This window comes from Cryobacterium sp. AP23 (genome assembly GCF_054075385.1).
This window is the reverse complement of the sequence record NZ_CM133415.1, coordinates 2035597-2150939: the sequence shown is the minus strand read 5'-3', so window position 1 is coordinate 2150939 and position 115343 is coordinate 2035597. Positions and strand designations below refer to the sequence as shown.

The window sequence follows — 115343 nt, the reverse complement described above, 5'->3', positions numbered from 1 at the left end:
CCCTCAACGTGCTGGCCCGGGTCGATTCGGCCAGAATAGGGTCATGAGCACCGACTCGATCACCCTCACCGGGCTGCGGATCACCGCACACCACGGCGTCTTCGACTTCGAACGCGAGAACGGGCAGGAGTTCGTGATCGACGTCACGGTCTGGCTCGATTTCGCCGCCGCCGCGGCCGGTGACGACCTCGCCGGCACCATCCACTACGGCGAACTCGCGGTGGAGATCGCCGACGCCGTGCGGCGCGACCCGGTCGACCTGATCGAGACGCTGGCCGAGCGCATCGCCGACGTGGTGCTCACGCATCAGGCCGCGGAGCGGGTACGGGTGACCGTGCACAAACCGCAGGCGCCCATCGAGATTCCCTTCACGGATGTGTCGGTGCAGATTGAACGCGAGCAGATTGAACGCCTGCAGATTAAACGTGTGCAGAGTGAACGCGGGCAGAGTGAACGAGCACCGATTGAGGGGAGCCGAGCATGACCGCAACGGCCGTGCTCGCGCTGGGCAGCAACCTCGGTGACCGCGAGGCCACGCTGGCCGCGGCCGTGCGCGCCATCGCCGAGGTTCCGGGCGTGACCCTCACCGCGGTCTCGCCGGTGTACGCGTCCGACGCCGTCAAGCCGGACGGGGTGGACCTCTCCGCGCCCGGCTACCTCAACCTCGTCGTGACCGTGCGCTGGGGCGGGGACCCGCATGCACTCCTCGACGCCGTCAACGGCATCGAGAACGACCACGGCCGGGTGCGCGATGAACGCTGGGGCGACCGCACCCTGGACATCGACCTGATCAGCATCGGCGACCTCCGGATCGACGATGACCGGCTCACCCTGCCGCACCCGCGCGCGGCCGACCGCGACTTCGTCCTTGCGCCCTGGGCCGACATCGACCCGGAAGCCGAGCTGCCCGGCCGCGGCCGGGTGCGCGAGCTCCTCGCCGTCGCCGCCCGCACCGCCAGGGCGCATCCGGTGACCGCGAGTACAGACCCCGCACACACCGAGGTCGCCCAGAACGGTCCGGAGGAGCCCCGCCGATGAAGCGCACCCAGCCGACACCGCTCATCGCCCTCGGCCTGGCCGGGCTCGTCGTCGGGTTCCTGGTCGAACTGGCGGCGACGGCCTGGAGCGCACCGATCATCGTGCCGCCGTTCACCCTGCCGCTGGCGCTGATCCTGATCGCGGTGATCCTCGTCGCCCTGGCCTGGCCCATCCGCCAGGCCACCCGGGGCCGCTCCACCAAACGTGTCGACCCGTTCCGGGCCATGCGCGTCGCCCTGCTCGCCAAGGCGTCCAGCCTGAGCAGCGCACTCCTGCTCGGGCTCGGGCTGGGCATCGTGGCCTTCATCCTCACCCGGTCGGTGGTCCCGGCGGTAACATCGTTGTGGCTCGCGATCGGGATGGCGCTCGGCGCCGTGATCCTCCTCGTGGGCGGTCTCATCGCGGAGCATTTCTGCACGCTGCCGCCCGACGACGACAACGACCACAACACTGGGGGAGCTAACAATGGCGGAGCAGCCCGTGCCTGACCACGTCGGCGGTGACCCCGTCGAGGTCACGTCCGCCCCAGCCGTAGCCATGCGCGGACCTGCCGAGGCGGTGCCGCCCGTCGGCGCCCGCCTTGACCTGCCCGAAGCCGGCGAGTGGAAGCGGGTCTCGCCCAAGTACGTCATGGTCGAAATCGTCGGCACCGTCATCTTCCTCCTCATCGTCTGCGCCGCCGCCGGCGTGCTCTGGCTGCTCCTCGACCAGGCCTGGGCGGCCTGGGTGGGTGGCCTGCTCGCCCTGGTCACCCTGGTCTCGCTCGCGTTCGAGCCCCGCCGGGTGCGCTCGATCGGCTACCAGCTGCGCGAAGACGACCTGCTCTTCCGGCGCGGCATCATGTACCAGCGCTTCGTCTCCGTGCCGTACGGCCGGATGCAGCTGGTCGACATCACCCGCGGCCCGGTCGCGCGCCTGCTCGGCCTCGCCGACCTCAAGTTCGTCACCGCCGCCGCGACCTCCGGCGTCGCCATCCCCGGACTCGCCGAGGCCGACGCGGATGCCCTCCGTGACCGCCTCGTCGAACTGGCCGAGAGCCGGCGGGCCGGGTTGTGACCTCCCTCGCCGACGGGGACTGGCACCGGCTGCATCCAGCGAGCCCGCTGCTGCGCGGCGGCATCTTCGTCTTCGCGCTCCTCGGTTTCGTCATCGCCAACCTCCGGGAACGCCTGCTCGACCTGGTCTTCGGCATCCCCCGCGATTCCGGCGACCCGCTCGACGCCATCTACGAACGTGGCGCCGTGGGCTGGGCGCTGCTCATCGCCGCCGGGATCCTGCTCGTGATTCTGCTCGCGTTCACCCTGTCCTGGCGGATGCACACCTTCCGGGTCGGCGACGAATCCGTCGAGGTGCGCAGCGGCATCCTGTTCCGCAGCCACCGGCAGGCCCGGCTGGACCGCATCCAGGGCGTCAACATCGTTCGCCCGCTGATTCCCCGGCTGTTCGGGGCCGCCAAACTCGAGGTGAGCGTGGCCGGCCAGGACGCCAACGTGCAACTCGCCTACCTCGGGTCCGCGCTGGCCGACGGGCTGCGCCGGGACATCCTGCAGCTGGCCTCCGGCGCACGCCAGCCGCGCGGTGCCGCGGTGCACCAGGCGCCGGTCGGCGCGGTGCCCGACGATGGGCAGGAGGCGCTGCCTTACGGCCCCCAGGCCCCGGTCGCCGAAGGCCCACTGGCCGCCGCCCACGCCGGCCGCCGCCAAGCCCTGAACGCCTTCGCCAGCGCCCGCGCCGGCGAGTTCCTCGCCCCCGAACTCGACCCGGATTCGGCACCCCCGGAGTCGGTCGTGCGCATCCCCCTGTTGCGGCTGATCGGGTCGATCGTGTTCAGCGGCTTCACCGTGTTCGTCGTGGTCGCGATCGTGGCGCTCATCGTGAGCGTCATCGTCGGCGGCAGCGAGTGGCTGCTGATCGCGCTCTTCCCCGGCCTGATCGCCAGCGTCGGGTACTACGTCTCCCGGTTCACCAAGTCGCTGCGCTACAGCATCGCCGGCACCACGGACGGTGTGCGCGTGGGCTTCGGGCTGCTCACCACGAGCAACGAGACCCTCCCGCCCGGCCGGATCCACGCGATCGGCGTGACTCAGCCCCTGGCCTGGCGGCCGTTCGGCTGGTGGCAGATCAGCATCAACAAGGCCGGCCACTCCACCAACAGCGGCGCCGCCGGCCAGGCGGCCACCACCGTCCTGCCGGTCGGATCGCTGGCCGATGTCGGCAAGGTGCTCGAACTGATCCTGCCCGGCTTCGACACCGACGAGCAGCGCGCCCTGATCCAGCGGGGCCTGACCTCCCGCGGCGGCGACGACGGTTTCGTCAATGCCCCGCGCCGGGCGGCCTGGCTGCGGCCGTTCTCCTGGCGACGCACCGGCTACGCCGTGTCGACCGGCGCCGTGCTGCTGCGCCGCGGCGTGCTCTCCCGTGAGCTCGTGCTCGTGCCACTGGCCCGGCTGCAGAGCGTCGGGATCAGCCAGGGCCCCGTTCGCCGCCGGCTCCGCCTGGCCTCCGCCCGCCTGCACACCGTGGCCGGCCCGGTCAGCGCGACCCTCGGCGTGATCGAGGTCGGCCAGGCCGAGCGCCTGCTCGAGACCGTCACCGCCGGCGCCGTGGCCTCGGCGGATTCCGACACCAGCCACCACTGGAGCCGCACCACGGCGGAACCCCTCCCCATCGCACCGACGTTCAGGGCCGCAGACGCCCCGGCCGGTCCCACCGCCACCGAGGTGACCTCGTGAGCCAGCGCCCGGGCCGGCTGGGCATTGGAGTGATCGGTGCCGGGCATGTCGGCCCCATCCTCGCCGCCGCCCTCGCCGGCGCCGGCCACGCCCTCGTCGGCATCTCCGCGATCTCCCAGGCCAGCCGCGACCGCGCAGAGGCGATCCTGCCCAACGTCCCGGTGCTCACGGTTCCCGAGGTCGTCGAACGCAGCGAACTCGTGATCATCGCCGTACCGGACGACCAGCTGGAGAGCCTGGTGAACGGGCTCGCGGCCACGGGCACCTGGCAGCCCGGCCAACTCGTGCTGCACACCTCCGCCCGGTACGGCGCGAACGTGCTCCTGCCCGCCCAGCGGGCCGGTGCGATCCCGCTGGCCATCCACCCGGCGATGTCGTTCACGGGCACGAGCCTGGACATCAGCCGCCTGGCCGACAGCTACTTCGCCGTGACGGCACCTGCGCCGGTGCTGCCGATCGCGCAGGCGCTCGTCGTGGAAATGGGCGGCGAGCCGGTGATCGTGGCCGAGGGCGACCGGGAGGTCTACGCCGAAGCCATCGAGACGGCCACGGCGTTCTCCAGCTCCATCGTCGAGCAGTCCACCCGGCTGCTGGGCGAGATCGGCATCGACGCGCCGGGGGCCGTGATCGCGCCGTTGGTGCGTTCGGCCATCGAAAACGCCCTCACCCGCACCGGCGCCCGGCATCCGCTTGACGACCCGGCCGCCCTCGACGAGGCGAACCACCTGCTCGACCCGCCCTACCCGCCCCACCCGTTCGACCCGGAGGACCAGTGACCGTGCTCACCAAGCCAGAAGTCATCGACACGATTGACGAGCTGCAGGGCCGGCTTTGCGTCGCCAAGCAGAACATCGCCGCCAGGGGCGGCGACGCCCATGTGGTGCTCGTGCCCACCATGGGTGCCCTGCACGCCGGCCACCGCGCGCTCGTGCGCCGCGCCGTCGAGCTCGGCGACATCGTCGTGGTGTCGATCTTCGTCAACCCGCTGCAATTCGGCGTGAACGAAGACCTCGACACCTACCCCCGCACCCTCGACGCCGACGTGGTGGCGCTGGCCGAAGAAGGCGCCGCCTTCGTGTTCGCCCCGCACGCCCGGGAGATGTACCCGGACGGGGCCTCCTCGACCCGGGTGACCGCCGGCTCTGTCGGCGGCCTGTACGAGGGCGCCGCCCGGCCCGGCCACTTCGACGGCATGCTCACGGTTGTGGCGAAGCTGTTCCACATCGTCGAACCCGACGTGGCGGTCTTCGGCCAGAAGGACGCCCAGCAGGTGTTCCTCGTGGAGCGCATGGTCGCCGACCTCAACCTGCGCACCACGATCGAGGTCGTGCCGACCGTGCGCGAGGACAGCGGCCTGGCCCTGTCCAGCCGCAATCACAACCTCGACGAGGCCGCCCGCACCGCCGCCCGGTCACTGTCGGAGGGCCTGGCCGCGGCCGCCGCCGCCGCATCCGCGGGGGTTCCGGCCGCGATCGTGGCCGCGCACGCGGTGATCGGGGCGCAGCCTCTGGTTAAACTGGACTATCTCGTTGTCGTGCATCCGCAGACGTTCCTGCCGGTCGACGATGACTACCGCGGCCGGGCCAGGATGCTGGTCGCCGCGGTGGTCGGCAGCACCCGGCTCATCGACAACATTTCACTGGACATCCCCTAACCGCATTTCAACGGGGTACCGGCTTGGCCCGTGTACGCCCACCGACGGAGAAACCGCATGAGCACCACCCCCGACGCCGTGCCCGATGACAACGACGACGCCCAGGCCGCGGCCGAGCTGACCGAGCAGAAGGCCGTGCGCCTGGCCAAGCGGGACCGCCTGAACGCGGCCGCGACCAGCGCCGCCGGCGGCGCCTACCCGGTGTCCGTGCCCGTCACCACCACCATCCCCGCCGTGCGCGCCGAGTACGGCGACCTCGAAGCGGATGCCGCCACCGGCGTCACCGTTGGCCTGGCCGGCCGGATCGTGCACCTGCGCAACACCGGCAAGCTGTGTTTCGCGAGCCTCCAGTCCGGCGACGGCAGCCGCATCCAGGCCATGGTGTCCCTCGCCGCCGTCGGCGAGGACTCGCTCGCGGCCTGGAAGGACCTGGTCGACCTCGGCGACCACGTCTTCGTCGCCGGTGAGGTCATCTCCTCCCGTCGCGGCGAACTGTCGATCATGGTGACCGAGTGGCAGGTCGCCGCGAAGGCGCTGCTGCCGCTGCCGAACCTGCACTCCGAACTCAGCGAGGAGACGAGGGTGCGCAGCCGGTACCTCGACCTCATCGCCCGCGACCAGGCCCGCCGCACCGTCGTCCAGCGCTCCCAGGCCGTCGCCAGCCTCCGCGCCACCTTCACCGCGCGCGGGTTCCTCGAGATCGAGACCCCGATGCTGCAGACCATGCACGGCGGCGCTTCCGCCCGGCCGTTCTCCACCCACAGCAATGCCTTCGACACCGAACTGTTCCTGCGCATCGCGCCGGAGCTGTTCCTCAAGCGCGCCGTCGTCGGCGGCATCGACCGGGTCTACGAGATCAACCGCAACTTCCGCAACGAGGGTGCAGACTCCACCCACTCGCCCGAGTTCGCGATGCTCGAGGCGTACGAGGCTTACGGCGACTACACCTCCATCGCCCAGCTCACCCAGACCCTCATCCAGGATGCCGCGGCGGCCATCACCGGCGGGTCGCACGTGGTGACCTGGGCCGACGGCACCCAGTTCGACCTGGGCGGCGAGTGGGACCGCATCAGCATGTACGACAGCCTGTCGGCCGCGGTCGGGCGCACCATCAGCCCGGCCACCCCGCTGGCCGACCTGCAGGCCCTCGCCGCGGCAGAAGGCGTCGAGGTCGACCACCCGATCCACGGCAAGTACGTCGAAGAGCTCTGGGAGCACTTCGTGAAGGCCGACCTGGTGCGGCCCACCTTCGTGCTCGACTTCCCGGTGGACACCAGCCCCCTGGTGCGCGGCCACCGGTCCATCGACGGCGTCGTGGAGAAGTGGGACCTCTACATCCGCGGCTTCGAACTGGCCACCGGCTACTCCGAGCTCGTCGACCCCGTCGTGCAGCGGGAACGTTTCGTGGAGCAGGCCCGGCTCGCCGCCGGCGGCGACCCAGAGGCCATGCGCCTGGACGAGGAGTTCTTGCGGGCGCTGGAGCACGGCATGCCGCCCACCGGCGGCATGGGCATGGGCATCGACCGGTTGCTGATGGCCCTCACCGGGCTCGGCATCCGCGAGACCATCCTGTTCCCGTTGGTAAAGTGACGAACATGATGACTTATCTGCCCAAGGACGAGCTGAAGCCTGACGACGACGGCGGCAAGAAGGGCCCGTCGACGAACCGGATCATCATCTGGGTCGTCGTGGGGGCGGTGGGCCTGTACCTGCTGGGGTCCGGCCTCATCGGCATCCTCACCAAGTAGCCCCCGCCCGGACCGGGTGCGGGGAGAGTTCGCGTAGGCTGGAGAGACTATGGATAGCTTCTGGGCCAACGCTTTGTTCTCGCTCGCGCCCACCGTTCTGGTCGGGGTGATCTTCTGGATCATCATGCGTGCGATCATCCGCGCCGACCGCACCGAACGGAACGCCTACGCGCGCGTCGAAGCCGAAGAACGCGCCAAGCTCGGCCTCGACAAACCGGCCGGCTAACCGTGTTCGGAATTGACCTGTCCACCATCCTCCTCGTGGTGGCGTTCCTCGTTGACTTCGCCATCCGGGTGGTGGCGATCATCGTCGTACCGCGGAACCGCCGGCCCACCTCCGGCATGGCCTGGCTGCTGGCCATCTTCCTGATCCCGTACTTCGGCGCCCTGCTGTTCCTGCTGATCGGTTACCGCACCCTGCCCAAGAAGCGGGTGGAGATGCAGGCCGAGATCAACCAGTTCATCCTCGACAGCACGGCCGGCATGGAACGCGTGAAACGCGACCACCCCTGGCCCGGCTGGCTCGAATCGGTGGTGGCTCTCAACCGCAACCTCGGCGCGATGCCGCTGGTCGGCGACAACCGCGCCCGCCTGCACGGCGACTACGAGGAAACCCTCGCCGCGATGGCCGCAGACATCGACAAGGCCAAGAAGTACGTGCACGTCGAGTTCTACATCCTCTCGCTCGACCACACCACCGGCCCGTTCTTCGACGCGATGCAGAACGCCGTCAAGCGCGGTGTGACGGTGCGGGTGCTGATGGACCACATCCAGTCGATGCGGAAGCCCGGCTTCAAGGCCACCAAGCGCCGCCTCACCGCCGACGGCGTGAAGTGGCAACTGATGCTGCCGCTGCAGCCGTTCAAGGGCAAGTGGCAACGGCCCGACCTGCGCAACCACCGCAAGCTCGTCATCATCGACGGCCGGGTGGGTTTCATGGGGTCGCAGAACGTGATCGACCGCACCTACAACATGAAGCGCAACATCCGCCGGGGCCTGAAGTGGAAGGACCTGATGGTGCGGCTGGAGGGCCCCATCGTGTCGGGCCTGAACGCCATCTTCATCACCGACTGGTACAGCGAGACGAACGAGCTGCTCACCCGCGACATCGAGCCGGTGCACCCCGTGCAGGTCTCGGACCCGATCGATTGCCAGGTCGTGCCCAGCGGGCCCGGTTTCGTGGGGGAGAACAACCTGCGCCTGTTCCTGGCGCTGCTCTACTACGCGCAGGAACGCATCGTGATCACCAGCCCGTACTTCGTACCGGACGAGTCGATCATGTACGCGGTCACCACCGCGGTGCAACGCGGCCTGCACGTGGAACTGTTCGTCTCGGAGATCGGCGACCAGGCGCTGGTCTACCACGCCCAGCGTTCCTACTATGAGGAGCTGCTGCGGGCGGGCGTGAAGATCTACATGTACAAGGCGCCGTACGTGCTGCACGCCAAGCACTTCACCATCGACGACGACGTGGCCGTGATCGGGTCGAGCAACATGGACATGCGCTCGTTCAGCCTCAACTTCGAGGTGTCGCTGATGGTGCGCGGGCACTCGTTCGTCGAGCAGCTGCGCGCCGTCGAGGACGGCTACCGGGCCGACAGCCGCGAACTCACCCTCGACGAGTGGATGAAGCAGCCGCTCAAGTCCACCATCCTGGACAACCTGGCCCGGCTGACCAGCGCGGTGCAGTAACCCGCGGGGCTGCCGGCTGCCCGGCGACTCAGTGCCGCGGTTTCAGCCGCACGTTGGGCAGGGCAGGGGCCGGTAGGGCGCCGCCGTGGTAGGCCACGTGACCGAACCGGCCGGCGGCATCCGTGCCCTCGATCACCTCCGCCTGCCACTGCGCGCGGAAGGCCGCGACCTCGTCGTGGCTGCGGCCGATGAAGTTCCACCACATCACGATCTGCTCGCCGAGCGGTTCGCCGCCGAGCAGCAGCACGCGCGCCGCGGTGTCGCCGGTGTTCTCCAGCCGGATGACGGTGGGACCGGCGGCGAGGAAGCCCAGCTCGTCGGCCTGCACCGTCGTGCCCGCGAACAGCACGCTTCCGGCGTCGACCAGCAGCCCGTGCTCAAAGCTGCCCGACACGTCGAGGTCGATCGCGGTGCCGGCCGGCAGGTCGACCTGCGCGCCCAGCAGCGGGGTGTCACCGACGGCCGCCGCGGTGTGCCCGGCGAGTTCGCCGAGGAAGACGTGCAGTGTGACCCCGTCGGCGGTCAGCGGGGTGATCACGTGGTTCTCGAAGTGCGGCTCCTGGTGCCGGGTGCGGTCGGGCAGCGCGATCCACAGTTGTACGCCATGCAGCGCGGTGGTGTTCGGGGTGGACACCTCCGAGTGGCTGATCCCGGCGCCGGCCGTCATCAGATTGAGCTCGCCGGGGCGCACCAGGGCGAGGCTGCCGACGCTGTCGCGGTGCTCCACCTCACCGGCGAACAGCCAGCTCGCGGTCTGCAGCCCGGTATGCGGGTGCGGCGGCACCACCATCCCGCCGGTCACGGAGACGTCGTCCGGACCGTAGTGGTCGACGAAGCACCAGGCGCCGATCAGGGATCTCTCCCGTTGGGGGAGGGTGCGTCGCACGTCCATGGCGCGGGGCCCGCCGAGCGGAACGTCCCGCGGCTGCAGGATCAGCACGGCGGAGGCGGCCGCCGGGGTCTCGGTCAACACTGCCGTTGCCGTGGCGGTGCCGTCGCACACGATTTCTGCTGGTTCGCGCTCGAGGTTGCTCACTCTGCGAGCTTAATCCGAGTCGCTCCGGGACGGTAACGGTGGCAGCGGTTCGGTGGGTGCGGTCTGGTGCCGGTCGGTGGGCGCCGTCGGCGGCAGCGGCCCGGTGGCGGCCAGGACGGTGTCGGGCTCGGACGGGTGCGCTTCCGTCGGCACGGGCCCTGGCGTGCCGCCCTCGGCCATGGGCGCCTCGATCGTGGCAGGCGGGCGCTGCAGCAGCTCGACGAGGAGCACGGCGATCAGTGCGAGGATGGCGGTCCAGATGATGACCGATGCCGGCAACGGCCGCCAGAACAGGGCCACCGCGGCCGCCGCCAGGGCGATCAGCACGTGCACCACGCGGCGGTACGTAAAGAGGACCTCCCCGAACCGGCCGGTGCTGACGCCGGCGTCGTCCGCCGCCGCCCGCAGCCGTGCGGCCGAGCGGACGGTTGCCCTCCGCAGGATCGTCGACCCGTGGAACGGGCCGGCGAGATAGGCGACAACCGCTACCGTGAAGCCCACCAGCCCCACCGAGAGCGCCGTGACGTTCATGAACGGCACCACGGCGTCGTAGAGGGCATGGCTCATGTCGGTGGGCAGGTAGGTCGGCGATACCGCGTTGACGAAGAGGATCCGCCCCACCGCGATGCCCGCCGACAGCAGGGCCATGGCCGCGGTCAGGGCGAGACCCGCCCAGATCAGGGTGCGCGCGCGCCGTCGGGCCACGAGCACACCGAGCGCGATCAGGCCCAGGCTCACGAAGGGCAGGACGAAGCCGAGGACGTTGAGCAACTGGTAACCGGTGCGGGCCTGCACGAGGGCGTCGGACTGGGCGACCACGATGGTGCGGTCGACCTCCGGGATGTTCTGCGCCAGGCCGAACCCCCGATCGACGAGTTCGTTCTTCACCTCCGCGACGATCGGGCCCAGCTGGATGCCGAGCTCACCGGTGTCGCTGATCGCCAGCGCGGAGGTGGAATCGCCCTCCAGCGCCGCGATGACCTGGGTCTGGCTGGTGCGCACGGCCTCTTCCCAGAGCTGGGCGAAGGCGTCGGAGGTCACGATCCTCGTGGCGGCCGACTCGATCAGTCCCTGCACGCCCTGCACAGCGGGTTGCTCCAGGAGGCCGAGCGCGTTCGTGGCCTGCGGCGGAAGGTTGAGGGTGGCCAACCCATCGAAGAGGTCCTTGGTGATTCCAGCTATGTCCACGTTGTCGTTCACGACGGTGACGATCTCGTCCACCAGATAGGCCTGCACGGCCGGGTCCTCCGCGAGCGGGGCCAACGACGAGGCGAACCTGTCGGTGTCGTTGACGTACCCCTTGGTCCAGTAGGCGACCACGGCGACGGGCGCCAGCAACGCGCCGACGGTGATGAGCAGGGCGGCGAAAAAGGCCCGCCACCGGTAGGCGGCCCGGTGTTCGGCCGCGGGTCCCACACGGGCCCGCAGCCGGGCGTTCTCGGCGGAGAGCCGGGCGATCTCGTCGGCGGGGTCTGGGGCCGTGGTGGTGCCGGTCGTGCTGGCGGGGTTCGGTGAGCCGTCCATGGTGCCGCCGCCTTTCACCTGCGGGATGGGTCGGAATCGGTGGAGCTGAGTGCTGCCAGTATTTGCGCCCTGTGTGGCCCCCGCAAGGGGGGACGGTCGGGCCGCAGCCTCCGTGGGGGAGCGGAGCGCGTCAGGCGCAATGCGTAATGCGTCACGCCCACGGCGAACAGAGGCACGCATCCGGGCTTGCGCTGGTTACTCTCTTTGTATCGGTGCCATAACCGCCCTGGCGCCAAGGGAGTGTTCATATGTTTGAGAGATTTACCGACCGAGCTCGTCGTGTCGTCGTCCTGGCCCAGGAAGAGGCCAAGATGCTCAACCACAACTACATCGGGACCGAGCACATTCTGCTCGGGCTCATCCATGAGGGTGAAGGCGTGGCCGCCAAGGCCCTGGAGAGCCTCGGCATCTCGCTGGATGCCGTGCGCGAACAGGTGCAGGACATCATCGGCCAGGGCCAGCAGCAGCCCACGGGTCACATCCCGTTCACGCCGCGCGCCAAGAAGGTCCTCGAGCTGAGCCTGCGCGAAGCCCTGCAGCTCGGCCACAACTACATCGGAACCGAGCACATCCTGCTCGGGCTCATCCGCGAGGGCGAGGGCGTGGCCGCACAGGTGCTGGTCAAGCTCGGCGCCGATCTCAACCGGGTGCGCCAGCAGGTCATCCAGCTCCTTTCCGGCTACCAGGGGAAGGAGCAGGTGCAGGTGGGTGCGAACGAGACAGCGGCCAACCCCGCGGGCAGCCAGATTCTCGACCAGTTCGGGCGCAACCTCACGCAGGCGGCGCGCGACAACAAACTCGACCCCGTCATCGGGCGCGAGAAGGAGATCGAGCGGGTCATGCAGATCCTCTCCCGCCGCTCCAAGAACAACCCCGTACTCATCGGTGAACCCGGCGTCGGCAAGACCGCCGTCGTCGAGGGCCTCGCCCAGGCGATCGTCAAGGGCGATGTGCCCGAGACGCTGAAGGACAAGCAGCTCTACTCGCTCGACCTCGGCTCGCTCATCGCCGGCAGCCGCTACCGCGGTGACTTCGAGGAACGCCTGAAAAAGGTGACCAAGGAGATCCGCACCCGCGGCGACATCATCGTGTTCATCGACGAGATCCACACCCTCGTCGGAGCCGGTGCTGCCGAGGGCGCCATCGACGCGGCCTCGATCCTGAAGCCCCTTCTGGCCCGTGGTGAGCTGCAGACCATCGGTGCGACCACCCTCGACGAGTACCGCAAGCACTTCGAGAAGGATGCCGCCCTCGAGCGCCGCTTCCAGCCCATCCAGGTGAACGAGCCGTCGCTGCCGCACACCATCAACATCCTCAAGGGTCTGCGCGACCGCTACGAAGCGCACCACAAGGTCTCCATCACCGATGGTGCCCTCGTGGCCGCGGCGAACCTCGCCGACCGGTACGTCTCCGACCGGTTCCTGCCGGACAAGGCCATCGACCTGATCGACGAGGCCGGCGCACGCCTGCGCCTCTCGATCCTGTCCAGCCCGCCGGAGCTGCGCGAATTCGACGAGAAGATCGCCGTTGTTCGTGCCGCGAAGGAAACCGCGATCGAGGACCAGGACTTCGAAAAGGCAGCCGGCCTCCGCGACGAGGAGAAGAACCTCCTCGGCGAGCGTCTGCGCCTGGAGAAGAAGTGGAAGTCCGGCGACGTCAAGACCACCGCAGTGGTCGACGAGGGCCTGATCGCCGAGGTCCTCGCGCAGGCCACCGGCATCCCCGTGTTCAAGCTCACCGAGGAAGAGTCCTCGCGGCTCGTCTTCATGGAGAAGGCACTGCACCAGCGCGTCATCGGTCAGGAAGAGGCCATCTCGGCGCTCGCCAAGACCATCCGTCGCACCCGTGCGGGACTGAAGGACCCGAAGCGTCCAAGCGGTTCGTTCATCTTCGCCGGCCCCACCGGTGTCGGTAAGACCGAGCTGGCCAAGGCGCTCGCGGAGTTCCTCTTCGACGACGAGGCCGCCATGATCTCGCTCGACATGAGTGAGTACGGCGAGAAGCACACCGTGTCGCGCCTGTTCGGTGCCCCTCCCGGGTTCGTCGGCTTCGAAGAGGGCGGCCAGCTCACCGAGAAGGTGCGCCGCAAGCCGTTCTCCGTGGTGCTGTTCGACGAGATCGAGAAGGCCCACCCCGACATCTTCAACTCGCTCCTCCAGATCCTGGAAGAGGGCCGGTTGACGGATGGCCAGGGTCGCGTGATCGACTTCAAGAACACCGTCATCATCATGACCACCAACCTCGGTACCAGGGACATCAGCGGCTCGCCCGTCGGGTTCCAGCTCGAGGGCGACACGGCCACCAGCTACGACCGGATGCGCGGAAAGGTGAACGAGGAGCTGAAGAAGCACTTCAAGCCCGAGTTCCTCAACCGCGTCGACGAGATCATCGTCTTCCCGCAGCTGTCCAAGCCCGAACTGCTGCAGATCGTGGACCTGTTCGTCAAGCGCCTGGGCGACCGGCTGCTCGACCGCGACATGACCATCGACCTCACCCTCGCGGTGAAGGAGCACCTCATCGAGGTCGGCTTCGACCCCGCCCTGGGCGCCCGGCCGCTGCGCCGCGCGATCCAGCGCGAAGTTGAAGACCGCCTGAGTGAGAAGATCCTGCACGGCGAGCTCAACGCGGGCGACCACGTGCACGTCGACTTCGTGGACGGCGAGTACGTGTTCACCACGACGAACCGCAACGAGGCTGTCTCGGTGGGCATCAACTCCGCCGCCGCAGTGGGCACCGGACCGGGCACGCCCGATCTGGCCATCACCAGCGACTAAGTAGCACCCGTAGTACCCGAACGGCCCGGCGGTTTTCCGCCGGGCCGTTCGTGCGTGCGCCCCTAGACTTGAGCTTTCGGCGGAATCCAATCGGCGGCCAGGAGCCGCCAGGAGAGTGGGCGGGCGTGACCAAGCAGGAGTTCATCGTCCGTCGGGCCCAAACCAGCGACGTACCGCTGATCCAGGAGCTCGTCGAGCCGCTCGTGCAGCAGCGCATCCTGCTCGGCAAGGACCGCGTCGTGTTCTACGAGGCCGTGCAGGAATTTCGCGTGGTCGAGGACCTCGACGGGAAACTCATCGGCTGCGGCGCGCTGCACGTGATGTGGGAGGACCTCGGCGAGGTGCGCACCCTGGCGGTGTCCGAGGACTGGCTCGGCCACGGCGTCGGGCACGCCATCATCGACCGCCTCGAAGCCGACGCGCGCGAACTCGGCCTCAGCCGCTTGTTCTGCCTCACCTTCGAGGTCGGGTTCTTCACCCGGCACGGGTTCGTCGACATGGGCACAGAGACCGTCGACCCCGCGGTGTACGCCGAGCTGGTGCGCTCCCCGGACGAGGGCGTCGCCGAGTTCCTCGACCTCGCCCGGGTCAAGCCGAACACGCTCGGCAACACCCGAATGCTCAAGCGCCTGAGCTGAGTCCGCCGCCCGCTCAAATGTGGGCCACATCGGCATTTTCCTGCTCATCTGAGCACGGTGCCGTGCTGTAACGTGCCCGAAATCCGGCGTCAATAGGCTCCCCAACACCCGGCCGAGGCTCTCGCGTACACCCGTCGTTCACGCGCGAGGTCCCGGTGCGTCACGCGTCCTCCCTACGCTGGCGCCGCTGTCTGCTGACCCTGCACGCCTGCTGACCCTGCACCCTGCTCGTTGCACCTGTTTGCCCATCCAAGAGGAGAACCATGTCGCTCGTCCCCCGAAGCCGGCTCACGCTGGCTGTCGCATCCGTGATCGGGGTGAGCCTTGCGGCCGCCCCGTTCGTGGCCCTACCCGCGCAGGCCAACAGCGCGGGAACGGGAGTGGTCATCAACGAGGCCTACCTGAGCGGCGGCAGCGCCGGCGCTGCCTTCACGAACAAGTTCGTTGAGCTGTACAACCCCACGGATACCGCTGTGGACCTCAGCGCCTGGTCGCTGCAGTACCGCAAGGCCACCGGCACCGTCGCCGACGCCCCCGCGACCGTAGCCCTCACCGGCACGATCCCGGCGAACGGCTACTACCTCGTCTCCGGCGGGTCGAACGGCGCCAACGGCGCGGCCCTGCCCACCCCTGACCAGGTCTCCACCCTCAACCCGAGCGGCACCACCGGTACCGTGATCCTCGCCAAGTCCACGTCGGCCCTCACCCTGCCCGCCGGCGATTCCACCGCCAACCCGGAGGTCATCGACCTGCTCGGGTACGGCGCCTCACTGACCTTCGAAGGCGCCGTCGCCGGGGCTCCGAGCGCGAACTCCGACGTCAAGTCGATCAACCGCACGGATGCCGCCGACAGCGACAACAACAAGGCCGACTTCTCCCTCTCGGCCACGATCACGCCCACGGCATCCACCGGAGGAGCCCCGGCCGAACCGACTCCGACGCCAACCCCGGAGCCGACCGGCACCCCCGCCCCGGTCGAGACCGTCGCCATCAACGCGATCCAGGGCACCACCGACACCAGCCCGCTGGCCGGCAGCACCGTCGCCACCGTCGGTGTCGTCACCGCCGCCTTCCCGACCGGAGGGTTCAAGGGCTTCTACCTGCAGACCCCCGGCACCGGCGGACCGGTCGACCTGGCCGGCCACACCGCTTCCGACGGCATCTTCGTCTACACGAACGCGCTGGCCGCATCCGTCGCCGTCGGCGATTACGTCTCGGTCACCGGAGTGGTGAGCGACTTCTACGGACTCACCCAGCTCACCGTCGGCGCACTCAGCGACATCGCCCCGCTGGACGCCACCGGAATCGTGGCCCCGGCCGCCGCGACCGTGGGCCTGCCCGCCACCGCCGCCGAACGGGAGTCCCTCGAGGGCATGCTCATCGCCCCGACCGGTGACTTCACGGTGACCAACAACTACACCACCAACCAGTACGGCGAGATCGGACTCGCGTCCGGCACCACGCCCCTCGTCGGCGCCACAGTGACCGCCCGCCCCGGCACCGCGGAGTACACCGCGGCGCTCGAGGCGAACGCGGCCCGGGCCGTGACGCTGGACGACGGCGCGACGACGAACTACCTCAGCGCGGCCAACCAGGCCAAGCCGGTGCCGTATGTCTCGACCACCGCTCCGGTGCGGATCGGCGCCGCGGTGACCTTCACCACGCCCGTCATCCTGGACTACCGCAACAACGCCTGGAAGTTCCAGCCGACCACCGAGCTCGTGCCGGCCAACGCCGCCACCGTGCAGCCGGCCACGTTCGCGAACACCCGCACCGACGCCCCCCGCGCCGTGGGCGGCGACATCCGCCTGGCCAGCTTCAACGTGCTCAACTACTTCAGCACCACCGGTGACGAGGTCGCCGGCTGCACCTTCTACACCGACCGCGCCGGTGCACCCATCACGGTGAACTCGGGCTGCGACGCCCGGGGAGCGGCCAACCAGGCCAACCTCGACCGCCAGCAGGCCAAGATCGTCGCGGCCATCAACGCCCTCGACGCCCACGTGATCTCTCTCGAGGAGATCGAGAACTCCGTGGCCTTCGGTAAGGACCGCGACACCGCGCTCGGCGACCTCGTCGCAGCCCTGAACGCCGACCTCGGCACCGACGAGTGGGCCTTCGTCCCCTCGCCGGCGACGGTTCCGGCCGACGAAGACGTGATCCGCACCGCGTTCATCTACAAGAAAGCCGCCGTCGAGACCGTCGGCGCGTCGACCATCCTCACCGACTCGGCGTTCGACAACGCCCGTGAACCGCTCGCCCAGGCCTTCCAGCTGGTCGGCGACACCGGCAGCGCCTTCCAGGTGATCGTCAACCACTTCAAGTCCAAGGGCTCCGGCACCGGCGCAGACGCGGATGCCGGCGACGGCCAGGGCGCGTCCAACGCCTCCAGGGTCGCCCAGGCCACCGCGCTCGTGGCGTTCGCCGACACCCTGAAGGCCGACACCGGCATCGACCGGGTGTTCCTCACCGGCGACTTCAACGCCTACGACCAGGAAGACCCGATCAAGGTCATCACCGACGCGGGCTACCTCAGCCAGGAAGCCAAGAGTGGCGAGTACACCTACGCCTTCGGCGGCACCGTCGGATCGCTCGACCACGTGTTCGCCTCGCCCGAAGCGAACGCCACGGTCGCCGATGTGGACGTCTGGAACATCAACTCGGTCGAGTCGGTCGCCCTCGAATACAGCCGGTACAACAACAACGTCACCGACTTCTACGTCGCCGACGCGTACCGTTCTTCCGACCACGACCCCGTCGTCGTCGGTCTGAACCTCGCGACGCAGGCCCCGGTGGAGATCAACCTGCTCAACATCAACGACTTCCACGGCCGTATCGACACCAACACGGTGAAGTTCGCCGGCACGATCGAGAAGCTGCGCGCCGACTTCGGCGACGCGAACACGTTGTTCCTCTCCGACGGCGACAACATCGGCGCTTCGCTCTACGCGTCGTCATCGCAGCAGGACAAGCCGACCATCGACGTGCTCAACGCCCTCGAACTCGACACCTCGGCCGTGGGAAACCACGAGTTCGACCAAGGTCTGTCCGACCTGACCGGACGGGTGGCCGACGCGGCCGACTTCGAGTACCTCGGCGCGAACGTCTACCTCAAGGACACCGAAACCCCGGCGCTCAGCGAGTACGCCCTGTTCGAGATCGAGGGGGTGACCGTCGGCGTGATCGGCGCCGTCACCCAGGAGACGCCGACCCTTGTCACCCCGAACGGCATCGCCTCGGTCAGCTTCGGTGACCCTATCGCCGCGGTGAACCGGGTTGCGGCGCAGCTCACCGACGGTGACCCCGCCAACGGTGAAGCGGATGTGCTGATCGCCGAGTACCACGAGGGTGCCGGCGGCACCAACCCGAGCGCCCCGGTGCTCGAGGACGAACTCGCCGACACCGACAGCGCCTTCGCCAGGATAGTCACCGAGACGTCCCCGGCCGTTGACGCCATCTTCACCGGCCACACGCACAAGACCTACGCCTGGAACACCCAGGTGCCCGGTGCCGAGGCAGGTGTGACCCGCCCGGTGCTGCAGACCGGCAACTACGGCGAGAACATCGGCCAGGTCGTGCTCAGCTATGACCCCGGAACCCAGGCCACCACCACGGTGAAGAACGAGAACGTGAAGCGCAGCACCGCTGCCGACGCCGACCTCGTCGCCGCCTACCCGCGTGTTGCCGCGGTCAAGACGATCACGGATGCCGCCCTCGCGGCAGCCGCCGTGACCGGCAACGTCACGGTCGGGTCCATCACCGCCCCCATCACCCGTGCATCCGTCGGCGGAGCGACCCCCGTGGTCGAGGACCGGGCCGCACCGTCGACCCTGGGCACCCTGGTGGCCAACTCCCTGCGTGAGTCGCTCGCCGACCCGGACAAGGGCGGCGCCGAAATCGGCATCGTCAACCCCGGCGGCATGCGCGCGGACCTGTCCACCTCGCCGGACTCGGACGTGAGCTTCGCCGAGGCGAACGCGGTGCTGCCGTTCCTGAACAACCTGTGGACCACGACCCTGACCGGGGCGCAGTTCAAGACGGCTCTTGAACAGCAGTGGCAGCGGGACTCTGCAGGAGCGGTGCCCAGCCGGCCGTACCTGGCCCTGGGGCTGTCCGACAACGTGAACTACACCTTCGACGCCACCCGCGCCGAGGGTGACCGCGTCACGGGAATCTGGATCGATGGCGAACCCATCGACCTCGACCGTGGCTATCGGATCGGGTCGTTCAACTTCCTCATCACCGGCGGCGACAACTTCCGCGTCTTCACCGAGGGCACCGGAACCCGCGACTCCGGTCTGATCGACCGGGACGCGTGGATCTCCTACATCACCGCGCAGAGCCCGCTGTCGCCGTCCTTCGCGGCCCGGCAGGCGGCCGTGACCGGCGTTCCGGCGTCGGTGACGGCCGGTGACACGGTGACCTTCACCGTGTCGCAGCTCAACCTCACCTCGACCGGCGCGCCGAAGAATACCCAGCTCTCCGTCTCCTGGGCCGGCAGCAGCACCGTCTTCGGACCGGCCAACGTCGACGGAACGGGAACGGCGACCGTTACCGTCACCGTGCCGGCCGATGCCGCGGCCGCGAGCGAACTGACCCTGACGGCCAAGGAATCCGGCACCATCGTGCGGGTCCCGCTGGCCGTGACTCCCACGACGGAGCCGACCCCGGTTCCGACGACCGAGCCGACCCCGGTTCCGACGACGGAGCCGACTCCGGTCCCGACGACGGAGCCGACTCCGGTCCCGACGACGGAGCCGACTCCGGTCCCGACGACGGAGCCGACTCCGGTCCCGACGACGGAGCCGACTCCGGTCCCGACGACGGAGCCGACTCCGGTCCCGACGACGGAGCCGACCCCGGTCCCGACGACCGGTCCCACGGCGGAGCCGACCCCGGTCCCGACGACCGAGCCGACGGCGGAGCCGACCCCGGTCCCGACGACCGAGCCGACGGCGGAGCCGACCCCGGTCCCGACGACCGAGCCCACGGCGGAGCCCACCCCGGTCCCAACGACCGAGCCGACGACGGAGCCCACCCCGGCCCCGACGACCGAGCCGACGACGGAGCCCACGGCGGAGCCCACTCCGGTCCCGACGACGGAACCCACGGCGGAGCCGACCCCGGTCCCGACGACCGAGCCGACGACCGAGCCCACGGCGGAGCCGACCCCGGCCCCGACGGCGGGCCCGGCCGTTCCGCCGACCGTACCCACCCACCCGACAAAGCCGACGAAGCCGACGAAACCCACCCTGCCCACGCGGCCGGGCGTTCCGCCGACCCTGCCCACGCGTCCGAACGTGCCTCCGACACTTCCGTCGGCAGCCTCGGAGACCGCGCTGACGGCGGTGCTCAAGAACAAGATCAGCGTCAGCGACTCCTCGGTTGCCGCCGGTGACCGCATCACGATCACCGTCGGAACCGACCACGCCGGGCAGTTCGTGTCCGCCTGGGTGCGCTCGACTCCGGTCAACCTCGGTGGCTGGCTCCAGGTGAGCGACGCGGGCACCGTGGCCGTCGAACTTCCGACTGACCTGGCACCCGGCACCCACCGCATCATCGTGCAGGATGCGTCCGGCGCCGTGATCGGCTGGACCGAGATCACCGTCACCGCGGCCGGCGCCACCCCGACGGGCCTCGCGCAGACCGGGCTGGACGCCAGCCCGTGGCTGGCCGGCGGCGTCTTGATGTTGCTGCTCGGCGCGGCACTGATGCGACAGCGTCGGGCGACGATGGACTCGTAACCCACCAGTAAGAACAGTTGGCGGCGCCGGTGTGCTGTGCAGCCAGGGGAGGCCTTTCGATCACGCATCGATCGGTCCCCCTGGCCGCACGGTATGCCGGCGCCGCTTCGGTGCGCCGGGCGGTCTGCGCGCCGAGCACCCACCGCGCTCATCTGAGCGCATTTCACTAAAGTTCCCCACGACCGAGAAGTCGTGGCTATGCTGCTGCCCAGTGCGCCAATGATGACGCGGCGCTCTTCGGGGGCTGCAGGCCTGGCGGCCCGAGACGATCCACCTTCGAGGAGAACAATGTCGCTGGTACCCCGCCGCCCGGTTCGACTGCTGTTCGCCGCGACGCTGGGGGCGTGCCTCGCGGCAGCTCCGCTCGTCGCCATCCCCGCACAGGCCGCCCCGACGCCGCCCGACGTGGTGGAGCTCAACCTGCTGAACATCAACGACTTCCACGGTCGGATCGACGAGAACACCGTGAAATTCGCCGGCACGGTGGAAACCCTTCGAGCCGAATACGGCGACGACGCCACCCTCTTCCTCTCCGATGGCGACAACATCGGCGCCTCCCTGTTCGCCTCCGCCTCCCAGCAGGACACCCCCACCCTCGAGGTGCTCAACACCCTCGACCTGCGCGCCTCGGCGGTGGGCAACCACGAGTTCGACCAGGGGTACGCCGACCTCATCGGCCGGGTGGACGACACTGCCGACTTCGACTACCTCGGCGCCAACGTCTACAAGGCCGGCACCGAGGTGCCCGCCCTCGACGAGTACCTCCTCACCGAGGTGCAGGGCGTGACGGTGGGCATCATCGGCACCGTCACCGAGGAAACGCCCGCCCTGGTGTCGCCCAACGGCATCGTCACCCTGAGCTTCGGTGACCCCGTCGCTGCCGTGAACCGGGTCGCGGCGCAGCTCACCGACGGTGACCCCGACAACGGCGAAGCCGACGTGATCGTGGCCGAGTACCACGAGGGCGCATCCGCCGGAACCGTGGAAGACGCGACCCTGGAGCAGGAGCTCGCCCTCACCGACAGCGCCTTCACCGAAATCGTCACCCAGACCTCCGCCGCGGTGGACGCCATTTTCACCGGTCACACCCACAAGCAGTACGCCTGGAACGCGCAGGTCCCCGGCGCGGCGGCCGGCGTGACCCGGCCGGTGCTGCAGACCGGCAGCTACGGCGAGAACATCGGCCAGGTCGTGCTCAGCTACGACCCCGCCACCGACGTATCCACCACGGTGACCAACCAGAACGTGCCCCGCACCGAAACCGACGACGCCGAACTGGTCGCAGACTTCCCGCGGGTGGCCGCGGTGCAGACCATCACGGATGCCGCCCTCGCCGCCGCCGAGGTGGTGGGCAGCCAGCCCGTGGGTTCGGTCTCTGCCGACATCACCCGCGCCTCCATCGACGGCGCCGTCCCGGTGGAGGAAGACCGCTCCGCACCCTCGACCCTGGGTACCCTGGTCGCGAACTCCCTGCGCGAATCCCTGGCCGACCCGGCCACGGGCGGTGCCGAGATCGGTGTGGTCAATCCCGGGGGCATCCGTGCGGACCTCACCGTGGCCCCTGACCCCGTCGTGACCTACGCGGAAGCCAACGCGGTGCTGCCATTCGTGAACAACCTCTGGACCACCACGCTCACCGGCGCACAGTTCAAGACCGTGCTGGAGCAACAGTGGCAGCGGGACGAAGCCGGCGCCGTCCCCAGCCGGCCGTACCTGCAACTGGGCCTGTCCGACAACGTGAATTACACCTTCGACGCCACCCGCACCGAAGGCGACCGCATCACCGGCATCTGGGTCGACGGCGAGCCGATCGACCCGGCCCGCGGCTACCGGATCGGCTCGTTCAACTTCCTGCTCACCGGCGGGGACAACTTCCGCGAGTTCACCAACGGCACCGACACTCGCGACTCCGGCCTCATCGACCGGGACGCCTGGATCTCCTACCTCACCGCGAACGACCCCGTCGCACCCTCCTTCGCGGTCGCTCAGGCACAGGTGACCGGCCTGCCCGCCCAGCCGGTCGCAATCGGCGACGACGTGACCTTCACGGTATCGAACCTCAACCTCACATCCACGGGAGCCCCGAAGAACACCGAGCTGACCATCGAATGGGTGGGCAGTGCCACGGCCGCCGGGCCGGCCGCCGTGGACGCCGACGGCGCCGCGATGGTCTCGGTGACGGTGCCGGCGGATGCCCCCGCCCAGAGCGTGCTCATCCTCACGGCCACGGAATCCGGCTCCATCGTGCGGGTGCCGCTCACCGTGGACAGCACGGTGCCGGCGCCGACCCCGACCCCGACACCCGCTCCCACGGAGCCCGCCCCGACCCCGACCGAGCCTGCGCCCACGGCGCCTGCCCCCACTGCGCCGGGTGTGGCGCCGACCTCGGCCCCGGTGAGTTCCCTCACCGAGACGCTGCGTGGCGTGATCACGACCGACGCCGCCAGCTACCCGGCCGGCGCCGACATCACGATCACCGTGGCCGACGAGCACGCAGGAGAGTTCGTGTCGGTGTGGGCGCGTTCCACCGCGGTGAACCTCGGCGGTTGGCTGCAGGTCAGTGCCGAGGGCACCGTGACAACGACGTTGCCGACCGATCTCAGCGCCGGCAGCCACCGCATCATCGTGCAGGATGCATCCGGTGTCGTGATCGGCTGGACCGAGATCACGATCACGGGCGCGGGCAGCACGGTGTCGGGTACCAGGGCATCCGGCGGCCTGGCCGCGACCGGCGTCGATGTCGCACCGTGGCTTGCCGGCGGCGCGCTGATGCTGCTTCTCGGTGCCGTGCTGCTGGGCGCGGAGCTGCGTCGCCGCAACCGGAATTCGAAGGAATCGTAGCCGACACGCAAGACGATACCGGCCGTGCCGGTGGACCTCGCTAGCCTTGGAGCATGTCGACGACCAAGCATCCGGTCGGCCCCCAGGCCAGCAGCGTCTACCGGCGACGCCGCCTCGTGGTGGGGCTCGGCGTCCTCGCCGTTCTTGCGGTCATCATGCTCATCTTCTTCCGGCCCGGCGGCGACGAGCCGGCCGCCAGCACGACTCCGGCCGCCACCGCGGACCCGAACGCCACCGCCGCTCCCGGCGACGACGCCGAGGCCGCCAGTACCGCGTGCGACCCGGCCAACGTCGTGGTGGAGGCGATCACCGACAAGGGCTCCTACGACGCCGGCGACGAACCGGAGCTCTCGCTCAGCGTCACGAACACCGGCACCACGCCCTGCGACCTGAACGCCGGCACCACCACGCAGGTGTTCACCGTCACCAGCGGTGCCGACGTCTATTGGACGTCGACCGACTGCCAGACCGACGCCGCCGACGCGGAGGTTACCCTCGAACCGGGCGTCGCGGTGAGCACCAAGACGCCGCTGGTGTGGGACCGCACCCGGTCGAGCCCCGAGACCTGCGAGATCACCGACCGGGAGGCGGTGCCCGGTGAGGGCGCCTCCTACTACCTCTCGGTGAGCGTCGGCGGCGTCGCCTCCGCCACCCCCACCCAGTTCCTGCTCAACTGACGCCGGGGCCGCCGCGTTCGCTCCGGGCTGAGGCCTGGAGTGGCCCCGCTTCGCCGACGGATGATTGAATGGAACACGTGACAGACGCGAACCCGGACACCCGATCAGAAGCCCTGGCCACCGCGCTGGCCAACCAGGACGTGGCGGCGGTGGCATACGCGTTGCGCAACGACGTCGTGATCGTGCCGCAGCTGGTGGTGAAGGGCAGCGCCGAACAGGTGCGGGTCTTCGGCCGCGAGGGCACCGACAAGCGGATGCTGCTGCTCTTCTCCTCGGGAGAGAACTATGCACGCATGATCCCCGACGAGGTGAACCCGCAGGTGATGGTCGGCGACGCCCAGTGGCTGCGCGAGTTCCTCATCGTGCACAAGAACACCCTCGAGATGGTGTTCTTCGACATCGCCGGCCCGCACGTGATGCAGGCGGCCCCCGACGACCTTCTGAAGGCGCTCGGCCCGATCGGCGACGACAGCTCCGCTCCGACCGACTAGCGGTCTGATTTACCCGAACGCGGCGTCGAGTTCGGCGTCACGTCGGGACACCCCGGTGCCGAGCGCCCGGGAGACCGCGGTTTGCACGGTGCTGCTGGATGCGTCGATGCGGGAGGTGAATCCCATCCGGGTGGCCTCGGCGACGCGCTGCTTGGCAGCGGATACCGGGCGGATCTCCCCGGCGAGGCTGATTTCCCCGAACGCCACCACGTTGTGGGCGATGGGTTCGTCGAGGATCGCCGACGTCAGCGCGATCGCGATCGCGAGGTCCGCGGCCGGTTCCACCAACCGCACCCCGCCCACCGTCGACACGTAGACGTCCTTCTTCGAGAACTGGTGGCCCACCCGCTTCTCCAACACGGCCAGCAACATGGCCACCCGGGAGCCGTCCACGCCATTGGTCACCCGGCGCGGGTTGGGCATGACGGTGTCGATCACGAGCGCCTGCACCTCCACAGGCAGGGCGCGACGGCCCTCCATCGCCACGGTGACGCAGGTGCCGGATACCGCGGTGGTGCCGCGGCTGAGGAACAGGCCGCTCGGGTCGGCGACCTCGCTGATGCCGTCTCCGGTCATTTCAAAGCACCCCACTTCGTCGGTGGAGCCGAACCGGTTCTTCAGGGCGCGCACGAACCGCAGTGCGGTGTGCCGGTCGCCCTCGAACTGGCAGACCACGTCCACCAGGTGCTCAAGCAGCCGGGGCCCGGCGATGGTGCCATCCTTGGTGACGTGACCCACCAGGAGCACCGGCAGGTTGCGGTCTTTCGCGAGCCGGATGAGTGTGGACGCGACCTCGCGCACCTGGCCGGGCTGGCCGGCTTGGCCGTCGTTGAGCGAGCTGGAGACGGTCTGCACCGAGTCGATGATCACGAGGTCGGGCTTGACCGCGTCGATCTGACCGAGGATGGTGCCCAGGTCGGTCTCGGCGGCGATGTACAGCTCGGGTTGTAGGGCGCCGGTGCGTTCGGCGCGCAGGCGAACCTGGGACACCGACTCCTCGGCGCTCACGTAGAGCACCCGCGATTTCGCGATGGCTGCCTTGGAGGCCACCTCGAGCAACAGCGTGGACTTGCCCACACCGGGTTCACCGCTGAGCAGGATCACCGAGCCGGGCACGATGCCGCCGCCGAGCACCCGGTCGAACTCGTTGATGCCGGTGGGCCAGTGCGCCACGGCCGTGGTGTCGACATGGGTGATCGGCCGGGCCACGCCGGGGCCGCTCACGAACGACGGCGTGACCGAGCGGCTGATGCCGGTTTTCTCCGCGGCTTCCACCACGGTGCCCCACTGCTGGCATTCGCCGCAGCGGCCCGCCCATTTCAGCGTGGTCCAGCCACACTCGGTGCAGCGGAAGTTGGAGACGGGTTTAGCCATGTCAGCGAGCCTAGCCGCGGCCGCCGACACCGATCACTCGGTCAGCGTCTTCTGTGGAATCCGATGAGCCACGACCGCGCTGAGCTCGGGCAGGAACGCCTCGGCCCAGATGCGGTAACCGCGGTCGTTGGGGTGGAACATATCGTTGGCGACCTGGCTGAGCACGCTGCGCAGGCCCTCACGCTTGGTGGTCGCGTGTAGTGGCACCACGGTGAGGCCGTGCTCCGCGGCCACGTCGCGCACGATGCGGTTGGCGGCCGCGACCTTGCGTTCGTTGTGCGGCAGGTGGAAGCAGGGCAGGTCGGCCACGAGTGCCTGCGGCGGCAGGGCCGAAAACACCTCGCGGATGCCCGCCTCGAATTTCACCGGGTCCCACTGGGCGATGTCATTGGCGCCGATCGCGACGGTGACGAAGTCGGGTTGCAGCTTGACGAAGCGGGGCAACTGGTCGCGCACGGCCAGCTCCACCGTGGCGCCGGACACACTGAGGTTGATCACGCGGAGAGTCTGGCCGGTGGCCAGGCGGATGTGGTCGGCCAGGATGCCGACGTAGCCGCGGTTGGGTGCGCTGGCGCCGATGCCCTGGGCGGCGCTGTCGCCGATGGCGACGTAGAGCAGGTCGCCCTTCTCCTTTGCGTGTGTGCGCCACCATAGCGAGTTGATCGGCAGGGTCTCGTTGAGCACGGCGGCATTGGCGGCCAGCATCCGCCGGAAGCGTCGATAGCCCAGCATTGCGGCCGCGCCGAGCCCGGCGGTGCCGGCCACGGCGCTCGCGGTGAGGGCGATGGTGCGGGGAGTGGAGGTGTCATTCGTCACGCAGGAGAGAGTACCGCCGGGCTCTGACAGTTCGCCGGAATTCGTCCGAACGGAACAGGTGTGCACCAACCGGCCCCTGCCGCCGCGGAGGGATGTGCTTTCGGATTCGCGTCACCCCCCTTTCCTCAACTACAATCGCTCTCGGTACCGTGTCCGAGCGGCCGAAGGTGCAACTCTCGAAAAGTTGTGTGGGGGAGACTCCACCGTGGGTTCAAATCCCACCGGTACCGCCACAGGGTTGTTCCTGGAACTCATTGATTCTGTTCCAAGAACTGCTCCCAAAACGAATGGCCTCTGAGGTTTCGGAGGCCATTCGTCGTTTCTTGAGTGTCTAACTTCTGATTGCTTGTTCACGTCGGCGAGCGGGCGCGGATTAAATGACAATGCACGGCCAGGGATGTCCGGGCGGCCGATTTTCGGCGCTGCGGATTGTCCTGGTCGTGCAGTGGGGCGATTATTGGTGAGTTACAGCGCGCGGTTATGTTCTGAGCGGCGGGTCGAGTTCCGAACCGTCCGGGGCTCCGGGGAGCACCTTTAGTGGCCACTTCGCCTTGTAGTTGGAGTGACCCTCGCGGTCCCGGCGTCTCGTGGTCGCTCGTACTGGTCCCATGCCCGTTGCGGCGGCCGGTTTGTCTTGCGATGCCCGTGTGGCACGGTCAGTGAGGAACTTGATGATCTTCCGGATATTCGCGGACACGAGCAGGATCGTCGTCAGTACCTGCTGGGCGGCGAAACCGCGGATCCGTCGGCGCGCTGGAACGTCAAGCGCCTCGTGGCCTTTGGATTTCACGTAGGCGTGGAAGCTCTCATCGGTATTGCGGCCGACGCGGTAGGCATCGCTCCACTCCTTCGACTGGTATCGGAAGAGCTGCGCGTCGCGGATGCCATCCTCAGGGCCGAAGTCCACGGATCCTTGCGAGCAAATCAGGTCGGGGGCCTCAGGGACATACCTGTCTTGAACGGTCGGGCGAACCTTGTCGGGTGCTTTGGGATGGATCTTCCGGATCGGGCAGCTGACGGTTGGGTTTGGCCCTGCTGCCGGGCACATCATCGGGACATGCCCGCGTTCGTCGGGCCGCTCCTTCGGACGCAGTTCGAACGCCGTCCGCTCCTCCAGCCGACTCCGATAGGTCTCCTCGTCAATCTTGTGCGCGGCCGCATCGTTCGAGGCGTTGAGGAGGTCCGTGCCGGTGCCGGCGCAATAGTGGCGGCCTTCGACCTGGATGGAGCCGGCCTTTCCGCCGCGAACTCCCATTCGTGTTACCTGGTAGTCAGTGATGACGTCGAAGCCCATCTTCTTGATCGGCACGTGCAGTGTTTCAGGAAGTAGGTTCGCGAAGTACTCGCGGTCGGCGACGATGGTGCCTGGCGTATATCCACGATCGACGATTGACTGGGCAACCGCCACCGTGTCACGGGCAAGGTGATGACCGGGCATGCTCATTGAGAAGCCGATCGCAATGTTCGGAAATTCTGATTCGGTGCTGCGGCTGTTCGGGACCAGGACGGCGACATTTCCAGCCCAACCCCAAACGTATTCAGTGTCCTTCTGATTCTCGGGACCGGATCCATCTCGCTTCTCCGGAGATTTTGCGTTCCACCCGGCGTCCGTCTCGATGACGAGTTTGTCTTTGTATTCCTTCTTCGTCTTGGGGTTGAACCTGCGCTCCACGCCCGTTTTGGGGTCGATAGGTGCGCGCCCGCGGGGACTCGTTGCGGGTATCGTCGTCTGGTCGATCCCGAGCGTCACGCGCTGTTTCACGCGCCGTCGAACGTCTCGAGGCTGCAGTCGGAAGGTCATCTCGAGTAGCGCGTCACTGAACCAGTTGAGGCGTTCACGCCGCATGCTAACGAGGTCGTGGTCGCGCATGCCGAGGACCCGTTCGCGGTCGGCTCGGTTCTCCAGCCGGTAGTGCTGAGTGTCGGGATACGGGTCCATGGTTGCGATGAGGCGATGGAACGAGTTCCAGGCGGCGTTGTACCAGCGCCTTGCTTCAAGGCGCCCTGTGCGTGATCCGGATAGCGAGAGGGGTAGGCCGAGAAAACTACGTGCTTCGTTGGTGAGGCGCTGGTGCAGTAGATTGCCCATCTCGCGTGCGTATTGCGGGGCGTGTTCGCGCGCGAGGAGTACCAGGACGACCAGAATCGTTCGGTCATCGACAACGGGAGACCGCCCGCCGCCGCGCTTGCTCCCGCGATTCTCACGGCGCCACGCGATGATCTGGTCGACTGTTTTGGATTCGTCGACCATCGCGGCTACTTGGCGTACGTCGCTGATGTCGAATTTGGATGTCCGCCCCGAGGTTGTGCCGATCTCATCGTCGAGCAGGTGCTCGAGCGCATCGCTCTCAGTGTCCTCGGCGGCCATCGTGACCGCGCCGTCGGTGACGCCGCTCATATGGCGGCCGCCGCTCCAGTGATGAGAGGTCGGAGGTCGTTGTCGACATCCGGGGTCATGGCCTGCACATAGGGGGAGAGAGAGGTGGGACTCGTCAGGCCGGCCAGGTAGAGGAGGGTGTCCAGTCGCAGCCCGGCGTTGAGCTGGCCCACTAGCCAGGTGGCACGGAGCCTCGTTGCTGATGGGGTGGGTTCATCGGGGGCGTCGATGCCGAATTGGTGGATCACCCGGGCCGGGTATTCGGGCAGGCGGTATCCAGAGAAGAGCCAGTCGCCCGGCGCCCTGTCGTTGATGCCCGTGACCAAGGTTCGTCGCCACTCCAGACGGAGGGGGACCGTGCGAGGGTGCCTGCCGCGCACGCTGACTAGAAGGTCCTCACCATCGGCCGTGACGTCGCTGACGCGGGCTAGGGCGATTTCTTCGGCACGCAGGCCCGCGCCGGCACCGAGCGCGAGCAGCACGTGGGCGTTCGCCCGCCGATCGAGGTTGGTGCGTCGAGCGGCGGAGCTTCGGAAGATTACGAGCTCCCGGCTGGCGTAGGGGCGAACCGATGCCGGGTCCTTCCTGGTATGGCGCTCGGGCGTGGTGGTGGTGAAGTGTGCAACGAGTGTGTTCAGACGTTGCGCCGTCTGCTGTCGGTAGGTTTCGCCGTGGTCTGACATGACCTCGCGCACGAATCGACGGACAAGCGATGGGCGGAACGCTACTGCAGGGTCGAGGTCCGCAGCCGCTGTCTGCCAAAGCCACTGTGCAAACTTCGAGGTTGCCGCAAGGTAGTTCCGAGCGACACCCCGAGTCCGGAGCCCGAGGCCGGTCACGCTGTTCCGGACGAAGGCTTCGGTTTCGGCCCAGTGCGTGGCAGGTATCTGGGCGACATAGTTGTCGATGACGCGCTGCACTGCGGGCGGGCTGACGGCACTCATGCCTGGCCCCGGCAGGGCCGCGAGATGGGCAGGAGGCTGGGGGATGGTCGTGTGGTGGGGGATGTGGGCTGGAGGATGCTCATACCAAATGGACATGCGGAGGATCCGGGTCATCCCGGGATGAAGTGCCCTATTAGGGCACCGCAACCGATAGCATGAATGACGGTGACCAATCCGCGTTTTCTTCCGAGAGCTTCCTGTGCGCCCTCGACGAACTTCGGAACATCGCGCCCCGTGACCTGGGACAGCCCCGCTGGGATGACCGAAAGCGCGCTTGATCAGTTGGCAACAGCCAAAATTCAACACGCGCATGCCCAGCAGGTTCGCGCCGCTCTGGCAGCGGACGGTACGACGATCGCGTCCTATGCCAAGGCGAACGGAATCGACAAGACTCGCCTGGGGCGGATCCTTCGAGGAGACGTGGTCGTGAGGGTTGAAGATCTGGTGAATGCGGAGCGCAACCTCCGGCTGAGGGAACGACGCGCTGCTCCAGGTGAAAGTCCGGTTCAGCGCTGAGGCATTACCGTGGGGTAGCGACCGCATCTCGCAGCGCGTTCCGGTAGTACTCGGAGTCCGGTTCTCGCACGAACTTGAAGAACCGGTCCAGCGCTTCTGGAGACTGCAGCCCGGCGGCACGCATCAACGGGATGAGCGGGGTACCGGCTTCCAGATGCTGCACGATCCAAGTCGCGTGCATTCTTCGGGCCTGCAGACGGATCTTCCCTTCCGCCCGAGAGACGAAGTCCGTGATCAGATTCCGGTTGGCACTGGCGTGCTGTTGCCGGAATGCCCAGGTCTCGGTCTGACCGGGATCGACCCGAGCTGCCAGGGCTCGCTCCCATTCACGCAAGACGGGGACCACTCGAGACCGCTCGCCGCGTACCCTGATGAACACGCCGTGGTCGTCGGCGTTGATGTCTCCGATCCGAAGATTGACGATCTCTCGCCCGGCCAGTCCCGCGCCCAGACCGAGGGCGAGTAATGCCTCCGCGTTCGACCGGCGTTCATGAGTGGTCTGGGCGATTGCCCAGCTCTTCAAGGTGACAACGTCTCGGGCGGTGTACGGAGATGACGGATCAGATCCGCCTAGCGGCCGCAGGACGGGCGGTGCCAAGGGCGCGTCGAGTAGCGCTTCCGAGATCCTGAGGAGCCGGGACCGCAGGGTGTTCCGACTTGCCTTGCTCCCATAATGCGTGAGACCAACCCCGATGAACCGTTCGATCGTGGAGAAGGCGAAAATCACGTCACGTTCCAGGGGCATTGCGGCCGTTTGCCAGGCCCACAGGGTCAGCGGTGTCGCGGCGGCATACAGTTCTCTCTCGGTGTAGGCCGTATCCGGTGCCGCGTCCACCACCGCGGCGCGTACGAAATTCCCGATCTGAGTCCAATACCCCGCATCGATTTGGGGCAGATAGGCACTCCAGCCGTCTTCCTTCATCGGGCGCACTTGCTCGTGCAACCGGCGCGCACGCGACTGGGCAGATCTGCACAATGAACTGATCGCAAGCCATAATTGGGGCCGCGCGACTCTCCAGAGAGGTGGACCCAGGTGGGCCCCACCTCACCCGGGCAGGTCACCGCCCGCTCCCGGAAGATCATCACGGCTGATGCGTTCAATCGCTGCGATCAGAGAAGTATTTGCCCAGAAGAAGTCGATTTCGTCGTCCCACCCGTCGGTGTGCATCGTCCACCGGCCTCGGTGACCGACCTTGATGGCGGCGATCGTGCGCAATGGCCGTGCTCGGTCGTTGACGGTCGGCGGGGCGTTGGCGCCGGGGACGCGGGTGACGGTGCCCCGTTCGAGATCGAAGTAGTGCGCACTGTCGCGCGTTGACACCCGCCACAGCCCGCCCTCATCTCCCGTGAGCTCGCTTACCTGGTCGGGTTCAACGTTCCGGTCGGTCATCATCGATCCTTTCTGGTGCGTTGGTGTCGGGCTCGGCGGGTGCGCCGTTCCGGTAGAGGAGTTCCAGGTCGAGGGTGGTGGTGTTAAGAATCGCGAGGTTCACCCTGTGCTTCCCGTTCATATCGAGCACCACCACGCGGGTGGGGTGGGGCTGGCCCGGCAGCGACAGTGTCTCGTCGTAGTGGCGGTGGTAGTGGCCTCCGAGAGTCAAGCGCGGGCGCGTTTGCAGGACCGCCCGGCGAAACATGACCCGGCTGCCGGCCGCATAGGCGATATCGGCGGGCAAGTAACCCGCGTCGCGGGCGCTCTTCTCCAGTGCGCGCTCGTCCATGATCGGTGCTTCATGGCCGATGAGTATGTCGACATGGTCTGAGCCGAGCTGGCGGAGGTCGGCGGCTGAGATTTGTTCCTCGGGCCACCAGCTCACGCCCTCTTGGCGAAACCGGCGGTCGATGCTGTTGGCTCCGCCCAGGGCTGCGAGGGTGAAACGCGCACCGATCTGGGTGCGATACCCGCGGGGGAGGTGACCGATGTTGGCGGAAATCCACCGGATGCCGTCTGCTGAGATCGAAAACTCCAGGAGCTTCGGAAAGTACTCGTGATTGCCGTCGATGAAGAGCATGGCCATCTGGTGGCGGGCGAGGGCACGTGAAATCTTGCGTAATGCGATCTGCCAGTTTGTGCCCGGCCAGAGGACGCCCCAATCGCCGAGCTGGATGACATAGGTCACCCCGCGGTCAGCGAAAGTCTGGACCGCTTGCATCGCGTGCGCGAGGTCACCGTGGAGATCGCCCATGACCCCGATTCGGCGAACCGTGGACAGTGACGGCAAGGCGTAGGGCGTGTACGAGTAATCATGGACAGGGCGGTGCGCACGTTCACGCGGGTCGACATCCGTGCGCAGGTCCGGGGGTGGCGGTACCGATTCGGGCGCGATCATGGGGTGCACCTGACGCGTGGGATGATCCCGCCGTTGATGTACCCGCCGCCAAATCGGGAGGACTCCGCGCTGGGGGCTGGGGTTCGCTGGTGTGCGCGTAGCCGGCGGACCACCGAGATCGTCGAGCACTGCGCGGCGGGCGTCTGAGTGGTGCTCATCGCGTTTGGCTCACCGGCGGAGGGCAATGGTTCGGGGGTCATGATCCTGCTCCGGCGTCTTCGGGGTCCGGATCATCGCGGTCGATCGCCACCACCGGCGTCGACAGACGAATCGTCGCGTCCACGCCTTCGACCGCGAGGTCGATGAGCAGGTGCATCCGACGGCCCACCGTGCACTCCACGACTCGCAGCACTCGCACGGTGGCACCGTCCCGACGCAGGGAATGTTCGCGCCCAGGATCATTCCGCACCGGTATCCGGCACATCTCGTACCGGTCCAGGTCCAACCAATACGTCGACCCCGACGCCGTGTAGACGCGGAACTGCCCGGAAACCTCGTCCATCAGAGACGTCATCAGCAGCATGACGGCGACCGCTGCTCGGTGTGCACCAGCGCGCCGACGGAGGTGGCGGCGGAGGGGGCGTGCAGCGTGCTGCCTCGTTCAGGCTGGCACACGACGTCATTGGCAACGGCTGTCACCGCCCGTGTGGTGGTTGACACGTTGAGGACCTCGTGTGGTGTCTGAGCGCCTGCTTCGGGCGGCATTTGGTCGGGCATTCGCGCACCTCCGAGTGTCGTGCCGGTCGGATGACCGGTCGGTGCTGGGACGGTAGCCCGGTCCTGCCCGCCGGCGGATCCGTGCAGGAATACATCCTCCGAAACGCCGCTGCACCTGCGCCGCGCATGACCTATCCGACATCGCATGCCGTGCGAGTCGGGGAGGCCCCATGTCCGAACCAAGCCCGCTTGAAGCACTCCGCTCCGAATATGCGCAGCTTCACCGCCAGCACCCCAGCACCCTCACGCAGGATCAGAAAAGATCCCTCACCGTCTACAGCGCCGAACAAACCTGCCGCGACAGCGGTGAGATAGCCGGCACCGTCCCTCGAGACATCGCCAACTGGATCCTCAGCCTGTCGGCGCTGGAAGCCTTTGTTCGCGCTGAGGGCCGCTTGCCGCGCGAGAATCGACGCCTACCCGCCGGCGCCATCTCAGCCGAGGAGAAGCGGAGCAACAACAGCATCCGAGCTCAGCGCCGTAGTTTTGCTGCAGGGCGACTCTGCTCCTACCAAGTGCGCCGGCTGCTGTGCATCCCCGGGTTCAGCTTCCACCCCATAGAGGACAGATGGCGGGCGAACTATGAGGCCTATGACCAGTTCACCGCCGCGCACGGACATGCACCCAGGCTGCGAAGCACCGATGACGCCGAACAGTCCCTCGCCCGTTGGGCGGCAAAGACCCGAATGGCCCGCCGGGCCGGCACGCTGTCGCCCGCTAAGGTCGCCACGCTGAACGAACTCAACTTCTGGGCCTGGGGAGCCCCTTACCGTCGAAAGTGATCTCACGTGCAGGAATACACTTCGGACGCTCCCTGAGCTTCCCACGGCAGACGAGCACAGGATAGAAGTATGAATGACGGCGACGGTCCTGGCGGAACCGAGCGTTACGGTGCATCACGCTCGGCTGGCGACTCCGCCTGTAACCCACAAGAACCAGATGCGGAAACCGAGTCGTACACCTCGCCGCAGCTAGCTAGGAGCCTTCGCTCTACCCAGTTAGCGTGGGACCGTATGGAAGCGGAGTTCGGGCTGCTGACAGATAACGAGGCGGCCAAATTCCTGGGGGTCACGTCCACCAACCTGATCCGGCTTCGCAACTCCGGCAGGATCATCGCAGTAAAGCGTGGCCCCTCGATCCGATATCCCGGATTCCAGTTCGATCGAGCCAGCCGTGCCATCCTCCCCGTCATCAAGCCCCTCGTCGAGGTGGCCCGCGAAAACGGGTGGTCGAATGAAAGCCTGACTCTATGGATGCTCGGACCAACCACTTCGTTCGACGCTGAGGACCGGCCGGCGGATCACCTGCACGAGCCAGAACTGTTGTTGGCCGCCGCTCACAGTCACATGGAAGCCGTCTGGTGACCAGGGGCAAGAGGGGCCGCGATGCTATGGATCCGTCGTCGACGGCCCCAGAGACGGACTACTCCCAGAAAACGAATGCTGAGCCTAACGTCGAGGGGTCGCCCGAGGCACAGATCTGGGACTCGTTGATCGGCCCGTTCTACGATCGCGCTGGAGCCATGCGTCTGTCCCACATGTCCTGGCATCAGCTGGAGCATTTCTCCAAAATCGGAAGGATCCTTCGGACCAGAACACAGAACAGCGACGACCTCTACCCGTGTTTTCAGTTCGGGCCCGCAGGAGAGCCCTTGGCGGGTCTGAGTGACGTGTTATCCGTATTGGACCCGGGGTTGGTTGATGCTTGGGGCGACGCTCTATGGCTCAATGCGGCTCTCCGTCGATTCAACAATCGCTCCGCTGCTGAGCTGATGCGGGAGGGGAAGATCAATGCGGTCCTCGCCGCTGCGAGAAGTGACCGTGCCAGGTGGGACCGATAGGAGTCCACTGCGCCGAGTCGACGTGATCGGAGGCAACCACCGGCCGATACACGGCGTTGAGATCTTTGCGTCGACGATGGCTTACCACGGTTTTCGGGTGCGAAGCAGCGCGTGCCGCTGCGCCCCTCGCCAATAGGCTGAGACACAGGTAATACGAGGGGAAGTACGCGCCACATGGCCGATAACAACAACGGGGCATTCATCTGGTCCATCGCGAACCTGCTGCGCGGCACCTACAAGCAATCCGATTACGGCAAGATCGTTCTTCCTTTCACGATCCTCCGTCGGCTCGACGCCGTGCTGGAGCCGACGAAGGGCGCTGTCCTCGTCGAGTTCGAGAAACGAAAGAATGGCACCATCCCCGTCGAAAAGCTCCTCCCGAGCGTGGCCGGACACGACTTCTACAACACCAGCCTGTATGCCTTCAAGAAGCTCACGGGCGATCCCGCCAACGTGCGGGCGAACCTGCTCAACTACATCGACGGCTTCTCCGCCAACGTGCGCGATATCTTCGACCGGTACGACTTCGCGGCCCAGATCGCCAAGCTCGACGAGAACGGTCTGCTCTACCTCGTCGTCCAGAAGTTCGCCGGCGTCGACCTGCACCCCGACCGGGTCAGCAACACCGAGATGGGCCTTATCTTCGAGGAACTTATCCGCAGATTCGCTGAGTCCTCCAACGAAACCGCGGGGGAACACTTCACCCCACGCGAGGTCGTGCGCCTTATCGTCAGCCTCCTCTTCACCGAGCACCCGGACGAAGACCCCAGCAAGTCACTCAGCGTCCCCGGCGCGGTCCGCACCGTCTACGACCCCACCGCGGGAACAGGCGGGATGCTCAGCGTCGCCGACGACTACGTGCGCGACCACTACCCGCAAGCGTCCCTCACCCTTGTGGGCCAGGAACTGAACGCTGAGTCCTTCGCCATCGCCAAAGCCGACATGGTTATCAAAGGCCAGGCCATCGACAACATCATCTGGGGAGACACGCTCACCGACGACGGCCACCTCGGGAAGACCTTCGACTACGGCATCAGCAACCCGCCCTTCGGCGTTGAGTGGAAGAAACAGCAGACGTTCGTTCAGAAAGAATACGACCAGCGCGGATTTGACGGCCGTTTTGGACCCGGCCTCCCACGCGTCTCCGACGGTTCGCTGCTCTTCCTCCTGCACCTGGTGAAAAAGATGCGCCCGAAAGCCGAAGGCGGTGGCCGGGTCGGCATCGTGCTGAACGGCAGCCCGCTCTTTACCGGCGGTGCAGGTTCGGGCGAGTCCAACATTCGCAAGTACGTGATCGAGAACGATCTCCTGGACGCCATCATTGCGATGCCCACCGACCTGTTCTACAACACCGGCATCGCCACGTATATCTGGATCCTCGACAACGACAAGCCCGCCAGCCGCAAGGGCAAGGTGCAGCTCATCGACGCGACCGACCAATGGATCAAGATGCGTAAGAGCCTCGGCTCCAAACGCCGCCTCGTCAGCCCCGAACAGATCGAAAACATCGTCCAGCTCTACGGCACCAATGGAGAAGAGGCCGAGGCAGCGAATGGCGGGGCCTCAAAAATCTTCGCAACCGAGGACTTCGGATACACCACCATCACTGTCGAGCGACCCCAGCAATTTAACTGGGCGGTGAGCCCGGAACGCTTGGAGCGCGCCCTGGCCGCTAAGAACCTCGCTGCGGTGGTCGAGCTGGTCGATCTAGCACTCCTGGACCTCAGCACGGCCAGGGAGACCACAACGGATGCCGCTGTCTTCACCGCCCGCATAAAAAAGGCTCTCGCCGGTGCCGGCGTCACCCTCACCACTCCACAGTTGAAGGCCCTTGTCTCGGGGCTCGCCGAGCGCGACGAGACCGCGCCGGTGGTCACCGACAGCAAAGGCAAGCCAGTGCCCGACACCAACCTGAGAGACACGGAGAACGTGCCACTCACCGAGGACATCGACGCTTACATCCAACGCGAAATCGCCCCACACGTAGGGCATTTTTGGGTCGACCGGTCGAAGGACAAGATCGGGTATGAGATCCCGTTCACCCGCCACTTCTACAAATACGTGCCACCCCGCTCACTTGAGGAAATCGACGCGGACCTCAACAAACTTGTGCAGGAAATCACCGTTCTCCTCGGCGAGGTAGAGCGAGCGTGAGTGTCGTTCGAACGCCGGTATCGCGACTGGCGCAGTTTGTTAACGGTCGAGCGTTCAAGCCGGATGATTTCACCGATGAAGGTCTTGCTGTCGTTCGGATTCGCGAGCTGCTCAACCCCGAAGTGGAACCGGATCGGTTTGATGGTGCGGTTTCTGAACGAAATCGAATTCAGAACGGCGACCTATTGTTTGCCTGGTCGGCGACGCTTGCAGTTCGCTTCTGGAATCGCGGCGACGCCGTTCTAAACCAACATCTTTTCAATGTGATCCCCCACCCTGGTGTCTCCAAACCATACCTTCGATGGGCGCTGGACCATGCGATCGAAGACTTAGCAGGCCATATGCACGGTTCTGCGATGACTCACATCACCTTGGAAATGCTGAAAAACGTCTACGTCGCATTGCCAACAGCTGTTCGTCAGCAACGGATTGCGGAGTATCTGGATCAGGAGACCGGGCAGATAGACGCGCTCATTACCAAGCAGGAACAACTGGTCCAAATGCTGACCGAACGCCGCCAAGCCGTGATTACCCACGCCGTCACCCGAGGACTCGACCCCACCGTCCAACTTGTTGATTCAGGGATACCTTGGCTCGGACAGGTGCCCCGAGACTGGTCATTATCCCGGATGAAGTACCTGGTCACGGAACGTGAATCCGGAACCAGCGTGAATGCCATGAACGTGCCGGCTGCGTCCGGCGAGGTCGCGGTCTTGAAAACTGGGAGCGCCTCCACGGGAGTGTTTGACGCCTCAAACAACAAAGTCGTCCTGGAAGAGGACTTGGGCAGAGTCACCTGTGCGGTGCGCCAAGGCAAGATCATCATCAATCGTGCGAACTCCCCGGAGCTAGTTGGGTCTGCCGCACTCGTCCGTGACACCCACGAAAACCTCTATCTATCTGACAAGCTTTGGCAGCTCGGGTTCACTTCCGATTCGACGTTCACCTACTGGTGGTTCCAAACGCGAACCTACAAGGACCAGGTGAGCGCACTCCGCGTCGGCACCAGCAGTAGCATGCAGAACCTCGCGTATGACGATTTCAAGGAGATTCAACTTGCGTACCCGGCTCTGGCCGTTCAGCAACGAATCGGCATTTTCGTTGACGCGGAAACGTCCAAAATCGACTCTCTGATCGCCAAATCGCGTGAGGTTGTAGCAGTACTCAAGGAGCGCCGTCAGGCACAGATTAGTGCGGCGGTCACGGGGAAGATTGATGTGAGGGGGCTCTAATGGGGCAGCACAACGAGAAGCCGTTCGAAGAGGAACTGGCTTTGTATTTGGAGTCGCAGGGGTGGTTGTACTCGCCGACTAGCGCCGGGTATGACAAGGAACGGGCGCTGTTCCCGGAGGATGTGTTCGGGTGGCTGGCGGACACTCAGCCCGACGCGTTGGCGAAAGTGGTGAAGCTGGGGGACGCGGCATCCGTTCAGCAGAAGTCCCGAGACGCGCTGCTTGATCGGCTGGTAAAGTCGATCGACGCGCCGTTTGACAGCGTTGGCGGCGTGCAGGGCGGCACCTTGTCGGTGCTCCGGCGGGGGTTCAAGTACACGCCGGTGTCGTTGCGCATGGCGCAGTTCAAGCCCGCTGACGGGTTGAACCCGTCGACGACGGCCGACTACGGCCGGATGCGCCTCCGGGTCATGAGGCAGGTGTTCTACTCCACCGCGAACAAGAAGAGCATCGACTTGGTCTTCTTTGTGAACGGCCTGCCGGTTGCGACATTGGAGTTGAAGACGGACTTCACGCAGAGCGTGCAGGACGCGATCGCGCAGTACCGCACCGACCGCAACCCCAAGGGCGAGCCTCTACTCTCCTTCGGCCACCGGGCGCTGGTGCATTTCGCGGTGTCGAACTCCGAGGTGTTCATGACCACGCACCTGCGCGGGCAGGACACGTTCTTCCTCCCGTTCAACCAGGGCAACGACGGGAAGGCCGGTAACCCGGTGAACCCGAACGGCTCCGCCACTGCGTACCTGTGGGAGCGGGTATTCCAGAAAGACGCATGGCTAGGCATCCTGGGCCAGTTCATGCACCTGCAGGTCGAGAAGAACATCGACCCGGTCACCGGGGTCGTCGAGAAGACCGAGACCCTGTTGTTCCCGCGGTTCCAGCAGTGGGAGTCGGTGACGAAGCTCATCGAGGCGGCCAAGGCCGAGGGGCCGGGGCACCGGTATCTGATCCAGCACTCTGCCGGGTCAGGCAAGACGAACTCGATCGCGTGGACCGCGCACCAGCTCTCGACCCTGCACCGGGCTGATGGCAGCAAGGTGTTCAACTCGGTCATCGTGGTCACCGACCGCACAGTGCTGGACACCCAGTTGCAGGATGCGATCAAGCAGATCGACGCGAAGACCGGCGTGGTCGTCGGTATCGACGGCAAGGCCGCCGGGTCGAAGTCGTCCCGGCTGGCCGAAGCGCTTACCAAGGGCGCGCAGATCATCGTCGTGACCATCCAGACGTTCCCGTTTGCGATGGCCGAACTGGCCAAACTCGAGGGCACCCTTGCCGGCCGCAACTTCGCGATCATCGCGGATGAGGCGCACTCCTCTCAGACGGGCACCACGTCGAACAAGGTGAAGTCAGTTCTCAATGCCGAGGAGCTCAAGGACCTCGCCGACGGCGGCGAAATCGACATGGAGGCCTTGCTCGCGGCCGATATGGAGAACCGTGCGAACGCGTCAAACATCTCTTACTTTGCCTACACGGCCACGCCGAAGGCGAAGACCCTGGAACTGTTCGGCCGTGTCCCGGAGGGCGGGGAGCTACCGCAAGCGTTCCACCTCTACACAATGCAGCAGGCCATCGAGGAAGGGTTCATCCTCGACGTCCTGCGCAACTACACGCCTTACAAGGTCGCATTCAAACTCGCCCACAACGGCCAGGAGTACGACTCCGAGGGCCCGCTGGTCGAGAAGACCCAGGCCGTGAAAGAGCTCATGCAGTGGGTGCGGCTGCACGAGTTCAATATCACCCAGAAGGCTGCGCTCATCATCGAGCACTTCCGCGAGAACGTCGGCTGGCGGCTGAACGGCAAGGCCAAGGCGATGGTCGTCACCGGCTCCCGCAAGGAGGCCGTGCGCTACAAGCTCGCCTTCGACGAGTACCTGAAACGCACCGGCCACGTGGATGTCCGCGCCCTCGTCGCCTTCTCCGGGGAAGTGCTGGACGAGGCATTGAGTCCAGACGCGTTCACGGAGATCAACATGAATCCCGGGCTCAAGGGCCGGTCATTGCCGGAGGCGTTCAAGACCGACGCCTTCCAGGTCATGCTCGTCGCCAACAAGTTCCAAACCGGGTTCGACCAGCCGCTGCTCGTGGCCATGTACGTCGACAAGAAGCTCTCCGGCGTCACCGCCGTGCAGACGCTGTCCCGATTGAACCGGATGGCCAAGGGCAAGGACGCCACGTTCGTGCTCGACTTCGTGAATGATCCCGAGGTCATCCGCGAGTCCTTCGACCCGTACTTCAAGGAGGCGAAGCTGTCGGCGGTGTCCGACCCGAACATCGTGCACGACATCAAGGACAAGCTCGATGCCATGCACATCTACGAGGAATACGAGGTCGACGCCGCGGCATCCGTTGAGGTGTTCAAGAAAGGCAACAACGCCCTCACCGCCGCGGTAGCACCGGGCAAGGACCGCTTCAACAAACGCTACGACGCGGCCCTTCTCGATGGTGACGGCGTCGAGGTGGATCGGTTGGACCTCTTTCGTGGGGACCTGACCGCGTTCGTCAATGCCTACGACTTCTTGTCGCAGATCATCAACTTCGAAGACACATCGGTGGAGAAGCACGCCATCTACTTCCGGGCGCTGGCACGCGTGATCCGGGAAGACAACAGGCGAAGCCCAATCGACCTGGCCGGCGTCGAACTGATCGGCTACGGCATCAAGAAGCACGAGATGCAGAGCATCAGCCTCGATGACGGTGTGCTCGACCCGATGACGGCGTCTGGGTCGAAGAAACCCGTGGATCCCGTGCTCGCCCGGCTGTTCGAGGCGGTCAACCAGCTCAACCAGCTGTTCGACGGCGACGGGCTGACGGAAGCCGACATGATGGGCTTCTACGCTCAAGTCAAGGGCAAGGCCGGCGAGAACGCCAAAATCACCACCCAGATCGCCGCGAACACCGAGCAACAATTCTTGTCCAGCCCCGACCTGGGCAGCACTGTCACCAACGCGATCGTCACGTCGGGCTCGAATTTCGAGTCCATGGTGGCGGAGGCGCTGAACAGTGATGTGAAGCTCGCGAAAATCATCGAACTGATCGGACGGGCGCTGTACCGGGATGGCAAGGAAGCCGCCTAGTGGACTGGACGGCGGTCGCTGCGGCGATCAGTGCTGTGACGGTGGTCGTGTCCCTCGTCATATTCACTGTTGAAAGTCGACGTCGTGCCGAAGAGGCGCGAAAGGCCGCCACCCACGACGCAATCTCACGCGTACTCCAAACAATGGAGAGCGCCGTCAGATGGCAACAGAAGCCTGTGTTTATCAGGATGTTCGCAAACCCGGAGCTCGACTACGCCCTCGCCGTGCTGAGACTTCGACATGAGCTACCGAATGAGGAATCGCCGGTCGCACAGTGGACGATGTCCCAAACGCAACTCATGATGGCTGCGACATCGGATCGCGGATCACGCGACATAGGCGTGCAGGTAGCGAGCAAGCTCGTCGAGTGGGGTCAGGGAGCGGTCCCGGATGAATGGTTCCTGACGGAATTGGGGTTGCATCCACCCCAGGCACAATTCAAGGTGCCGCGCGAGCGACGGCGGCGCCGTTCTCGATCGCGGGCAAGAGAGAGCTTCATAGAGGGCACAGCGATTGCGCTGGTCGTCATGCTGTTCCACGCGCTCTGGAAATCGGTCAGGTAGAGACCAGTCGGGGCAGGGCAATGGGACGGCATGACAAGCTTCCGGTATGAAGAATGAACTCACCGCGGCTGAGGCAGCAGAAATCGTCGGCAAACCAGCCAAGCATTTTCGTGCCACGCTCCGGGGGATGAAAGCTGATGGCGACCTGGACCCAGAGGGCGCGTGGCAGGAACCGGCCAAGGCGAACGGCACCTGGAAGATCCGTCGCCTCTACCTGACCGTGCTCGCGGCTGACCGAGGATGGACAGTAGAGCAGGGCTAGGCCGATCGCTCAGGCGGCCGCCTTTGGCCGCCGAGACGCTGACGTCAACGCAAAGCCGGCTTAACTGTCCATAGTGCGAGGGAGCTTCGACGCACTAGTGTCCAGCCTGACGAGCCTCGAGCGACACGCTACTTGGGAGGGCTCAGCGCGGCGATCAGGGCGCCCCAGAGAAAAAAGAAGCTGAGGACAGCGCACCAAACCATAACGTAGAGGACCGGCAATCCGAAGTGGGGTTCGATGGCGGATACGACAGCCATGGCAAAGAATGCGACTATCGCCGCCACGAAGCTCCAACCGGACAGCCGAAATAGAGGCACCATCCACCGATGATGCGCTCTCTTCGGCAGGTTCGACGCTGCATTCAGCAACACGCCGGCGCCGACAATGCCAGCCCCAAGCCCTCCACGTCGTCGCCCCATAAGTGCAGGCTAACGTACGAATCGACGGATCTAAGCGCGGTCACAGCCCAGGCTCTCCGCCTGCCCGTTGCCCCTGGGGCGTGTTCTCTGGCGGGCCGGGAGCAGAACGCGCCCCGGACTGGGGGAGCAGGACGGACCGGGGCGCGGAGCCCCTCGGCTACGCTCGATCCCGGGCGCCGCCCACTTTCTCCGCCATCGCGGAGGTGTCCCGAAAAAGACAATTACGGTTGCGCAAGCGATCGCAATACCCGGGGCGGCGCCCATCTGTGTGCCCGCGGACCCCGCGACGGGGTCGGGGCTCGTGACATATGGGTCGTTATCGGCGTGTACCTCGATCTATGAAGCCACACGACCGTCGCTGCCCAAGATCCCGATGGAGGACCAACACCATGCTGGTGCGCGTCATTGTTCTCGTCCTATGCGGTGGGGAGGGCTGCGACCGGCGACTGCCTGCGAAATGGGGACAAGGTTCCACCGTGAGTCATCGCACTTGGTCTCAGATCCAGGCAGACAGGATCCCCGAGTAAGGGATAATCAGCGGCATGCCAGAACTGCTGCCTCAATTTTCCTCTCTACGCTTCGGTCATCTTGACGCGACCCAAGAAGCTTCGGAGGAACCTGAACTACTTCGCACTGGTTACTACGACTACCGACAAGCCGTGCAAGGAATCCTCCAGGGGCAATACTGGCTGATCCTTGGCCCGAAAGGTTCGGGAAAATCGGCCGTACTGGAGAACATCCGGTTGACGTGGGAACACCGTTGGAATCGATTCTTCAATTACTGGAACCTTGCTGGCTTTCCGGTGAACGACGTAACCCGCATACAGACGGGTCAATCGCAAGGGGGCTCCCGGTCTCAGTCCGCTTGGGAGTTCCTCCTACTCCTACGTGTCGTGGAAACTCTGTCCCGCGATGAGGGGCTCAACGCCTCAGGCTCTTTTGTATCTATGGTCAAAGCGCTCAAAGCTGGTGGCTTCATCACCTCCAACTGGCTCGGGAGTGTGTCTAAATGGTCGAACACAAAAATCAAATTTGATGCCAAGATCATCGGTGCCGAAGCGCAATTCGACGCAGCCAGCATCACGCCGCTTGACGTCAGTGCCTACATTCGAGAACAACTGTTCAAGACGAGTACTGAGAGCTCGCACATCATCGCGATCGATGGATTGGATTCGTTCTTCTTCGAGGCTGAAGACGAATGGACCTCCCTCGCAGGTCTCATGCAGGCAATCTGGACGTTAAATCGCGACCTTAGAGCAGCGAAACTGCCGGTTACCGTTGTAGCAGCGGCTCGATCCGACATCGTAGATATGCTGCCGGGTCCTGAAATAAACAAGCTGAAGCCTCACTCGGTACACCTGGATTGGCACGCCAACGGCATCGGCGCGAAGAACCAGTTGTGGACGCTTGTTTCGCGGAAGGTGTCTGTAACGAAGCCGCAAGTCACGAATGTTGTGACGCAGTATCTCCGAACCTCGATAGAAATCGGGCCCCACCGGGAACTAGCGGAGTACCTTCTGGACAATACGAGACTGCTACCGCGCGATTTGGTGGCGCTCATGACATATCTACAACGGACGTATCGTGGGAAGCGCCAAGTAACCGAGGAGGCAGCAAAACGGGCAGTCCAGCTTTACGCGGAAGAGTACTTCGTGGGGGAAATTTTCGACAATTTGGCTGGTGTCTTGGACGCGGGGAACGCTCGCCATCTGGCGAGTTTTAAAGACGCGCTGCGAACAGCTCCCTCCCGACTGTTTACGTTCGCGTACGTGTGTGAGGAGCTGCAAGGCGAGCTTGAACCAACACAGGTGAAGCAGTTGCTCAAGCAAATGTTTGAGACCGGCGGCATCGGGATTAAGAACGGTTCATACACCGATTTTGTTTTCCGGAAGATCGCGGGCGCGGGCTTCACGACCCGATATGAGTTCATGCTCCACGATGCTCTGACCAGAGCCTGGGGTCGGCCGTGGCGGTGATCACGAGCGCGGAAAGCGATGATTTATGCCAGTTGAAGGCTCTCAAGCATCGGCGTAGGTGACCGAGTCAGACAAGTACGCCGTATGCGCGACGCTGTCGACCTGGAGTTTCAAAATCGCGTCCCAAGTGCGGGGGAACCGCGACCGCTAGAAGAGGAGAATGTTGCCATGCCGATCTCGGCTGTTACCACCGACGATGATGCTTCCATTGATCCGGCTCAGAAGATGCTTCCCGCGTGGAAAGCCTATGAATTGGAAGTGGACGCACGGCTCCGGGCCGTCGACAAACTAGCCACCATCCACTATGACGCGAAGCGTGAGGGGAAGGTGTCGAAGGCAAACCGTCAGATCGATGTACTCGCTGAAACTGTCATGATTCACGAGACAACTCGCATCGTGGTCGAGTGCAAGGCGTACAAGCGCCCGCTGGATGTTGGCAAGGTAGACGAGTTCATTGGCAAGCTTCAAGATCTTGGGGTAGGGCTCGGTCTGTTGTACTCGATAAATGGCGTTACTCCGGCGGCGCGACTGCGAGCAGAAAACAATGTGTTGCCCGAGATCCGCATCCGAGATTTGAGTCACATAACGGCGATGCCAGTTCCGACCACGCCAATCATCGAGGAGAACTGGGTGGACGCGGCAGCGCACGCACTTGGCTACATCCGATGCCCGCAGGAGAGGTGCTGGGGAGAGGTATTGCTTGACGAATGGCCGGATGAGGGCCTCAAGGCGGGGCGCTGCGACAGCTGCGGCACGCTGATCGCCGAGTGCGCGGAGTGTGAGGAAACCGACTCCGTCGAGGTCGGTACAAACACCTGCTTCAGCTGCAACGCGGTCTACTACGTCGACCACGACGGCAAGGGTGAGCCAATCAGTATTGAGCGCTTCCACGAGGACACCGCGGAAACCGAAAGCGCGCGATCTGATTAAAGGTTGTGGCTCGCAAGAGCGTTGGACTTGTGGCTTGCACAGCTCCTAGAGGATTATTCGGCAGAGCGCAGAGGATGTGCGCGAAAGTGCCGAAAAACTGCCCAGCGATCCAACGGCTTGTGAGTTATAGGAACAACCCGCCACAGATAAACCCCCTGCTTCCCCTTGAACAAGGGTGTCAGGGGGTTTCTCGTTTCCGCCCTTCGATCGCTGCCACGTCGCGCTGATCCGCTTCGAGCACTTCACGAAGCCAGTCCGGGATATGAGCCTCGTCGCGTGGAAGGTGTCGGAAGGTCGCCGGTTTCACCTCACGAAGATGCAAAAGGGATGGCCGGCCGGATCCGCGTACACATATAGCGGCTCGTCCGAATCGTCCGTCCGATCGAACAGCAGCTCGGCACCCAACTCCAACGCCCGGGCGTGCTGCAGCTCGAGTGCATCACGGTCAGGCACGGTGAAGTCCAGGTGCATCTGCATCGGCACGTCAGGCGCAGGCCAGGTCGTTCTCTTGAGCACTGTGACTCTTTGAAATGCGAGCTTGCGGTCGCCTTGCGCGTCGGTCAGCACCAGCCAGTCGGCATCCGCACTGCCACCCGGCAGCGGATCGTCGCCTGGGCGATAACGCAAACCCAGAAGCTGGCGGTAGAACTCCGCGAGCCCTCTCACGTCGGTTGTGTCCAGGACAGTGTGGAGCAACTGAGGGAAGTCGGCCATCACCCGAGGCTACCGACTCAGCACGAAGCCGGGGAGACGGGACCCCCGCGGCGGGCGTGTTACTATTTTTTCGGCTTGTCACTGCTTTCGCAGGCAACACCATGGCTGTTCTCGAAGACGACGACAGCACGAGTGTTCCCGAAGCAGATGTGGATAAGCAGTGATCGTCAGGCGAGTACTGAATAACAACGTTGTCGACGGTCTCGACGACTCCTTGCAGGAAGTCATCGTGTTCGGCAAGGGCCTGGGCTTCAACTCCAAGCCCGGCGAACTGATCGACGAGACGATGATCGAGAAGATCTTCCGGCTCGACGATGCCGCCGCGAGCCGCCACTTCGCATCCATCGTGGGCTCGATCCCGGCCGACATCCTCTCCGCCACCGCGGACCTCGTCACCCGCGCCCGCGAGGAGCTGCGGGTGAAGATCAGCGACAGCCTGTACGCCTCCCTGGCCGACCACCTCTCCTTCGCCGTCGCGCGGGCGAAGGACGGCGGGGACTTCACCATCCCCCTCGCCGTCGAGGTACGCCGGTTCTATCCGACGGAGTACGCGTTCGCGAAAAGCGCCGTGCTGGAACTGAACACGAAACTCGACGCTGAGCTGCCCGCCGAGGAGGCGATCAGCATCGCGCTGCACGTCATCAACGCCCAGGTCGGCGGCGCCGCCGACAGCGCCACCCGGCTGATGGAGCTCACCCACTCAATCCTCGACATCGTGCGGCTGCACTTCGGCATCGCCTATCAGGACGACAGCCCGGAGTACCTGCGTTTCGTCACCCACCTGCGCTTCTTCGCGCAGAGGGTGCTGCTCGGCGAGACCGTGCAGCGCGACGATGCGGAGCTGCTGCGCATCCTGACCGAACAGAAGCCGGCCGCGTTCGCCTCCGTCGACAAGGTCGACGCCTTAGTCATGCGCAGCCACGGCCACGCCATGAGCGCCTCCGAGAAGGTTTACATCGGCCTGCACATCGCCAGCTTCCTCTAGCCGGCCCACGAACCCGGGAGCAGTCGCTCCCGCCCCACAAATACAAAGCACCGAATCCGAAGCCGCGTCAGGGCAACCGCGTGAAGCCGGGATTCTTCACTGAAGGAGAACCCCTTGAAGTACGACAAAGATGCCGCGGCGATCATCGCCGCGGTCGGCGGCGAGGCGAACATCGACTCGCTGTACCACTGCGTGACCCGGCTGCGTTTCGGCCTGAAGGACAACACCAAGGCCGACCAGGCCGCGCTCAACGCGATCACACCGGTCATGGGCGTGAACGAGGCAGGTTCGCAGTACCAAGTGATCATCGGCAACGATGTGCCCGACGTGTACCGTGCGATCGTCGCCGACCTGCCGAGTCTCGCGACCGGTGATTCAGTGGATGGCGCAGCCGCCCCGGCCGGCACCGGTGAGAAGAAGAAGCTGCACACCCGCTTCCTCGACTTCATCTCCGGCACATTCGCGCCGATCCTGCCCGCCATCGCCGGCGCCGGCCTGCTCAAGGGGATCCTGGCGCTCAGCAACTCGTTCGGTTGGGTCGACCCGGCCTCGCAGACGTTCCTGATCTTCTCGGCCATCGCCGATGCGGTGTTCTTCTTCCTGCCGATCATCGTGGCGGTCTCCGCCGCCCGCAAGCTCGGCGCCAACCCGTATGTGGCGGCCTCGCTCGGGGGCACGCTGGTCTATCCGGCCCTCGGCGCGCTGCTCGGCGCCGGTGATGCGGTGCACCTGCTCGGCATTCCGGTCACGGCGGCCACCTACTCCTACTCGGTGATCCCGGTGCTACTCGGCGTCTACCTCTTGTCGTGGGTCGAAAGGGGCTTCACCAAGATCATCCCGTCGTTCCTCAAGCTCACCTTCGTGCCGATGCTGTCCCTCGTCGTCGTCGTGCCGATCACGCTCACCCTGCTCGGCCCACTCGGCACCTTCGTGGGCTCCGGCATCGCCGGCGGCATCAACTGGGCCCTCGACAACGGCGGTGTGCCCGCCGGCTTCGTGATCGGCGCCCTGCTGCCGCTGATCATCATGACCGGCATGCACTACACGCTCGTGCCGTTCATCCTGCAGAACCTCGCCACCCTGGGTTACGACAAGTTCCTGCCGCTCACCTACGTGCAGACCTTCGCCACCGCCGGCGCCGTCTTCGGTGTCTTCCTCCGTGCAAAGAACAAGCAGATCAAGGCGCTGTCGCTCTCCACCACCTTCACCTCGCTGATGGGCGTCACCGAGCCGGCCCTCTACGGCCTGGCCCTGCCGCTTCGCCGTCCGCTGATCGCCACCATGGCCGGCGCCGCCGTGGGTGGCGCCATCTCGCTCGGCTTCGGTGTGAAGGCGTACGTGCTCGCGGGCAACGGCGGCCTGCCCGGCCTGCCCGGCCTCGTCGGTGAGACCTTCGTCTGGGCCATCGTGGGCATCGTGGTGGCGTTCATCGTCTCCGCGGTTGTCTCCACCATCCTCGGCATCGACGAGTCGATCCTGGCCGGCACTGCCGAGAAGACCACCGCGACTGCCCCGGCCGTCGCCTCCGCAGCCGCCGTCACCGCCCCGCGCCACTCCACGACTGCGACCGCGACAGCGACCGACGAGATCGTCTCCGCCCCGATGTCCGGCGAGCTGGTCTCGCTGGACGACGTGCCGGACAAGACCTTCTCCAGGCGTCTCGTTGGTGACGGCACCGCCATCCGCCCCACCAGCGGCACCGTCACCTCGCCCGTGGACGGCGTCGTTGCGACCCTGTTCCCCACCAAGCACGCCGTCGCCGTGCGCAGCGACTCCGGCGTCGAGGTCCTCATCCACGTGGGCCTGGACACCGTCAACCTCAAGGGCGCCGGCTTCACCGCCCACGTCGCCGTCGGCGACCGCGTCTCCACCGGCGACCTGCTGCTCGACGTCGACCTCGCCGCCGTCGGTGCCACCCACGACACGCTCAGCGTGATCGTCATCACCAACTCCGCCAAGTACACCGTCGACCCCGGCACCACCGGACCCGTCCGCGCCGGTGATGCGCTCATCCGCGTCACCCCCGTCGCCGTCGCAGCCGCCAAGGAGGCAACCGTATGACCACCGACACCACCACTCCCGTGACCGCCACCGACCCCAGCCCGGCTGGAACGACCGGCGCCTTCCCCGACGGCTTCCTCTGGGGCGTCGCCTTCGCGGCCAACCAGGTCGAGGGCGGCTTCGACCAGGGCGGCAAAGGCCTGTCCCAGGCCGACGTCATCCCGTACCGCACCGCCGGTGACTACGTCGACATCAGCGCACTGATGAAGGCGTCGGATGCGACCATCGCCGAGGCGCTCACCGTGCCCGGCGCGGCCGGTTACCCCAAGCGCAGCGGCAGCGACTTCTACGGCCACTGGGAGGAAGACGTCGACCTCTTCGCCGAAATGGGGCTCAAGGCGCTGCGGATGTCGATCGCCTGGACGCGCATCTTCCCGACCGGCCTCGAGGCGGAACCGAACGAAGAAGGGCTGCTGTTCTACGAGCGCCTCTTCACCCGGTTGCGTGAGAAGGGCATCGAACCCGTCGTCACCATGTCGCACTACGAGATGCCGCTGCGCCTCGTCACCGAATACGGCGGCTGGACCAGCCGCGAGGTGGTGGGCTTCTTCCAGCGCTACGCGCGCACGATCGTGGGCCGCTACACCGGGCTGGTGCGCTACTGGCTGACCTTCAACGAGATCAACACCACCATCATCGAGTCCTACACCGGCGGCGGTGTGATCGAACGGGAGCCCGCTCCCGGCGTCGACCCCCGCCAGGCCGGCTACCAGGCGCTGCACCACCAGTTCGTGGCCAGCGCCCTCGCCACCAAGATCGTGCACGAGCTCGATCCCGCCGCCCAGGTGGGCTGCATGCTCGCCCGGATGTCGCACTACCCGGCATCCAGCGACCCGGCCGACATCGTCAAGGCTCAGTTCGACAACAACATGAACCTGTTCCACACCGATGTGCAGGTGCGCGGCCGGTACTCCGGCACCGTCCGCCGGTTCTGGCGCGACCAGGGCATCCAGGTGGAAATGGCGCCCGGCGACGAGGAGCTGCTGGCGGCGAACACCGTCGACTTCCTCTCGTTCAGCTACTACATGAGCCTGGTCTCCTCGGTCTCGCCCGAGAAGTACGGCGCCACCGGCGGCAACCTGTTCTCGACCATCAAGAACCCGCACCTGGCCACCACCGAGTGGGGCTGGCACTTCGACCCCGAGGGGCTGCGCTACGTGCTCAACGACCTGTGGGACCGCTACCAGGTGCCGCTGTTCATCGTGGAGAACGGCCTGGGCGCCACCGACGTGCTCGAGGGCTCCGCGCCGGATGCCTCCACCGACGGCATCGATACCCGCCACGTGCACGACCCGTACCGGATCGACTACTACGTGCAGCACCTCCGCCAGGTGCGCGAGGCGATCGCCGACGGCGTCAACCTGCTGGGCTACACCGCGTGGGGCGGCCTGGACATCATCAGCGCCTCCACCTCGCAGATGACCAAGCGGTACGGCGTGATCTACGTCGACGCCGACGACGCCGGGAACGGCAGCTACGACCGGGTGCGCAAGGACAGCTTTTTCTGGTACCAGGATCTGGTGGCCACGAACGGGGCAGTGCTCGACGCCTAGGCCACGGCGGCGCGCTCAGGCGAGTCGATGCCGCAGGATCCACTCCTCCAGGACGGCGGGTTCGGCGAGGCCGATCACGGCCTTGCCGAAGCCCACCTGGGCGGAGACCCGGATCGGCACGGAGATCAGGTCCAGGAGCCCCGCGTAGCGCCGGGACGCCTCGGCATCGAGATACCCCACCCAGCCGGCGGCCGCTCGCACGCGCACCGCGTGCGGATCGTCGGGATTGTCCGGTTCACGTTCGAGCCAGAAGTACTGGTCGCCCTGTCGTAGCTGGAGCGCATGGTTCTGGATGGAGACGCTGACCCACGTGCCGGCGGGCAGTTTCGCCACGGTCGGCCTGCGGGTGAAGAGTCCCATGGCAGCAAGACTATTTCCCTGGCACGTTCCCGTGCCGCCTTTCGCGCGATTCCGGGGACTAGCCTCGAGCCATGACCGCATCCGGCTGGCTCGAGGTGCCTGGCGATTTCCGGGCTGCCACAGGCACGCCCACGGCTCCTCGATCGCTGATCAGCCGTTTGGCTACTATGGCCTGATGACCGAATATCGCGCCGTTTTCGATGCAGAGATTACGTTCTCGAATTCGGGCGGCCTGCAGGCCCAGGGGTTCCGCGTCGACGTGCCGGGCCCGGCGGTAAGCCAGGAAGACATCGCCCGACTGTTCGTGACTTCGCTTGATTTGCTCATGACCGAAACAGCTGTCGTGAGTAACGTCCGAATTATCGAAGAGTCACACAAAGGCACGCGGGGCGGTCCAAGTGACCCGCGGCGCGTCGGCTGAAGATCATCCGAGACTGACGGTCAGCGCCATGGCGCCGACGGCGGCGGGACTAACCTCGAGCTATGACCGCTTCCGGCTGGCTCGAGGCGGGTCCTGGTGTCTTCCAACGGCGCTACGACCCGATGGACGTCTCCGTAGTCGTGATCGTCGGGCCCACCGGCCTCACGGTCGTGGACACCCGCAACAACCCGGCCGAGGCCGAGGAAGTGATCCGGGATGTCGCCGCCCGGTTCGACCGGCCCATCGTCGCCGTGGTCAATACCCACGCGCACTATGACCACACCTTCGGCAACCAGTCGTTCGCGGCGCTCCCGGAGGTCGTGCTCCACGGCCACCATCGCATTCCCCGGCACTTCGCCGAGTACGAGGGCCCCAGGCTGGCCGCCGTGCAGGCCGACCCGGCGCTGGAACCGGACAAGAGCTGGGCGGATGTTGTGCTCACCCCACCGGCAACACCGGTGTCTGCATCCGTGGTGTTGGTCGCGGGCGGGCGCAGGATCGAGCTGATTCCGCTCGACCCCGGCCATACCGACACCGACCTGGCCGTCTTCATCCCCGACGGCCGGGTCTGGCTGCTCGGCGACGTCATCGAGGAATCCGGTCCGCCGATGTTCGGCTCCGGCAGTTTCCCGTTGGACTGGCCGACCGTGCTCACGACCCTGCTGCGGGCGATCGAGCCCGGCGACGTGATCGTGCCCGGCCATGGGGCGGTGGTGGACCGGGACTTCGTCGTGCGCCAGACGGCCGCGTTGCAGAAGGTCGCCGACACCATCCGCTCGTGCGCGGCCGCCGGCACGACGCTGGACGACCTGCCGGAGGACCACGACCTCTTCGCGCTCTGGCCCGCGGTCATGCTGGAGTCGGCGTTCACTCGCGGGTTCGCCCAGCTGGACGGCTGACCGGTAATTCGCGCGTGCTGGGACCAAGGTCCCTGGGTGCGGTGCGGCATCCGACGTAACCTCATCGTGAAACGATTCAGAATCGAGTGAGGATCACAATGAGCAGGGCAAGCCAGGCCATCCGCGAAGAGATTCTGTACTGGTGCCGGGAGTCGGTGCGTACCGGGTTGAACTTCAACACCCAGGGCAACATTTCGATCCGGTTGCGGGAGCACGAGGCGATCGTGATCACCCCGTCGGGTGTGCGGTACGACGTGCTGCGGCCCGACCAGATGGTCGTGATCGGCTACGACGGCGTCGTCATCGAGGGCGACCTGTTCCCGTCGACCGAGACGGATGTGCACCTCGCGCACTACCGCCGCCGCCCGGATGTGAACGCCATCGTGCACACCGAATCGCCGTACGCGAACATGTTCGGCGCCGTCGGCAAGACCATCGACCCCGTGCTGCTGAACATGGTGCTCTATGCCAAGGGTCCGGTGCAGGTGATGCCGTTCGAGTTCTCCACCAACACCGACTTCGGCGAGCTCAGCGCCACGCTGATGGGGGACGACGTCAACGCCCTGGTCTGGGGCAACCACGGCATGATCTCGGTGGGCGAAGACGTGGCCGGGGCCTTCAAGGTCGCCGTCGCCGTCGAGGCCAACGCCCAGGTGCTGTTCGGCGCCCTCCAGCTCGGCGCGCCGAACCTCCTCGTGCTCGACGACATCCTCATCCCGGCGGGCGCCCGCCTGCCCTAGTCCCCAGTTCGCCCGCAACTGTTGCCAAAGCGGACAAGTGCACCCGGTGTGCCGGGTGCATTTGTCCGCACGGGGAACAGTTAGGCGAGTACGTGGGCGGGGACGGTGTGGGACGAGGCGCCGGCGCCGGCGTCGACGGTTGATCCGTCTGGCAAGCGGATGCTGGCGCGCACGCCTTCGGGGATGTCCACGTCGAGCTGGAAGGCGCCGTCGGTGAGCCGCCAGGACGAGGAGATCGGGCCCTGCGGTGTCTGCGCGGAGGCCTGTGCCCAGGTCAGTTCGCCGCCGGGCAGAGGTGCGATGGTGACGTGCCGGTAGCCGGCCGCATCCCTGCCCGGGAGCTCGTCGAGGCGGATGCCCGCGACGTGGGTATAGAGGAAGGACAGCACCGCGGCCTTGCTGTAGTGGTTGAGCGAGCCGCGCACCGCGCCGCCGTCCACGCCGTCCCACCATTCCCACACCGTGGTGGCGCCGGCGTCGAGCATGCCGAGCCAGGACGGCACGCCGCGAGACTGGAGGACCGCGTAGGCCTGGCCCAGCTGCCCGTGGTCGGCGAGGGCGGGGAGTAGCTGACCGGTGCTGAGGAACCCGGTGCCCAAGTGGCCACTCCGCTCGGTGATGAGCTCGGCCAGGCGCGCGGCCGCGGCGTCGCGCACGGGCTGCGGGAAGAGCGCGAACGCCAGGCCGCGGGCGTAGTGGGCCTGGGATTCGATCGCCAGCCGACCGTCGGCCGCCAGGAACTCCCGCTGCCAGGCATCGCGGGCGCCATCGGCGATGGCGCGGTAGGACGCCTGGATCTCCGGTTCGCCGAGCAGGGTGGCGGTCTCGGCGACGAGCCCGGCCGAGCGATGCAGGAACGCCGTCGCGACGATGCTGTGGTCGACGCGCGGGTCGGGGCTGGGCCGCACTCCCGGCTCGAGCCATTCGCCGAAGTGGAACCCGGTGTCCCACAGGTACCGTTCCCAGTCGGCCGCCTCGGGCCGCCGTTCGATCCGGTCGGGGTGGCGGTTAACGGCGGCCGATTCCGCGGCGTAGTCGACCCAGGCGCGCATCGACGGCAGACGGTCGCGGAGGGCGTCGAGATCGCCGTAGGCCCGCCAGAGTTCCCACGGGACGATGACGGCAGCATCGCCCCAGCCGGCGGATCCGGCCGCCATGTCTTCGAAGGCAACGCCGGAGGGGCCGTCGCCGGCCGGGTTCGGCGTGACCGTGGGCACACGGCCGTCGGCCCACTGGTCGGCGGCGAGGTCGTCGAGCCACTTGTCGGAGAAGGCCTGCACGTCGTAAAGCAACGCCGCGGTGGGCACGAACACCTGCCAGTCGCCGGTGAAGCCGGACCGTTCGCGTTGCGGGCAGTCGGTGGGGATCTCGCAGGCGTTGCCCCGAAAGCTCCAGACGCCGGCCTCGTGCAGGGCGTTGAGCGACTCGTCGCTGCAGGAGAACGACCCGGTGCGGGCGAGGTCGGAGTGCACCACGACCGCGCGGATCTCCGCCGGGTCGAGCCCGTCGCATCCGTCGATCTGCACGTACCGAAAGCCGTGCGTGGTGTGCCGGGGCTCGAAGACCTGCCCGGCCCGACCGGCGGAGATGACCTCATCGACCTGGCCGGCCGGCAGCAGTTCTCCGGTGCCGAAGTTGAACGCACGCAGGTTCTCGGTGCTGACCAGCCCGGCCGCATCGACCACCTCGCCGTGGGTGAGCACCAGGCGGGTGTCCCGGGGGCCGAGGTCGGTGAGGCGCACCCAGCCGTTCAGGTTCTGCCCGAAGTCCACAACGACCGTTCCCGGGGCGGGGAAGGTCACCGAGACCGGCTCGATGGACTGGATGCGACGCACCGGCTCCGCGGTCGGCGGGATGAGCCGGGACCGCTCGGCGTAGAGGCCGCCCTCGGCGGCCACGACGGGCGACCACTGCGGGTCCTCGTCAAGGAGCCGGAAATCGACCGACTGGCCATCCATCAGGTCGGCGCGGGTGATGTGACTCGGGGCCGACCGCCACGACGCATCGGACGTGACGGTGACCACGGCGCCGGCCGCATCGAGCACGTGGAGGGAGAGCAGGAGCGCGGTCTCGGTGCCGAAGCCGTCCGGGCGTCGTTCGAAGCCGTGTCGGCCCCGGAACCAGCCGTCGCTGAGCAGCACCTCGACTCGGTTGGTGCCGACCCGGAGTTCGTCGGCTACCTCCCACGAGAAGACCTGAAGCCTTTTGCGGTACGCGGTGAAGCCGGGCAGGAGCTCTTCCTCGCCCACGCGGCGCCCCGTTGACGAAGACCTCGAAGATTCCGTGGGCAGTGGCGGTGAGCCGGGCGCTGGTGACGCCGGCGGGCAGGTCGACGTCGTGGCGGAGGAGGTACGCGGGACGCTTTCCCGCCGGTAGGTTCGGGATTTCGGCCGGACGGATCCACTGTGCGTCAGCGAGGTCGGTGACGTCGGCAGGGATGCCCGGTCTGCTCACAATGAGTCCTTCGTCGGTTGATCGTCCCCAAGCGGGAGGGGTGCTTTCGCGTAGCTGGAACTCTATAACTAAAAAAACGAATCCACTGTTTTTTCTGGAATCGGATGCGTTACGTTGTGGGAATGGGTCTGAAAGCCACCGGGAGCTACCCCACGGGAGTTCGCCGTCGCGAGCGAATCGTCGATGAGGCGACCCGCCTGTTCGGCGCGCACGGGTACTACGCGACCCCGATGTCCGCGGTAGCCGAGGCCGTCGGGATCAGCGAGAGCGGCCTTGCGCATCACTTCCGCAGCAAGAACCAGCTGCTACAGGCCGTCGCCGAACGGCGGCTGAGCGAGACCTCCGCCTGGTGGGAGGCCCTGCCGGCGTCGGATTCCGGGATCGCCGTGCTCGATGAGATGGTGGCGGCGACCCGCAGGTTCACCGAGCAGCCCGGCCTGATCGAGCTGTTCGTGCTGTCCATGTCGGAGGCGGCCGACCGGAGCTCCCCGGCGCACGCCAGCCTGAGCCGGCGTTATGACGGCATCGTCGCGCAGGTGGCCGCGCGCTTTCGCCAGGCGGTCGAGCTTGGCGAGATCCGGGGTGACCTCGACCCCGAACTCCTCGCCCGCGAGTGCATCGCCGTGAGCGATGGGCTGCAGGTGCAGTGGATGCTCTCCGACGGCAGAATCGACATCGTCGCGGGTGTGGCCCTCTACTCGGAGCAGCTGCGGGAGAGACTGCGCCCGCGCTGAGCGTGCCATGATTCTGGCCGGTTCCTTCCCGGATTGTTCCAACCAGTGGAAGTGGACCGCCCGTGCCCGGGAAGGGGCCCCCAGTATTGACCTACCCTTCCCATCGACGCGACAGGCGGCAGCGTGCACACGAGCGTAACCATCATCGGAGCAGGCCCCGCCGGGCTGCTCCTCGGCCACATCCTGCACCAGGCTGGCGTGGACTTCGTGATCCTGGAACGCCAGACTCGGGAGCACGCCTTGGGGCGCATCCGGGCCGGTGTGCTGGAGCAGGGGTCTGTCGACATCGTCACCGAGCTCGGCCTGGAGGCGAACCTCCGCACCAAGGGCCTGGAGCACGGCGGGATCTACCTGCAGTACGAGGGCGAACGCCGCCACGTCGACTTCCGTGCGCTGGTCGGGCGCACCGTGACGGTCTACGGCCAGCAGGCCCTCGTGGCCGACATGCTCGCCGAGCACGAGCGGCTCGGCTCCACCATCGTGTTCGAAGCCGCCGATGTTGCGGTGTGCGGCATCGACGGCGCCGAGCCCACGGTTCGGTACACCGCCGCCGGGGTGGCGCACGAGGCCACCAGCGACTTCATTGTGGGAGCGGATGGCTACCACGGCGTCTGCCGGCCGAGCATCCCGGAGTCGCAACTGCGGGTCTACGAGCGGGAGTACCCGTTCGCCTGGCTCGGGGTGTTGGCCGACGTGCCGCCGTCGACCGATGACCTGATCTATGCACTGCACCCGGACGGCTTCGCGATGCACTCGATGCGGTCCCGGCAGGTCTCCCGACTGTACCTGCAGGTCGACCGGACCGAGTCGATCGACGAGTGGAGCGATTCCCGCATCTGGGAGGCGCTGCAGACCCGGCTCGGTGTCACGGGCTGGACGCTCACCGAGGGCTCGATCACCGAGAAGTCGATCACCCCGATGCGCTCCTTCGTCACCTCCACGCTGTCGAGTGGGCGGCTCTTCCTGGCCGGGGACGCCGGCCACATCGTGCCGCCGACCGGCGCGAAGGGACTCAACTCCGCAATCGCCGACGTGGCCATGCTCGGCCGGGCGATCCTGGAGCAGCGCGCCGGCGACGACGGCCCGCTCTCCACCTACAGCGCCCGGGCGCTCTCCCGGCAGTGGAAGGTGCAGCACTTCTCGCAGTGGATGACCGACATGCTGCACGTGCACACCGAGGAACCCGAGGCGAACGCGCGGGCGTTCCGCTACCGCAGCCAGGTCGGCCAGCTCGAGTACGTGACCACATCCGACGCCGCGATGGCGACCCTGGCCGAACAGTACGCCGGCCTACCCATGGGAGAGACGAAATGACGCCACCGACCGAGCAGGACCTGGTCACCGCGGAGATCGGCGCCATTCACGCCGCGTACCGCGACGGCGCTAAGGAGCGCCCCCTGCCGCAGCACGCCGTGCGGGACTTCGCGCCCTACCGCAGCACCGTGCTCCGGCACCCCACCCACGAACTGATCCGGGTGGACCCGGAAGAGATCGAACTGGTCTCGCCGGCGTTCGGGCACACGGATGTCGCGCTCGAGGAGAACGACCTCACCATCCAGCACTCCGGGGAACCGCTCGGCGAACGCATCGTCGTGACCGGGCGGGTGCTGGACGGCGAGGGCCGGCCGGTGCGCAACCAGCTGGTGGAGATCTGGCAGGCGAACGCCTCGGGTCGGTACCAGCACAAGCGGGACCAGCATCCGGCGCCGCTGGACCCCAACTTCTCCGGCGTCGGCCGTCTGATCACCGGCGACGACGGCGAGTACCGCCTCACCACCATCAAGCCCGGGGCGTACCCGTGGAAGAACCACCGCAACGCCTGGCGGCCGGCGCACATCCACTTCTCGTTCTTCGGCACCGCCTTCACCCAGCGGCTGATCACCCAGATGTACTTCCCGGGTGACCCCTTGTTCGGCCTCGACCCGATCTACCAGTCGATCGTCGATCCGGCCGCCCGCGAGCGCCTGGTCGCCCGGTACGACCACGACGTGAGCGTGCCAGAATGGGCCATCGGTTACCACTGGGACGTGGTGCTCACCGGCCCGAAATCGACCTGGATGGAACCTGAGGATGCAGACCATGTCTGAGCAGCGACCTCTCGGCCAGACGCCGTCCCAGACCATCGGCCCGTTCTTCGGCTACGCGCTGCCGTACCCCGGCGGCCCCGAGGTCGCAGCGCCCTGGCAGCCGAACGCTATCCGCCTGCACGGCACCGTCTTCGACGGGGCGGGCGAACCTGTGCCCGACGCCATCATCGAGATCTGGCACGCGGATGCCGACGGCGGCGTGATCGCCGCGCTCGGCAGCCTCGACCGGGACGGCTACACCGTGACCGGGTTCGGCCGGGCGGCGGTGAACCGGGCCGGCGAGTACACCTTCTCGACCATCAAGCCCGGACCGATGCGACCGGAGGCCGCGCCGTACATCCTGGTCACGATCTTCGCCCGCGGGCTGACCCACCACCTCTTCACCCGCTGCTACTTCGACGACGAAGAGACCCGCAACGCGGGGGATGCGCTGTTGGCCGGCCTGCCGGACGACCGCCGTGCCACCCTCGTCGGCGTGCTGGATGCGCCGCAGAGCTACCGGTTCGACATCCGGCTGCAGGGCGAGGGAGAAACCGTGTTCCTCGACTTCGACGCCGCCGACCCGGTCAGGCTGTAGACGCATGGGTGAGCCTGTGAGCCCGGCAGCCACCGACTGGGGGCTGCTCGAACCGCTCGCCGGGGGTGCGGCCGCGACGTCGGACGACGCCGTTCTCGAGGCGCTCGTCGACGTGGAACGGGCCCTCGTTCGTGCCTGGGGTCGGCTCGCCGGTGAGGACCTCCACATCGTCGCCGACGCCCTGCGCGCCGACCGGCTCGACCGGGCCGACCTGCTCGCCGGTACCCGCGCCGGCGGGGTGCCGGTGATCCCGCTCGCCACCCAACTGCGCACGCTGGCAGAGACCGCAATCCCCGGGTCGGGCGTGCACGTGCACGCCGGAGTGACCAGCCAGGACGTGCTCGACAGCGCGCTCGTGCTGATGGCTCACCGGGCTCTCACGCTGTCCCGCGATCGGCTCGTGCTAGCCGGGGAGGCGCTTGCGGCGCTCGCCGAAGCCGAGAAAACCACCCTCGCGATCGCGCGCACCCTCGGCCAGCACGCCGCCCAGAGCACCGTGGGCGTTACCGTGGCGAGCTGGCTCGACGGCGTGACGAGCGCCATCGCAGCCCTCGACGCGACCGGCTTTCCCGTGCAACTCGGCGGCGCCGTCGGCACCGGCGAAGACATCGACCGGCTCGCCGGCCGCGCCGGCGCCACCGACGAGCTGCGCGCCGCCTTCGCCGACGACCTCGGCCTGGTCGACCCCGGCCGGTCCTGGCATACGGAACGCAGCCCGATCCTCGCCATCGCCGCATCCGCCGCCCTCATCGGTACGGCACTGGGCCGGATCGGCCACGATGTCGCGTTTCTGGCTCGCACCGAGATCGGCGAGGTCGGGCTCGCGGCGACGGGTGGGTCCTCGGCGATGCCGCACAAGCGCAACCCCGTGGACGCGGTGCTGCTGCACGCGAACGGGCTGCGCGCGGCGGGCCTCGCCGCCACGGTGCACACGGCAGCGCTCTCCCAAGACGCCCGCCCGGCGGGGGAGTGGCACGCCGAATGGGCCGCGTTCCGCGGGCTCGTTCGCCTTGCCCTGGAGAGTGCGGACGCAGCGGCGTCGATGCTGCCCGCTCTCACCGTGGACCGGGCGGCCGTCGACCGTAACCGGTCGATCAGCCCAGACCTCCAGCACGACCCCGAGCTCACGCTCGCGGCGGCGGAGCGCGTCGTCACTGCCGCCATCCGGCGGTTCCAATCCCTGCCCCACCCGGAGACCCCATGACAGTTCCCCGCCTGCTCGGCTCCATCCGCCCCGCCGCCGAGAGCGCGCCGTCGAGCAGCCTGCTCGTGCTGCTGCCGTCGCTGGGCACCACCTCTGCCGTCTGGGCCGGGGTGGTGGCCGAACTGGCCGCCGCCGTACCGGCCTTGCGCATTCTCACGGTCGACCTGCCCGGGCACGGTGCGAGCCCGGTTGCCGACCACCCGTTCAGCATTGCCGAGCTGGCGGATGCCACTCTCCGCCTCGTCGACGAGGCCGGCGGCGGCCGGTTCCACATCGCCGGGCTCTCCCTCGGCGGTGCGGTGGCGCTGGAACTCGTGGCGGCGCATCCGCAGCGTGTGCTCTCGTTCGCGTCGTTCTGCAGCGGGTCACGCATCGGGACGGCGGAAAGCTGGGCCGAGCGTGCCGCCCAGGTGCGCGGGTCGGGAACCGCGTCGCTGGTGACCGCCAGCGCCGGGCGTTGGTTCACCCCCGGCTACTTCGGCTCGCCCGGCTCTGAGGCCGGCGCGCGCAGCCTGACCGACCTGGTCGACGTGGACGACGAGTCCTACGCGCTCTGCTGCGAGGCGCTCGGCGGCTTCGACCGCACCCCGTCGCTGGGCGGAATCCAGGTGAGCGCACTCATCGTGAGCGGCGAGCACGATCCCGTCACCACGACGGCATCGATGCGGGAGTTCGCCCAGGCGCTGCCGAACGCCGCCTTCGCGGAAATCCCCGGTGCCGCCCACCTCGCGCCGCTGGAGAGACCTGGTGCGGCAGCCGAACTGCTGGCGAGCCGGATCCGCGCCTCTGAACGACAAGGCCCGGCCACCGCGGCGGATGCCCGCGAGGCCGGCATGGCGGTGCGCCGCGCGGTCCTCGGCGACGCCCATGTCGACGCCGCCAGCGCGGCCGCGACCCCGGAGACCGAGGTCTTCCAGGACTTCATCACCCGGTACGCGTGGGGCGAGATCTGGGCCCGCCCCGAGCTGTCCCGCCGGGAGCGCAGCATTGCGACCCTGGCGTCGTTGGTCACCGGCGGCCACGAGGCCGAGGTGCGGATGCACGTGCGCGCGGCCCTCCGGAACGGCCTGAGCCGGCTGGAGATCGCCGAGGTGATCCTGCACACCGCCCTCTACGCCGGCCTGCCCGCCGCCAACGCCGCCCTGGCGATCATGCGCGGAGTGTTCGCCGAGGAGGACAAGCCCGACAACTGACAGGGTGACGTGCCTCTGGCGGGCTATCCGGTCTGTGGCTCGGAGGGACCGCGGTCGTGCGCCCGATGTCTCTCGGGTCTGCGCCATTTCCCGGTGGGGTCGATCCAGTGTGGTGCTTTGACTTGGGGCACGCCTGTGACCATGCGGATCTCCCAGCCGGAGGTGTCGATGGTGTGGTGGTGGTACCAGCACAGCAGCACCCCGTTGGACACGTCGGTTCTTCCACCCTTGAACCAGGGCACGACATGGTGCACTTCGGCCCATTGTGGCGGCGAGGTGCAGCCGGGGATGATGCAGCCGCCGTCGCGGGCGGTGATGGCTCGGCGTTGCGCCCGGTTGAAGAACCGGCTTTTCCGGCCCAGGGCGAGGACGGCGCCGTTTGTGGCGAGGTAGACGGGTTGCATGCCGCCGTTGTCGATCATCTGGTTGACCGTTTTCATTGATACCGGCCCGTCGATGCCGTCGGCCCAGCCGACGCCGACGCCGGCGAGGAGGTCGGTCGCGTTCACGTGCACCATCACGGTGGGTGGCATTCCGCCCATGGTGGGGGTGCGGGGGTTCTGGGCGACCTGGGTGAGGATGCCGCGGAGGATGTCGGCCCGTTTCTCGCCGCCGGTGCGCTCGTCGAGGATTTCGCCGGGGACCAGTTCCCCGGCTTCGATACGCAGCTGGTCCTCCGCGGAGGGGAACTTGGGGGTGGAGCGGGCGGATTGGAAGGTGTTGAACAGGGCTTCGATGGTGCCCTTGAACTCGGGGGTGACGCCACCGCGGAGCGGGTAGAGGCCGTCGCGTTTGGTGCCGAACGAGAACGACGATTTCGCTTCGAGGAGCGGCGCGTTCGGGGCGGCCCCGTCGGGGTTCAGCCGGGCTTGCCAGGGCTGGGTCATCTCGCGGATCCGGTCGGCGGTGAAGGTGAACCCGTCCGAATCGCCCAGCCGCACGACCGGTCCGTCGGGACTGGTGGCGCGGTCGAAGCGTGACCCGGTGGCGCACTCAACGAGGTCGCGCTCGGCGGCGTCGACATCGGCCGGGTTGGCGTCGAAACGGCCGTGCACCGTGAAGTCGGCGAGGCCTGTGACGATGTTCTCCGCCGCGTCCATCCCGAGTTCCCCGGCGGCCAGGGCCGCGGCCACGATGGGGAACACCGGTTCCCGGACCAGGCCGACCACGATCCGAGGCGCGACTTTCGCACCGAGGGCCACCCTCCGTTTCATCTCCGGCACCGAGGCCCGGGTCAGCAGGGTGAGTAGTTCGTTCTCGTGCGAGGCGCCCATCCGCCAGGCCAGCGACTCGGTGCCCAGGCCCCGGTGGCCGCGGTCGCTGATCGTCGAGGCCGTGGTGACGCGGGCCGCGTCCACCGGGCGGCCGATCCGCTCGACGGTCTGGGTCAGCGCGACCGCTTCCGCGTCGCTGAGCCCGCCGGCATCGATTGACGCCATCACGGCTTGCACCGTGCGTGCCGCGTCGGAGAGGGCGCTGAGCTTCTCGCCGAAGGCCCCGGTGCGCGCCTGCTGCACCGCGGGAAGCTCGTCCGGCTCCCGCCACTCGGGCTGTGGCTTTCTGTGTTTCGGAGCCTTCGGGACGGTAAAGCCGGTGTCGGAGAGGTCGGAAGTGCCGCCACCACTCGCGCCGAGCGGCGTCGAAGCAGCGGGCGCTGGGACGGCGAGGCTGGTGTTCCAGTCCGCCGCCGGCTGAGCGGCGGGAGTGCCTCCCGTCGCTGCTGTGGAACCACCTGCCAGGTCGTCGTCCATACCTACATTCTCTCACGAATAAGAGATATATGTGAGGAAACATCACATTATCCACACGTCAATATCGCAACTGCTACCTAATCGGACAAGTGGTCCCGGTGTGCCGGGACCACTTGTCCGCAGCGGGAACAGTTGCGCGCGGAGAGCGGCGGACAGGGCGGTTGGGCGGCACACGGGGCGGGGATTCTCCCAACCAATGGAATCGCGGTTCGTGGTGCGCGGCGGGTCAATCACTCTGAATGATGTCGGCCGGCCCGCGCTTCGCACGAACAGCCTGGGGCCCGTCGGCACCGCAACGCCGCGGAACACAGACGAGAAGGACGTGACATGAAATTCATGGGCATCGCCGCCGATGACGATCACCAGGCCAGGATCGGCCTCATCGATGGGGACCACGTGACCCCGATCACCACCCTCGACGAATTCTGGAGCGACCCGTTCGGCTGGCAGGAGCGCGCCGCATCCACCACCGGCACCCGCCTCCTCCGCAGCGAGGTGCGCGAGGTCCCCCTCGTCCCCGCGAGTGCCCGGGTGATCTGCGTCGGCCTGAACTACAAGGCCCACGCGGCCGAGGGATCCTTCGCCGTTCCCGAGTACCCCACCCTCTTCGGCCGCTGGACCGCATCGCTCAGCGTGGGCGGCGTCGCAGCCCCCGTTCCCGCCGGTGAGGCCGGCCTCGACTGGGAAGGCGAAGTAGCGGCCGTCGTCGGCCGCCGCATCGAGTCCGCGGATGCCGACACCGCCACATCCGCCGTCTTCGGCTACGCCACCTTCAACGACCTCACCTCCCGGCGCGCGCAGAAGCTCACCGCCCAGTGGACCCTCGGCAAGAACGGCGACTTCTCCGGCCCGATGGGCCCGCTGGTCAGTCGCGACGAGGTCGGCGACCTGCGCGACGGGCTGCAGGTGCGCACCCGGGTGAACGGCATCGAAGTGCAGAACGGCAACACCCGCGACATGATCTTCACGGTCGGCGCCATCCTCTCGCTGATCAGCGAGACCTTCACCCTGCACCCCGGCGACGTTCTCGTCTCGGGCACCCCGGAGGGCGTCGGCTACGTGCGCACCCCGCCGTGGCTGCTCCAGCCCGGCGACACTGTGGAGGTCGAGATCGACCGCCTCGGCACGCTCACCACCCCGATCTCGGCCACCGCCGACCGGGCGCGGGCCTGACCATGACCGTCACCGAGAGGGCGGATGTGCATTCGCTGCCCGATTCCGTTCCGGTGCTGGTCTGCGGGGGTGGCCCGAGTGGGCTCTTCCTTGCTCTCGACCTCGACTCCCGCGGCGTCGCCAGCCTCGTCATCGAGCCGCGGCTCGCGGTCGACCCGACCCGGCCCAAGGCGAAGACCACGAACGCCCGCACGATGAGCCACCTGCGCAGGATCGGCCTGGCCGATCCGCTGCGCGAGGCCGCACCACTGTCGGCGGAGTACTCGGAGGATGTGATCTTCTGCTCGAGCCTCACCGGTTACGAGCTCAAGCGGTTCCGCAACGCCTTCCAGGTGGACCGCCACCGCTACGAGTTGCAGCCCGAAGGCGGCCAGCAGGTCTCCCAGCCCGTCGTCGAGGAGGTGTTGCGCAGCGGTGTGGCCGGCGCGAGCCTCGCGGAGCTGTTCACCGGCATCAGCCTCGTCGAGATCGACGTCGCGCCCGGTCGGCGACCGCGCGCGCTGGTGGCCGATGAGACGGGAGCCACGAAGTGGATCACCTGCGACCACCTGGTGGGCGCCGACGGCGGCTCCTCGATCGTGCGCCGTGGCCTCGGCATCCGTCTCGAGGGCGGCTCCGCGGCAAAGTCGAACTTCAACTTCCTGTTCCGCTCCGAGGCGCTGGCCGGCCTGGTCACCCTCGACCCCGCGGTGCAGTACTGGGTGCTGACCCCCTCCGCCGCCGGCATGATCGGCCGGATGGACCTGGCCTCCACCTGGTGGGTGATCATCCAGAACGTCGACCTCGACGCCAACCCCGACCCGCACGACCTGGTGCGGAAACTCACCGGCACCGACGTGGACGTTGACGTGATCGCCACCGATCGGTGGACGGCCCGGATGCTCCTGGCCGGCAGTTACGGCCGCGACGGCGCGCACCTCATCGGCGATGCGGCGCACCTCAACCCGCCCTGGGGCGGACACGGGTTCAACACCTGTGTCGGCGACGCCGCCAACCTGGCCTGGAAGATCGCTGCAGTGCAGGCCGGCTGGGCGGGGGAGCACCTGCTCGCCAGCTACGAGGCCGAACGTCGGCCGATCGCGGCACGCACCATCGCGGACGCCGCCTCCAACGGCCGGATGCTCGCCTCCGACTTCGCCCACGCCGTGCTCGACGAGGATTCCCCGGCCGGAGCCGAGGCCCGCGCCGCGATCGCGTTCGACCTCGAGGTGAAACGCAGCGAATTCAGCTCGCTCGGGCTGGTGCTCGGCTACCAGTACCCCGGGTCCCCGATCGTCGTCGACGACGGGTCCCCGATCCCGCCCGAGGACCCGATTCGCTACGTGGCCGCCACCCGCCCGGGCAGCCTGCTGCCGCACACCTGGCTCGGCGCCGACTCGCTCTACGATGCGCTCGGGCCCTGGTTCACGCTGCTCGTGGACGCCGCCGCTCCTACCGCCGACGCGTTCGCCCACGCTGCAGCCGCCGCGGAGGCGGACTCCGGCATCCCGGTGCGGGTGCTGACCCTCGACTTCGCCGCCCACACCCACGTGGACTGGCAAGCCTCCGCCGTGCTCGTGCGACCCGACCAGCATGTCGCCTGGCGGGGCGTCGACCCCGCCGCGATCGCCACGGCCCTCGCCGTCGCCGCCGGGCACCACCCGGTCGCGGCTGCCGCCGACCAGCGGGAAGAGGTGGCCGCCCATGGTCGCGACTGACTTCCGCGAGCACCTGTTTCCCGAAAACGACCCGCGCATCAGCGGCTTCCGCGGGCTCAGCTACCGCGAATACGCCGAGGTCGTGAAGAGCGACCCGTTCGCCGGGCCGATGATCATCGACTGGGCCACCAAATACCCGGAGCCCTACCGGGGGATCAGCACCGACGGCACCATCATCGCCCAGCCCGCCGTGCTGCCCGAACCGGGCGCCGGCGCCCCGACCGCCGCGATGGTCGACGCCGCCGGGAACCTGCTCGCCGCCCTCTCCGGCGCAGAGTGGGCCGCCCTCACCTACCCGCTCCGCGCACACGAGTGGCGGTCCTGGGCCAACCCCGAATTCCTGCAGCACGACACCGGGCTGCGCCTCGAAGACCTCGAGCCGCGCCAGCGCGACCTGGCCCTCGCCCTGGTGCGCGCCAGCCTGAGCGACGTCGGCTACGAGCGCGTGCGCACCCTGATGTGGATCAACGGCTACCTCGGCGATGTCATCGGCCTGCCCGCGATCATGAACGAGTGCAGCTACAACATCGCCCTCTACGGCACCCCGTCGGCCACGCAGCCGTGGGGATGGCAGCTGTTCGGCCATCACCTCGGCCTCAACTGCGTCGTCGAGGGCGACCGGATGGTGGTCTCACCGGTCTTTCTCGGCGCCGAACCGTCCACGATCCTCGACAGCCCGGTCGGGCCGGTCGACGTCTTCCGCGACCGGATCGATCGGGCCCGGGCGCTGATGACCGGGCTCGCCCCCGCGCAGCAGCAGGCCGCGCAGGTCTACGCCGACATGGTCGACCCGGCGATGCCCGCCGGGCGTCTGCATCCCGGCGACGAACGCCACCTGGGCGGATGCTTCCAGGACAACCGGGTGATCCCGCTGGAGGGCATCCGTGTGACCGAGCTCGGCCCGGCCGACCAGGAGCAGGTCAGCGGCCTCGTCGCCGCGTTCCTCGACCACCTTCCCGCCGGCGTGCTGGCGAGCAGGCTGGGCGAGGTCACGGCCCGGTACGACGAGACCTGGTTCTCCTGGATCGGCGGCTGGGCCGACGACGACCCGTTCTACTTCCGCATCCAGAGCCCGGTTCTCCTGCTCGAACTCGACCACCACTGCGGGGTCTTCCTGAACAACCGCACCCCGGCCCGGTTCCACGTGCACACCGGTGTGCGCACCCCCAACGGCGGCGACTACGGTGGACTGCTCAGCGGCCCGCCCGGCGGCCCGCCCGGCGAGGTCGCATCGTGAACCGCGCGGACGGCCAGCTGGCCGGCATCGTGGTGCTCGATCTCAGTCGGGCCCTCGCCGGACCGCAGGCCGGAATGATGCTCGGCGACCTCGGCGCCCGCGTGATCAAGGTGGAAACCCCGGGCACGGGCGACGACACCCGCGGCTGGGGTCCGCCCTTCGTCGGTGAATCCGACGCACTGGAATCCACCTACTTCCTCTCCTGCAACCGCAACAAGGAGTCGATCGCACTCGACCTGAAGTCCGCCGACGACAGGCTCGTGCTCGACGCCCTGATCGGTGACGCCGACGTGCTGATCGAGAATTTCCGCACCGGCGTGATGGACCGGCTCGGCTACTCCACCGACCGCCTGCTCACCATGAACCCGCGCCTGGTGATCCTCTCGATCACCGGCTTCGGCCACGACGGCCCGGAGGGCGGCCGCGCCGGTTACGACCAGATCGCCCAGGGCGAGGCCGGCATCATGTCGATCACGGGCTCAGGGCCGGATGACCCGCAACGGGTGGGCGTGCCGATCGGCGACCTGCTCTCGGGCATCTACGGGGCCTTCGGTGTCGTGTCCGCACTCTACGAACGCGAGTCCACCGGCCGCGGCGGCGTGGTGCGGGCGTCGCTGCTCTCCGCGCTCGTCGGGGTGCACGCCTTCCAGGGCACCCGGCAGACCGTGGCGGGCCAGACCCCGCTGGCGCAGGGCAACCACCATCCGTCGATCGCGCCGTACGGCCTGTTCGCCTGCGCCGATGGCTCGGTGCAGATCAGCGTGGGCAGCCCCGCGCTCTGGCAGAAGTTCTGCGCCCGGTTCGGCATCGACCCGGCCGCCCCTGGCCTGGCCACCAACGCCGACCGGGTGGCGAACCGGGCCCGGGTCATCACCGTCGTGGAGGAGGCCTTCTCGGCCTACGGCTCGGCGGAGTTGCTCGTCGCACTTGAGGCGGCCGGGATCCCGGCCGGCAAGGTGCGCACCCTCGACGAGGTCTACGCCTGGGACCAGGTGGCCTCGCAGGGCCTGCTCATCGACGTCGAGCATTCCAGCCTCGGCCCGCTCACCCTGCCCGGACCGCCGCTGCGCTTCTTCGGCGAGCCGGGCAACGCCGAGGAGGAGGTCACCTTCCGTGGCCACCGCGCACCGCCGACGCTGGACCAGCACGGCCCGGCCATCCGCGAGAGAATGGCGGCCAGGCAAACGAAGGAGGCCTCGTGACGGAAACGCGCTCGGCCGCCCCGCGCTCGGCAACACCGCTTTCGGCAACACGGCTTTCGGCAACACAGCTGATCGGGCTCGTCGGGGACGAGGGGACCTTCCAGTCCTGGGACGAGCCCATCACCCCGCGCACGCGGGCCGAGCCGTACGCCGCCGACCTCGACCGGGCCCGCGCCAAGAGCGGCACCGATGAGTCGGTGATCACCGGCGAGTGCCGGGTCGGCGGCCACCGGGTGGCCCTGATCGTCAGCGAGTTCGCCTTCCTCGGCGGCTCCATCGGCATCGACGCCGCCGAACGACTCATCACCGCCATCGAACGCGCCACCCGGGAGCGCATCCCGCTGCTGTCCGGTCCGGCCTCCGGCGGCACCCGGATGCAGGAGGGCACGCCAGCCTTCGTCGCGATGGTGGGCATCACGGCCGCGATCGCCGCGCACAAGCGGGCCGGCCTGCCCTACCTGGTGTACCTCCGCCACCCCACCACCGGCGGGGTGATGGCGAGCTGGGGCTCGCTCGGCCACGTCACGGTCGCCGAACCGGGCGCCCTACTCGGCTTCCTCGGCCCCCGGGTCTATGCGGCCATCTACGGCGAGCCCTTCCCCGATGGCGTGCAGACCGCCGAAAACCTCTACCGGCACGGCGTGATCGACGGGGTGCTGCCGCCCGGCCGGCTGCCCGGCTTCATCGCCCGGATCCTCGGCACCCTGCTCGCGCCGACGAGTGCCGATAACCGGGCAGCGGATGCGTCACTCGAGCCCTACCGTGGGCCCGCGATCAGCGCCGCCGAGTCCATCCGCAGCAGCCGCGACCGCGCCCGGCCGGGCGTGCGGAGTGTGCTGCGCTATGCCGCGACCGACGTCGTGCACCTCAGCGGCACCGGCCAGGGCGAGTCGAGCGACGGGTTGTTGCTCGCGATCGCCCGGTTCGGCAGCATCCCGTGTGTGGTGGTGGGCCAGGACCGGCACGCCCAACGCTCCGGCAGCCCCTGGGGCCCGGCCGCCCTGCGGCAGGCCCAGCGTGGCCAGCGGCTGTCGGCCGAGCTCGGCCTGCCCCTGGTCACGATCATCGACACCCCCGGTGCCGCGCTGTCCAAGGAGGCGGAGGAGGGCGGCCTCGCCGGCGAGATCGCCCGCACCCTCGAGGGCCTGGTCACCCACCCCGCGCCCACCGTCGCCGTGCTGCTCGGCGAGGGAACCGGCGGCGGTGCGCTCGCGCTGCTGCCGAGCGACCTCACCATCGCCAGCCAGCACGCCTGGCTCGCGCCGCTTCCGCCGGAGGGAGCCAGCGCCATCATCCACGGCGACACCAGCCACGCCGCCGAGATGGCCGAATCGCAGCGGATCGGCGCCGTCGCCCTGCGGGACGCCGGAATCGTCGACTGGATCGTTCCCGAGCATCCGGATGCGGCGGCGGAGCCGGCCGACTTCAGCCGGCGGGTCGGCGCCACCATCGAACAGCTGCTCCCGGCGCTCCGCTCGCTGCCCGGCGATGAGCGGTTGCGCCGCCGGCGGGAGCGCTACCGCGCGATCAGCCGGAGCCCAGCCAGTGCACCGGACCCGGCCGGCTAGGACGGGCCGGATGTTCAGCGTCGAACGAGCCGTCAACCAGGAAGAGTCAGCAATGCCACTGCACACCGAAGGAACCGCCGTCACGGCGCACCTCGACCTCGAGTTCGCCCCCGGGCTGGTGCTCGACATCGTGCGCCCCGCGGCGGCGGGCCGGCTGCCGGCGATCATCTGGCTGCACGGCGGCGCCTGGCGGATGGGCGACCGCACCTGGCGGCCAGACTTTGAACGATTCTTCGCCGGGTCCGGCTTCGTGATGGTGAGCATCGACTACACGCTCTCCGGCACGGCGCCGTTCCCGCAGCCGTTGTTCGACGTGCGGGCCGCCATCCGCTGGCTGCGCACGCACGCCGACGAGTACGGCATCCAGTCCGATGCGATCGGCCTGTGGGGGTCATCGGCCGGCGGGCACCTCGCCGCGCTCGCCGGGTTGCTCGGTGCGGTGCCGACCCTCGGCGGCGAACAGCCCAGCACCGTCGACGCCGGTGTGCAGGCCGTAATGGACGGCTACGGCGCGGCCGACCTGCTCGCCGCCGACCAGGACAACCCGCCCACCGCCGGGCTCCTCGGCGGAGCCCCGGCCGAGCATATGGAGCGTGCGGTGCAAGCCAGTCCGGCCCGGCAGCGAGTGAGCGACGCTCCGCCGTTCCTGATCATGCACGGCGCGGCCGACCCGCTCGTGCCGGCCAGCCAGAGCATCGCCCTGTACGACGCGCTGGTCGCCGGCGGCGCCGACGCCACCCTCTACCTGATCGAGGGCTTCGGGCACGGGTTCCTCAACCCCGCCGGTGTCAACGAGGTGCCCGGCGGCCCGCCGCTGGACTCCGGCCGCCTCGAAGCACAGCCGAGCGCCACGGCCGAGGTGCGCAGCACCTCCGACCGGGACCTCGACACCTCCGCCTCGTTCCCGGTCATCGAGCGGTTCTTCACGGCGACGCTGAAGGCCTGACGCCGCCCTGACGCTCGGGCAGGTCAGCGGGCGAAGAGGCCGCGGTAGTACTCGTAGGTCCACCCGACCAGGGCGATGGCGCCGACGCACACGCCGATGATGGAGATCCAGATGCCCACGGCTAGCCCGAGGAAGAGCAGGGCGGCTGACGCGGCGAGGATGATGGGCCACCAGCTGTACGGGCTGAAGAACCCCATTTCGGGGTCGCCGTCGTCGATGTTGGCAGTGATTCTGTCCTCGGGGAGTTCCCCGCCCTGGGCCCGGTGCACCCGGCTGAGGTAGAACGCGATGAAGGCCGAGAGCACGGCGCAGAGCCCGAGGGCGACCGTGCCCACCCACTCGATCGGCGTGCCGGGGCCGGTCACGGACTGGGTCGCCAGCTGCTGCGCGTTGAAGATCAGGCTCCACACCGTGTAGGTGATGCCGGCGAGCACGAAGAATCCGGTGAGGATCCAGAAGAGGATGACGTTGGCTCTCATGGGCAGAGTTTCCCTTCGGCTGCGGCACAACTTACGCCGCCTTCGTGCCCCGGGGAACACCCCTTGACACCGTCGTCGGGCATCCGCTATTCGTGTGCGGGCAGCGCAGCCGTCCAGAACACCCGCAGCGCAGCACGGGGGTCGTCCTGCAGGCCGGGCGGCTCGTCCCAGATCCAGGTTGTGCGCGCGGGAAGCTCGTATACCGGCCAGGGCTGGTCACCTGACGGACGGCCGTTCCGCAGAAAACCAGCCCAGCCCGACATCATTCCTTCGCTCAGGGAGCGCGGCGCGCCCGGCCCGGTGAAGAAGGCCGCCTCCGGCAGGTCGGATGTGCCGAAGACGAACGCCAGCTCGGCGCCGTGGCAGGCGCCAAGCCTGCCCTGCATCGACGGGCTGGGCCGGGTGAAGAGATAGGAGTAGTTGCGACCGGTGCTGCCGCCGCGGGCATCGAGCAGCCGGTTGCTGGGCTGCCGGTAGCTCCGGTCGGTGAGGTAGACCTCGAGGGCCTCGGCATCGGTGGGTGGATGGCCGAGGTCCGCTTCGACAGCGCGGCGGAAGGTCTCGGCCGCTGTGCCGGCCCCGACATCGCGCCGGATCTCCCGTGCCAGGGCGGGGGCGACTTGGGCGGGTACGGATGCGATCGGATCGAAGAGGAGGAAGAGCGACGCCTCGTCGAGGTTGGTTCCAATGAGGAGGTCGACGGCATCGCTCATCCCGCCCCGCACGGATTCCAGCGGGACGTCGGGGATGAGCGTGCCGTCGACGACGGCCCGGAACACGATCGAGAGTCCGACATCGTCGGCCTGATGGGCGTGCACCACGGCCGACTGCGCGGCGAGGAGCTCCGCGGTCGTCAGGTCGACCAGCGCGGTACCATCGGCCTCGTCGAGGTCGAGCGACCTGAGGACCTCCCGGGTCAGTGCGGCTGCATCCGCCGGTGTCGCCACGCGTTCGGCCGTGCCGCTCTGCATGATCGCCCGGTGGAAGAGCCCGCCGGCGGCCGGAACGGCCAGCAGGGTGCCGACGAGTGCGGCGCCGGCCGATTGGCCGGCAATGGTCACGTTGTCGGGGTCGCCGCCGAACCGGGCGATCTCGTCCTGCACCCACTGCAGGGCGGCTACGAGGTCGTGGATGGCGGCGTTGCCGGTCGAGCAGCCGTTCCGGGCCTCGTCCAGCCAGAGGAACCCGAAGACGCCCAGACGGTAGTTCACCGACACGACGACCGAGTCGGCGAACGCCGCGAGCCGGGCTCCGTCCTGAATGGGGTCGGAGTTGGAGCCGGTGATGTTCGCCCCGCCGTGGATCCAGACGAGGGTGGGACGTCGGCCGGAATCCACGCCGGGGGTCCACAGGTTGAGGTTGAGCCCGTTCGCATCGTCGTGCGCCCGGGCGGGAACACCGGCCTGCTCCTGGTACGGGTCGGGGTTCTGCGGCACCATTGGTCCCGGCTCGGTGCAGTCCAGGGTTCCGAGCCAGGGTGCGGGCGGCGTGGCCGGGTCGAAGCGGCCGCGCCCTGGGCCGAGCAGCCCGTACGGGATGCCCAGGAACGCGCTGACGTCCCCGTACGGTGTGCCCACGGCTCGGCCGGAGACCGCGCCCGCCCGGGTGTTCGCGCGTGGACCCGTCGGCCCCGGCATCCGGGTCAGATGTCCAGCCCGGCGACCCGCTCGGGCGGCGGGCCGACGACAACGAGGTCGAGTTCGGCCTGGGCGCGGCCGAAGCCGGCCCCGTTGAATCCGGCGGCGGCGCCCTCGGTGTAGATCGAGTCGGCGGTGGGACTGAAGACGTACTCGAAGAACGGCTCGAAGATGGACGGCGCCAGCACCCCGACCATCCGGGCGTACGCGGAGTCGTAGGCATAGGAGTGGATGGTGCCGGCCGGCGCGTGCACGAAGTCACCCTTGGTCAGCAGCACCTCGCGCCCGTTGACGTGCAGCCGGACCCGGCCGTCGAGGCAGAGGAAGTTCTCGGTGTGCTGCTGGTGGAAGTGCAGCGGGATGTAGCCGGAGCGGGCGCCGCTGCTCTGAACGGCGAAGTAGCGGCCGTCGGTGTTCTCACCGCGGGAGATATAGGTGTGGGTCTCGTCGGCGCCGCTGTAGTGGTCGCCCTCGCCGGCGCTGAGGATGAACGGCACGTTGCCGTTCGGCCGCACCGTGTGCTCGGCCGAGCCGGCCTCCGGTCGGGACAGGTCGGGCACCTGCATGCCGAACTCCTCGGCGACGGCGCGGAATTCAGCATCCGAGACCGTGCGCTCGGCGCGGGCCGGCCGAACGTGCGAACCGGTGGAGGTGCCGAGGCGGCTCAGCAGCGCGAGGGAGGTTCCGGGGGACGACCAGAGCAGGATCCGGTTCTCGCCCGCGAGCATCCGGTAGGCGAACGCGACACCGGAGGGGATGACGACCTCGTCGCCGGGGGAGAGGATGCTGGAGGTGCCGTCGAGCCAGACCTGCACCAGGCCGTCGAAGACGATCACGGTGCGGTGTTCGCTGTCGTCGGCGGTGAACGGCAGCGTCGCGCCCCGGCCGCCGGCGATGTACGCGGCACCGAACAGGTTGCCGGTGTCGACCGGGCGGGCGATGACCGTGATGAGCTGGCCGTTGAGGAAATACCGGTCACCGTGGCCGGCGGCCATGACGTACGGCACCGCCTCGCCGGGCAGCGCGTTGGCGATCGGGGTGTGAACTCCGGGTTCGAGCATGGGTGCGGCCATCGGGTGTCTCCTCATCGAGTCATCGGTCCCAGGATCGTGTGAGCGAGGGCGCCGACATTAGTGTGCGGGATAGGCGGGACGAGCGGGAGCGAGATTCCATTCACCGGCAGAGGTGCCAGGTCGGGTCAGGATCGCAGCGTGGTCTCGCGGTCGGGCTGCGAGTGGATGCCGTCGATGCCGGACGGCCGGAAACCCAGCGCGCGAGAGATCGACCGGGCCGTGGCGCGCAGGGCGGGCAGGGCGACGTCGGGGGAGACCGAGCCGTCCGGCGCCAGGATCGACACGGCGGCGGCGGCCTTGCGGGAGGAATCGTAGATCGCGGCCGCCACCGACACGGTCTGGGACGGGCGTTCCCGCCGCACCACTGAGTACCCCAGGCGGGCGACCTCGTTCAGCTCCCGCCGGAGTTCGTCGGTCGAGCCGAGCGTCTCCACCCGGAAGTCCAGGTCGGGTGGCTGGGCCAGTATGCGTTCCCGGAACGCGACCGGTTGGGCCGCGAGCAGCACCCGGCCCACCGCCGTGCTCCGCAGCGGCAGCCGGCCGCCCAGCCGGTAGGCGACCGCCGGCGCGCGCCGGGACGACAGCCGCTCGATGAGGATGGCTTCGTCGGCGTCGAGCACGGCGAGGAGCACGTGGTGGTGACTCACCTCGTACAGGTCCTCCAGGTACGGCAGGGCGAGTTCCCGGATGCCGTGTCCGCGCGGGGAGAGCGACGCCACCTCCCAGAGGCGCACGCCCACGACGAATTCGCCGCTGGGCAGCCGCTCCAGCGCGCCCCACTTCACGAGGCCCTGCGCCAGCCGGAGCGTCGAGGACAGCGGGATGCCCGCCCGGGCCGACAACTCGCCGAGGGTGAGTTCGCGCTTGTCGTCGGTGAAGCAGGCGAGCAGCGACAGGGCCCGGTCGATGACGGGTTCGCCGCGCGGCGGGCGCTTGCCGCGAATGGGAGCGGCGTCGGTCTGGTCGGGCATGCCTGATCTTCGCTCAATTCCACGGATATGTCCAATGAATGGAATCGTCTTGGCGTCCGTGCGCCCGGTCGCACACAGTGAGGTCGGGCGAGGAAGCTCTCACGAGTCCCGCCGCAGATGTCACAGCAACCAATCAGCGTAGATGGAGGCCACCCGTGAAGACAACGACCCCGGTATGGACAAGGCGGGCTCTTGCCGCTGCCACGACTGGAGTGCTCATTGCAGCACTCACCGCGTGCACCGGATCCAGCGGAGGCGGCGGTGGTAATGGATCGAACGATGCCGCCACGCTCACCATCGCCCAGGAGCAGGACATGGCCGCAACGGGATACGACCCGTTGATGTACTCGGTGGGCCAGCGCCAGTTCTACGAGGCCGCCTACGACTCGCTGCTGAAGTTCGCTTCGGACGGCACCGTCGGCCCGGGTCTCGCATCCGCCTGGGAGTTCAACGCAGACGGCAGCGTGTTGACGCTCACCCTCGCCGACGACGTGACCTTCAGCGATGGCAGCGCGTTGACCGCCGACCTCGTGATCGCCAACCTCGACCGTCGCAACGACCCCGCGCTCGAGGCCTACAGCGGCTTCGCCACCGGCGGCGCCGCCGAGATCGCCTCCCTCGAAGCCCCGGATGAGAAGACCGTGGTGATCACCTTCCTCTCCGCGCAGTTCCCGATCGTGGCTTCCCTGGCCAACGTCCCCGGCATGATCGTGGGGCAGACCGGTCTCGACGATCCGTCCCTGCTCAACCAGGGCACCGTGGGTTCCGGACCGTACGAGCTCGACGCGGCGAAGACCACCAAGGGCAGCACGTACACCTTCACCCGTTTCGCCGACAGCACCGAGACGGCCGACTACCCGTTCGACACCGTGGTGTTCCGGCCCATCCTCGACCCGCAGGCCCGGGCCAACGCCCTCATCTCCGGCCAGGTCGATGCCGGCGTGATGAAGTCGTCCACGGTCGACCTCCTCGAATCCAAGGACGTCGGCGTCTCCCAGATCGGTGGCAGCGTGGTCTCGCTGATCCAGTTCGACAAGACCGGCTCGTCCGTTCCCGAGATGGCCGACGAGCGCGTGCGCCAGGCCATCCAGCTCTCGATCGACCGCGACCGCCTGGTCGAAACGCTGCACAAGGGCGACGTCGTTCAGCGCAACGCCCTGCCCACGGCTTCGCCCGGCTGGTCGAGTGAGGTTGACGAGGCGTGGGTGCGTGACGTCGACGCCGCTAAGGACCTGCTCACCGCAGCCGGCTACCCGGACGGTTTCAGCTTCGACATCGTCTCGGGCGCCGACTCCCAGTCCGACCTCGAGTCGATCCAGACGGACCTCGCCGAGGCCGGGATCACGATGAACGTCAAGCCGGCAGCCTCCACCGAGGAGTCCTTCGCGGCCGTCAGCACCACCGCCATCGGTCACATCCCGCTGGACTGGTCCAACCCGATCGGCAACATGTACGGCGTCATCTTCGGCTTCGCCAACACCCAGGGCGGCGACGACCCCGAGCTCCAGGCGGCCACCGGTGCCCTCGCCGGCGCGCAGACCGACGAGGACCGCGCGGCGGCCCTGCAGACGCTCAACGCCCGACTGGTGGAGAGCGGATGGCTCTACCCGCTGTACGAACCGCTCACCAGCATCGGCTTCGACGCCGAGAAGCTGACCGAGGTCACGTTCGCGGGCGAGCTGAGCATCCCGCTGCTCTCCTCGTTCACGCCGGCCGGCGAGTAGCACCCCGCGGGGGCGGCTCCGGCCGCCCCCGCCTTCCCTCTTATTCACCCCCCCACCCCAAGGAGACGACATGGCCGGCTTCATCACGAAGCGGATCCTCTTCGGCATCTTCACGGTCCTGGTCGTGTCGATCGTGGCCTTCCTGCTGGCCCGGCTGATGCCGGGCAGCCCGGGCAGCATCATCCTGGGCATGGGCGCAACGCCCGAGGAGATCCTCGCCTACGACGATTCGATCGGCTGGAACGACCCCCTCCCGTTGCAGTACCTCACCTGGCTCGGCGCCGCCGTGCGTGGCGACTTCGGGGTCAGCCTGCTCGACGGCCGCACCATCACCAGCGACATCGCGTCCCGGCTGCCGGTGACCTTCACCCTCGCCCTGATCGGCACCGCGGCCAGCACCGTCATTGGTGTCGTCTTCGGTGTCGTGGCCGCCGTGCGCGGCGGGATCGTCGACCGCATCGTCAACGCCTTCTCCGCCCTGGGCGCGGCGATCCCCGGTTTCTGGATCGGCATCGTCTTCGTCTTCATCTTCTCCGTGCAGGCCGGCCTGCTGCCCGCCACCGGGTACGTGCCGATCGAGGTCGACCCGGCGCTCTGGCTGCAGTCGCTCATCCTGCCCGTCGCCACCCTCGCGCTGGGCGGGGCGGCGTTCGTCGCCCGGCAGACCAGGGCATCGATGCTCGACGCCCTTTCCCAGGACCACGTGCGCACCCTGCGCGCAACGGCCACTCCGGAGTGGCGCATCCGTTATATCCACGCGCTGCGCTTCGCCAGCCTGCCGATCGTGGCCGGCGTCGGACTGCAGTTCATCGCCCTCTTCGGCGGATCGGTCATCATCGAGCAGATCTTCGCCCTGCCAGGCCTCGGCCAGAGCATCCAGGGGGCAGCGGCGAGCAACGACGCTCCGATGATCCTCGGGGTCGTGGTGACCACCACGATCATCGTCGTCATCGTCAACCTGCTGCTCGAGCTCGCCAACCGCTTCCTCGATCCGAAACTGAGGACCTCATGACCAGCACGCACGACTCCACCGTCAGCATCGCAACGGCGCTGCCCACATCGGTCCGCCCGTCGAGGCTCCGCAAGATCCGGCAATCGCTCTCCACCCCGGGCGCCATCTTCGGCCTCGCCTGGCTGGTGCTGCTCGTCGTGGCGTCGTTCACCGCGCCGCTCTGGTCGCCCTACGGCGCCACCGAGCAGACCGGCAGCCCGCCGCTGTCCGGGCCGAGCGGGGCGCACTGGCTCGGCACCGACGAACTCGGCCGTGATATGCTCACCCGCATCTTCACCGCCGGCGCGGATGCCATCGCCACGTCGGCCCTCGGCGCCGTGGTGGCCCTCCTGGTGGCGACGCCGCTCGCGCTCTGGGCGGCCTCGGCCGGCCGGCGCACCGAGACCATGATCAACCGGGCGACCGAGATCGCGATGTCCATTCCGCTGATCATCGTGATGCTCACCGTGATCGGCATCATCGGCACCAATCTGCCGCTGATCATGGTGATCCTCGGCCTGGTCATCTCCACCGGCATGTACCGGGTGCTGCTCGGCCAGACGAAGTCCCTGCAGTCGCAGCTCTACGTCGACGCCGCGTTTGTCGACGGGCTCCGGGCAACCCGGGTCAGCCATCGGCACGTGCTGCCCGGCCTGACCACCACGATCATGGTTCAGTTCGCCCTGGTCTTCTCGATCGGCCTGATGATCCAGACCGGCCTGGCCTTCATCGGGTTCGGCCCGCCGGTGCCCGCGCCCAGCTGGGGCGGCATGATCCAGAGCGCTTCGACGCACATCTACGACGCCCCCTGGCTGATGGTGCCCACCGGTGTGGTCCTGATCCTCACGGTGTTCGCCGCCAACGCGATCGGCGACGCCCTGTCCGGCCCGACCGAGCACGTGCCCTCCGCCCGGCGTCGACGCCGCGCGAAGGCCGCATCCGCCACCACCGTCACCGCGGCCCCGACGCGCACCGCCAAGGCAGCCGCGAAGGCCCGCCACGCCGAGCCCGGCCAGGCCGATGACAAGTCCTTGCGGGTGGACGGGCTGCACGTGAGCCTGGACGACGGCACCACGCTCGTCAGCGATGTGTCCTTCACCGTCGGCCCCGGCAAGGTGCTGGGCCTGGTCGGCGAATCCGGTTGCGGCAAGACGCTCACCTCGCTCTCCCTGATCGGCCTGCTGCCGCCGGCCGTGTCCACCACCGCCGGGTCGATCTCCTGGCGGGGCCGGGATGTCGCGGCGCTGAGCGAGTCGGAGATGTTCCGGGTGCGCGGCCGCGAGATCGCGTTCATCGCCCAGGAGCCGATGCGGGCACTCGATCCGATGTTCTCCATCGCCTCCCAGCTCGTCGGCGCGGTGCAGCGCCTGCGCGGCGTGCCCAAGCGGGAGGCCCGCCGCATCGCGACCGAGCTGCTCGAGAAGGTGGGCATCGTCGACGCCCCCCGGGTGCTCAAGAGCTACCCGCACGAGATCTCCGGCGGCATGGCCCAGCGGGTCGCCATCGCCCTGGCGCTCTCCGGTCGGCCCAAGCTGCTGATCGCCGACGAACCGACCACCTCCCTCGACGTGACCGTGCAGGCCGAGATCCTCTCGCTGCTGCGCCACATCATCGCCGACGAGGGCATGACGATGGTCATCGTCACGCACGACCTCGGCGTCGTCGCCGACATCTGCGACGAGGTCGCCGTGATGTACGCGGGCCAGATCGTGGAGACCGGAACCGTGCTGTCGGTGCTGCGCCAGCCGGCGCATCCGTACACCAAGGCGCTGCTCGGGGCCGACCCGCACGCGCACGAACACGACGGCGTCAACCGCCGGCTGGTGTCGATCGCGGGCCAGGTGCCGCAGCCGCGCGACTGGCCCAGGGACTGCCGGTTCGCCGCCCGGTGCTCGTTCGCCACGGCCGACTGCCTCACTCCGATCCCGCTGCTGGCCCGGCCCACGGGTGCGGGGCTGACCCGCTGCATCCGGGCCGAGGAACTCTTCGGCCCGCAGCCGGACGTCGCCGAACCGCGCGTCCTGCCGACCGGGCGCCGGCTCTTTCCCACACTCCCCACTATCCCAACCAAGCAGGTGGACGCATGACTCTCCTCAGCCCGCACGCCGCCGCGCAGCCCGGCGCCGGTGAGACGCCCGTCCTCCAGGTCGACGATCTCGTGATCCGCTACGGCAGGGTCTCGAAGAAGGGCGCGCCGGTGAGCCCGGCGGTGGATGGGGTCAGTTTCACGATCAAGCCCGGCGAGACCGTCGGCCTGGTGGGGGAGTCCGGCTCGGGCAAGACCACCATCGGCAAGGCCATCCTGGGCCTGCAACCGGTGACCAGCGGCGCCATCAGCTTCGAGGGCGAGCGGATCGACCAGCTCAAGCCGCGCGGGCGGCGGGTGCTCGCCACCCGGCTGCGCGCGGTGTTCCAGGACCCGTACTCGTCGCTGAACCCGCGCCTGTCGATCGGCGATTCCCTCACCGAACCGTTGCGGGTGAACGGGGTGGGCCGCGATGAGGCCGACTCCCGGGCCGAGGACATGCTCGAACTCGTCGGCCTGCCCCGCGCGGCCGTCTCCCGCTACCCCCGCCAGTTCTCCGGCGGCCAGCGGCAGCGCATCGCCGTGGCGCGGGCGCTGATCACCCGGCCCAGCCTGGTCGTCTGCGACGAACCCGTCAGCGCCCTCGACCTGTCCACCCAGGCGCAGGTGCTCAACCTGCTGGCCGACCTGCGCGACGAGCTCGGCCTGAGCTACCTCTTCATCGCCCACGACATGGCGGTGGTGCGGATGCTCGCCCAGCGGGTCATCGTGCTCTACCGGGGGCAGATCATGGAGGAAGGCGGCACCCGCGAGGTCATGGACGGGGCGCAGCATCCGTTCACCCAGGCGCTGCTGGCCGCCTCACCGGTGCCCGATCCGATCGAGCAGGCCGAGCGCCGCCGGCTGCGCGAAGAACGCCTGGTCGACGGTTCTTCCGCCTCCTCCATCTCGTCCTCCGGCTGCCCGTTCGCCGCCCGCTGCCCGATGGCCACCGAACTGTGCCGCACCAAGCGCCCGGCGCTCCGCCCCACGGCGGTCTCGCTGGCCGCCTGCCACTACGTATGAGACCAGCACCAGGAGACCCCGTGACCGTGACCGACACCACCGTGATCACCGAGCTCAGTTCGGACCTCACCGCGCCCGGGGCCTTCGTGGCCGGCCCGCGCCCCCGACTGTCCTGGAAGGTTGCCACCTCGCAGCCGGACTGGACCCAGCACAGCGTCGACATCGAGCTGGCCGGGCGCGGAGACGCGCAGCTCGCCCACGTCGACACGGATGAGTCGATCTTCGTCGACTGGCCGTTCGACGACATCGCACCCCTCGAGGCCGTGCGGGTGCGCGTGCGCGTGACCGGCGCGAACGCGGACGTGACCCCGTGGAGCGAGTCCCTCGACCTCGTGGGCGGGTTCCTCGCCGCGGGCCAGTGGCAGGCGCAGACGATCGGGGCCGCCGACCCGGTTCGGCCCGGCAGCCCGTTCAACACCCGCACCGTCATCGACCTCGGCGACGCTGAGGTCCTGCGGGCAACCCTGTACGCGGCCGGCCACGGGGTCTACCAAGCGGCGGTGAACGACGTCGACGTGGACGACCACGTGCTCAAGCCCGGCTGGACCAGCTACCCGCGCCGGCTCACCCACGAGACGACCGATGTCACCGGGCTGCTCGTCCCCGGCCGCAACACCCTCAGCGCCCGGGTGGCCGCCGGCTGGTACGCCGAAACGCTGCGCCTGTTCGGCCCGCCCACCCCGTTCTACGGCGAACACCCCGCCGTGGCCACCCAACTCTTCGTGCAGTACGCCGACGGGTCCTCGCGCACCTTCGGCACGGATGCGTCCTGGGAGGCCACGCTCGACGGCCCGCTGCGCGCCAGCGGAATCTACGCCGGCGACGAGTTCGACTCCCGCCTGCTGGCCGGCACCGACGCGGTGTGGAGCCCGGTGCGGGTCGACGCATCCGTTCGTGAGCCGCAGATGACCACGCAGCCGCCGGTGCGCGCGATCGAGGAGGTGCGGGTGACAGAGGTGATCATCTCGCCCAGCGGCGCCACCATCCTGGACTTCGGCCAGAACCTGGTCGGCGTGCTGCGCCTCACCGTGGACGGCCCGGCCGACACCACCATCACCCTGCGGCACGCCGAGGTACTCGAGAACGGGGAACTGGGCACCCGGCCGTTGCGCGGCGCTGCGGCCACCGACACCTTCACCCTGGACGGCTCCGGGTCGCAGACCTGGCAGCCGGAGTTCACCTTCCACGGCTTCCGCTACGCCGAGGTGACCGGCTGGCCCGGCGCGTTCGACCCGGCCGCCGTGGTCGCGGTCGTGCTGCACACCGACATGCGCCGCACCGGCTGGTTCGAGAGCTCCGACCCGATGCTCGACCGGTTCCACGAGAACGTGGTCTGGGGGATGCGCGGCAACTTCCTCTCCATCCCCACCGACTGCCCGCAGCGGGCCGAGCGCCTCGGCTGGACCGGCGACATCGGGGTCTTCACCCCCACGGCCAGTTACCTCTACGACTGCCGGTCGATGCTCTCCTCCTGGCTGGAAGACGTGGCCCTGGAGCAGGCGGCCTGCGACGGTATCGTGCCGTTCTTCGTCCCCTCCTATGACCCCACCAACGGTGCCGCCGCGGGGTGGGGAGACGCCGCAACGGTCGTTCCGTGGGCCCTGTACGAAAGATTCGGTGACCTCGATGTCCTGCGGCGGCAGTACCCGAGCATGCGCTCCTGGGTGGAGACGATCACCGCGCTCGCCGGCGACCGCCACCTCTGGGAGGGCGGTTTCCAGTTCGGCGACTGGCTGGATCCCGACGCACCGCCCGACCGTCCGTCCAAGGCCAAGGCCGACCCCGACATTGTGGCGACGGCGTATCTGTGGCGGAGCACCAGCATCCTCGCCCAAACAGCCGGCCTGCTCGGCGAGGCCGCCGACGCCGAACGGTACGCGGCGCTCGCCGAAGACGTGCGAAGCGCGTTCCTCCGCGAATACGCGACCGAGTCCGGGCGCCTGGTGTCGGATTCGCCGACGCCGTACGCGCTGGCCATCGTCTTCGGCCTGGCTCGCGACGACGCCCAGCGGCAGCTGATGGGCGACCGGCTGGCCGAACTGGTGCGCTCCTCCGGCTACCTGATCAGCACCGGGTTCCTCGGCACGCCGGTGCTCACCGACGCCCTCACCCTGACCGGGCACCACGCCGAGGCCGGTCGGCTGATGTTCCAGACCCGGTGCCCGTCCTGGCTGTTCGCGGTCACCATGGGGGCCACCACCATCTGGGAACGCTGGGACAGCATGCTCGAGGACGGCTCGATCAACCCCGGCGAGATGACCTCGTTCAACCACTATTCGCTGGGATCCGTGGCCGACTGGCTGCACCGCGAGGTCGGCGGACTCTCCCCGGCCGAGCCGGGTTACCGACGGATGCGCATCGCGCCGCGACCGCTCGACCAGCTCGACCACGCCCGAACCGAACACGAGACCCCGTACGGGCCGGCGTCGGCACGCTGGCGGCGCACCGGAGGGGAGCTGACCATCACGGCGGTCGTGCCGCCAAATACCACGGCGGAGGTGTCGTTGCCGGGATCGACCGATGTGATCGTCGTCGGATCGGGCAGCCACGAGTGGCGGGTGCCGGCGGACGCCATCGGCTCCCGGAGGCTCAGCCAACCCCTCGGCGGCACCACCAGCCTTGCCAACCTGATCGACGACGAGCCCGCGTTCGACGCCGTGATCGACGCCATCGCCGACGTCGACCCCGTCCGCGCTCGCAGCTTCCACCGGCAGACCAGGTGGAGCACGGTGAACACGCTCGACGATGCGTCCTTCTTTCTGCAAGGCCCCGCGACCGAGAGCGTGAACGCCGCGATCGAACGCATGAACGCGGACCGGCTCGCCCAGCCGATCAGCCGGTGACCGAACCGAGCCTGCCGGGGTTCCACCCCGACCCGTCCATCTGCCGGGTGGGCGAGGACTACTACCTGGTCACGTCCACGTTCGAGTACTTCCCCGGCGTGCCGATCTTCCACAGCGATGACCTCGTGACCTGGCGGCAGCTCGGCAACGTGCTCGACCGCACGTCGCAGCTGCCGCTGGGCGCCGGCGCCGGCGGGATCTTCGCCCCGACGCTGCGCCACCACGACGGCCGGTTCTGGTTGATCACCACCGACATCGGCCGGGTGCGGGACGGCCACCTGATCGTCTCCGCGATCGACCCGGCCGGCCCGTGGTCCGACCCGGTGTTCACGACCGGGGTGGTCGGCATCGACCCGGACCTTGCCTGGGACGACGACGGGGCCTGCCGGCTGACCTGGACCCAGCGCACCTCCTCCGGAACCCAGATCACGCAGGCGCGGGTCGACCCGGCGACGGGCGAGCTGCTCTCCACGCCGCAGCCGCTCTGGAGCGGCACCGGGCTGGCGCATCCGGAGGGACCGCACGTCTTCCGTCGGGGCGACTGGTGGTACCTCGTCGTCGCCGAGGGCGGCACCGAACGCGGCCACGCGGTCTCCATCGCCCGGTCCCGATCCATCGACGGACCGTTCGAGGGCAACCCGGCCAACCCGATCCTGTCCCACCGCAGCACCGAGAATCCCGTGCAGAGCACCGGCCATGCCGACCTCGTCGAGACCGCGGGCGGCGACTGGGCGATGGTGTATCTGGGTGTGCGGCCCCGCGGGGCGACGCCGGGCTTCCACGTGAACGGCCGGGAGACCTTCCTCGCCGGCGTCGACTGGGTCGACGACTGGCCCGTCGTGGATGAGGGTCGCTACGACGTGCCGGCCACGGTCAGCGACTTCAGCGACCGGTTCGTCGACCACGCCCTCGACCCGCGCTGGATTTCGCCCGGTGGCCCGGCATCCGACTTCACCGAACGCGACGCCGATGGCGGCCTCCGGCTGCTGCCGCCCGCCGGGGGCCGAGCCGGGTTGGTGGGTGTGCGCACCCGGGACGAGTCCTGGCAGGCGGATGCTGTGGTCACCGCGGGTGACGTGTCCCTCGTCGTGCGTATCGATGGCGCCCACACCATGACGGTGGAGGCGACGCGCGACCGGATCGAGGCCTGCGCGACCATCGGCGGGTTGGTGATCCCGCTCGGCTCGACCGTGCGGGCTCCGGGTGACGTGACCCTCCGCATCCGCGCCACCCCACCGGAGGACGAGTTCGGTTTCGGGAACGGGCCGGACGTGCTGCACCTCGGCCTGGTGGTGGACGACACCTTCACCGAGCTGGGCAGCATCGACGGCCGCTACACCTCCACCGAGGTCGCCGGCGGTTTCACCGGCCGTGTGGTCGGCCTCTCAGCGGGCCCTCGCGGCGGCACGGTCACCCGTTTCGACTACGGCCCCCTGGCGACGTAGACGATCTCAGGAGGTCTCGACAAGCTCGACCAGCGGGATGGGTGCGTCCCAAGGAATGGTTCCCGTGGGATGCCTGCGTTCGCGCCCCGCGCTCGTTGGTCGAGCTTGTCGAGACCTCGTAACGTGCGTGCGTGTCGCAGGTCGGGTCCCGGGGTCTCGACACGCTCGACCAGCGGGATGGCTGCGTCCGTAGGTCGGCTCCCGTGAGCTGCGTGTGTGTCGCGCCCCCGCTCGTTGGTCGAGCTTGTCGAGACCTCGTGACGTGCGTGCGTGTCGCAGGTCGGGTCGCGGGGTCTCGACACGCTCGACCAACGGATGGGCGCGTCTGTCGGTCGGGTCAGGGGGCGACGGGGAGGGCGCGCTGGGCGGCGACGAGGGATGCGTAGACCCTCGCACTGGGCTTGGGGGTGCGCACGAACGTCTCGCGGTCCACCTCGTGCAGGCCGAAGCGGGGTTCGTAGCCGAAGATCCACTCGAAGTTGTCGAGCAGGGTCCAGTGGCAGTAGCCGAGGACCGGAACCCCGGAGTCGATGGCGTCGAGCAACCCGGCCAGGGACGGTTCGAGGAACCCCGCCCGCAGGGTGTCGTCCGTCGAACCCAGGCCGTGTTCCGTCACCATCACCGGCTTGCCGCTGACCTCGTGCGCGTACCGTACGGCCTCGCCCAGCGACGCCGGCTCCACCTCGGTGCCCATTCCGTTCAGCACGGCGCCCTCGGCAGGGGGAAGCTGGCCATCGGGTCCGAACCAGATGCGCTCGTAGTTCTGCACGCCGATGAAGTCGTCTTCGCGGGCCAGGCGCAGCCAGTGGTCGTAGACATCCGCGCGCTTCCTGGCCACGGTCTCCTCGCCGCCCGCGGCCGCCCGGTCGTCGGAGATGGCGATCGACAGTCCCACCGGCAGCTCCGGGCGACGCGCCTTGACGGCGGCCGTGGCCGCTCGGTGCGCCAGGGTCATGCCCTCCTGCATGCCGGCGAAGTCCTCGGGCAGCATGACGTTGCCGGCCCGATAACGGGGCACCCCGGCCTTGGTGCTCGCCGCAGCGAGCGTTGCGGCCTGCAGGTCCAACACGAAGTCGGGCAGGTGCGCCCAGGCCAGCATCGGCGACAGGTTGGGTTCGTTGAACGTCACGGCGGCCGCGATCCGGTCGCCGATCCGGTCCGTGACCACGCCGCAGAAGCGGGCGAACAGCTCGGGTGCCTCGTCATCCAGCCAGGCCCCGCGCGCGGCGAACCAGTGCGGAGCGGTGAAGTGGCAGAGGGTGACGATGGGCGCGAGCCCCCGGGCGACGCATCCGTTCACGATGGCGTCATAGTGCGCCAGCGCCTTCTCGTCGAAGACCCCCTCGGTCGGTTCGATTCGTGCCCATTCGACGGAGAACCTGAACGCGGTCAGGCCCAGTCCGGCGACCAGGTCGAGGTCGGTCTCCCACAGTTCGTAGCTGTTGCAGGCCCTGCCCGACGGTTCGGCGAAGATCGTCGGTTCCACGTTCTCGAGGTACCAGGTGTCGCTGGTGCGGTTGTCGCCCTCGCTCTGGTGACCTGCCGTGGCGACGCCCCAGAGGAACGTATCGGGAAATTGGCCGAGAACCATGTCTGCTGCTCCTTGAATGGGGGAGACGACGGCTCGTGCCGGCGTCGATGCCGCCCCCTCAGTATTCCGGCGAGCGTCGCCCGATTGCCCGCCCGATTCCGTTGAATGGGAGAACCTCGCCCGCTCAACCGACGTTGAAGCCGCCGTTGCTGCCGAGCAATTGGCCGTTGATCCAGGACCCCGGTTCGGAGAACAGGAAGCGCACGAGGTTCGCCGTGTCCTGGGCAGTGCCGAGCCGGCCGGCCGCCGTCGCCGCCACGCCGGAGGCGCGCACCGCATCGTCCATCCAACCGGTGTCGACCGGGCCCGGGTTGATCACGTTCGCCCGCACGCCCCGGTCGGCCAGCTCGACGGCCGACGCGATGACGATGCGGTCCAGCGCCCCCTTGCTCGCGCCGTAGGGCAGGTTGTGTACGCTGTGGTCGCTGGTCAGGGCGACGATCCGGCCACCGACCTCACCGGCGCCGGCGGTGTTCGGCAGCTGCTCCGCGAACGCCTTGATCAGCAGCCAGGTCGCCCGGGCGTTCACCGCGAAGTGCCGGTCCCACGCCGTGACCTCGGTCGTCAGGATCGAGCTGTCCACCGATTCACAGTGCGACATGACCAGCCCGGTCACCCGCCCGAGCCGTCCCGCCGCAGCCAGGATCGCGCCCGGCACGTCGGGGTCGCTCAGGTCGCCGGGGACGAGGTCGACCCGAACCCCCAGCGCCCGGCACTCCTCGGCGATGGTCTCGGGGTCGTCGGCGGTGCGCTCGTAGCCGAGGCGATCGTCATATGGCCGCCAGTAGTTCAACGCGAGGTCCCAGCCGTCGTGCGCCAGGCCGACCGCGAGCTGCGCCCCGATCGATCGGCGCCGGCCGACCCCGGTGACTACGGCGACCCTGGGCGGAACGATACTGTTCATGCCCCCAGACTAGGCCGGGCCGCGGCAGCGGCCGGGGAGGTTCGCTCAGATGCGGATGCCGAGAGCCAGGTCGGCCTCGATCCGGCGGGCCGTTTCGGTCAGGGCCGGCAGGAGCGCCCGCACGGTGTCGGCCACGGCCGGGCCCGCGCTGGTGGAGACGTTGACGGCGGCCACGACCGTGCCGTCCGGCGTGCGGACGGGCACGGCAAGCGAACGCAGTCCCACCTCGAGCTCCTGTTCGACAAGCGAGTAGCCCTGCTCCCGCACCGCCATCAGCTCGGCAACCAGATCGGCCAGGGCGGTCTTCGTGTACGGGGTCAGTGCTCGCGGCGAGCTGGCGCCGATAATGACGGCGGCCTCCGCCTCGGGCAGGGCCGCCAGCAGGATGCGCCCCATCGCGGTGGCGTAGGCGGGGAACCTCGTGCCCACCGTGATGTTCACCTGCATGATCTTCCGGCCGGCGGAGCGGGCGACGTAGACCACGTCGTTGCCGTCGAGGATCGCGGCCGACGCGGACTCCTGCACCTCGCCGCTTAGCTGCTGCAGGTGCGGCAGGGCCACGTCGGGCAGGCCCAGGCTCGACAGGTAGCTGTAGCCGAGCTCCAGCACCTTCGGCGTCAGCGAGAACAGCTTTCCGTCGGTGCGCACGTAACCGAGCTGTTCAAGGGTGCGCAGGAACCGGCGGGCGGTGGCGCGGGTGAGGTCGGTGTGGCCGGCCACCTCGGTCAGCGTCATCTCGCGACGGGCGCCGGTGAAACAGGCGATCACGCCGAGCCCCCTGGCCAGCGACTGCACGAAGTCGGTGGGGGCTTCCGCTGCCGGTGTCTCGCTCATCTGCAGAAGCCTAACGTTCGAGAACCACGGCCAGGCCCTGGCCGACGCCGATGCAGATGGCGGCAACGCCGATGCCGCCGCCGTTGGACTCGAGCTTGCGGGCGAGCTGGCCGATGATGCGGGCACCGGACGCGCCGAGCGGGTGCCCGATCGCGATCGCGCCCCCGTCCACGTTGACCTTCTCCGGGTCGAGGCCGTCCCAGAGACGGATGCAGGAGAGCGCCTGGGAGGCGAACGCCTCGTTGATCTCGACGACATCGACATCCGCCCAAGTCAGGCCCGCCCGGGCGAGCGCGATGTTCGCCGCCTCGACCGGGGCGATGCCGAAGATGTTCGGATCGTTCCCGGCGACGCCGCGGGAGACGATCCGGGCGATCGGGTCGCCCAGCCCGGCATTCTCGCCGGCGATGAGCAGGGCCGCGGCGCCGTCGGTCAACGGACTGGAGTTGCCCGCGGTGACCGAGCCGTCGGGACGGAACGCCGGCTTGAGGCCCACGAGGGTGTCGACGGTGGTGTCGCTGCGGAGGCCCTCATCGGTGCTGAGCGCTGCGCCGGGCACCTGCACGATCTGCCCGTCGAAGGTACCGGCCGCCCAGGCGGCTGCCGTGAGCCGGTGGCTGCGCGCGGCGAAGGCATCCTGCTCGGCGCGGCCGATGCCGAAGCGGTCGGCGAGGATCTCGGCGGTCTCGCCCAGCGGGATGGTCCAGCGCGGGTCCATCGCCGAGTTCACCATCCGCCAGCCGAGGGTGGTGGAGTAGAGGGTGTCGTTGCCGGCCGGGAAACCCTTCTGCGGCTTCTGCAACACCCACGGGGCGCGGCTCATCGACTCGACGCCGCCGGCAAGCATTACCCGGGCGTCGCCGGTCTCGATGGCGCGGCTGGCCTGGATGACGGCCTCCATGCCGGAGCCGCACAGCCGGTTGACGGTGGCCCCGGGAATTGACGTGGGGAAGCCGGCCAGCAGCGCGGCCATGCGGGCGACGTTGCGGTTGTCCTCGCCGGCCCCGTTCGCGGCGCCCAGGATGATGTCGTCGATCGACTCCACCGCCAGCCCGGGGTTGCGGCGGGCGATCTCGCCCACGACGAGGGCCGCCAGGTCGTCGGGGCGGATGCCGGCGAGCGCCTTGCCGTACCGGCCGAACGGTGTGCGGACGTAGTCGTAGATGTAACTGGAGGTGGACGTGGCGGGGGCCATGGTCATCCCTTTCCGGTGGCGTCGGTGAGCGGCAGGTTGGTGAGGGTGCGCAGGTCGTCCACGGTGGTGGGGCCGAAGAGTTCGGTGACGCTGACGCCGGTCGTGCGGTCGATGTCGAAGACGGCCACCTCGGTGTACACCCGGGTGACGCAGGCCAGGCCGGTGACCGGGTAGGTCAGTGACTCGACGAGTTTGGGCTGGCCGGTCTTGGTGCTGAGTTCCATCATCACGAACACGTTCTTCGCGCCGACGGCGAGGTCCATCGCCCCGCCGACCGCGGGGATCGCGCCGGGCGCGCCGGTGTGCCAATTGGCCAGGTCGCCCTGCACCGACACCTGGAACGCACCCAAAACGGCGATGTCCAGGTGTCCGCCGCGCATCATGCCGAACGAGTCGGCGTGGTGGAAATAACTGGCCCCGATGGTCTCGGTGACGGGGATCTTGCCCGCGTTGATGAGGTCGTCGTCGATCTCGTCGCCGTGCGCTTCCGGTCCCATGCCGAGCAGGCCGTTCTCGGTGTGCAGGATGACGTCCTGCTCGGGGGTGAGGTAGTTCGACACGCTGGTGGGAATGCCGATGCCGAGGTTGACGTAGGAGCCGGGCGGGATGTCGACGGCGACGCGCTGGGCCATCTCGGCCCGGGTCAGGGGTGCTGCGGTGGACATCTACTCTGCCTCTTTCTCGACCAGGACGACCCGGTTCACGAAGATCCCGGGTGTGATGACGTTCTCGGGGTCCAACTGCCCCAGCTCCACGATTTCCGGCACCTGCACGATCGTCGTCGCGGCGGCCGTGGCCATCACCGGACCGAAATTGCGGGCCGTCTTGCGGTACACCAGGTTGCCCAGGCGGTCGGCGCGGTGCGCCTTGATCAGTGCGTAGTCGGCGCGCAGCGGAGATTCGAAGACGTAGTCGCGGCCGTCGATGGTGCGGATCTCCTTGCCCTCGGCCAGCAGCGTTCCGTAGCCGGTGGGGGTGAAGAACCCGCCGATGCCGGCGCCGGCCGCCCGGATGCGTTCGGCAAGGTTGCCCTGCGGAACCACTTCGAGCTCGATCTTGCCGGCCCGGTAGGTCTCGTCGAAGATCTGCGAGTCGGCCTGCCGGGGGAAAGAGCAGATGATCTTCCGCACGAAGCCGCTCTTGATCAACAGGGCCAGGCCGACCTCACCGTTGCCGGCGTTGTTGTTCACGATGGTGAGGTCCCTGGCGCCGTGGCGGATGAGCCCGTCGATGAGTTCGACCGGCTGCCCCGCCTTGCCGAAGCCGCCGATCATGATCGTCGCGCCGTCGGGAATGTCGGCCAGCGCCGCATCCACGCTCTCGGAAATCTTGGAAACCATGACGCCTCGCATTAGTTCGCATGATGAACAGTTGTTCGCATCATAGTACGCCTAGCATGCGGCTCGTCAGGGCGTCGGGAGGCTGGCCAGTTTCAGCAGGGCCTGCAGCCCCTGCGGCGTGCCGGGCCAATGCCGCTCGATGGCTGCGGCGCCGGCACCGTCTAGGACACCGCCTGGTCGGTAGCGAGTCGAAGGGTGAGGCGCACCACATCCGGGCCCAGGCGCAGGGCGTCGATCGCTCGCTACGCCCGCCCTTTCAGGATCAGGTTCCAGTACACCCACGGCAGGATGTGCCGGTCGAAGACCCAGGCCAGCCGGCGCTCCCGCGCCAGTCCCGGCCAGAACGGGATCGTCGGCTGCGGCCGGTAGTCGTCGTCGAACTCGGCGAAGACCACCGTGGACCGGGAGACGGTGAACGGGCAGACCGAATAGTCGTCGTAGGTGTCTTTCGGGGCCTTCCCCTGGAGCACATGGCTGAGGTTCTTGGCCAGCACCAGGGTTTGTTTGCGGAGCGCGCCACCGGACTTGGAGTTGCGGGTGGCGGCGGCGTCGCCGAGCGCCCAGACGTTGGGGAACCGGGCGTGCCGCAGGGTCTCCGGGTCGACCTCGACGAAGCCGTTCGGGTCACCCGCGGCCGGCAGCGCCGTCGCCTTCACCCAGTCCGGCGCCGATTGCGGCGGCACTGCATGCAGGACGTCGTAGGGCACGGTTTCACGTTGGCCACCGTCCAGCCGGCCGATCACAGCGGTGCGGTTCTCGGCATCCACCTCGATCAGGTGCCTGTCGGTTCTCAGCTCGATGCCGTATTCGGCGATCTTGCGATTGAGTTCCTCGTCGATCAGCGGCATGCCGAACACCGTCGGGTCGGGCACGACCAGGACCACCCGGATGTCCTGCAGGACGCCGGTGGCACGCCAATAGTCACACGCGAGGTACATCGGCTTCTGCGCGGCGCCGGCGCAGCTGGCCGGGCCGGCCGGCTGGGTGAAGACGACGGTGCCGCGCCGGATGTCCCGCAGGAGCCGGGATGCCTTTGCTGCCAGGTCGAACTCGTAGTTCGAGGCACCCGACGGCGACGCCATGGCGTCCGCCAGTCCCGGCACCCGGTCCCAGTCCTTCTGGATGCCCGGGCAGACCACGAGGTGCTCGTAGGCGAGCCGCCGGCCGGAGGCGAGCAGCACCGTGTTCGAGGTCGGCACCACGTCGGTGACGCGGTCCTGGATCCACTCGACGCCGCGGGGCATCACGGAGCCTTGCGGCCGGGTCGCCATGCCGGCGCGCGCGGTCCCGCCCGCCACATGGGAGAAGAGCGGCTGGTAGAGATGGTGCTCGCGCGGCTCGACGACGACCACGTCCTCGACACCCAGCCGGCGGAGCCGTCCCGCCACGGAGAGGCCGGCGTTCCCGCCGCCGATCACCACCACCCGATGCCGATCGGGTCCCATCGCGTCCGCACTCCCTGGCTGGTCTGTTCCGCTGCGCAAAGACATGAGCCGACCCTAGACGCTGCCTCTGACACCCACCACCCCGCGTGCACGGGCCGTGGCCCGACCGGGTTGTGGGGGATCGCTAACCTAGAGCCTTCCCCATCCGCCGCCCGCGAGGAGCACCCCCACCCATGCCGACGGTTGCGCTGGAGCCTCGCTATTTCGAACGGATGGGCTCCTCGCTCGGCGACAAGGCGCAGATGGTGCTGCCCCACCTGCGTGGCCCGAGGGTGCTGGATGTCGGAGCCGGCGGTGGCGAGCTCACCGCCGCGATCGCGGCGGCCGGCTTTCGGGCATCCGCCCTGGACGCCGCACCGGACGCCATCACCAGGCTGACCGCGCTGGGCGTGTTGCACGAGGTGCGGCGCGGCTACGCCGAGCAGGTGCCGCAGCTGTTCCCCGAGCCGTTCGACACCATCGTGGTGAGCGCCCTGATGCACGAGGTGTACTCCTACGGCACGTCGCCGGAGACCGCTGAGCCCCTGCTCGGGTACGACGCGGTGTCACTCTCCTTGACCCGGTTCCGGGAGCGCCTGCGTGACGGGGGCCGGCTGATCATCCGCGATGGAGTCATGCCGGAGCGTCCCCTGGAGCCGGCGACCGTGGATGGGTTGTCACCGGCGGACATCGAGGCGTTCCACGACTACCTGCGGCGCAGCCCCCATCCGTTGTTGCGTGCCCTGCACCTGCGCGGGCGTAGCCTGACCGGGCAGACGTTGACAGGAACCCGGCACGCGATCGCCGAGTTTCTCTTCACGCTCACCTGGGGCATCGAGACGTTTCCGCGGGAAGCCCTGGAGCGCTATCAACTCTTCACGCTGGCCGGGTACAGCGACTTCGTCGTCGACCGGGGATTCGATCTCGTGCACAGTGAAGCGGTCACTCAGCGCGGATACGTCGACGCCCTGGCGCACCTCAACATCACGAGCGGCGACCGACCATGGTTCCCGGCCACGAACGGCCTATGGGTGTTCGAGAAGCGGGCAGGCTCGCTCGAGGTGTCGCGCACGCTATAGCCGGCTGATGTGCTGTGCCGGGCCTGGTGAATGGCGCCCAAAAAGTTCTCCACAGGCTTGCTTTTCGCCAGACAAACATTCGTTATTGAGCTATTCTCACTACATGTCCACCATCGCAGACACATTCACCCCCGGCACGGCGCTAGACGCCGTGCCGGAGGCGGTCGTGCCCGCTGATTCACTGGTCGCCGCGGTCGAAGCGGTCGAACATCTGGGGGCCTGCAGCACCGATTACGACGCCCTCACCGATGCCGAACTTCTCGCCGGCCAGAAGGACCTGGCCCGCTTGCGTCAGCTGGTCGAAACCCGGCAGACCTGGATGGCGAAAACGCTCCAGCACCGGTCCCGGCCGGAGCTGGGCCAGCAGGGCCTGGCCCAGCAGCAAGGCTTTCTCAATCCGGCTGACCTGATCCAGGACTTGACCGGCTCCACCCGGCAAGACGCCCGCAAACTCGTGGATGTGGGCCGGATGCTCGCCGACACCGAAGCCGCTGACGCTCGGGCCGCGGAGGAAGAGCGAGCGCGGCGGGTGCTCGATGAAGCCGATAGAAGCGACGGCGCGGATGGGTTGGACACGCCACCCGGCCTGTTCGAGGACCTGGCATCACCGCCGGAGCCAGTCGCACCGCCCTGGTACGCGCCTATCTCGCGCGCCGTGGCCTCCGGCGCCCTCTCGGTCGCCGCCGCGCACGCGATCCGCCACGGCCTGGGTGATATCGACACCGTCGTCACCGCGGAGAAGCTCGCCGACGCCGTCCAAACGCTGCTGCTCGAGGCCTCCCGGATGACCGTGGACGAACTGCTCAAGCGCTCCCGCCGGATGCGCGACAGCCTCGACGAGGCCGGCATCGCGGTGCGGGAGAAGAAGGCCTGGGACGACCGCTACCTGAAGGTGTGGAAGATCGACACCGGCCAGGTCCACCTCCACGGGCTGTTCCCGCCGGAGCAAGGCCAATACATCCTGGACCTCTACGACAGCCTCACCGGCCCCCGCCGCGGCGGCGTCCGGTTCGTCGACCCCGACCGGGCCGCCTGGGCCAAAGCCATCCAGGACGACCCCCGAAGCACCGACCAGCTCACCGCCGACGGCTTCCTCGACCTCCTCAAAGCTGGCAGCACCGTCAACCCCGACCGGATGCTCGGCGGCCGCACCCCTGCCGTCCGGATCCTGACCACCGCCACCCCGAAGGCTCCGGCAGCGGAGCCGACCGAGGCCTTGGTCGCGATCCCGGACGGCACCGGCCACGGCTTCCTCGAAGGCAACCCGGCCCCGGTCTCCCAGGAGACCATCGACCGGATCATCTGCACCTCCGGCACCGTCGAGGTCACCTTCGACACCGACGGGCAACCCCTGAACCTCGGGCGGGAAGAACGCATCTTCAGCCAGGCCCAACGCATCGCCCTGGCGGCTCGCGACGGCGGCTGCATGTGGGGCGACTGCGACAAACCCCCGTCTCGCACCGAGGTGCACCACCTCGACCAGTGGCTCCGCGACCACGGCAGTACAGACATCCGCCTGGGAATCCTGCTCTGCCCACCTCACCACCTGCTGCTACACAACCAGGGCTGGCAGATCTTCGAGCACCACGGCACCTACTGGCTCCGGCCCCCGGCCTCGGTCGATCCCGGCCAAACGCTCATACAACTGCGCAGCAAGAGCCCCGCAGCCCACGAGCAGCACGACCGGCACTGAGCCAGCGACACAGACGCATGTCGTGGCGCTCGAGAGCTCTTCTGGCGGGGTTGGCTAGAAGAGGTGGCCGTAGCCGAGGGCGACGAGGTTGTCGTAGGAGGTCTGCAGACACTCCAGCGGTGTGCGGCCGTAGTGCTCGTCCTGCTCGACGAGCAGGTAGCGCGCGCCGATCTCCTCGCTGGCATCGATGATCGACGGGAAGTCGAGGTTGCCCTCACCTACCTCTGCGAACTGCACCACACCGGTGAACGCGGCCATGAACGCGGGGAAGTCCCCGGTCGAAAGTGCCTCGAAGGCGGCGGGCGGGATCTGCCCGATGCGGTAGTCCTTCAGGTGCACCATCGACACCCGCTCGCCGTACTTCTTCAGCGTGGTGACGGGGTCCAGTCCGCCGCGCTGAACCCAGTGCACGTCGATCTCGAGGCCGAGCAGCGGGGCGCGCTCGGCGATGATGTCGAGCAGCAGTTTCCCGTCGTACTTCGCGAACTCGATGTGGTGGTTGTGGTAGTACAGCCCGATGCCTTGTTCCTGCAGCCGGGCGGCCACCTCGTTGGTGGCGTCGCAGAACTCGAGCACGGCATCCAACGAACCCATCGCGGAGAACGGCAGCATGCCGATGCGCACCATGGACGCATCCAGGGTCTTGGCGTCGTTGACGATCTTGTCGAAGTCGGTGGTGAGGGATTCGCCCGGGATGCCCGGGGTCACCGTCAGGGAGGCCGACAACGAGGCGATGTCCATGCCCAGCTCGGTGCGCGCCCGGCCCAGTTCGGCGACGTTGGCGGGCGTCATCGGGATCTGCGAGATCTCCACGGCGTGGTAACCGATCTCGCTCACCTTGCGCAAGGTCTCGAACGCCCCATCCGCCGCGAAATTGTCCTTGAGCATCATTGCTTGAACGCCGATTGTGGCCATTACGGTCGTACTCCTTCAGTAGTTGCACAACAACTGTTCCCCATGCGGACAAATGGTCCCGGTGTGCCGGGTGCAATTGTCCGCAGGGGCAACAGTTGCGGGGTGGGATGAGGCGGGTTTAGCGGGTCGAGCAGGCGGGCTAGAGGCGGGTGCCCCAGGTGTTGCACCAGACGTTGTCGTTGTGGGTGCCCTGGAACTCGGAGGCCCCGATGATCTTCTGCACGGCGGCGTGGATCGCCTCGCGGCTGGGGTTGTGCGCGTGCACCATGGTCTTGACCATCGGCACGTCGATGAGGTGGTTGGGCTGGTTCAACGACACGAAGACCGTGGGCACCTCGGTGACATACCAGGGGATCTCGGCCGCCATCGGCGTCGACCACTTGATGCGCACGCTGGCCTCCTGGGCGAAGCCGGCCACGTTGGCGAACATGATGGCCGCGTCGTACTTGTCGGTGTATGAGCCGTTGGCCTCCTCCGACATGACGGTGTGGAAGTAGACGTGCTCCTCACCCTCCGCCTTCCGCTGCGCGGCGTCCTTGAACACGTGCACCTCGAAGCCGGCCTGCTCCAACTCGTCCTTCGCGATCTGCAGGTAGGAGTTCGGGTCGGTGCCGGTGAAGTCGGCCGCCCCGGAGACCCCGTAGAGCCGGATGCGCCGGTGTGTCTCCGGACGCAGCGGCAGGTTGCCCTGGGTGTCCTTGACCAGCGTCACGGTCTTGTCGGCGATGGCCGCGGCCACGGCGTGGTGCTCCGGCGAGCCGATCACGGCCAGCGCCTCCGGCCCGGGCACGAGCTGGTCGCGCGGTGTGGTGTGCAGTCCGAGCGAGGCCTTGAGGCCCAGGATGCGCTCGAGCGCCTCCTGCAACCGCTCGGCGCTGATCACCCCGGTGCGGATGCCCTCCCGCATGTACTCGGTGTCCTCGGCGGGGTCGCGGAAGAAGAGGAACATGTCGCAGCCCGCGGCGACCGCGGCGGGAACGGCGTCGCGGCGGGGCATCGCCTGGGTCATGCCCACCATCATCGACGCATCAGTGAGAATGAGCCCGTTGAAGCCCAGCTCGCCGCGGAGCAGGTCCTGCAGCAGCTCGGGGGCGAGGGTGGCGGGCATGATCTCGGCATCCGTGATGCCGGGGCGGAACTTGCGGGAGAGTTCCGGGGCGCCGATGTGTCCGATCATGATGGACTGCACGCCGTAGTCGATCAGCTCGCGGTAGACCCGGCCGTAGCTCGCGTCCCACTCGTCGACGCTCAGGGTGTTGTAGCTGGTGACGACGTGCTGGTCGCGCTCGTCGATGCCGTCCCCGGGGAAGTGTTTCATCGCGGCGGCCATGTTGGACTCGGACAGGCCGTCGAAGTACTCCTTGGCCCGCTCGATCACGATCTCCGGGGTGTTGCCGAAGGCGCGGGTGCTGATCACGGTGTTGCGCCAGTTGTAGTGGATGTCCACGATCGGCGCGAAGGCCCAGTTGCAGCCGAGCGCCGCGGTCTCGGCACCGCCGACCCGGCCCATGTCGCGGGCGATGGACTTGTCGGGGTGCGAGCCCGCCTGCAAGTGGGTGGAGACCAGGGTGCCGTCGTCGATGCTGCCGAAGCCGCCCATCTCGGGGTTGGACGCGATCAGCAGCGGAACCTTCGACCGGGACTGCACGTGCCGGATGTGCTCCTGCACCGTCGTGGAGTCCGACCCCATGTAGCGCATGCCGCCCACGTGGTAATTGTCGAGCACGCCGTCGAGGTAGCCGGGAGCGAAGTTGGTGTTGAGGTTGATGAAGAGCTGCCCGATCTTCTCATCGGGGCTGAGCGAGGCGATGGTGGCATGCACCCATTCGATAGCGGCCGAATCGAGATTGAACGGCTTCGCGCTGAGGTCGACCATGCCACATCCTTGTGTGTGAAAAACGAGCGGTGAGTGGGCACGGTACGGTGCCTCACAATCTATGTCACACCATCCCCACCCATTCTGTCAACCGGTTGCCAAAATCGGCGGGGTCAGCATAGAGTGAGCACACCTCGCGACGAATCTGTCGCGAAGTTCCCAACGAAGCGAACCACGACGGAGGTCGTCACACCGTGTCAGAATTGCAAACCGTCGCCTGGACCCTCTCGGGCTTCGGCGATGAGATCGACCCCGACCCGGCCGTGCAGGTCGCCGTGCTCAAGGCACTGGGCGCCAGCCACATCGAGGTCCGTAGTGCCTGGGGCACCAACGTCGTCGACCTCGATGACGACCAGCTGAGCGCCCTGGCTACACTCCTCACCCGCGAAGGCATGGCGGTCTCCGCGGTCGCCTCGCCGATCGGCAAGGTCGACGTCGCCCTCGACGCCGAGCTCGAGGTCGCCAGGCTCGCCCGCATCATCCGCGTCGCCCACGCCCTGGGCACCCCGAACATCCGGGTCTTCTCCTTCTTCCGCGCCCCCGGCGTCGCCGTGGAGAGCATCCGTGACGGCGTGCTCAGTCGGATGCGCCTGCTCGCCGACCTGGCCGAGAAGGAGGGCGTCACCCTCCTGCACGAGAACGAGAAAGACATCTACGGCGACACCCCCGAGCGTGTGCTCGACCTGGTGGAGAGCGTCGGCTCGCCCGCCCTCCGCCTGGCCTGGGACAACGCCAACTTCGTGCAGGTCGGCGTCAGGCCGTTCAGCGACGGCTACGCGAAGCTCCGCCCCTACCTCGACTACCTGCAGGTGAAGGATGCGGTGGCCGCCACCGGCGCCGTCGTTCCGGCCGGCCAGGGCGACGGTGAACTGCGCGAGACCCTCACGGCCCTCCGCGACGACGGCTACACCGGCTTCGCCTCCCTCGAGCCGCACCTGGCCAGCCAGCACGAACTCGGCGGCTTCTCCGGCCCCACCGCGTTCGGCGAGGCCGCGCGAGCCTTCGCCGGGCTCCTGGCCGACCTCGGCGTGACCACCAAATGAGCGCCACCGCACCCGCCGGGGCGCCCGCCGTACGCCGCGTGGCCGTGATCGGCTGCGGGGACATCTCCGCCCTGCACTTCGACGCCATCGCCGAAACGACCGGCGTCGAACTCGTCGGCGTCTGCGACCCGCACCCTGGCCGCCTGGCCGCTGCGGCCGCGGAGCAGAACGTGCCGGGCTTCGCCAGCCATACCGAGCTCTTCGATACCGTGCGCCCGGATGCCATCCACATCTGCACGCCGCACCACCTGCACGCGTCCATCGCGATCGACGCGCTCGAGCGCGGCATCCACGTCGTGATGGAGAAGCCGCTGGCGCACACCCGGGCCGAGGGTGACCGGCTCGTCGCCGCGGCCGAACACGGCAGCGCGAAGATCGCGGTCTGCTTCCAGAACCGCTACAACGCCCCCGTGCAGGCCGCGGCAGCCCTGCTGGCCTCGGGCGAGCTGGGCGCCGTGATTGGGGCATCCGCCACCGTGATCTGGCACCGCGCCGCCGAGTACTACCTCGACCGGCCCTGGCGCGGCCGCTGGGCCACCGGCGGCGGCGGGCTGCTGATGAACCAGGCCATCCACACGCTTGACCTGTTGCAGTGGCTGGTCGGTGAGGTCGTGGACGTGCGCGGCAACGCGAGCACCCGGGCCCTCGGCGACACCATCGAGGTCGAAGACACCGCCGAGATGGTCCTCGAACACGCCAACGGCGTACGCAGCGTCTTCTACGCCACCCTGGCCAACGCGGTCAATGCCCCGGTCACCATCGACATCGTCACCAAGAAGGCCACCCTGAGCCTCCGCGGCGCCCTCACCGTCACGTATCCGGATGGCCGGGTCGACGTTGTCGAGGAAGCCGCGGTCGCCGTCGGCGCCCGATCCTACTGGGGCGTCTCCCACCAGCTGTTGATCCAGGATTTCTACGCCCGGCTCGATGAGCCCGAAACCTTCTGGATCAGCCCGGTCGAGGCGCAGCGATCGCTCAACATCATCCAGGACGTGTACGACCAGACCTACCCGGAGCGTGCGCTTGACGACACGCTCGAGAACGAACGAGAGGCAACACCACTATGACGACGACAGTTCGCTTGGGCATCATCGGGCTCGGCGCCCAGGGATCGATGTACGCCAAGTTCATCACGGACGGCCTGGTGCCCAATATGGTGGTCGCCGCGATCGCCGACATCGACCCGGCCAAGGCGGATGTCGCCGCGGCGGAGTACCCGGACGCACGATTCTTCACCGACTACCTCGAGCTGCTCGACAGCGGCGAGGTCGACGCGATCGTCACCTGCGTGCCGCACTTCCTGCACCCGCAGATGGGCATCGACGCGTTGACCCGCGACATCCATGCCTTGGTGGAGAAGCCGGCCGGGGTGTACACCAAGCAGGTCGCCGAGCTCAACGCCTTCGCCACCTCGAAGCCGCAGCTCAGCTTCGGCATCATGTTCAACCAGCGCAACAACCCGCTCTACATCCGCCTCAAAGAGATCGTCGACAACGGCGAGATCGGCACCATCCTCCGCTCGAACTGGATCATCACGAACTGGTGGCGCCCGCAGGGCTACTACGACCAGAGCGCCTGGCGGGCCACCTGGGGCGGCGAGGGCGGGGGAGTCCTGGTCAACCAGGCCCCCCACCAGCTGGACCTCTGGCAGTGGATCTGCGGAGTACCGCAGTCCGTTTACTCGAAGGTGTCCTACGGCTTCCGCCGCAACATCGCCGTGGAAGACGAGGTGACCGCCCTGGCCGACTTCGGCAACGGCGTGACCGGCGTCTTCGTCACCGCCACCCACGACCTCATCGGCACCGACCGGTTCGAGATCCTCGGCGATCAGGGCAAGATCGTCGTCGAGAACTCCAAGACCGCCACGGTGTCGCGGCTGAAGAAGCCGGAGCGCGAGCTCAGCGAGAGCATGGACATGAGCGACGTCATGAAGCTGTTCATGGGGCAGCTGGACACCGACGAGCTCTACACCCAGGAGACCATCGAGTTCGAGTCGGCCTGGGGCGCGCAGCACGCCGGCGTGCTCGAGAACTTCGCCGCGAACATCCTCGATGGCACCCCGTTGCTGGCTCCCGGCTCGGACGGCATCAAGGGTGTGCGCCTGGCGAACGCCATCCACCTCTCCAGCTGGACCGGCAAGGAGGTCGCGCTGGACTTCGACGAGGATGAGTTCCTCGCGGCCCTGAACGAGCGCATCCGGGCGGAAGGCACCTTCCCCGAACGCAGCTGACCCGGTAGACGCCCGAACGACGGCCTTTCCGCACCCCGCACACCGGGGTCCGGGGAGGCCGTCGTTCGTGCCCGGATGCCCGCCAGATAACAATTGACAACATTTCACAGATCAATCTGACAATCGGTTGCCAAACGTGGAGACGCTGAGATAGCGTTGCGAATCAATCGGCCCGGACCTCGTTTTCGCGGGCTTGGCAACCGGTTGCAATCCTCAGTGTCGAGACCTCCCCAACAGCACAGGAGCTAACAATGAAGTTTCCCTCCCTGGCGACAGCCGTCGCCATCCTCACCGCCTCAGCGCTCGCGCTGACGGGCTGTGCCTCCAGTGGCACGAGCTCCGAGCCGTCATCGTCGGCCGCGGCCGCAACGGGCGGCACCCTCACCATCGGGACCCTGGCCGACGTGAAGTCGTTCGACCCGACGCAGGCCCACATCGGCCACTACGTGCAGTACTACCAGCCGGTCTACGACTCGCTGCTGCGTCGCGAGGCCGACGGCACGCTGGTGCCGATGCTCGCCACGGAGTGGGAGTACAACGACGACAACACCGTCCTCACGCTCACCCTGCGCGACGACGTCACCTTCACCGACGGTACCGCGCTGGACGCGGACGCCGTCAAGGTCAACCTCGACCGATTCCCGCTCGGCAACGGCCCGCAGGCCTCCACTCTCGCGCAGGTCGCCACGGTGGAAGCCACCGACCCGACCACCGTCGTGATCACCCTCAACGCGCCGGACCCCGCACTGCTGGGCTACCTCGGCAACGCCGCTGGCTTCATCGCCAGCCCCACGGCCATCGAGGCCGGCAGCATCGCCACCGACCCGATCGGCAGCGGCCCGTACACCCTCGACAAGGCGGCGACGGTTGCGGCCTCGCAGTACACCTTCGTCAAGAACCCCGACTACTGGGACCCGTCCCTGCAGGTCTACGACACCATCGTGCTCAAGCCCATCCTCGACACCACCGCCATGCTCAACGCGCTGGTCTCCGGCCAGGTCAACGCGGCGCTGCTCACCCCCAAGACGCAGGCCCAGGCCGCCGCGGCCAACCTCACCGAATACCAGTACCCCACCGACTGGCAGGGTCTGCTGATCTTCGACCGCGACGGCGCGATGGTTCCCGAACTCGCCGACGTCAAGGTGCGCCAGGCCATCAACTACGCGATCGACAAGGACACCCTGCTGGCCCAGGTCGGCAAGGGCCTCGGCACCGTCACCAGCCAGCCGTTCGGTGAAGGCACCGACGCCTACGAGGAAGACCTCGACAGCGCCTACCCGTACGACCCCGCGAAGGCCAAGAAGCTGATGAAGGAGGCCGGCGTCGGCGAATTCTCCGTCACCATGCCCACCGTCTCGGGCTTCTTCGACCCCGCCCTCACCGCCGGCATCGGCCAGAACCTCGCCGACATCGGAATCACCGTCAACTGGGAGAACGTGGCCGGCACCGACCTGGTCTCCAGCATGGTGCAGGGCAAGTACGCCATGAGCTGGTTCTCGCTCTTCCAGGGGTCGCCCTGGGTCGCGGCCAACCAGATCATCACGCCCAACGCCACCTACAACCCGTTCCACACGACGGATGCGAAGGTGGACGAACTCGTGAAGGCGATCCAGTTCGGCTCGGCCGAGGAACAGGCCACCGCCGCCCAGTCCCTGAACGAATACGTCGTCGACGAGGCCTGGTTCGCGCCGTTCTATCGCCCGTCGCAGGTGCTCTTCACCGACAAGAACACCACGACCGAGCCGCAGCTGCAGCAGGCCGTTCCCTCTATCTACTCCTACGCTCCCGCGAAGTAGCAGTAGCCCGGGTCCCCGCCTCATGGCGGGGACCCCCCTGAACCACCCAACCACCTTCAACGGAGCAGATATGGTTTCCTTCATCTTCCGACGCCTGGTTTCCGGCGTCGTGGTGCTGTTCGTCGTTTCGACGCTGACATTCTTCCTGCTGTACTTCTCGGCCACGAGCGTCGCCCGCAACATCCTCGGCGAATCGGCGACCCAGGCGCAGGTGCAGCTCAAAGAGGCCGAGCTCGGCCTCGACCAGCCCCTCATCTCCCGCTACTTCTCCTGGTTGGGCGGTGTCGTCCAGGGCGACTTCGGGGTCTCCTGGTTCACCAGCCAGCCGGTGGTCGGCAGCATCCTTGGCCGCCTCCCCACCACCCTCTCGATCGTGCTCGCCACGATCGTCATTGCCGCGGTGCTCGCCACCCTGCTCGGCGTGGCCGCCGCGGTCCGCCGCGGTTGGGTCGACCGGCTGCTGCAGGTCGTCTCGATCGGCGCATCCGCCGTGCCGCAGTTCGTCGTCGCGATCGTGCTCGTCACAGTGCTCGCCATCCAGCTGCGCATCTTCCCCGCCACCGGCTACGTGCCGATGAATCAGGATGTCGGCGGCTGGCTGGCCTCCATCGCCCTGCCGATCCTCGCCCTGGCGATCGGCGCCGTCGCCTCCACCGCCCAGCAGGTGCGGAGCGCCGTGATCAACGTGCTCAGCCGCGATTACGTGCGCACCCTCCGCAGCCGCGGCCTCGCTCCCCGGGAGATCCTCTTCCGGCACGTGCTGCGGGGTGCGGCCCCGGCCGGCCTCACCGTGCTGTCGCTGCAGTTCATCGGCATGCTCGGCGGCGTGGTCGTGATCGAGCAGATCTTCGCGCTGCCCGGCATGGGCTTCCTTGCCCTGCAGTCCACCACCCAGGGCGACATGCCCGTCCTGATGGGCGTGGTCGTCTACATCGTCATCATCGTTGTCATCGTCAACCTGCTCGTCGACCTCGCGGTCGGCTGGCTCAACCCCAAGGCGCGTGTGTCATGACCGAAACACTTGCTCAGATCGACAAGCCCGAAGACGCCGTCCGCTCCGGCGTGTTCACGCGACTGCTGAAGAACCCTCTCGGCCTGGTCGCCCTCATCGTGCTCGCGCTGGTCGTGATCGCCGGCGTCCTCGGCCCACTGGTCGCACCGTTCGACCCCAACAAGGCCGACCTCGTCAACGCCCTGGTCGGGCCGGGAACCAACGGTCACCTGCTCGGCACCGACAGTGCCGGCCGGGATGTGCTCAGCCGACTGCTGGTCGGGGCGCAGAGCACGCTCCTTGCCGCAGCCCTCGCGGCGGTCGTCGCCCTGGTGATCGGGCTGCCCTCCGGGCTCATGGCCGGCTACTTCGCCGGCTGGTTCGACTCGGTCGCCAGCTGGTGCACCAACGTGCTGATGTCGCTGCCGGCGATCATCATCCTGCTCGCCGCCAGCGCCGCGCTCGGCCGGTCGGTCTGGATCTCGATGACGGTGTTCGGCGTGCTGATGTCCCCGGGCATCTTCCGGCTCACCCGCACCTCGGTGCAGGCCGTGCGGAACGAACTGTACGTCGACGCCGCCCGGGTCGCGGGCCTGAGCACCGGCAGCATCATCGGCCGGCACATCCTGTTCGTGGTCAGGGCGCCCCTGATCATCCAGACCTCCATCGTCTGCGGCATCGCCATCGCCATCCAGGCCGCCCTCGAATTCCTCGGCCTGGGCGACCCGCTCACCCCGACCTGGGGCGTCATGCTCAACGAGGGCTTCATCAACATCTACAGCTCGCCGATCCTGGCGGTCTGGCCCGGCGTAGCGATCTCCCTCACCGTGGGTTCCTTCGTGGTCCTCGGCAACGCCCTCCGCGACGCCCTCGAGGATTCCCCGAAGCACAAGCGGGCCAAGCCGATGAAGCTCACCCCGCCCAAGACCGAGCTGATCACCACGGTGGAGCTCGAGGACACCGAGCACCTGCTCACCGTCGACAGCCTCGGCGTGGGCTACCCGCAGCCGAACGGCAAGACGAAGACCGTCGTCTCCGACGTCTCCTTCCACCTCGACCGGGGAGAGGTGCTCGGCATCGTCGGCGAATCCGGCTCCGGCAAGTCCCAGACGGCGTTCTCGATCCTCGGGCTGCTGCCCACAGAGGCCGAGATCACCGGCGGCAGCATCACCTTCGACGGCGTCCCGCTGGTCTCCGCCTCCGGGCACCGCCTGTCGCAGGGCCGCCTGGCCCAGCTGCGCGGTTCCCGGATCGCGTACATCCCGCAGGAACCGATGAGCAACCTCGATCCCAACTTCACCATCGGCTACCAGCTGGTGCGCCCACTGGTGAAGGTGCTCGGCCTGTCCAAGGCGGATGCGCGGAAGCGGGCCCTGGAGCTGCTCACCATCGTGGGCATCACCAACCCGCAGCGCACCTTCGACGCCTACCCGCACGAGGTCTCCGGCGGCATGGCCCAGCGGGTGCTGATCGCCGGAGCGGTGAGCTGCAACCCCGACCTGCTGATCGCCGACGAGCCCACCACGGCCCTCGACGTGACGGTGCAGGCCGAGGTGCTCGACCTGCTCCGCGACCTGCAGGCCCGGTTCAACATGGGCGTGGTGCTGGTCACGCACAACTTCGGCGTCGTCGCCGATCTCTGCGACCGCGTCGTCGTGATGCAGAACGGCCGGGTCGTCGAGTCCGGCGACGTGCGCAGCATCCTGCGCGAACCCCAGGAGCGTTACACCCAGACCCTGCTCAGCGCGATGCTCGAGGGCAAGACGCCGATGAGCATGCTCACCGTGGCCGCGCCCGCCGCCACCCCGACCGCGAAAGCCGGCCTGTGATGACACCCACCACCCCCACCCCCACCGGCACCGCCGGCGGCGACCTGCTCACCGTCGACAACCTCGTCGTGGAGTACCCCGGCAAGGGCCTCCGGGCCAAGCCGTTCCGGGCGCTCGACAACGTGTCGATCCGCATCGGCCACGGCGAGACCCTTGGCCTGGTCGGCGAATCCGGCTCGGGCAAGACCACGCTCGGCCGGGCGCTGCTCGGCCTGGCCCCGGTCACCGAGGGCAGCATCCGGTTCAACGGCGATGACATCGGCCACGCCGGCCGCGGCAAGCGCCGCGCGCTCAGCCGTGACCTGCAGGTCGTCTTCCAGGACCCGTACACCTCGCTGAACCCGTCGATGACGGTCGGCGACATCCTCTCCGAACCGCTCACCGTGCAGGGCCGGAGCCGTTCGGATGCCCGCACCCGGGTGCGCGAGGTGCTCGACCAGGTCGGCCTGCCGCAGGACACCATCGGCCGGCTGCCCCGCGAATTCAGCGGCGGCCAGCGGCAGCGGGTCGCCATCGCCCGGGCCCTGGCGCTCTCGCCCAAGCTCATCGTCTGCGACGAGCCGGTCAGTGCCCTCGACCTCACCACCCAGGCGCGGGTGCTCGACCTGTTCCTGCAGATCCAGCGCGACACCGGGGTCTCCTACCTCTTCGTCTCGCACGACCTCGACGTCGTGCGGCACATCAGCCACCGGGTGGCCGTGATGTACCACGGCGAGATCGTGGAGCAGGGCGTCGCGACCCAGGTCACCGAGGTGCCGGTGCACCCGTACACCCAGCGTCTGCTGCTGGCCTCCCCGGTGCCGGACCCCGACCGGCAGGAAGTGCGCCGGCTCGACCGTCGCCGCCTGATCCAGATCCAAAAGGAGCAGGATGAGCCGGCCGGTGTCGCGGTGTGAGCCGGCGGGGGACTGTGGCACCATGAACTCGGGGCGTCGCGCGGCACACGCGCAACCGGTTGCTCCAGGGATGAGTGGATCGTGACTGAAGCAAAGCCCGTCCAGGCGGGGGAGTCAGACCAGGACGCCGTGCCCGCCCACGAGGCGGACGCCGCCCACCCTGTGACGACGCGCGGTGCCCGCCGGGGACGACCGGCCGCCACGATCTACGACATCGCCAAGCTCGCCGGCGTCAACCCGTCGACGGTGTCCCGCGCGCTGAGCAAGCCCGGCCGGATCAACGTCAAGACCGAGGAGCGCATCCACGCCGCGGCCAAGGAGCTCAACTACCGGCTGAACCCCATGGCCAGGGCGCTGCCCACCGGGCGCACCAGCTCGCTCGGCCTGCTGCTGGCCGACATCACGAACCCGATGTTCTTCAACGTGGTTCGCGGTGCGGAATCCGCCGCCTCGATGCGCGGCTACACCCTGCTGCTCGCCGAGTCGCAGGAATCGGCCGAGCGGGAGGCCGCGGCCGCCGAACGGTTGTCGCCCTCGGTCGACGGGTTGGTGCTGGTCACGTCGCGGTTGTCGGACGAGCAGATCATCGAGCTCGCCGATCAGCATCCGCTCGTCGTGATCAACCGTAAAGTCGACAGCGTACCGGGCATCGTGCCCGACATCGTGCCCGGCATCGAACAGGCTCTGGCGCACCTCGGCGGCCTGGGGCACACCTCGATCGGCTTCGTCTCCGGACCGGCCAACTCGTGGATGAACCGGGCGCGCTGGGAAACGCTTCTCGGGCGTGCCCCCTCCCTCGGAATGACCATCGTCGAAATCGGGCCGGGCAAGCCCACTCTCGCCGGTGGTGCCGACACGCTGGCGCGGGTGGTGGCCTCCGGCGTCACCGCCGTGCTGGCCTACAACGACCTCATGGCCATCGGCCTGATGCGCGCGGCCCAGGAGAGCGGGCTGGAGGTGCCGGGGGAGCTCAGCATCATCGGCTTCGACGACATCTTCGGTTCCGACTTCACCTCGCCGCAGCTGAGCACGGTGCGCACGCCGCTCGGCGCCATCGGCGACCGGGCGGTGCGGCTGATGATGCAGCTCCTCGATGAGGATGCCGGCGTGCCGGCTCGTCTCGCCGAGGAAACACCCCTCGTGACCGAGCTCGTGGTGCGCGGTTCGACGGGTCCCGCCGCCCGGTAACCGCCCGGCATCCGCATATCTCGCGCGGCCCTCCCGGGCCGCGTGTTTTCTCTTCGCCAGTTTTGGCAACCGGTTGACAAAACCGGCTTCCCCGTGTTCCATGAAGGAGTGACCATGAAACTTGAGCTTGACCCAGACCGACTTTTTCCCGTCGATCCGGCGACACGCGAGGTGGCCAGAGCGCTCTACGCAGACGTAGCAGCACTCCCCATCCTCTCGCCGCACGGACACGTCGATCCAGCAATCCTGCGCGACAACGTGCCGTTCCCGGACCCGGCAGAGTTGCTCATCCGGTACGACCACTACGTCACCCGCCTGATGCACGCTGCCGGCGTGCAGCTCACCGCACTCGGTATCCCCGACCGCCTCTCCGGCGCTCCGGTCGCCTCCGCGCGCGAGGCCTGGCGCACCTTCTGTGCCCACTGGCACCTCTACGCCGGCACGTCCTCCGGCTACTGGCTGCAGCACGAACTCAGTGTGCTGTTCGGCATCGACGTGCACCCGGACGAGCGGAACGCCGACGCGCTCTTCGACCTGATCCAGGCGGCCCTGGCCACCGACGCCTTCCGGCCGCGCGCCCTGTTCAGCCGGTTCGGCATCGAGGTGCTCGCCACCACTGACGACCCGATGGACGACCTCGCGGTCCACAAGGCCCTGGCCGAGGACACCACCTTCGCCGGGCGCGTGCTGCCCACCTTCCGACCGGATGCGTACCTCAACCCGGCCGCGGCCGGGTTCGCCGACAACGTGGCCCGGCTGGCGGAGTGGAACGGAACCGCGCCGTCCAGCTACCGGGGCTACATCGACGCGCTGGCCGGCCGTCGGCGCTACTTCGTCGAGCACGGCGCCGTCTCCGCCGACCACGGCGTGCTCCAGCCGCTCACCGTTGACCTGCCGGAAGCCGAGGCCGCCGCACTGTTCGAGGGCGCACGGGCCGGCACGCTGTCGGCGGCCGAGGAACACGCCTTCGGCGGCCACATGCTGCTCGAGATGGCGCGGATGAGCGTGGACGACGGACTCGTCATGACCGTGCACCCCGGCGTCTTCCGCAACCACCACAGCGACACCTTCACCCGGTTCGGCGCCGATATGGGCCACGACATCCCCGTCACCACAACCTACGTCGACGCGCTCCGCCCGCTGCTGCAGAAGTACGGCACCCTGCCCGACTTCCACCTCGTGCTCTTCGCCGTCGACGAGACCGTCTACTCCCGGGAGATCGCGCCGCTGGCCGGCTTCTACCCGAGCGTGTACGTCGGGGCGCCGTGGTGGTTCCTTGACGCACCGGATGCCGTGCTCCGGTTCCGGGCATCCGTCACCGAGACCGCGGGTTTCTACCGCGGCTCCGGGTTCATCGACGACACCCGCGCCTTCCTCTCCATCCCGGCGCGGCACGAAATGGCCCGCCGCCTCGACGCGGCCTTCCTGGCTCGCCTCGTGCGCGAGGGTCGCATCGACCTGCGCACCGCCGAACGCATCATCGTCGACCTCGTCGACACCCTCCCGCGAAAGGTCTTCAAACTGTGAGCGCCCGCACCGATTTCGTTCAAGCCGAGCCCGCCCAGGCCGACTCTGCCCGTTCCGACACCGTCCAGGCCTGTCGGCTGTCCCGCGCCGCGTACGCTGCCCGCACCCGGCAGCCGCAGAAGACCGCTCCGGTGCGGATCGTGCACCTCGGGCTGGGCGCCTTCCACCGGGCGCACCAGGCCTGGTTCACCGACCAGGTCGACACCGACGCCGAGTGGGGTATCGCCGCCTTCACCGGCCGCAACCCGCAGGCCGCACTCGAGCTGGCGCCGCAGGACGGCCTGTTCACCCTCGTCGAACGCTCGGAAACCGGGGACTCGGCGACCATCGTGTCGAGCATCGTCGAGGCCGCGGACGGCGCCAACCTCGGCCGGCTGCGTGAGCTGCTCACCGCCCCGACCACGAGCATCGTGACCCTGACCATCACCGAAGCCGGATACCGGCTCACGGCCGACGGGCGGCCCAACCTGGCCGACCCCGCCGTGGCGACCGATATCGCCTGGCTGCAGGCGGCCTTCGCGGCGGGTGCCCTCCCCGCTGCCGGCCAGGACGGCCCGACCACCACGCTGGGCCGGCTCCTGTTCGGCCTCGAGGCCCGCCGCCGTGCGGGGGCCGGCCCGCTCGCCATCGTCTCCTGCGACAACATCCCCGACAACGGCGCCTTCCTCGCCGGCGGGCTCGTCGAGCTGGCCCGCCTCACCAGCACCGTGCTGGCGGACTGGATCGAGGCCGGGATCTCGTTCGTGTCGACCTCCGTCGACCGCATCACCCCGCGCACCACGCCGGCCGACTTGGCCGCCGCCGCCGCCCTCACCGGCTGGCAGGACGACGCGGCCGTGGTCACCGAACCGTTCCGGGACTGGGTGCTCAGCGGCGCCTTCCCCGGCGGCCGGCCGGCCTGGGAGCGGGCCGGCGCCCGCTTCGTCGACGACATCGAGCCTTTCGAACAGCGCAAGCTCTGGCTGCTCAACGGCGCGCACAGCCTGCTGGCCTACGCCGGCCTGGTGCGCGGCCACGACACCGTCGCGCAGGCCATGGCCGACCCGGCCTGCCGGGGTTGGGTGAACGACTGGTGGGACGCCGTGGAACGGCACCTGCCGGCGGAGGGGCTGGATCTCCCGGGCTACCGGGCCGCCCTGCTCGCCCGCTTCGACAACGCCCGCATCGAGCACCGGCTCGGCCAGATCTCCGGCGAAGCCGTGACCAAGCTGCGGGTACGGATCGTGCCGACGGTGCTGGCCGAGCGTGCGGCCGGCCGCGAGTCGGCCGCGGGCATCCGGGCGATCGGCTCGTGGGCAGCCCTGGCCCTGGCCGGCTATCCCCTGGTGGATGCGGAGTCCGGAGCAGTGGCCGCTGCCGTGGCCACGGGGGAGGGCGATGCCCTCGAGCGGCTGGTCACCCTGGTCGACCCGAGCCTGGCGACGGATGCCACCGTCCTCGCGGCCATCCGCGCGGTCGCGACGGAGCCCCACGCCGGCTGAAAGCGGCCCCGGCCCTGATCAGGCACGGGAACCAGGAGACCCCCGCGGCGCCGCCGCGGGGGTCTTCTGTTCCCCGTGCGGACAACTGGTCCCGGCACACCGGGTGCACTTGTCCGCACAGGGAACAGTTGGAGCCGGCACGCGCGATCCCGAATGTTGGCAACCGCTTGCCAAAATGGAACGAACGTGATCTACTGAATGCACGGCACCGAGGTGCCAACGGTCTCGCACAGTCGCGAATGGGCCGTACAACGGGTAAAGGAGCCCCATGACTACCTCAGAAATCGTGAACGCGGACACCACCGCCCCCGCGACAGCCACCGCAAAGCTGAGCAAGCTCAGCATCGTCGGGTACGGCGCGGGCGATGCCGCGAACAACCTGGCCTTCACCACGGCGACGATGTTCCTGCTGGTGTACTACACGGATGTCGCCGGAATCTCCGCGGCCGCCGCCGGAACGCTCCTGCTCGTGGTGCGCATCTTCGACGCCTTCGCCGATGTTTTCGCCGGCCGGATCGTCGACCGCACTTACAGCAAGCGATTCGGCAAGTTCCGCCCGTTCATCATGTTCGGCTCGATCCCGCTGCTGCTCCTGAGCGCTGCCACCTTCTCGGTGCCGCAGATCGGCGAGACCGGCATGCTGATCTACGCCTACGTCACCTACGCCGCCCTCGGACTGGCCTACAGCCTGGTGAACATCCCGTTCGGCTCGATGGCCGGCGCAATGACCCAGAGCCCCTCCGAACGGGCCAAGCTCGCCAGCGCCCGCACCATCGGCGCCATGGTCGTCGGTGCCGGTCTCGGCATCTTCGTGGCGCCGCTGATCGTGCCGGGGGCCGACCTGCAGACCACCTTCACGATCATGACCCTGAGCTTCGTGGTCATCGGCACGGCGCTGTACTTCTTCACCGTGTTCACGGCCAAGGAGCGCGTGGTTCGCGACGTCACCAACGTGTCGTTGAAGCAGAGCCTCGCCACGCTCAAGGGCAACAAGCCGCTGTTCATGCTGTGCATCAGCTCGTTCATCTTCCTCACCGGCATGCTCGCGCTGAGCACCGTGCAGCTGTACTACCTGCGCGACGTGCTGCACGCCCTGCCGCTCTACGCCGCACTGTCGATCATCCAGCTCGTCGTCACCTTCAGCCTGGCCGGATTCGTCCCGGCGATCGTGCGCCGCTTCGGCAAGCGGGCGGCCTACATGGCCGGATGCGGCGTCATGGCCCTCGGCGGATTGATCGTCTTCGTGGCCCCGGCGGACACCGTCTGGATGGGCTTCTCCGGCCTCGTCGTCTGCCAGATCGGCATCGTCCTGGTGAACATGCTGGTCTGGGCGCTTGAGGCCGACACCGTCGAATACGGCGAGTGGAAGACCGGCGTCCGCGCCGAGGGCATCACCTACGCTCTGTTCTCCTTCACCCGCAAGACCGGCCAGGCCGTCGGTGGCGCCCTCGCGGCCTTCTCCCTGGCCTGGGGCGGCTACGCCGCCGGCGAGACCGTGCAGACCGCCACGGCCGAACTCGGTATCCGCGCCGGCGCCGGCCTGATCCCGGTCGTGGCCTCCGTGCTCGCGGTCGCCCTGATGATCTTCTACCCGCTGACCGACAAGCGCCACGCCATCATCGTTGCCGAGATCGCCGCCCGCCGCGCCGGCACCGAACACGTCGACGCGCCCATCGACCCGTCGCTCTCGACGGCGTCCTTCCGGGCCTACCGGCCGGGCAACACCCCGCCGCCGGTCGACTGACCTCCCCCCAACTCACCCATTACCCCGTAGTTCCAACAGAAGGAAGCACTCGTGAAGATCGACAAGGCTGAAGTAATCGTCACCAGCCCCGACCGCAACTTCGTCACCCTCAAGCTCACCACCGACGACGGCCTGACCGGCCTCGGCGACGCCACCCTGAACGGACGCGAACTGTCCGTGGTGGCATACCTCACCGAGCACGTCGTGCCGCTGCTGCTCGGCCGCGACGCCCACAACATCGAGGACACCTGGCAGTTCCTCTACCGCAGCGCATACTGGCGCCGTGGCCCGGTCACCATGGCCGCGATCTCCGCCGTCGACGTGGCCCTGTGGGACATCAAGGCCAAGGCGGCCGGGATGCCGCTGTACCAGCTGCTCGGCGGCGCCTCGCGCACCGGACTGCTGGCCTACGGCCACGCCTCCGGCAAGTCCCTCAACGAGGTGTTCGACAGCGTCAACTCGCACCTGGAGCAGGGCTTCAAGGCCATCCGCGTGCAGACCGGCGTTCCCGGGCTCGAGTCCATCTATGGCATCGCGTCCAACAAGGGCCTCCCCGGCAACGAGGGCGTGCGCTACGACCACGAGCCCGCCCAGCGCGGCGCTCTCCCGGCCGAGGAGGACTGGGACACCCGCTCTTACCTCCGCCACGTGCCCACCGTTTTCGAGGCCGTGCGCAACGAGTTCGGCCCCGAGCTGCCGCTGCTGCACGACGGCCATCACCGGATGACGCCCATCCAAGCCGCCAAGCTCGGCAAGTCGCTCGAGCCTTACGACCTGTTCTGGCTCGAGGACTGCACCCCGGCCGAGAACCAGGAGGCCCTGCGCCTGGTGCGCCAGCACACCACCACGCCGCTGGCGATCGGTGAGATCTTCAACTCGATCTGGGACTACCAGCAGATCATCCGCGAACAACTCATCGACTACGTGCGGAGCGCCGTCACCCACACCGGTGGCATCACCCACCTCAAGAAGATCCTCGAGTTCGCGGCGCAGTACCAGATCAAGTCCGGCATGCACGGCCCGACCGACATCTCCCCGGTGGGCATGGCCGCCGCGATGCATCTCGGTATGGCCATCCACAACTTCGGCATCCAGGAGTACATGAAGCACGGCGACAAGACCAACGCGGTCTTCGAGCAGTCCTACAGCTGGAACAACGGCATGCTGCACCCGGGCAACAAGCCGGGCCTCGGCGTGGAGCTGAACGTGGACGAGGCGGGCAAGTACCCGTACGCCACCGCCTACCTGCCGTACAACCGGCTGGCCGACGGAACGGTCCACGACTGGTGAGCGCCACACTGCAGAGCCTCAACCCCGACCCCACGGGTCGAGCGGCTCCGGCGCAGGTCTCGGCTGAGGCGCTGCAGGTCGTTGTGATGGGTGTGTCGGGTTCGGGGAAGAGCACCATCGGCGCCCTCCTGGCCCACTCCCTCGAGATCCCGTTCCTCGACGCCGACGGGCTGCACCCGCAGTCCAACATCGTCAAGATGGCCAGCGGGGTGCCCCTGACCGATGACGACCGCTGGCCCTGGCTGGCGCTGGTGGGCGCTGCCCTCGCCGACGCGGGAGCCGCGGGAACCGGGCTCGTGATCGCCTGTTCAGCGCTCAAACGGGTCTACCGGGACGCGATTCTCCAGGCGGCGCCGAACGTACGGTTCGTGCACCTGGCCGGTTCCCTCGAGGTGCTCGGCAACCGGCTCGAGGGCCGCAGCGAACACTTCATGCCCCCGGCGTTGCTGCGCTCGCAGCTGGCGACCCTGGAGGAATTGCAGACGGGCGAACCCGGTTTCGCGGTCGACATCGACCAGCCGGTGCTCAACGTGGTCGCCGAATCCGTGGCC

Annotated in this window: 94 protein-coding genes and 1 tRNA gene (2 of these 95 only partly in view); 68 read left to right on the top strand and 27 right to left on the bottom strand. The window is 68.0% G+C overall.

The annotated features are described in order from the left end of the window. The 12 genes in view from folP to cls are tightly spaced (at most 57 nt apart) and all read left to right on the top strand, a layout consistent with a single transcriptional unit that may run on beyond the window. Positions 1-47 carry the final stretch of a dihydropteroate synthase gene (gene folP, locus ACU5E9_RS10200; RefSeq protein WP_456809803.1) on the top strand. It extends 760 nt beyond the left edge of the window, so 47 of the gene's 807 nt are visible here — the last part of the coding sequence; its start codon lies off the left edge, out of view; its stop codon occupies positions 45-47. Further along, positions 44-484 (top strand): dihydroneopterin aldolase, encoded by a 441-nt coding sequence (gene folB / locus ACU5E9_RS10195; protein WP_456809802.1) that lies wholly within the window; start codon positions 44-46, stop codon positions 482-484. Before folP ends, folB begins: the two co-directional genes overlap by 4 nt. Further along, positions 481-1038: a 2-amino-4-hydroxy-6-hydroxymethyldihydropteridine diphosphokinase gene (gene folK, locus ACU5E9_RS10190; protein WP_456809801.1), complete on the top strand. Its 558-nt coding sequence runs from the start codon at positions 481-483 to the stop codon at positions 1036-1038. The genes folB and folK overlap by 4 nt, the downstream gene beginning before the upstream one ends. After that, a complete protein-coding gene (locus tag ACU5E9_RS10185) occupies positions 1035-1526 on the top strand; it encodes a DUF3180 domain-containing protein (RefSeq protein WP_456809800.1) in 492 nt (163 codons plus the stop codon). Before folK ends, ACU5E9_RS10185 begins: the two co-directional genes overlap by 4 nt. Before the next feature lie 49 nt (positions 1527-1575). Next, positions 1576-2094: a PH domain-containing protein gene (locus ACU5E9_RS10180; protein WP_456813525.1), complete on the top strand. Its 519-nt coding sequence runs from the start codon at positions 1576-1578 to the stop codon at positions 2092-2094. Beyond that, positions 2091-3770, top strand: coding sequence for a PH domain-containing protein (locus tag ACU5E9_RS10175; RefSeq protein WP_456809799.1), 1680 nt, complete (start codon positions 2091-2093; stop codon positions 3768-3770). The genes ACU5E9_RS10180 and ACU5E9_RS10175 overlap by 4 nt, the downstream gene beginning before the upstream one ends. After that, the gene (locus ACU5E9_RS10170; protein ID WP_456809798.1) at positions 3767-4546 is read left to right on the top strand and encodes a Rossmann-like and DUF2520 domain-containing protein; all 780 of its coding nucleotides are present in this window, start codon (positions 3767-3769) and stop codon (positions 4544-4546) included. The genes ACU5E9_RS10175 and ACU5E9_RS10170 overlap by 4 nt, the downstream gene beginning before the upstream one ends. A gap of 2 nt (positions 4547-4548) precedes the next feature. Next, on the top strand, positions 4549-5424 hold the full coding sequence (panC, locus tag ACU5E9_RS10165) for a pantoate--beta-alanine ligase (RefSeq protein WP_456813524.1): 876 nt from the start codon (positions 4549-4551) through the stop codon (positions 5422-5424). 57 nt (positions 5425-5481) lie between these two features. Beyond that, entirely contained in the window at positions 5482-7014 is a 1533-nt protein-coding gene (lysS, locus tag ACU5E9_RS10160; protein ID WP_456809797.1) for a lysine--tRNA ligase, read from the top strand. 5 nt (positions 7015-7019) lie between these two features. Further along, positions 7020-7172, top strand: coding sequence for a hypothetical protein (locus tag ACU5E9_RS10155; protein WP_456809796.1), 153 nt, complete (start codon positions 7020-7022; stop codon positions 7170-7172). 49 nt (positions 7173-7221) lie between these two features. After that, positions 7222-7398 (top strand): hypothetical protein, encoded by a 177-nt coding sequence (locus tag ACU5E9_RS10150; protein WP_456809795.1) that lies wholly within the window; start codon positions 7222-7224, stop codon positions 7396-7398. 11 nt (positions 7399-7409) lie between these two features. Next, positions 7410-8864: a cardiolipin synthase gene (cls, locus tag ACU5E9_RS10145; protein WP_456813523.1), complete on the top strand. Its 1455-nt coding sequence runs from the start codon at positions 7410-7412 to the stop codon at positions 8862-8864. Positions 8865-8892: 28 nt separating this feature from the next. Here cls and ACU5E9_RS10140 read toward each other — a convergent pair whose 3' ends face one another. Both ACU5E9_RS10140 and ACU5E9_RS10135 read right to left on the bottom strand, forming a co-directional pair. Further along, on the bottom strand, positions 8893-9900 hold the full coding sequence (locus ACU5E9_RS10140; RefSeq protein WP_456809794.1) for a pirin family protein: 1008 nt from the start codon (positions 9898-9900) through the stop codon (positions 8893-8895). A gap of 9 nt (positions 9901-9909) precedes the next feature. After that, on the bottom strand, positions 9910-11424 hold the full coding sequence (locus ACU5E9_RS10135; protein ID WP_456809793.1) for a hypothetical protein: 1515 nt from the start codon (positions 11422-11424) through the stop codon (positions 9910-9912). 248 nt (positions 11425-11672) lie between these two features. On the opposite strand from ACU5E9_RS10135, the gene ACU5E9_RS10130 reads away from it, so the two are divergent. From ACU5E9_RS10130 to ACU5E9_RS10105, 6 genes are all read left to right on the top strand, one after another. Then, positions 11673-14198 carry an ATP-dependent Clp protease ATP-binding subunit gene (locus ACU5E9_RS10130; RefSeq protein WP_456809792.1) on the top strand — a complete coding sequence of 842 codons (2526 nt, stop codon included), beginning with the start codon at positions 11673-11675 and terminating at the stop codon, positions 14196-14198. A gap of 125 nt (positions 14199-14323) precedes the next feature. Continuing rightward, the gene (locus ACU5E9_RS10125) at positions 14324-14836 is read left to right on the top strand and encodes an amino-acid N-acetyltransferase (RefSeq protein WP_456809791.1); all 513 of its coding nucleotides are present in this window, start codon (positions 14324-14326) and stop codon (positions 14834-14836) included. 263 nt (positions 14837-15099) lie between these two features. Continuing rightward, a complete protein-coding gene (locus ACU5E9_RS10120; RefSeq protein ID WP_456809790.1) occupies positions 15100-20580 on the top strand; it encodes an ExeM/NucH family extracellular endonuclease in 5481 nt (1826 codons plus the stop codon). A gap of 288 nt (positions 20581-20868) precedes the next feature. Beyond that, positions 20869-23421: a bifunctional metallophosphatase/5'-nucleotidase gene (locus tag ACU5E9_RS10115; RefSeq protein ID WP_456809789.1), complete on the top strand. Its 2553-nt coding sequence runs from the start codon at positions 20869-20871 to the stop codon at positions 23419-23421. A 53-nt stretch (positions 23422-23474) separates the two neighbouring features. Further along, positions 23475-24098, top strand: a complete 624-nt coding sequence (locus tag ACU5E9_RS10110; protein ID WP_456809788.1) for a hypothetical protein — start codon at positions 23475-23477, stop codon at positions 24096-24098. 68 nt (positions 24099-24166) lie between these two features. Further along, positions 24167-24589 carry an SseB family protein gene (locus ACU5E9_RS10105; protein WP_456809787.1) on the top strand — a complete coding sequence of 141 codons (423 nt, stop codon included), beginning with the start codon at positions 24167-24169 and terminating at the stop codon, positions 24587-24589. Between the two features lie 9 nt (positions 24590-24598). On the opposite strand, the gene radA is transcribed toward ACU5E9_RS10105, so the two are convergent. Further along, positions 24599-25963 (bottom strand): DNA repair protein RadA, encoded by a 1365-nt coding sequence (gene radA, locus ACU5E9_RS10100; RefSeq protein ID WP_456809786.1) that lies wholly within the window; start codon positions 25961-25963, stop codon positions 24599-24601. Positions 25964-25996: 33 nt separating this feature from the next. After that, complete coding sequence (locus ACU5E9_RS10095) at positions 25997-26779, bottom strand: SGNH/GDSL hydrolase family protein (protein ID WP_456809785.1); 783 nt, start codon at positions 26777-26779, stop codon at positions 25997-25999. A 143-nt stretch (positions 26780-26922) separates the two neighbouring features. Here ACU5E9_RS10095 and ACU5E9_RS10090 point away from each other — a divergent pair. Then, positions 26923-27012: transfer RNA gene (locus tag ACU5E9_RS10090), tRNA-Ser, on the top strand. 245 nt (positions 27013-27257) lie between these two features. Here ACU5E9_RS10090 and ACU5E9_RS10085 read toward each other — a convergent pair. After that, positions 27258-29177 carry a hypothetical protein gene (locus ACU5E9_RS10085; protein WP_456809784.1) on the bottom strand — a complete coding sequence of 640 codons (1920 nt, stop codon included), beginning with the start codon at positions 29175-29177 and terminating at the stop codon, positions 27258-27260. Further along, positions 29174-30076 (bottom strand): tyrosine-type recombinase/integrase, encoded by a 903-nt coding sequence (locus tag ACU5E9_RS10080; RefSeq protein WP_456813460.1) that lies wholly within the window; start codon positions 30074-30076, stop codon positions 29174-29176. Before ACU5E9_RS10080 ends, ACU5E9_RS10085 begins: the two co-directional genes overlap by 4 nt. Positions 30077-30334: 258 nt before the next feature. Between ACU5E9_RS10080 and ACU5E9_RS10075 the strand changes: the two genes are divergently transcribed. Continuing rightward, on the top strand, positions 30335-30616 hold the full coding sequence (locus tag ACU5E9_RS10075) for a hypothetical protein (protein WP_456813459.1): 282 nt from the start codon (positions 30335-30337) through the stop codon (positions 30614-30616). 4 nt (positions 30617-30620) lie between these two features. On the opposite strand, the gene ACU5E9_RS10070 is transcribed toward ACU5E9_RS10075, so the two are convergent. From ACU5E9_RS10070 to ACU5E9_RS10055, 4 genes are all read right to left on the bottom strand, one after another. Continuing rightward, complete coding sequence (locus ACU5E9_RS10070) at positions 30621-31538, bottom strand: hypothetical protein (protein ID WP_456813458.1); 918 nt, start codon at positions 31536-31538, stop codon at positions 30621-30623. Positions 31539-31661: 123 nt separating this feature from the next. Then, positions 31662-32006, bottom strand: coding sequence for a hypothetical protein (locus ACU5E9_RS10065; RefSeq protein WP_456813457.1), 345 nt, complete (start codon positions 32004-32006; stop codon positions 31662-31664). After that, complete coding sequence (locus ACU5E9_RS10060) at positions 31987-32946, bottom strand: metallophosphoesterase family protein (protein WP_456813456.1); 960 nt, start codon at positions 32944-32946, stop codon at positions 31987-31989. The genes ACU5E9_RS10065 and ACU5E9_RS10060 overlap by 20 nt, the downstream gene beginning before the upstream one ends. Before the next feature lie 196 nt (positions 32947-33142). Continuing rightward, positions 33143-33460 (bottom strand): hypothetical protein, encoded by a 318-nt coding sequence (locus tag ACU5E9_RS10055; RefSeq protein ID WP_220604810.1) that lies wholly within the window; start codon positions 33458-33460, stop codon positions 33143-33145. A gap of 373 nt (positions 33461-33833) precedes the next feature. Between ACU5E9_RS10055 and ACU5E9_RS10050 the strand changes: the two genes are divergently transcribed. The 9 genes from ACU5E9_RS10050 (at position 33834) to ACU5E9_RS10010 (ending at position 46116) form a co-directional block, all read left to right on the top strand. Next, positions 33834-34445: a helicase associated domain-containing protein gene (locus ACU5E9_RS10050; protein ID WP_456813455.1), complete on the top strand. Its 612-nt coding sequence runs from the start codon at positions 33834-33836 to the stop codon at positions 34443-34445. A gap of 69 nt (positions 34446-34514) precedes the next feature. Next, on the top strand, positions 34515-35027 hold the full coding sequence (locus ACU5E9_RS10045; RefSeq protein WP_456813454.1) for a helix-turn-helix domain-containing protein: 513 nt from the start codon (positions 34515-34517) through the stop codon (positions 35025-35027). 650 nt (positions 35028-35677) lie between these two features. Further along, positions 35678-37657 carry a type I restriction-modification system subunit M gene (locus ACU5E9_RS10040; RefSeq protein WP_456813453.1) on the top strand — a complete coding sequence of 660 codons (1980 nt, stop codon included), beginning with the start codon at positions 35678-35680 and terminating at the stop codon, positions 37655-37657. Next, positions 37654-38889 (top strand): restriction endonuclease subunit S, encoded by a 1236-nt coding sequence (locus ACU5E9_RS10035; RefSeq protein WP_456813452.1) that lies wholly within the window; start codon positions 37654-37656, stop codon positions 38887-38889. The genes ACU5E9_RS10040 and ACU5E9_RS10035 overlap by 4 nt, the downstream gene beginning before the upstream one ends. Continuing rightward, positions 38889-41966 carry a type I restriction endonuclease subunit R gene (locus tag ACU5E9_RS10030; RefSeq protein ID WP_456813451.1) on the top strand — a complete coding sequence of 1026 codons (3078 nt, stop codon included), beginning with the start codon at positions 38889-38891 and terminating at the stop codon, positions 41964-41966. Before ACU5E9_RS10035 ends, ACU5E9_RS10030 begins: the two co-directional genes overlap by 1 nt. After that, positions 41966-42529 (top strand): hypothetical protein, encoded by a 564-nt coding sequence (locus ACU5E9_RS10025; protein WP_456813450.1) that lies wholly within the window; start codon positions 41966-41968, stop codon positions 42527-42529. The genes ACU5E9_RS10030 and ACU5E9_RS10025 overlap by 1 nt, the downstream gene beginning before the upstream one ends. A 46-nt stretch (positions 42530-42575) precedes the next feature. Continuing rightward, on the top strand, positions 42576-42791 hold the full coding sequence (locus ACU5E9_RS10020) for a hypothetical protein (RefSeq protein WP_456813449.1): 216 nt from the start codon (positions 42576-42578) through the stop codon (positions 42789-42791). Positions 42792-43752: 961 nt separating this feature from the next. Then, entirely contained in the window at positions 43753-45186 is a 1434-nt protein-coding gene (locus ACU5E9_RS10015) for a P-loop ATPase, Sll1717 family (protein ID WP_456813448.1), read from the top strand. Between the two features lie 168 nt (positions 45187-45354). After that, positions 45355-46116 (top strand): restriction endonuclease, encoded by a 762-nt coding sequence (locus ACU5E9_RS10010; protein WP_456813447.1) that lies wholly within the window; start codon positions 45355-45357, stop codon positions 46114-46116. A 303-nt stretch (positions 46117-46419) separates the two neighbouring features. On the opposite strand, the gene ACU5E9_RS10005 is transcribed toward ACU5E9_RS10010, so the two are convergent. Beyond that, on the bottom strand, positions 46420-46830 hold the full coding sequence (locus tag ACU5E9_RS10005) for a VOC family protein (RefSeq protein WP_456813446.1): 411 nt from the start codon (positions 46828-46830) through the stop codon (positions 46420-46422). 160 nt (positions 46831-46990) lie between these two features. Between ACU5E9_RS10005 and ACU5E9_RS10000 the strand changes: the two genes are divergently transcribed. The 3 genes from ACU5E9_RS10000 to ACU5E9_RS09990 all read left to right on the top strand — a co-directional run bounded on the left by ACU5E9_RS10000 (position 46991) and on the right by ACU5E9_RS09990 (position 51429). Continuing rightward, the gene (locus ACU5E9_RS10000) at positions 46991-47815 is read left to right on the top strand and encodes a PRD domain-containing protein (RefSeq protein WP_456813445.1); all 825 of its coding nucleotides are present in this window, start codon (positions 46991-46993) and stop codon (positions 47813-47815) included. Positions 47816-47929: 114 nt separating this feature from the next. Beyond that, positions 47930-49876, top strand: a complete 1947-nt coding sequence (locus ACU5E9_RS09995; protein ID WP_456813444.1) for a beta-glucoside-specific PTS transporter subunit IIABC — start codon at positions 47930-47932, stop codon at positions 49874-49876. Next, the gene (locus ACU5E9_RS09990; RefSeq protein ID WP_456813443.1) at positions 49873-51429 is read left to right on the top strand and encodes a glycoside hydrolase family 1 protein; all 1557 of its coding nucleotides are present in this window, start codon (positions 49873-49875) and stop codon (positions 51427-51429) included. Before ACU5E9_RS09995 ends, ACU5E9_RS09990 begins: the two co-directional genes overlap by 4 nt. A 15-nt stretch (positions 51430-51444) precedes the next feature. Here ACU5E9_RS09990 and ACU5E9_RS09985 read toward each other — a convergent pair whose 3' ends face one another. Next, on the bottom strand, positions 51445-51789 hold the full coding sequence (locus tag ACU5E9_RS09985; RefSeq protein WP_456813442.1) for an HIRAN domain-containing protein: 345 nt from the start codon (positions 51787-51789) through the stop codon (positions 51445-51447). 175 nt (positions 51790-51964) lie between these two features. On the opposite strand from ACU5E9_RS09985, the gene ACU5E9_RS09980 reads away from it, so the two are divergent. The 3 genes from ACU5E9_RS09980 to ACU5E9_RS09970 all read left to right on the top strand — a co-directional run bounded on the left by ACU5E9_RS09980 (position 51965) and on the right by ACU5E9_RS09970 (position 53849). Then, the gene (locus ACU5E9_RS09980) at positions 51965-52210 is read left to right on the top strand and encodes a hypothetical protein (protein WP_456813441.1); all 246 of its coding nucleotides are present in this window, start codon (positions 51965-51967) and stop codon (positions 52208-52210) included. Positions 52211-52272: 62 nt separating this feature from the next. Continuing rightward, positions 52273-53109 carry an MBL fold metallo-hydrolase gene (locus tag ACU5E9_RS09975; RefSeq protein ID WP_456813440.1) on the top strand — a complete coding sequence of 279 codons (837 nt, stop codon included), beginning with the start codon at positions 52273-52275 and terminating at the stop codon, positions 53107-53109. Positions 53110-53207: 98 nt separating this feature from the next. Further along, positions 53208-53849: a class II aldolase/adducin family protein gene (locus ACU5E9_RS09970; RefSeq protein ID WP_456813439.1), complete on the top strand. Its 642-nt coding sequence runs from the start codon at positions 53208-53210 to the stop codon at positions 53847-53849. Positions 53850-53929: 80 nt separating this feature from the next. Here the strand turns inward: ACU5E9_RS09970 and ACU5E9_RS09965 are convergent, their stop codons facing one another. Continuing rightward, complete coding sequence (locus ACU5E9_RS09965) at positions 53930-56098, bottom strand: family 78 glycoside hydrolase catalytic domain (RefSeq protein ID WP_456813438.1); 2169 nt, start codon at positions 56096-56098, stop codon at positions 53930-53932. Positions 56099-56425: 327 nt separating this feature from the next. Here ACU5E9_RS09965 and ACU5E9_RS09960 point away from each other — a divergent pair, with 327 nt between their 5' ends. From ACU5E9_RS09960 to pcaDC, 6 genes are all read left to right on the top strand, one after another. Further along, positions 56426-57037: a TetR/AcrR family transcriptional regulator gene (locus ACU5E9_RS09960; RefSeq protein WP_456813437.1), complete on the top strand. Its 612-nt coding sequence runs from the start codon at positions 56426-56428 to the stop codon at positions 57035-57037. 123 nt (positions 57038-57160) lie between these two features. After that, the gene (locus ACU5E9_RS09955; RefSeq protein WP_456813436.1) at positions 57161-58351 is read left to right on the top strand and encodes a 4-hydroxybenzoate 3-monooxygenase; all 1191 of its coding nucleotides are present in this window, start codon (positions 57161-57163) and stop codon (positions 58349-58351) included. Then, positions 58348-59124 carry a protocatechuate 3,4-dioxygenase subunit beta gene (gene pcaH, locus ACU5E9_RS09950; RefSeq protein WP_456813435.1) on the top strand — a complete coding sequence of 259 codons (777 nt, stop codon included), beginning with the start codon at positions 58348-58350 and terminating at the stop codon, positions 59122-59124. Before ACU5E9_RS09955 ends, pcaH begins: the two co-directional genes overlap by 4 nt. After that, complete coding sequence (gene pcaG, locus ACU5E9_RS09945; RefSeq protein ID WP_456813434.1) at positions 59117-59701, top strand: protocatechuate 3,4-dioxygenase subunit alpha; 585 nt, start codon at positions 59117-59119, stop codon at positions 59699-59701. The genes pcaH and pcaG overlap by 8 nt, the downstream gene beginning before the upstream one ends. Before the next feature lie 4 nt (positions 59702-59705). Then, a complete protein-coding gene (locus tag ACU5E9_RS09940; RefSeq protein WP_456813433.1) occupies positions 59706-60905 on the top strand; it encodes a lyase family protein in 1200 nt (399 codons plus the stop codon). Continuing rightward, positions 60902-62098, top strand: coding sequence for a bifunctional 3-oxoadipate enol-lactonase/4-carboxymuconolactone decarboxylase PcaDC (gene pcaDC / locus ACU5E9_RS09935; protein ID WP_456813432.1), 1197 nt, complete (start codon positions 60902-60904; stop codon positions 62096-62098). The genes ACU5E9_RS09940 and pcaDC overlap by 4 nt, the downstream gene beginning before the upstream one ends. 23 nt (positions 62099-62121) lie before the next feature. On the opposite strand, the gene ACU5E9_RS09930 is transcribed toward pcaDC, so the two are convergent. Continuing rightward, positions 62122-63849: a DUF222 domain-containing protein gene (locus tag ACU5E9_RS09930; protein WP_456813431.1), complete on the bottom strand. Its 1728-nt coding sequence runs from the start codon at positions 63847-63849 to the stop codon at positions 62122-62124. Between the two features lie 327 nt (positions 63850-64176). On the opposite strand from ACU5E9_RS09930, the gene ACU5E9_RS09925 reads away from it, so the two are divergent. The 6 genes from ACU5E9_RS09925 to ACU5E9_RS09900 are packed head-to-tail and all read left to right on the top strand — an operon-like array spanning position 64177 to position 71672. Next, the gene (locus ACU5E9_RS09925; RefSeq protein WP_456813430.1) at positions 64177-65022 is read left to right on the top strand and encodes a fumarylacetoacetate hydrolase family protein; all 846 of its coding nucleotides are present in this window, start codon (positions 64177-64179) and stop codon (positions 65020-65022) included. A 2-nt stretch (positions 65023-65024) separates the two neighbouring features. Continuing rightward, positions 65025-66719 carry an FAD-dependent monooxygenase gene (locus ACU5E9_RS09920; protein WP_456813429.1) on the top strand — a complete coding sequence of 565 codons (1695 nt, stop codon included), beginning with the start codon at positions 65025-65027 and terminating at the stop codon, positions 66717-66719. Then, positions 66706-67956 (top strand): DUF3500 domain-containing protein, encoded by a 1251-nt coding sequence (locus ACU5E9_RS09915; protein ID WP_456813428.1) that lies wholly within the window; start codon positions 66706-66708, stop codon positions 67954-67956. Before ACU5E9_RS09920 ends, ACU5E9_RS09915 begins: the two co-directional genes overlap by 14 nt. Next, on the top strand, positions 67953-69158 hold the full coding sequence (locus tag ACU5E9_RS09910) for a CaiB/BaiF CoA transferase family protein (RefSeq protein ID WP_456813427.1): 1206 nt from the start codon (positions 67953-67955) through the stop codon (positions 69156-69158). The genes ACU5E9_RS09915 and ACU5E9_RS09910 overlap by 4 nt, the downstream gene beginning before the upstream one ends. Then, a complete protein-coding gene (locus tag ACU5E9_RS09905) occupies positions 69155-70726 on the top strand; it encodes a carboxyl transferase domain-containing protein (protein WP_456813426.1) in 1572 nt (523 codons plus the stop codon). The genes ACU5E9_RS09910 and ACU5E9_RS09905 overlap by 4 nt, the downstream gene beginning before the upstream one ends. A gap of 52 nt (positions 70727-70778) precedes the next feature. Then, positions 70779-71672 carry an alpha/beta hydrolase fold domain-containing protein gene (locus ACU5E9_RS09900; RefSeq protein ID WP_456813425.1) on the top strand — a complete coding sequence of 298 codons (894 nt, stop codon included), beginning with the start codon at positions 70779-70781 and terminating at the stop codon, positions 71670-71672. A gap of 23 nt (positions 71673-71695) precedes the next feature. On the opposite strand, the gene ctaF is transcribed toward ACU5E9_RS09900, so the two are convergent. From ctaF to ACU5E9_RS09880, 4 genes are all read right to left on the bottom strand, one after another. Further along, the gene (gene ctaF, locus ACU5E9_RS09895; protein ID WP_456813424.1) at positions 71696-72151 is read right to left on the bottom strand and encodes an aa3-type cytochrome oxidase subunit IV; all 456 of its coding nucleotides are present in this window, start codon (positions 72149-72151) and stop codon (positions 71696-71698) included. Between the two features lie 86 nt (positions 72152-72237). Beyond that, complete coding sequence (locus ACU5E9_RS09890; protein WP_456813423.1) at positions 72238-73788, bottom strand: carboxylesterase/lipase family protein; 1551 nt, start codon at positions 73786-73788, stop codon at positions 72238-72240. A gap of 5 nt (positions 73789-73793) precedes the next feature. Then, positions 73794-74861, bottom strand: coding sequence for a cupin domain-containing protein (locus ACU5E9_RS09885; protein WP_456813422.1), 1068 nt, complete (start codon positions 74859-74861; stop codon positions 73794-73796). A 125-nt stretch (positions 74862-74986) separates the two neighbouring features. Next, complete coding sequence (locus ACU5E9_RS09880) at positions 74987-75832, bottom strand: IclR family transcriptional regulator (RefSeq protein WP_456813421.1); 846 nt, start codon at positions 75830-75832, stop codon at positions 74987-74989. Between the two features lie 155 nt (positions 75833-75987). On the opposite strand from ACU5E9_RS09880, the gene ACU5E9_RS09875 reads away from it, so the two are divergent. From ACU5E9_RS09875 to ACU5E9_RS09850, 6 genes are all read left to right on the top strand, one after another. Continuing rightward, positions 75988-77556: an ABC transporter substrate-binding protein gene (locus ACU5E9_RS09875; protein ID WP_456813420.1), complete on the top strand. Its 1569-nt coding sequence runs from the start codon at positions 75988-75990 to the stop codon at positions 77554-77556. Between the two features lie 70 nt (positions 77557-77626). Further along, on the top strand, positions 77627-78568 hold the full coding sequence (locus ACU5E9_RS09870; RefSeq protein ID WP_456813419.1) for an ABC transporter permease: 942 nt from the start codon (positions 77627-77629) through the stop codon (positions 78566-78568). Then, positions 78565-80634, top strand: a complete 2070-nt coding sequence (locus ACU5E9_RS09865; protein WP_456813418.1) for a dipeptide/oligopeptide/nickel ABC transporter permease/ATP-binding protein — start codon at positions 78565-78567, stop codon at positions 80632-80634. Before ACU5E9_RS09870 ends, ACU5E9_RS09865 begins: the two co-directional genes overlap by 4 nt. Beyond that, complete coding sequence (locus ACU5E9_RS09860; protein WP_456813417.1) at positions 80631-81638, top strand: oligopeptide/dipeptide ABC transporter ATP-binding protein; 1008 nt, start codon at positions 80631-80633, stop codon at positions 81636-81638. The genes ACU5E9_RS09865 and ACU5E9_RS09860 overlap by 4 nt, the downstream gene beginning before the upstream one ends. 20 nt (positions 81639-81658) lie before the next feature. After that, positions 81659-84481, top strand: a complete 2823-nt coding sequence (locus tag ACU5E9_RS09855) for a family 78 glycoside hydrolase catalytic domain (RefSeq protein WP_456813416.1) — start codon at positions 81659-81661, stop codon at positions 84479-84481. Then, positions 84478-85926 carry a family 43 glycosylhydrolase gene (locus ACU5E9_RS09850; protein ID WP_456813415.1) on the top strand — a complete coding sequence of 483 codons (1449 nt, stop codon included), beginning with the start codon at positions 84478-84480 and terminating at the stop codon, positions 85924-85926. Before ACU5E9_RS09855 ends, ACU5E9_RS09850 begins: the two co-directional genes overlap by 4 nt. A gap of 337 nt (positions 85927-86263) precedes the next feature. On the opposite strand, the gene ACU5E9_RS09845 is transcribed toward ACU5E9_RS09850, so the two are convergent. The 7 genes from ACU5E9_RS09845 to ACU5E9_RS09815 all read right to left on the bottom strand — a co-directional run bounded on the left by ACU5E9_RS09845 (position 86264) and on the right by ACU5E9_RS09815 (position 93235). After that, positions 86264-87517, bottom strand: coding sequence for a glycoside hydrolase family 1 protein (locus tag ACU5E9_RS09845; protein WP_456813414.1), 1254 nt, complete (start codon positions 87515-87517; stop codon positions 86264-86266). Positions 87518-87641: 124 nt separating this feature from the next. Beyond that, positions 87642-88421 carry an SDR family oxidoreductase gene (locus ACU5E9_RS09840; protein ID WP_456813413.1) on the bottom strand — a complete coding sequence of 260 codons (780 nt, stop codon included), beginning with the start codon at positions 88419-88421 and terminating at the stop codon, positions 87642-87644. Between the two features lie 45 nt (positions 88422-88466). Further along, positions 88467-89255: an IclR family transcriptional regulator domain-containing protein gene (locus ACU5E9_RS09835; RefSeq protein WP_456813412.1), complete on the bottom strand. Its 789-nt coding sequence runs from the start codon at positions 89253-89255 to the stop codon at positions 88467-88469. A gap of 10 nt (positions 89256-89265) precedes the next feature. Beyond that, a complete protein-coding gene (locus ACU5E9_RS09830; RefSeq protein WP_456813411.1) occupies positions 89266-90450 on the bottom strand; it encodes a thiolase family protein in 1185 nt (394 codons plus the stop codon). A 2-nt stretch (positions 90451-90452) separates the two neighbouring features. Beyond that, on the bottom strand, positions 90453-91115 hold the full coding sequence (locus ACU5E9_RS09825; RefSeq protein WP_456813410.1) for a 3-oxoacid CoA-transferase subunit B: 663 nt from the start codon (positions 91113-91115) through the stop codon (positions 90453-90455). Next, positions 91116-91790, bottom strand: coding sequence for a 3-oxoacid CoA-transferase subunit A (locus ACU5E9_RS09820; RefSeq protein WP_456813409.1), 675 nt, complete (start codon positions 91788-91790; stop codon positions 91116-91118). It lies immediately after the preceding gene. Between the two features lie 242 nt (positions 91791-92032). Then, entirely contained in the window at positions 92033-93235 is a 1203-nt protein-coding gene (locus tag ACU5E9_RS09815) for an NAD(P)/FAD-dependent oxidoreductase (protein WP_456813408.1), read from the bottom strand. 173 nt (positions 93236-93408) lie between these two features. Here ACU5E9_RS09815 and ACU5E9_RS09810 point away from each other — a divergent pair, with 173 nt between their 5' ends. Next, positions 93409-94293, top strand: a complete 885-nt coding sequence (locus ACU5E9_RS09810; protein ID WP_456813407.1) for a methyltransferase domain-containing protein — start codon at positions 93409-93411, stop codon at positions 94291-94293. Between the two features lie 103 nt (positions 94294-94396). Beyond that, a complete protein-coding gene (locus ACU5E9_RS09805) occupies positions 94397-95986 on the top strand; it encodes a DUF222 domain-containing protein (RefSeq protein ID WP_456813406.1) in 1590 nt (529 codons plus the stop codon). 54 nt (positions 95987-96040) lie between these two features. Here ACU5E9_RS09805 and ACU5E9_RS09800 read toward each other — a convergent pair whose 3' ends face one another. Next, a complete protein-coding gene (locus ACU5E9_RS09800) occupies positions 96041-96901 on the bottom strand; it encodes a sugar phosphate isomerase/epimerase family protein (protein ID WP_456813405.1) in 861 nt (286 codons plus the stop codon). A gap of 139 nt (positions 96902-97040) precedes the next feature. Next, on the bottom strand, positions 97041-98777 hold the full coding sequence (locus tag ACU5E9_RS09795; RefSeq protein WP_456813404.1) for a glycoside hydrolase family 3 protein: 1737 nt from the start codon (positions 98775-98777) through the stop codon (positions 97041-97043). 194 nt (positions 98778-98971) lie between these two features. Between ACU5E9_RS09795 and ACU5E9_RS09790 the strand changes: the two genes are divergently transcribed. From ACU5E9_RS09790 to ACU5E9_RS09730, 13 genes are all read left to right on the top strand, one after another. Beyond that, entirely contained in the window at positions 98972-99820 is an 849-nt protein-coding gene (locus ACU5E9_RS09790; RefSeq protein WP_456813403.1) for a sugar phosphate isomerase/epimerase family protein, read from the top strand. Beyond that, entirely contained in the window at positions 99817-100887 is a 1071-nt protein-coding gene (locus ACU5E9_RS09785) for a Gfo/Idh/MocA family protein (RefSeq protein WP_456813402.1), read from the top strand. The genes ACU5E9_RS09790 and ACU5E9_RS09785 overlap by 4 nt, the downstream gene beginning before the upstream one ends. Beyond that, on the top strand, positions 100884-102050 hold the full coding sequence (locus ACU5E9_RS09780; RefSeq protein ID WP_456813401.1) for a Gfo/Idh/MocA family protein: 1167 nt from the start codon (positions 100884-100886) through the stop codon (positions 102048-102050). The genes ACU5E9_RS09785 and ACU5E9_RS09780 overlap by 4 nt, the downstream gene beginning before the upstream one ends. A 251-nt stretch (positions 102051-102301) precedes the next feature. After that, positions 102302-103846 (top strand): ABC transporter substrate-binding protein, encoded by a 1545-nt coding sequence (locus ACU5E9_RS09775; protein ID WP_456813400.1) that lies wholly within the window; start codon positions 102302-102304, stop codon positions 103844-103846. A gap of 70 nt (positions 103847-103916) precedes the next feature. Then, positions 103917-104858 (top strand): ABC transporter permease, encoded by a 942-nt coding sequence (locus ACU5E9_RS09770; protein WP_456813399.1) that lies wholly within the window; start codon positions 103917-103919, stop codon positions 104856-104858. Beyond that, entirely contained in the window at positions 104855-106666 is a 1812-nt protein-coding gene (locus ACU5E9_RS09765) for a dipeptide/oligopeptide/nickel ABC transporter permease/ATP-binding protein (RefSeq protein WP_456813398.1), read from the top strand. The genes ACU5E9_RS09770 and ACU5E9_RS09765 overlap by 4 nt, the downstream gene beginning before the upstream one ends. Beyond that, a complete protein-coding gene (locus ACU5E9_RS09760) occupies positions 106666-107562 on the top strand; it encodes an ATP-binding cassette domain-containing protein (RefSeq protein WP_456813397.1) in 897 nt (298 codons plus the stop codon). Before ACU5E9_RS09765 ends, ACU5E9_RS09760 begins: the two co-directional genes overlap by 1 nt. An 81-nt stretch (positions 107563-107643) precedes the next feature. Beyond that, complete coding sequence (locus ACU5E9_RS09755; RefSeq protein ID WP_456813396.1) at positions 107644-108750, top strand: LacI family DNA-binding transcriptional regulator; 1107 nt, start codon at positions 107644-107646, stop codon at positions 108748-108750. A 114-nt stretch (positions 108751-108864) separates the two neighbouring features. Next, positions 108865-110277, top strand: coding sequence for a glucuronate isomerase (uxaC, locus tag ACU5E9_RS09750; protein ID WP_456813395.1), 1413 nt, complete (start codon positions 108865-108867; stop codon positions 110275-110277). Then, positions 110274-111758 (top strand): mannitol dehydrogenase family protein, encoded by a 1485-nt coding sequence (locus ACU5E9_RS09745; RefSeq protein WP_456813394.1) that lies wholly within the window; start codon positions 110274-110276, stop codon positions 111756-111758. Before uxaC ends, ACU5E9_RS09745 begins: the two co-directional genes overlap by 4 nt. 268 nt (positions 111759-112026) lie before the next feature. After that, positions 112027-113502, top strand: a complete 1476-nt coding sequence (uidB, locus tag ACU5E9_RS09740; RefSeq protein ID WP_456813393.1) for a glucuronide transporter — start codon at positions 112027-112029, stop codon at positions 113500-113502. A gap of 51 nt (positions 113503-113553) precedes the next feature. After that, positions 113554-114792: a D-mannonate dehydratase ManD gene (gene manD, locus ACU5E9_RS09735; protein WP_456813392.1), complete on the top strand. Its 1239-nt coding sequence runs from the start codon at positions 113554-113556 to the stop codon at positions 114790-114792. Then, a protein-coding gene (locus ACU5E9_RS09730; RefSeq protein WP_456813391.1) for a gluconokinase, GntK/IdnK-type crosses the window boundary here: on the top strand, positions 114789-115343 show its beginning. It continues 885 nt past the right edge of the window; the window shows 555 of its 1440 coding nt (coding positions 1-555); its start codon is at positions 114789-114791; its stop codon lies off the right edge, out of view. The genes manD and ACU5E9_RS09730 overlap by 4 nt, the downstream gene beginning before the upstream one ends.

Bases quoted from the DNA above. Each gene is read 5' to 3' on its own strand.
- ACU5E9_RS09845 (WP_456813414.1), bottom strand. From the start codon at position 87,517: ATGGTTCTCGGCCAATTTCCCGATACGTTCCTCTGGGGCGTCGCCACG.
- ACU5E9_RS10055 (WP_220604810.1), bottom strand. From the start codon at position 33,460: ATGACGTCTCTGATGGACGAGGTTTCCGGGCAGTTCCGCGTCTACACG.
- pcaDC (WP_456813432.1), top strand. From the start codon at position 60,902: ATGACAGTTCCCCGCCTGCTCGGCTCCATCCGCCCCGCCGCCGAGAGC.
- ACU5E9_RS09985 (WP_456813442.1), bottom strand. From the start codon at position 51,789: ATGGGACTCTTCACCCGCAGGCCGACCGTGGCGAAACTGCCCGCCGGC.
- ACU5E9_RS10060 (WP_456813456.1), bottom strand. From the start codon at position 32,946: ATGATCGCGCCCGAATCGGTACCGCCACCCCCGGACCTGCGCACGGAT.
- lysS (WP_456809797.1), top strand. From the start codon at position 5,482: ATGAGCACCACCCCCGACGCCGTGCCCGATGACAACGACGACGCCCAG.
- ACU5E9_RS09795 (WP_456813404.1), bottom strand. From the start codon at position 98,777: ATGGTCGACCTCAGCGCGAAGCCGTTCAATCTCGATTCGGCCGCTATC.
- ACU5E9_RS09800 (WP_456813405.1), bottom strand. From the start codon at position 96,901: ATGGCCACAATCGGCGTTCAAGCAATGATGCTCAAGGACAATTTCGCG.
- ACU5E9_RS09870 (WP_456813419.1), top strand. From the start codon at position 77,627: ATGGCCGGCTTCATCACGAAGCGGATCCTCTTCGGCATCTTCACGGTC.
- ACU5E9_RS09915 (WP_456813428.1), top strand. From the start codon at position 66,706: ATGGTCGCGACTGACTTCCGCGAGCACCTGTTTCCCGAAAACGACCCG.
- ACU5E9_RS10030 (WP_456813451.1), top strand. From the start codon at position 38,889: ATGGGGCAGCACAACGAGAAGCCGTTCGAAGAGGAACTGGCTTTGTAT.
- ACU5E9_RS10085 (WP_456809784.1), bottom strand. From the start codon at position 29,177: ATGAGCGGCGTCACCGACGGCGCGGTCACGATGGCCGCCGAGGACACT.
- ACU5E9_RS10110 (WP_456809788.1), top strand. From the start codon at position 23,475: ATGTCGACGACCAAGCATCCGGTCGGCCCCCAGGCCAGCAGCGTCTAC.
- ACU5E9_RS09925 (WP_456813430.1), top strand. From the start codon at position 64,177: ATGAAATTCATGGGCATCGCCGCCGATGACGATCACCAGGCCAGGATC.
- ACU5E9_RS10065 (WP_456813457.1), bottom strand. From the start codon at position 32,006: ATGACCGACCGGAACGTTGAACCCGACCAGGTAAGCGAGCTCACGGGA.
- ACU5E9_RS09765 (WP_456813398.1), top strand. From the start codon at position 104,855: ATGACCGAAACACTTGCTCAGATCGACAAGCCCGAAGACGCCGTCCGC.
- ACU5E9_RS10020 (WP_456813449.1), top strand. From the start codon at position 42,576: ATGAAGAATGAACTCACCGCGGCTGAGGCAGCAGAAATCGTCGGCAAA.
- ACU5E9_RS09830 (WP_456813411.1), bottom strand. From the start codon at position 90,450: ATGGCCCCCGCCACGTCCACCTCCAGTTACATCTACGACTACGTCCGC.
- ACU5E9_RS09940 (WP_456813433.1), top strand. From the start codon at position 59,706: ATGGGTGAGCCTGTGAGCCCGGCAGCCACCGACTGGGGGCTGCTCGAA.
- ACU5E9_RS09760 (WP_456813397.1), top strand. From the start codon at position 106,666: ATGACACCCACCACCCCCACCCCCACCGGCACCGCCGGCGGCGACCTG.
- ACU5E9_RS09885 (WP_456813422.1), bottom strand. From the start codon at position 74,861: ATGGCCGCACCCATGCTCGAACCCGGAGTTCACACCCCGATCGCCAAC.
- ACU5E9_RS10155 (WP_456809796.1), top strand. From the start codon at position 7,020: ATGATGACTTATCTGCCCAAGGACGAGCTGAAGCCTGACGACGACGGC.
- ACU5E9_RS10045 (WP_456813454.1), top strand. From the start codon at position 34,515: ATGAATGACGGCGACGGTCCTGGCGGAACCGAGCGTTACGGTGCATCA.
- uxaC (WP_456813395.1), top strand. From the start codon at position 108,865: ATGAAACTTGAGCTTGACCCAGACCGACTTTTTCCCGTCGATCCGGCG.
- ACU5E9_RS09805 (WP_456813406.1), top strand. From the start codon at position 94,397: ATGTCCACCATCGCAGACACATTCACCCCCGGCACGGCGCTAGACGCC.
- ACU5E9_RS09990 (WP_456813443.1), top strand. From the start codon at position 49,873: ATGACCACCGACACCACCACTCCCGTGACCGCCACCGACCCCAGCCCG.
- ctaF (WP_456813424.1), bottom strand. From the start codon at position 72,151: ATGAGAGCCAACGTCATCCTCTTCTGGATCCTCACCGGATTCTTCGTG.
- ACU5E9_RS10185 (WP_456809800.1), top strand. From the start codon at position 1,035: ATGAAGCGCACCCAGCCGACACCGCTCATCGCCCTCGGCCTGGCCGGG.
- ACU5E9_RS10150 (WP_456809795.1), top strand. From the start codon at position 7,222: ATGGATAGCTTCTGGGCCAACGCTTTGTTCTCGCTCGCGCCCACCGTT.
- ACU5E9_RS10180 (WP_456813525.1), top strand. From the start codon at position 1,576: ATGCGCGGACCTGCCGAGGCGGTGCCGCCCGTCGGCGCCCGCCTTGAC.
- ACU5E9_RS10115 (WP_456809789.1), top strand. From the start codon at position 20,869: ATGTCGCTGGTACCCCGCCGCCCGGTTCGACTGCTGTTCGCCGCGACG.
- ACU5E9_RS09880 (WP_456813421.1), bottom strand. From the start codon at position 75,832: ATGCCCGACCAGACCGACGCCGCTCCCATTCGCGGCAAGCGCCCGCCG.
- folK (WP_456809801.1), top strand. From the start codon at position 481: ATGACCGCAACGGCCGTGCTCGCGCTGGGCAGCAACCTCGGTGACCGC.
- pcaG (WP_456813434.1), top strand. From the start codon at position 59,117: ATGTCTGAGCAGCGACCTCTCGGCCAGACGCCGTCCCAGACCATCGGC.
- folB (WP_456809802.1), top strand. From the start codon at position 44: ATGAGCACCGACTCGATCACCCTCACCGGGCTGCGGATCACCGCACAC.
- ACU5E9_RS09960 (WP_456813437.1), top strand. From the start codon at position 56,426: ATGGGTCTGAAAGCCACCGGGAGCTACCCCACGGGAGTTCGCCGTCGC.
- ACU5E9_RS09820 (WP_456813409.1), bottom strand. From the start codon at position 91,790: ATGGTTTCCAAGATTTCCGAGAGCGTGGATGCGGCGCTGGCCGACATT.
- ACU5E9_RS09810 (WP_456813407.1), top strand. From the start codon at position 93,409: ATGCCGACGGTTGCGCTGGAGCCTCGCTATTTCGAACGGATGGGCTCC.
- ACU5E9_RS10120 (WP_456809790.1), top strand. From the start codon at position 15,100: ATGTCGCTCGTCCCCCGAAGCCGGCTCACGCTGGCTGTCGCATCCGTG.
- ACU5E9_RS09900 (WP_456813425.1), top strand. From the start codon at position 70,779: ATGCCACTGCACACCGAAGGAACCGCCGTCACGGCGCACCTCGACCTC.
- ACU5E9_RS10135 (WP_456809793.1), bottom strand. From the start codon at position 11,424: ATGGACGGCTCACCGAACCCCGCCAGCACGACCGGCACCACCACGGCC.
- ACU5E9_RS10050 (WP_456813455.1), top strand. From the start codon at position 33,834: ATGTCCGAACCAAGCCCGCTTGAAGCACTCCGCTCCGAATATGCGCAG.
- uidB (WP_456813393.1), top strand. From the start codon at position 112,027: ATGACTACCTCAGAAATCGTGAACGCGGACACCACCGCCCCCGCGACA.
- ACU5E9_RS09775 (WP_456813400.1), top strand. From the start codon at position 102,302: ATGAAGTTTCCCTCCCTGGCGACAGCCGTCGCCATCCTCACCGCCTCA.
- ACU5E9_RS09865 (WP_456813418.1), top strand. From the start codon at position 78,565: ATGACCAGCACGCACGACTCCACCGTCAGCATCGCAACGGCGCTGCCC.
- ACU5E9_RS09980 (WP_456813441.1), top strand. From the start codon at position 51,965: ATGACCGAATATCGCGCCGTTTTCGATGCAGAGATTACGTTCTCGAAT.
- ACU5E9_RS09975 (WP_456813440.1), top strand. From the start codon at position 52,273: ATGACCGCTTCCGGCTGGCTCGAGGCGGGTCCTGGTGTCTTCCAACGG.
- ACU5E9_RS09970 (WP_456813439.1), top strand. From the start codon at position 53,208: ATGAGCAGGGCAAGCCAGGCCATCCGCGAAGAGATTCTGTACTGGTGC.
- ACU5E9_RS09770 (WP_456813399.1), top strand. From the start codon at position 103,917: ATGGTTTCCTTCATCTTCCGACGCCTGGTTTCCGGCGTCGTGGTGCTG.
- ACU5E9_RS10130 (WP_456809792.1), top strand. From the start codon at position 11,673: ATGTTTGAGAGATTTACCGACCGAGCTCGTCGTGTCGTCGTCCTGGCC.
- ACU5E9_RS10010 (WP_456813447.1), top strand. From the start codon at position 45,355: ATGCCGATCTCGGCTGTTACCACCGACGATGATGCTTCCATTGATCCG.
- ACU5E9_RS09815 (WP_456813408.1), bottom strand. From the start codon at position 93,235: ATGGGACCCGATCGGCATCGGGTGGTGGTGATCGGCGGCGGGAACGCC.
- ACU5E9_RS10070 (WP_456813458.1), bottom strand. From the start codon at position 31,538: ATGAAGGAAGACGGCTGGAGTGCCTATCTGCCCCAAATCGATGCGGGG.
- radA (WP_456809786.1), bottom strand. From the start codon at position 25,963: ATGGCTAAACCCGTCTCCAACTTCCGCTGCACCGAGTGTGGCTGGACC.
- pcaH (WP_456813435.1), top strand. From the start codon at position 58,348: ATGACGCCACCGACCGAGCAGGACCTGGTCACCGCGGAGATCGGCGCC.
- ACU5E9_RS09780 (WP_456813401.1), top strand. From the start codon at position 100,884: ATGACGACGACAGTTCGCTTGGGCATCATCGGGCTCGGCGCCCAGGGA.
- ACU5E9_RS09890 (WP_456813423.1), bottom strand. From the start codon at position 73,788: ATGCCGGGGCCGACGGGTCCACGCGCGAACACCCGGGCGGGCGCGGTC.
- ACU5E9_RS09920 (WP_456813429.1), top strand. From the start codon at position 65,025: ATGACCGTCACCGAGAGGGCGGATGTGCATTCGCTGCCCGATTCCGTT.
- ACU5E9_RS09825 (WP_456813410.1), bottom strand. From the start codon at position 91,115: ATGTCCACCGCAGCACCCCTGACCCGGGCCGAGATGGCCCAGCGCGTC.
- ACU5E9_RS10005 (WP_456813446.1), bottom strand. From the start codon at position 46,830: ATGGCCGACTTCCCTCAGTTGCTCCACACTGTCCTGGACACAACCGAC.
- ACU5E9_RS09930 (WP_456813431.1), bottom strand. From the start codon at position 63,849: ATGGACGACGACCTGGCAGGTGGTTCCACAGCAGCGACGGGAGGCACT.
- ACU5E9_RS10105 (WP_456809787.1), top strand. From the start codon at position 24,167: ATGGAACACGTGACAGACGCGAACCCGGACACCCGATCAGAAGCCCTG.
- ACU5E9_RS09785 (WP_456813402.1), top strand. From the start codon at position 99,817: ATGAGCGCCACCGCACCCGCCGGGGCGCCCGCCGTACGCCGCGTGGCC.
- ACU5E9_RS10040 (WP_456813453.1), top strand. From the start codon at position 35,678: ATGGCCGATAACAACAACGGGGCATTCATCTGGTCCATCGCGAACCTG.
- ACU5E9_RS09835 (WP_456813412.1), bottom strand. From the start codon at position 89,255: ATGAGCGAGACACCGGCAGCGGAAGCCCCCACCGACTTCGTGCAGTCG.
- ACU5E9_RS09840 (WP_456813413.1), bottom strand. From the start codon at position 88,421: ATGAACAGTATCGTTCCGCCCAGGGTCGCCGTAGTCACCGGGGTCGGC.
- ACU5E9_RS09860 (WP_456813417.1), top strand. From the start codon at position 80,631: ATGACTCTCCTCAGCCCGCACGCCGCCGCGCAGCCCGGCGCCGGTGAG.
- ACU5E9_RS10015 (WP_456813448.1), top strand. From the start codon at position 43,753: ATGCCAGAACTGCTGCCTCAATTTTCCTCTCTACGCTTCGGTCATCTT.